91 protein-coding genes, 1 tRNA gene, 1 rRNA gene and 1 pseudogene are annotated in these 102411 nt (G+C 36.3%); 52 read left to right on the top strand and 42 right to left on the bottom strand.

What is annotated here, in order from left to right; translation table 11 throughout:
* The 18 genes from A9G22_RS04820 to tssE form a co-directional block, all read left to right on the top strand.
* Positions 1-2474, top strand: a 2474-nt coding sequence (locus tag A9G22_RS04820) for a type VI secretion system Vgr family protein (RefSeq protein WP_218058749.1), incomplete at its 5' end; no start/stop codon positions are given.
* Between the two features lie 3 nt (positions 2475-2477).
* Positions 2478-3431 carry a hypothetical protein gene (locus A9G22_RS04815; RefSeq protein ID WP_065586124.1) on the top strand — a complete coding sequence of 318 codons (954 nt, stop codon included), beginning with the start codon at positions 2478-2480 and terminating at the stop codon, positions 3429-3431.
* A complete protein-coding gene (locus tag A9G22_RS04810; RefSeq protein ID WP_075508452.1) occupies positions 3418-6774 on the top strand; it encodes a T6SS effector BTH_I2691 family protein in 3357 nt (1118 codons plus the stop codon). Before A9G22_RS04815 ends, A9G22_RS04810 begins: the two co-directional genes overlap by 14 nt.
* A gap of 19 nt (positions 6775-6793) precedes the next feature.
* Positions 6794-7738 (top strand): putative type VI secretion system effector, encoded by a 945-nt coding sequence (locus tag A9G22_RS04805; RefSeq protein ID WP_075508451.1) that lies wholly within the window; start codon positions 6794-6796, stop codon positions 7736-7738.
* Positions 7739-7757: 19 nt separating this feature from the next.
* Complete coding sequence (locus A9G22_RS04800) at positions 7758-8705, top strand: putative type VI secretion system effector (RefSeq protein ID WP_075508450.1); 948 nt, start codon at positions 7758-7760, stop codon at positions 8703-8705.
* 19 nt (positions 8706-8724) lie between these two features.
* The gene (locus A9G22_RS04795) at positions 8725-9684 is read left to right on the top strand and encodes a putative type VI secretion system effector (RefSeq protein ID WP_075508449.1); all 960 of its coding nucleotides are present in this window, start codon (positions 8725-8727) and stop codon (positions 9682-9684) included.
* Positions 9685-9703: 19 nt separating this feature from the next.
* Positions 9704-10048: a hypothetical protein gene (locus tag A9G22_RS04790; RefSeq protein ID WP_075508448.1), complete on the top strand. Its 345-nt coding sequence runs from the start codon at positions 9704-9706 to the stop codon at positions 10046-10048.
* Between the two features lie 65 nt (positions 10049-10113).
* Entirely contained in the window at positions 10114-10290 is a 177-nt protein-coding gene (locus A9G22_RS11365; RefSeq protein ID WP_176700230.1) for a hypothetical protein, read from the top strand.
* A gap of 160 nt (positions 10291-10450) precedes the next feature.
* Positions 10451-10633: a hypothetical protein gene (locus A9G22_RS11240; RefSeq protein WP_141669976.1), complete on the top strand. Its 183-nt coding sequence runs from the start codon at positions 10451-10453 to the stop codon at positions 10631-10633.
* A gap of 119 nt (positions 10634-10752) precedes the next feature.
* Positions 10753-11145 carry a hypothetical protein gene (locus A9G22_RS04785; RefSeq protein ID WP_075508447.1) on the top strand — a complete coding sequence of 131 codons (393 nt, stop codon included), beginning with the start codon at positions 10753-10755 and terminating at the stop codon, positions 11143-11145.
* A 296-nt stretch (positions 11146-11441) separates the two neighbouring features.
* Positions 11442-11708 carry a PAAR domain-containing protein gene (locus A9G22_RS04780; protein ID WP_065586429.1) on the top strand — a complete coding sequence of 89 codons (267 nt, stop codon included), beginning with the start codon at positions 11442-11444 and terminating at the stop codon, positions 11706-11708.
* Between the two features lie 4 nt (positions 11709-11712).
* On the top strand, positions 11713-12831 hold the full coding sequence (locus tag A9G22_RS04775) for a hypothetical protein (protein WP_065586428.1): 1119 nt from the start codon (positions 11713-11715) through the stop codon (positions 12829-12831).
* A 15-nt stretch (positions 12832-12846) separates the two neighbouring features.
* On the top strand, positions 12847-16176 hold the full coding sequence (locus A9G22_RS04770) for an ImcF-related family protein (RefSeq protein ID WP_065586427.1): 3330 nt from the start codon (positions 12847-12849) through the stop codon (positions 16174-16176).
* A 28-nt stretch (positions 16177-16204) separates the two neighbouring features.
* Positions 16205-17830 (top strand): type VI secretion system protein TssA, encoded by a 1626-nt coding sequence (gene tssA / locus A9G22_RS04765; protein ID WP_065586426.1) that lies wholly within the window; start codon positions 16205-16207, stop codon positions 17828-17830.
* Between the two features lie 54 nt (positions 17831-17884).
* On the top strand, positions 17885-19648 hold the full coding sequence (tssF, locus tag A9G22_RS04760) for a type VI secretion system baseplate subunit TssF (RefSeq protein WP_065586425.1): 1764 nt from the start codon (positions 17885-17887) through the stop codon (positions 19646-19648).
* Positions 19612-20655 carry a type VI secretion system baseplate subunit TssG gene (gene tssG / locus A9G22_RS04755; protein WP_065586424.1) on the top strand — a complete coding sequence of 348 codons (1044 nt, stop codon included), beginning with the start codon at positions 19612-19614 and terminating at the stop codon, positions 20653-20655. Before tssF ends, tssG begins: the two co-directional genes overlap by 37 nt.
* A gap of 19 nt (positions 20656-20674) precedes the next feature.
* Positions 20675-21193, top strand: coding sequence for a type VI secretion system lipoprotein TssJ (tssJ, locus tag A9G22_RS04750; protein ID WP_065586423.1), 519 nt, complete (start codon positions 20675-20677; stop codon positions 21191-21193).
* Positions 21190-21618: a type VI secretion system baseplate subunit TssE gene (tssE, locus tag A9G22_RS04745; RefSeq protein ID WP_065586422.1), complete on the top strand. Its 429-nt coding sequence runs from the start codon at positions 21190-21192 to the stop codon at positions 21616-21618. Before tssJ ends, tssE begins: the two co-directional genes overlap by 4 nt.
* Positions 21619-21695: 77 nt before the next feature.
* On the opposite strand, the pseudogene A9G22_RS11630 reads toward tssE, so the two are convergent.
* The 6 genes and pseudogenes from A9G22_RS11630 to A9G22_RS04715 all read right to left on the bottom strand — a co-directional run.
* Positions 21696-22536, bottom strand: a pseudogene (locus A9G22_RS11630) (integrase core domain-containing protein); the annotation flags it as partial.
* Between the two features lie 374 nt (positions 22537-22910).
* Positions 22911-24581 (bottom strand): alpha,alpha-phosphotrehalase, encoded by a 1671-nt coding sequence (gene treC / locus A9G22_RS04735; protein ID WP_075508445.1) that lies wholly within the window; start codon positions 24579-24581, stop codon positions 22911-22913.
* A gap of 91 nt (positions 24582-24672) precedes the next feature.
* The gene (gene treB / locus A9G22_RS04730; RefSeq protein ID WP_075508455.1) at positions 24673-26100 is read right to left on the bottom strand and encodes a PTS trehalose transporter subunit IIBC; all 1428 of its coding nucleotides are present in this window, start codon (positions 26098-26100) and stop codon (positions 24673-24675) included.
* 191 nt (positions 26101-26291) lie between these two features.
* Positions 26292-27257, bottom strand: a complete 966-nt coding sequence (treR, locus tag A9G22_RS04725) for a trehalose operon repressor TreR (RefSeq protein ID WP_065586419.1) — start codon at positions 27255-27257, stop codon at positions 26292-26294.
* A 155-nt stretch (positions 27258-27412) separates the two neighbouring features.
* Positions 27413-28516, bottom strand: coding sequence for a 5-methylcytosine restriction system specificity protein McrC (locus A9G22_RS04720; RefSeq protein WP_075508444.1), 1104 nt, complete (start codon positions 28514-28516; stop codon positions 27413-27415).
* Positions 28516-30663, bottom strand: coding sequence for an AAA family ATPase (locus tag A9G22_RS04715; protein ID WP_075508443.1), 2148 nt, complete (start codon positions 30661-30663; stop codon positions 28516-28518). The genes A9G22_RS04720 and A9G22_RS04715 overlap by 1 nt, the downstream gene beginning before the upstream one ends.
* Before the next feature lie 364 nt (positions 30664-31027).
* On the opposite strand from A9G22_RS04715, the gene A9G22_RS04710 reads away from it, so the two are divergent.
* A complete protein-coding gene (locus A9G22_RS04710; protein WP_075508442.1) occupies positions 31028-31663 on the top strand; it encodes an NAD(P)-dependent oxidoreductase in 636 nt (211 codons plus the stop codon).
* A 334-nt stretch (positions 31664-31997) separates the two neighbouring features.
* Here the strand turns inward: A9G22_RS04710 and A9G22_RS11805 are convergent, their stop codons facing one another.
* Entirely contained in the window at positions 31998-32246 is a 249-nt protein-coding gene (locus A9G22_RS11805; protein WP_081296938.1) for an NADAR family protein, read from the bottom strand.
* 29 nt (positions 32247-32275) lie between these two features.
* Entirely contained in the window at positions 32276-32485 is a 210-nt protein-coding gene (locus A9G22_RS11075) for an NADAR family protein (protein ID WP_082264504.1), read from the bottom strand.
* Between the two features lie 640 nt (positions 32486-33125).
* Between A9G22_RS11075 and A9G22_RS04700 the strand changes: the two genes are divergently transcribed.
* A tRNA-Met gene (locus A9G22_RS04700) sits at positions 33126-33202 on the top strand.
* 39 nt (positions 33203-33241) lie between these two features.
* Here A9G22_RS04700 and metF read toward each other — a convergent pair.
* From metF to A9G22_RS04680, 4 genes are all read right to left on the bottom strand, one after another.
* Positions 33242-34117 carry a methylenetetrahydrofolate reductase [NAD(P)H] gene (gene metF / locus A9G22_RS04695; protein WP_065586415.1) on the bottom strand — a complete coding sequence of 292 codons (876 nt, stop codon included), beginning with the start codon at positions 34115-34117 and terminating at the stop codon, positions 33242-33244.
* 133 nt (positions 34118-34250) lie between these two features.
* Positions 34251-36524 carry a 5-methyltetrahydropteroyltriglutamate--homocysteine S-methyltransferase gene (gene metE / locus A9G22_RS04690; RefSeq protein WP_075508441.1) on the bottom strand — a complete coding sequence of 758 codons (2274 nt, stop codon included), beginning with the start codon at positions 36522-36524 and terminating at the stop codon, positions 34251-34253.
* A 177-nt stretch (positions 36525-36701) separates the two neighbouring features.
* Positions 36702-37253, bottom strand: a complete 552-nt coding sequence (locus tag A9G22_RS04685; RefSeq protein ID WP_075508440.1) for a YagU family protein — start codon at positions 37251-37253, stop codon at positions 36702-36704.
* A gap of 493 nt (positions 37254-37746) precedes the next feature.
* Positions 37747-38241, bottom strand: coding sequence for a hypothetical protein (locus A9G22_RS04680; protein WP_075508439.1), 495 nt, complete (start codon positions 38239-38241; stop codon positions 37747-37749).
* Between the two features lie 280 nt (positions 38242-38521).
* Between A9G22_RS04680 and recN the strand changes: the two genes are divergently transcribed.
* From recN to A9G22_RS04655, 5 genes are all read left to right on the top strand, one after another.
* The gene (gene recN, locus A9G22_RS04675) at positions 38522-40183 is read left to right on the top strand and encodes a DNA repair protein RecN (protein WP_075508438.1); all 1662 of its coding nucleotides are present in this window, start codon (positions 38522-38524) and stop codon (positions 40181-40183) included.
* A 52-nt stretch (positions 40184-40235) separates the two neighbouring features.
* Positions 40236-41462: a bifunctional phosphopantothenoylcysteine decarboxylase/phosphopantothenate--cysteine ligase CoaBC gene (gene coaBC / locus A9G22_RS04670; RefSeq protein ID WP_075508437.1), complete on the top strand. Its 1227-nt coding sequence runs from the start codon at positions 40236-40238 to the stop codon at positions 41460-41462.
* On the top strand, positions 41446-41904 hold the full coding sequence (gene dut, locus A9G22_RS04665; RefSeq protein WP_075508436.1) for a dUTP diphosphatase: 459 nt from the start codon (positions 41446-41448) through the stop codon (positions 41902-41904). The genes coaBC and dut overlap by 17 nt, the downstream gene beginning before the upstream one ends.
* The gene (slmA, locus tag A9G22_RS04660; RefSeq protein ID WP_075508435.1) at positions 41901-42494 is read left to right on the top strand and encodes a nucleoid occlusion factor SlmA; all 594 of its coding nucleotides are present in this window, start codon (positions 41901-41903) and stop codon (positions 42492-42494) included. Before dut ends, slmA begins: the two co-directional genes overlap by 4 nt.
* A gap of 61 nt (positions 42495-42555) precedes the next feature.
* Entirely contained in the window at positions 42556-43392 is an 837-nt protein-coding gene (locus A9G22_RS04655; RefSeq protein ID WP_075508434.1) for a mechanosensitive ion channel domain-containing protein, read from the top strand.
* A 57-nt stretch (positions 43393-43449) separates the two neighbouring features.
* On the opposite strand, the gene cysE is transcribed toward A9G22_RS04655, so the two are convergent.
* From cysE to A9G22_RS04610, 9 genes are all read right to left on the bottom strand, one after another.
* Positions 43450-44229: a serine O-acetyltransferase gene (gene cysE, locus A9G22_RS04650; protein ID WP_065586437.1), complete on the bottom strand. Its 780-nt coding sequence runs from the start codon at positions 44227-44229 to the stop codon at positions 43450-43452.
* A gap of 344 nt (positions 44230-44573) precedes the next feature.
* Positions 44574-45530, bottom strand: coding sequence for a flagellar hook-associated protein FlgL (flgL, locus tag A9G22_RS04645; RefSeq protein WP_075508433.1), 957 nt, complete (start codon positions 45528-45530; stop codon positions 44574-44576).
* Between the two features lie 14 nt (positions 45531-45544).
* On the bottom strand, positions 45545-47188 hold the full coding sequence (flgK, locus tag A9G22_RS04640; RefSeq protein ID WP_075508432.1) for a flagellar hook-associated protein FlgK: 1644 nt from the start codon (positions 47186-47188) through the stop codon (positions 45545-45547).
* A 116-nt stretch (positions 47189-47304) separates the two neighbouring features.
* Positions 47305-48198 (bottom strand): flagellar motor protein MotB, encoded by an 894-nt coding sequence (gene motB / locus A9G22_RS04635; protein WP_065586404.1) that lies wholly within the window; start codon positions 48196-48198, stop codon positions 47305-47307.
* Complete coding sequence (motA, locus tag A9G22_RS04630; protein ID WP_065586403.1) at positions 48198-49085, bottom strand: flagellar motor stator protein MotA; 888 nt, start codon at positions 49083-49085, stop codon at positions 48198-48200. Before motA ends, motB begins: the two co-directional genes overlap by 1 nt.
* A 60-nt stretch (positions 49086-49145) precedes the next feature.
* Positions 49146-49751, bottom strand: coding sequence for a flagellar transcriptional regulator FlhC (gene flhC, locus A9G22_RS04625; protein ID WP_065586402.1), 606 nt, complete (start codon positions 49749-49751; stop codon positions 49146-49148).
* 14 nt (positions 49752-49765) lie between these two features.
* A complete protein-coding gene (gene flhD / locus A9G22_RS04620; protein ID WP_065586436.1) occupies positions 49766-50086 on the bottom strand; it encodes a flagellar transcriptional regulator FlhD in 321 nt (106 codons plus the stop codon).
* Between the two features lie 191 nt (positions 50087-50277).
* Positions 50278-50994, bottom strand: a complete 717-nt coding sequence (locus A9G22_RS04615; protein WP_065586401.1) for an RNA polymerase sigma factor FliA — start codon at positions 50992-50994, stop codon at positions 50278-50280.
* A gap of 176 nt (positions 50995-51170) precedes the next feature.
* Positions 51171-51983: a flagellin N-terminal helical domain-containing protein gene (locus tag A9G22_RS04610; RefSeq protein WP_065586400.1), complete on the bottom strand. Its 813-nt coding sequence runs from the start codon at positions 51981-51983 to the stop codon at positions 51171-51173.
* Between the two features lie 334 nt (positions 51984-52317).
* Between A9G22_RS04610 and fliD the strand changes: the two genes are divergently transcribed.
* The 3 genes from fliD to A9G22_RS04595 are packed head-to-tail and all read left to right on the top strand — an operon-like array spanning position 52318 to position 54499.
* The gene (gene fliD, locus A9G22_RS04605) at positions 52318-53751 is read left to right on the top strand and encodes a flagellar filament capping protein FliD (RefSeq protein WP_082264503.1); all 1434 of its coding nucleotides are present in this window, start codon (positions 52318-52320) and stop codon (positions 53749-53751) included.
* A gap of 9 nt (positions 53752-53760) precedes the next feature.
* Positions 53761-54141 (top strand): flagellar export chaperone FliS, encoded by a 381-nt coding sequence (fliS, locus tag A9G22_RS04600; RefSeq protein WP_075508430.1) that lies wholly within the window; start codon positions 53761-53763, stop codon positions 54139-54141.
* Between the two features lie 10 nt (positions 54142-54151).
* Positions 54152-54499 carry a hypothetical protein gene (locus A9G22_RS04595; RefSeq protein WP_075508429.1) on the top strand — a complete coding sequence of 116 codons (348 nt, stop codon included), beginning with the start codon at positions 54152-54154 and terminating at the stop codon, positions 54497-54499.
* Between the two features lie 373 nt (positions 54500-54872).
* On the opposite strand, the gene fliE is transcribed toward A9G22_RS04595, so the two are convergent.
* Positions 54873-55181 carry a flagellar hook-basal body complex protein FliE gene (gene fliE, locus A9G22_RS04590; RefSeq protein ID WP_065586396.1) on the bottom strand — a complete coding sequence of 103 codons (309 nt, stop codon included), beginning with the start codon at positions 55179-55181 and terminating at the stop codon, positions 54873-54875.
* Between the two features lie 175 nt (positions 55182-55356).
* On the opposite strand from fliE, the gene fliF reads away from it, so the two are divergent.
* From fliF to fliR, 13 genes are all read left to right on the top strand, one after another.
* Positions 55357-57081 carry a flagellar basal-body MS-ring/collar protein FliF gene (fliF, locus tag A9G22_RS04585; protein ID WP_075508428.1) on the top strand — a complete coding sequence of 575 codons (1725 nt, stop codon included), beginning with the start codon at positions 55357-55359 and terminating at the stop codon, positions 57079-57081.
* Positions 57078-58076: a flagellar motor switch protein FliG gene (gene fliG / locus A9G22_RS04580; protein ID WP_065586394.1), complete on the top strand. Its 999-nt coding sequence runs from the start codon at positions 57078-57080 to the stop codon at positions 58074-58076. The genes fliF and fliG overlap by 4 nt, the downstream gene beginning before the upstream one ends.
* A complete protein-coding gene (locus tag A9G22_RS04575) occupies positions 58069-58827 on the top strand; it encodes a flagellar assembly protein FliH (protein WP_065586393.1) in 759 nt (252 codons plus the stop codon). Before fliG ends, A9G22_RS04575 begins: the two co-directional genes overlap by 8 nt.
* Before the next feature lies 1 nt (position 58828).
* Positions 58829-60202 (top strand): flagellar protein export ATPase FliI, encoded by a 1374-nt coding sequence (fliI, locus tag A9G22_RS04570; protein ID WP_304363185.1) that lies wholly within the window; start codon positions 58829-58831, stop codon positions 60200-60202.
* Positions 60203-60211: 9 nt separating this feature from the next.
* Complete coding sequence (gene fliJ / locus A9G22_RS04565; RefSeq protein ID WP_065586391.1) at positions 60212-60676, top strand: flagellar export protein FliJ; 465 nt, start codon at positions 60212-60214, stop codon at positions 60674-60676.
* Positions 60666-61817: a flagellar hook-length control protein FliK gene (locus tag A9G22_RS04560; RefSeq protein WP_075508427.1), complete on the top strand. Its 1152-nt coding sequence runs from the start codon at positions 60666-60668 to the stop codon at positions 61815-61817. Before fliJ ends, A9G22_RS04560 begins: the two co-directional genes overlap by 11 nt.
* 171 nt (positions 61818-61988) lie before the next feature.
* The gene (locus A9G22_RS04555) at positions 61989-62456 is read left to right on the top strand and encodes a flagellar basal body-associated FliL family protein (RefSeq protein WP_065586389.1); all 468 of its coding nucleotides are present in this window, start codon (positions 61989-61991) and stop codon (positions 62454-62456) included.
* A 5-nt stretch (positions 62457-62461) separates the two neighbouring features.
* Positions 62462-63511: a flagellar motor switch protein FliM gene (gene fliM, locus A9G22_RS04550; protein WP_065586388.1), complete on the top strand. Its 1050-nt coding sequence runs from the start codon at positions 62462-62464 to the stop codon at positions 63509-63511.
* Positions 63504-63884 (top strand): flagellar motor switch protein FliN, encoded by a 381-nt coding sequence (gene fliN, locus A9G22_RS04545; protein ID WP_065586387.1) that lies wholly within the window; start codon positions 63504-63506, stop codon positions 63882-63884. The genes fliM and fliN overlap by 8 nt, the downstream gene beginning before the upstream one ends.
* Positions 63884-64321, top strand: coding sequence for a flagellar biosynthetic protein FliO (gene fliO, locus A9G22_RS04540; protein WP_065586386.1), 438 nt, complete (start codon positions 63884-63886; stop codon positions 64319-64321). Before fliN ends, fliO begins: the two co-directional genes overlap by 1 nt.
* A 6-nt stretch (positions 64322-64327) precedes the next feature.
* Positions 64328-65065: a flagellar type III secretion system pore protein FliP gene (gene fliP, locus A9G22_RS04535; protein WP_065586385.1), complete on the top strand. Its 738-nt coding sequence runs from the start codon at positions 64328-64330 to the stop codon at positions 65063-65065.
* Between the two features lie 8 nt (positions 65066-65073).
* Complete coding sequence (gene fliQ, locus A9G22_RS04530; protein WP_075508426.1) at positions 65074-65343, top strand: flagellar biosynthesis protein FliQ; 270 nt, start codon at positions 65074-65076, stop codon at positions 65341-65343.
* 5 nt (positions 65344-65348) lie between these two features.
* Complete coding sequence (fliR, locus tag A9G22_RS04525) at positions 65349-66143, top strand: flagellar biosynthetic protein FliR (RefSeq protein WP_065586383.1); 795 nt, start codon at positions 65349-65351, stop codon at positions 66141-66143.
* Positions 66144-66910: 767 nt separating this feature from the next.
* Here the strand turns inward: fliR and A9G22_RS04520 are convergent.
* The 12 genes from A9G22_RS04520 to parE form a co-directional block, all read right to left on the bottom strand.
* Positions 66911-67246: a zinc ribbon domain-containing protein YjdM gene (locus A9G22_RS04520; protein WP_065586382.1), complete on the bottom strand. Its 336-nt coding sequence runs from the start codon at positions 67244-67246 to the stop codon at positions 66911-66913.
* A 203-nt stretch (positions 67247-67449) separates the two neighbouring features.
* Complete coding sequence (locus A9G22_RS04515; RefSeq protein WP_075508425.1) at positions 67450-68412, bottom strand: aldo/keto reductase; 963 nt, start codon at positions 68410-68412, stop codon at positions 67450-67452.
* Between the two features lie 470 nt (positions 68413-68882).
* The gene (tuf, locus tag A9G22_RS04510) at positions 68883-70067 is read right to left on the bottom strand and encodes an elongation factor Tu (protein ID WP_065586329.1); all 1185 of its coding nucleotides are present in this window, start codon (positions 70065-70067) and stop codon (positions 68883-68885) included.
* A 69-nt stretch (positions 70068-70136) separates the two neighbouring features.
* Positions 70137-72239, bottom strand: a complete 2103-nt coding sequence (gene fusA / locus A9G22_RS04505) for an elongation factor G (protein WP_065586328.1) — start codon at positions 72237-72239, stop codon at positions 70137-70139.
* Positions 72240-72353: 114 nt separating this feature from the next.
* The gene (rpsG, locus tag A9G22_RS04500; RefSeq protein ID WP_034915550.1) at positions 72354-72824 is read right to left on the bottom strand and encodes a 30S ribosomal protein S7; all 471 of its coding nucleotides are present in this window, start codon (positions 72822-72824) and stop codon (positions 72354-72356) included.
* Between the two features lie 99 nt (positions 72825-72923).
* A complete protein-coding gene (gene rpsL, locus A9G22_RS04495) occupies positions 72924-73298 on the bottom strand; it encodes a 30S ribosomal protein S12 (protein WP_034883792.1) in 375 nt (124 codons plus the stop codon).
* Between the two features lie 313 nt (positions 73299-73611).
* Positions 73612-74922: an NCS2 family permease gene (locus A9G22_RS04490; protein WP_065586327.1), complete on the bottom strand. Its 1311-nt coding sequence runs from the start codon at positions 74920-74922 to the stop codon at positions 73612-73614.
* A 193-nt stretch (positions 74923-75115) separates the two neighbouring features.
* Positions 75116-76690: a TerC family protein gene (locus A9G22_RS04485; RefSeq protein ID WP_065586326.1), complete on the bottom strand. Its 1575-nt coding sequence runs from the start codon at positions 76688-76690 to the stop codon at positions 75116-75118.
* Between the two features lie 142 nt (positions 76691-76832).
* Positions 76833-78278 carry a TrkH family potassium uptake protein gene (locus tag A9G22_RS04480; protein WP_075508454.1) on the bottom strand — a complete coding sequence of 482 codons (1446 nt, stop codon included), beginning with the start codon at positions 78276-78278 and terminating at the stop codon, positions 76833-76835.
* A gap of 14 nt (positions 78279-78292) precedes the next feature.
* Positions 78293-79141, bottom strand: a complete 849-nt coding sequence (djlA, locus tag A9G22_RS04475; protein WP_075508424.1) for a co-chaperone DjlA — start codon at positions 79139-79141, stop codon at positions 78293-78295.
* A 1-nt stretch (position 79142) separates the two neighbouring features.
* A complete protein-coding gene (gene parC, locus A9G22_RS04470; RefSeq protein ID WP_075508423.1) occupies positions 79143-81371 on the bottom strand; it encodes a DNA topoisomerase IV subunit A in 2229 nt (742 codons plus the stop codon).
* 27 nt (positions 81372-81398) lie between these two features.
* Positions 81399-83288, bottom strand: coding sequence for a DNA topoisomerase IV subunit B (parE, locus tag A9G22_RS04465; RefSeq protein ID WP_065586323.1), 1890 nt, complete (start codon positions 83286-83288; stop codon positions 81399-81401).
* A gap of 351 nt (positions 83289-83639) precedes the next feature.
* Between parE and A9G22_RS04460 the strand changes: the two genes are divergently transcribed.
* The 5 genes from A9G22_RS04460 to ubiA all read left to right on the top strand — a co-directional run bounded on the left by A9G22_RS04460 (position 83640) and on the right by ubiA (position 89200).
* Positions 83640-86090: a DMSO/selenate family reductase complex A subunit gene (locus A9G22_RS04460; RefSeq protein WP_065586322.1), complete on the top strand. Its 2451-nt coding sequence runs from the start codon at positions 83640-83642 to the stop codon at positions 86088-86090.
* 21 nt (positions 86091-86111) lie between these two features.
* Complete coding sequence (locus tag A9G22_RS04455; RefSeq protein ID WP_065586321.1) at positions 86112-86726, top strand: DMSO/selenate family reductase complex B subunit; 615 nt, start codon at positions 86112-86114, stop codon at positions 86724-86726.
* A 5-nt stretch (positions 86727-86731) separates the two neighbouring features.
* Positions 86732-87568: a dimethyl sulfoxide reductase anchor subunit family protein gene (locus A9G22_RS04450; RefSeq protein ID WP_065586320.1), complete on the top strand. Its 837-nt coding sequence runs from the start codon at positions 86732-86734 to the stop codon at positions 87566-87568.
* A gap of 105 nt (positions 87569-87673) precedes the next feature.
* The gene (locus tag A9G22_RS04445; protein WP_081296931.1) at positions 87674-88231 is read left to right on the top strand and encodes a TorD/DmsD family molecular chaperone; all 558 of its coding nucleotides are present in this window, start codon (positions 87674-87676) and stop codon (positions 88229-88231) included.
* A 141-nt stretch (positions 88232-88372) separates the two neighbouring features.
* Positions 88373-89200, top strand: a complete 828-nt coding sequence (ubiA, locus tag A9G22_RS04440) for a 4-hydroxybenzoate octaprenyltransferase (protein ID WP_065586319.1) — start codon at positions 88373-88375, stop codon at positions 89198-89200.
* A 370-nt stretch (positions 89201-89570) separates the two neighbouring features.
* Here the strand turns inward: ubiA and folP are convergent, their stop codons facing one another.
* From folP to rlmE, 3 genes are all read right to left on the bottom strand, one after another.
* Complete coding sequence (folP, locus tag A9G22_RS04435; protein ID WP_065586318.1) at positions 89571-90407, bottom strand: dihydropteroate synthase; 837 nt, start codon at positions 90405-90407, stop codon at positions 89571-89573.
* Positions 90408-90592: 185 nt separating this feature from the next.
* Positions 90593-92470, bottom strand: a complete 1878-nt coding sequence (gene ftsH, locus A9G22_RS04430) for an ATP-dependent zinc metalloprotease FtsH (protein ID WP_081296930.1) — start codon at positions 92468-92470, stop codon at positions 90593-90595.
* A 76-nt stretch (positions 92471-92546) separates the two neighbouring features.
* Positions 92547-93173 carry a 23S rRNA (uridine(2552)-2'-O)-methyltransferase RlmE gene (gene rlmE / locus A9G22_RS04425; protein ID WP_065586317.1) on the bottom strand — a complete coding sequence of 209 codons (627 nt, stop codon included), beginning with the start codon at positions 93171-93173 and terminating at the stop codon, positions 92547-92549.
* A 97-nt stretch (positions 93174-93270) separates the two neighbouring features.
* On the opposite strand from rlmE, the gene yhbY reads away from it, so the two are divergent.
* Positions 93271-93564 carry a ribosome assembly RNA-binding protein YhbY gene (gene yhbY / locus A9G22_RS04420; RefSeq protein WP_065586316.1) on the top strand — a complete coding sequence of 98 codons (294 nt, stop codon included), beginning with the start codon at positions 93271-93273 and terminating at the stop codon, positions 93562-93564.
* 60 nt (positions 93565-93624) lie between these two features.
* Here the strand turns inward: yhbY and greA are convergent, their stop codons facing one another.
* Positions 93625-94101: a transcription elongation factor GreA gene (gene greA / locus A9G22_RS04415; protein WP_034910774.1), complete on the bottom strand. Its 477-nt coding sequence runs from the start codon at positions 94099-94101 to the stop codon at positions 93625-93627.
* Positions 94102-94466: 365 nt separating this feature from the next.
* Between greA and A9G22_RS04410 the strand changes: the two genes are divergently transcribed.
* The 3 genes from A9G22_RS04410 to hslO all read left to right on the top strand — a co-directional run bounded on the left by A9G22_RS04410 (position 94467) and on the right by hslO (position 97317).
* Complete coding sequence (locus tag A9G22_RS04410) at positions 94467-95954, top strand: hypothetical protein (protein WP_141669974.1); 1488 nt, start codon at positions 94467-94469, stop codon at positions 95952-95954.
* Positions 95955-96053: 99 nt separating this feature from the next.
* Positions 96054-96452 (top strand): ribosome-associated heat shock protein Hsp15, encoded by a 399-nt coding sequence (hslR, locus tag A9G22_RS04405; protein WP_075508421.1) that lies wholly within the window; start codon positions 96054-96056, stop codon positions 96450-96452.
* Between the two features lies 1 nt (position 96453).
* Positions 96454-97317 (top strand): Hsp33 family molecular chaperone HslO, encoded by an 864-nt coding sequence (hslO, locus tag A9G22_RS04400; RefSeq protein ID WP_075508420.1) that lies wholly within the window; start codon positions 96454-96456, stop codon positions 97315-97317.
* Positions 97318-97506: 189 nt separating this feature from the next.
* Here the strand turns inward: hslO and tsaA are convergent, their stop codons facing one another.
* From tsaA to metN, 4 genes are all read right to left on the bottom strand, one after another.
* The gene (tsaA, locus tag A9G22_RS04395) at positions 97507-98220 is read right to left on the bottom strand and encodes a tRNA (N6-threonylcarbamoyladenosine(37)-N6)-methyltransferase TrmO (RefSeq protein WP_442899738.1); all 714 of its coding nucleotides are present in this window, start codon (positions 98218-98220) and stop codon (positions 97507-97509) included.
* A gap of 125 nt (positions 98221-98345) precedes the next feature.
* A complete protein-coding gene (gene metQ / locus A9G22_RS04390; protein ID WP_065586311.1) occupies positions 98346-99248 on the bottom strand; it encodes a methionine ABC transporter substrate-binding lipoprotein MetQ in 903 nt (300 codons plus the stop codon).
* A gap of 15 nt (positions 99249-99263) precedes the next feature.
* Positions 99264-99905: a methionine ABC transporter permease gene (locus A9G22_RS04385; RefSeq protein WP_065586330.1), complete on the bottom strand. Its 642-nt coding sequence runs from the start codon at positions 99903-99905 to the stop codon at positions 99264-99266.
* 112 nt (positions 99906-100017) lie between these two features.
* Positions 100018-101049 (bottom strand): methionine ABC transporter ATP-binding protein MetN, encoded by a 1032-nt coding sequence (metN, locus tag A9G22_RS04380; protein WP_065586310.1) that lies wholly within the window; start codon positions 101047-101049, stop codon positions 100018-100020.
* A gap of 117 nt (positions 101050-101166) precedes the next feature.
* On the opposite strand from metN, the gene gmhB reads away from it, so the two are divergent.
* Together gmhB and A9G22_RS04370 are read left to right on the top strand one after the other, a co-directional pair.
* The gene (gene gmhB, locus A9G22_RS04375; protein WP_065586309.1) at positions 101167-101703 is read left to right on the top strand and encodes a D-glycero-beta-D-manno-heptose 1,7-bisphosphate 7-phosphatase; all 537 of its coding nucleotides are present in this window, start codon (positions 101167-101169) and stop codon (positions 101701-101703) included.
* A 591-nt stretch (positions 101704-102294) separates the two neighbouring features.
* Positions 102295-102411, top strand: a 16S ribosomal RNA gene (locus A9G22_RS04370); the annotation flags it as partial.

Here is a 102411-nt window from a genome sequence, read left to right as displayed (position 1 = left end):
AATTTGGGGACGGATTAGTGACGGGCTTAGGGGGCGTTAGCCATAATCGCTATAGCTTAACTGTTGAGGGGCTGCGCTCGCCGATTTCGGTTTGGCATGTTGACGGTAATGAGTCGTTAAACCAGCCTTGGCGTTATGTGATTACTTTTACCAGCTCTGACAAAGCGTTATCCATTGATTCAGTGCTTAATCAAAAAGCCACATTCTCTTTTAATCCTGTTATCCATCAACCGTATCAAAGCGTAATGTCAACAATCTCATCATTAAGTGACTTACCGTCGGTGAATGATAAACGCACTTTGCATGGGGTGATTACTGAGTTTAGTCTGTTATCGGTCAATAAAGAGGAAGCCCACTACCAGGTGGTATTATCTTCGTGCTTAGCACGGCTGGCTATTGGGCAACATAATGCCATATTTCAACAGCAAAGCGTGGTGAGTGTAGTTGAAGAAGTGCTGCGCAGTCATGGTTTAACGGGCATTGATTACCGTTTAGAGTTAAAAGAGAGCTACCCTGAGCGGGAGTTTATCACGCAGTGGCAAGAAAGTGACCTTGAATTTATTCAACGCTTATTGGCCGATGTGGGTATCTGGTTTCGCTTTGAAACCCACGCCGAGCACCACTGTGATGTAATGGTGTTAAGTGATTATGAGCAAGGCTATGCGCAAGTGGCCGATATTGACGATAAACCGCCCAGTGGCACGCTCGATAGGGGTGTGGAAAGTGTTTGGGATATCAGCCTGCACAGTGAAGTGGTGGTCTCCTCAGTCAAGGTACAAGACTATCACTACCGTGATGCCCTAGCCGATTTACAGGGGGAAGTTAACACCCAACCCAAAGACCGCACCACCTATGGCAGCGACTATCGTTATGCTGAGCACTATAAAGGCTTAGATAGCCACGGACAAGACAACTCGCAAACTCGTGGCGATAATAACGGTGATGATGATAATAATGATAATCGTGATAATGACAATAACACTCACGACAATCAGATTGAAAGCGGTCAGTGGTATGCGCGTATTCGCCATGAACAGGCGATTAGCCAAAAAATTATCCTCAAAGGCAAGAGTAACCGCTATCACCTTGCTCCCGGTCAATGGATTAATATCAACGGCAGTCCGCTAGCAGATATTAATGACGGTATCATTATTTTAAGTGTACAGGGGCAAGGTAATCGCACTGATGCCTATGAACTCACCTTTACCGCCATTCCTTATCACCCCTTAAAACCTTATCGCCCTGCGCCCATACGCTGGCCACAAGTCAGTGGTACGTTACCGGCAAGGGTCACCAGCCCCGACAATGACACCTATGGCTATATTGATACCCAAGGACGCTATCGAGTTAAATTTAATGTTGACCTGAAACAATGGAAAAGTGGCACCGAAAGCTTATGGGTACGCTTAGCCAAACCGTATGCGGGTAACACCTATGGCTTTCACTTCCCGTTAATTGATGGCACCGAAGTGGCCATCGCCTTTATGCAGGGCAATCCCGATAGGCCGTATATTGCCCATGCGATGCATGACAGTGCTCACCCCGACCTTGTTACCACCATTAACAAACACCGCAATGTGATTCGCACGCCGGCTAATAACAAACTGCGCATGGATGATAAACGTGGGCAAGAGCATATTAAACTGGCTACCGAATACGGCAAAACTCAACTTAATTTGGGGCATTTGGTCGATAATAAAAAACAACCCCGCGGTGAAGGCTTTGAGCTACGCACCGACGAATGGGGGGCGATTGCCGCCAATAGAGGCTTATACTTAACCACGCAAACTGAGCCGAAAGCGCAAGGCAAACAGCTCGATATGCAAGCAGCGATTGCCCAACTTGAAAATGCCTTAACCATTGCCAAATCCCTACAAAATGCCGCCACCCAGTCCGAGGCACACAGCGCCGATACCGACAGCCAAGACCAACTTAAAGCCAACTTAAGTGAGCTGACCCAAAGTGGCATTTTAGCCTACGCTCAAGAAGGCCTGGCTCTAACCAGCCCTGAAAATATTCAACTGACAACAGCGAGCAGCCTCACCTTAACCAGCGAACATCAAACCGATATTAACGCTTTAAACAACGTCACTGTTTCATCGGGCGAGGCTATTGGCTTATTTGCCCAAAAATCAGGCATGAAACTGTTTGCCAACCAAGGTGATATTGACCTGCAAGCCCAAAACGCCAACCTTAATATGGCCGCCAAGCAAGATATTAAAGTGAATAGTGTGGATGGTGAGGTAACTATCACAGCGAGCGATGAACTAACACTTATTTGTGGTGGCTCTTATATCAAAATCAGCAGTGAAGGCATCGAACTGGGCACGCCAGATAATATCTATCTTAAATGTAATGTACAACAAAAGATGGGGCCGGCGAATATGGATATAGATGTTTTATTACCTGCTGGTTGTGAATCGGCAATACAAGAAGCGGATAAGCTACAAAAAGCAAATGTAAAACTTGGATAAGTTATGGATAAAATAAATAAATCAATGCAAATGCAAGATATTGAGACTGTTTTTCAACAGATTATTGCGCTGTCATTAAAAAATGATGCAAATTTTTACCTTATCTATCAATCACATGACCAAAAGACCCGTTTAACTGATTTGATTGCAGAAAAAAAATTAACGTTATTTCGATATATCAGCTATCAAATCAAACACACACCGGGACTGATTGAACTTGATTTAAAAAATGAAGAAGATCAAATCATTTTAAAACAAAGTATTCAAGAATTTTATTTAGCTCTCGATCCTAAAACAGTGTTACTTGCAAAACCACGTTCTGTATATGGCTGGATTTATTCCTCATTTAATGCGGATGTATTAGCACAAGAGTTAGGAATAGTTGCGATTCAACCCTCAAGTGACGGTAAACAATTATTGCGTTATTTTGACCCATCGGTGTTACCACCACTGTTAAATATTTTCATTTTGGCGCAAAAAAAAATATTACTTAATCCTGTCCATTCATGGTTATATCTTAACAGTGATGGCCATTTAATTATTGAAAAAAATCCTCGAAATGAGCGTAACAATCTTATTGGTAATTTGGGGATCATCAAGCAACAATGGCAACAAATAAACTGGATCGAAAGCCGTAATCAAACGCTTGCTCGTTATCATTTTTTTCACCCAGAATATAGCTTAACTGAAAGTGAAGCTGATTGCATTATTATGCAATCTTTTCAAAATGCCACCCTCAAAGGATACCATGATAAACGAGATCTAGCCGAATATGCTTATCGCAGTTTAGTTATACATCCCGAATTTATTGAACATCCGATTGTTATTGGAGCAATAAATCAACATCGTCACCAATCACTCATAAAACAATTACAAACTATAACCCCAGCACAATGGGATATGGTAGCGGATGAATGTATCATTAATACAAAGGAAATAAATAATGGGTTTATGTGAAAAATGCCAATCTAAAGGTCTACCAATTTATCCCGTTCGTTATGCTGTTGCACCTAAATATATCATGGCAGATTTACCCTCATGGGCAAAAAACGATATGCTGCCTATTTTAAAAGGAGATAGCAAATATGTGCTAAGAACCATGCGAGCAGGCTATCTTTATGTGTTATGTCAGTATGAAGACAACATGACAGATTTAGATATCTCCATTTATAGGGTCGATGAACAAGGTGGATTTTGGCAACAAGATATTAGCAAAGAGCAAGATATATTAAGATTTGACGATACCCTAATTGAAGAAAACCTTTCTATACCTTTCAATGATATACAAACAACTTGCGGCAATAGTGCCCATTTATCAAGCAATATCGCCTTTATTACACTGTCAAACCCCGAAAAATGTGAAAAAGCTTGGCTTGCCTTTAGTGAACATAAATGGAGTGCTAAGACTTTAAAAAAATACCTGATTGATGAAGATAAACGTAACTTGCGAATGCAACTTATCAAACCAAAGCAATGGTTAAATTCGCAAACCAACGGCATTGGTATAACTACCGCTAATCAGGAAGCTATCGCCTCAACCTTGGATATCCAAAACCTTGATGATTTTAAAGAAAGAATCACAACATCCTTACCAAAATTTAAAAGCATTAACTACTCATTTTGCTTTCCGTATTTGTATGATAATAAACCATTAGACAAAAGTACGCTTTCGCAAAGTGCTATACTTAGCCAACCATTTACATATGATAAACAGCTATTCAAAAAACGAAGTACATTAGCACCTTGGCAATCACTAACCAAGCCAGTTTATGACCCAATCACCCCAAAAGAGCTGTATTCAGTCTATCTACATAAAAAAATGATGTCAGCCGAACGTAACAGCACAGATTGTTCACCGATGATGGTAGTATTAAACGACAGTATTGGTATTGCTGCCGAATTAAGCCATTGGGGTAACAGTGCATTAAATTCGTTTAGAAAAATAATGACAGAAAGACAGCGTGAAAATGCCACTTGTAGTGGTATTGCAATGCTTGAAGCAGCAATCAAAAACAGAGATCTTGCGGACAGTGAAGAAGATTTTAAAAAACAGATAAAAAACACCAATAGAAAATACCTTTCTGATGCAAAATATTTTAATAAAAAAGTAAAACCTCATGATATTGGTGTTTTAGGAACCGATACAACCCGAATCATCCCATGGAGCGAAGAACAAAAAGCCCAAGGCCAACGTGTTATTAATATGGTGAGTGAATCTAAAAACTATAATTTTGTTTCCCAATATCCTAATCCCTATTTAACCGATATAGAACAAGCGGTAAAAAGTACAAAATATAGTGCCGCAATATTAGTCCAATTTGTACAAGAAAACTACCTGCTTGAAGAAATGGGTGAAGAAAGACACGCACAAGTTTTTGAACAGGTATTTAAATTAAATAAACAAGCAGAGATGGTAAACATTAAACGCTTAGATATTAAATTAGCAGCAATAAGAATCGAATTTGAAGCTAAAGCTCAGGCGTATAAAGCAGCATGGCATGAAAAAAATAAAACCGAACAATCGGCCGAAAAGCGTTGGCGCAAATATGAATATCATTTAAACAAAGATTATAAACTCTATAAAGAAAAATATGCCGCTTTTTTGCAAGAGGCTGAAAACTATATTGCAGGATTATTAAATGATTTAATTTTATGGGTAGATTGCAGTAAGCAAAAAGAAAGGCATCCAATTTCATTATCGGCCGATGATTTTGCACAAGATGATGATAATTATTTGGCGTTTGCCAACGATATTTTAATGACCTTAGGCATGCAAGCCCAAAGTAGTAAAGTTACCCAGTTATTCACCCAGTTAATTGAGGACGCAAACTTAGAGGGTCATAATATTGTGTGGTCAGCGGCGTTTGCTCATCGCAAATTAGATAAAGAAAAACAAAAAAAATGTGTCAAGTTCTTATTATCATTAAATAAAACAACCCAATTAAAACCGCAATCTTATGGCGAATTCTTAAATAAATTAGAAACAGTATTAGAATTTTATCAAGCCGAATCAGTAGAAAGCAATGCCATGATAGGTATCGCTAATAGCATTGCCAATATCAGGAACTCACTTTTTGACCCACAAAATGAACATAAAGAATTAGATTTAACTAAAGAGTTCTTTTCGTTATTTGAAAGCGAACGAAACTCGTTAGTTGATGGTGATTCGATAGATAACCAAGTCACAGCCGCCTATTTGCGCCCAATTAAAGAGGGAAGCTGTGCTGTACTTATTTCTTTATTAAACTATATACAAAAAATGGGCGGTGATTTATCGTCAGAATTTGCCGAAGCTTTTTTAGTAGCCATATCGCCAACAAGACTATCTAAAACTGCGCTAAAAATGAGAATGGTGTCATACCATAAATGGGCCGACAATTTAACAAGTGCCTTATATTCTGATATCAAAAATGTCGGCGAAAAGCTGGCAAACGCCTCACAAAAAGCCACCAACCTGATTAAGCAACATATCACCAATGAAAAGGTGGGAGCAAGCTTTACCGCGGCAATATTGGGGGTGCATATCATGAAGATCTATTATATAGTGACCGATAACTCATTAAAAACCCAAGCCCAACAAAACCAAGCTGATTACCAATTAACTATGGCGGTATCGGCATCCATGGCAGCAAGCTTTCGACTAGTTACCGTATATGCCAACAAAGGACAAATTAATGCCAAATTACTGTCCAATATGAATTTTTTAGGCAACTTTTTTGGGGTGATAGCGGGGTTAATTGATATTGGTTTAAATTGGAACGAGGACACTTCAGATAAAACTAAGCCTCAAAAAACATTATATTATGCATCTCTATTTACCTTGATTGTATCCACCACCGATTTATTTTTACAAATGGGTAAAACCAGTTTAATTACAATAATCGATCGCGGGATTCAATCATTGATTTCTTTGTTCATAAAAAAAATCTTGATTAGCGGGGCTATTATATATGGAGGAAGATCCCTTATATCAATCATTGCATTGGCATTAAATCCATGGGTTAGTCTGGGGATCTTTTTATTTCAACTATACTTCGAATTAACTAAAGATGATGATATCGAAGAGTGGTTAAAACGTTGCCGTTTTGGTAGCGCGCAAAATGGGGGCGATAGTAAATACTCTTCTCGCTATACATCGTCTAAGGAAGAAATTGCAGCACTGCAAGCGATCTTTAAAAAATATGAAGATGAGTTAGCCGAATATTACGCCGAACAAGAACAAAAACGTATCAAAGAAAATATGCCCGTATTCTCATCGAGTGATTGGCAAATTATTGATAATTGGCCTATCCCTCAATAATTATATAAGGAATTCGATTATGCCTTACGCAAAATATGATGGTAACGACCCCATCTATAATGACAAAGAGCAGCTATTAAAAAAAACCGGCATCAGTATTACCGATCCAATCCTACCGCCCAAAAACTTGGTTAAATTAACCGGTACCCTATCCGAATTTAAAGGTCTATTTTGCTATGCGCCACTTGCTGATGGCGCTTATTTAAGTGACGAGCAAAAACAAAAACAGCAAAATCAGCTTAGAAAGGGCGCACTACTTGCCACCTTAAACGGTAATAGCATTGCCGCATTAGCTGGTTTAGGGCATGCTAATGGTAATGACCGTAGTAATTATGCGCAAGCACAATATATTAGCGCCAAATTAAATGACACCATCACGTTAAAAGGTTGGCTCGGTTCTTATAAATTTAATGATGGCGATCAGGTCGAAGTGGTGGCCGAAAAGCACAATGACCATTACGAAGTGTATGCCATGCTCAAACCCAGTGAACAAATTATCTCGCTGATCCCTTTATGCTTTGCGGGGCGTAATCAAGCATTCAAAATTTATCGTTTGCCTATGTTTCTCTTTTATGTTACTTGTGTACTATTAATGAACTACTTTTTTTTCGATTTTTCGTTGGAAAATCTGACCATTGGTTTTAGTACATTAGGGGTAATATTCGGGGCAGCTTGCTTAATGGTAAATAAAAATTCAATTGCGACTCATATAAAACTTGCTGAGCGCATTTTTACCGTGTTGGGCTGGCAAGATGTCAAAAATATCAATTTAATCAAAATAAGTAAACAATATATAGTTAGATTAATTGAACAGGGTAAATATTCAATTAAATATGATATCACTGATCAGTATAGCAGACCGCTTAAATCAGGTGATAGTTGGTTCTTTTTTTATTACGATCCTGAGGTGTTATGCAAAAAAGGCAAGCCACCCTTACGGGTTAAAAATAAAAAAAGAAAATAAGTTCATAAGGAATTCGATTATGCCTTACGCAAAGCATGATGGTAACGACCCTATCTATAAAGATAAAGAGCAGCTATTAAAAAAAACCGGTATTAGTATTACCGATCCAATCCTACCGCCCAAAAATTTGGTTAAATTAACCGGCACCTTATCTGAATTTAAAGGTCTATTTTGCTATGCGCCCCTTGCTGATGGCGCTTATTTAAGTGACGAGCAAAAGCAAAAACACAACAACCAGCTTAGAAAGGGCGCACTACTTGCTACTTTAAATGGTAATAGCATTGCTGCGCTGGCCGGCTTAGGGCATGCCAATGGCAATGACCGCAGTAATGATTTTGATGCTCAATATATCACCGCCAAATTAAATGACACCATCACGTTAAAAGGTTGGCTCGGTTCTTATAAATTTAATGATGGCGATCAGGTCGAGGTGGTCGCCGAAAAGCACGCTGACCATTACGAAGTGTACGCCATGCTCAAACCCAGTGAACAAATTATCTCACTAGTCCCTTTATGTTTTGCCGGGCGTAACCAAGCCTTTAAACACTATCGTTTACCTATGTTTATCTTTTATGTTATTTGTGTACTATTAATGAACTACTTTTTTTTCGATTTTAGTTTAGAAAATCTGACCATTGGTTTTAGTTCATTAGGGGTAATGTTAGGGGCAGCTTTTTTTATGGTTTACAAAAATTCGCTTGCCACCCATGTAACGCTGGCGGAACGCATTTTTACCGTGTTGGGCTGGCAAGATGTCAAAAATATCAATTTAGTTAAAATAAGTAAGCAATATATTGCTAAATTAATTGCTCAAGGGAAATATGTAGAAAAGTATAATAATAAGACTGATCAATATATTAGACCATCTATGTCGGGAGTAGGATGGAGTTTTTTTTACTACGACCCAGAAGTATTATGCAAAAAAGGCAAGTCTCCCTTAGGAGTTAAAAATAAAAAAACAAAATAAGTTCATAAGGAATTCAATGATGCCTTACGCAAAATATTATGATGGCACAGATCCCATCTATAACGACAAAGAGCAGCTATTAAAAAAAAACGGCATTAGCATTACCGAACCGACCCTGCCCCCTAAAAAACTAGTTAAACTAACTGGCACCCTATCCGAATTTAAAGGTCTGTTTTGCTATGCACAGCTGGGGGATGGTGCTTATTTAAGTGACGAGCAAAAACAAAAACACAACAACCAGCTTAGAAAGGGCGCACTACTTGCCACCTTAAATGGTAATAGTATTGCTGCGCTAGCTGGTTTGGGGCATGCTAATGGTAATGACCGCAGTAATCTATTTGCAGCACAATATATCACTGCAAAATTAAATGACACCATCACATTAAAAGGTTGGCTCGGTTTTTATAAATTTAATGATGGCGATCAGGTCGAGGTGGTCGCCGAAAAGCACGCTGACCATTACGAAGTGTACGCCATGCTCAAACCCAATGAACAAATTATCTCGCTGATCCCTTTATGTTTTGCCGGGCGTAACCAAGCCTTCAAACAATATCGTTTGCCTATGTTTATCTTTTACGTTATTTGTGTGCTATTAATGAACTACTTTTTTCTTGATTTTTCGTTGGAAAATCTGACCATTGGTTTCGGTACATTAGGGGTAATCTTGGGGGCAGCTTTTTTTATAGTTTATAAAAATTCGCTTGCCACCCATGTTACGCTGGCTGAGCGTATTTTTACACTATTGGGCTGGCAAGATGTCAAAAATATTAATTTAGCCATAATAAGTAGGCAATATGTTGTTAAATTAATTAAGCAAGGAAAATACTCAACTAAATATAATAATAGTACAGATCTCTATACAAGACCACCTAAAACTGGGGAAGCATGGCACTTTTATTATTACGATCCAGAGGTATTATGCAAAAAAGGCAGGCCTACTTTACGCGTTAAAAATAAAAACAGAAAAAAAAGAAAATAATACGTTAGAGAATATTATTATGCCTTACGCAAAATATGATGGTAACGACCCTATCTATAACGACAAAGAGCAGCTATTAAAAAAAACCGGTATTAGTATTACCGATCCAATCGTACCGCCCAAAAATTTGGTTAAACTAACCGGCACTCTATCCGAATTTAAAGGTCTATTTTGCTATGCACCACTTGGTGATGGGGCTTATTTAAGTGACGAGCAAAAACAAAAACACAACAACCAACTTAGAAAGGGCGCACTACTTACTACCTTAAACGGTAATAGCATTGCTGCGCTGGCCGGCTTAAGCTATGCCAATGGTAATGACCGTAGTAATTATGTGCAAGCACAATATATCACCGCCAATTAAATGACACCATCACGTTAAAAGGTTGGATCAGTTTTTATAAATTTAACGATGGCGATCAAGTCGAGGTGGTCGCCGAAAAGCATGATGACCATGACGAAGTGTACGCCATGCTCAAACCCAGTGAACAAATTATTTCACTTGTCCCTTTATGTTTTGCGGGGCGTAACCAAGCTTTAAAAGACTACTTTTTCCCTATGTTTATCTTTTATATTATTTGTGTGCTATTAATGAACTACTTTTGAGGATTATTTTATATATAGCCAGAAGGATTTTGATATATTAGATTATACAGGTGGTTTGCGCGTACATATTAAACTTCCAATTTTGACGCGCAAAGCCATTATACCTGTGTGATCTACCTAACTGATTCTGAAGAGCATTCGGCTAAGGACAAAATAGAGCATGGGTCAGACAAGCAATATCTGCATGTTACGGTCGCACCCAATCAATGTAATTAGTTTGCATGTCAGGTTATTTATTGATGCTGAACTTTCAAACGATAAAATAAAGTTATTATGGATGGAAACATTGGGAAAAATAATTTATCATCCTGTTAGTTTTGCAATTGAAGAGCCAAGCTATTGATCTACATTTATAGATACATGGTTAGATGATAGTGATCATGATGATGAGTTGCTTTTGGTGAATACACATCTGTTTTCAGCCCCGATTAAAGATGAAGGTGAGTTTGCTTCAATGCTATTTTGGGTAGGAGAAAAGTAATTAGAGCGCCATTTTTTCCTACTTTTCATTCACCATTAATAAACATTTATCGTAGTGAACAAACGGCTTCTCTACAGACTATTGATAACGCTTTATTGTGGGGCAGTGCTAATGATAACCATTCTGGTGGGGTTGGGTATAGCGGTATTTCGTCAGATGTAAAAACTGAAATGATAAACTACTTTAATCAAATTCAGTTTGAAGCAAAAGATAATTTGAATATCGATACTTCAATTGGTTATGCTGGAAATTGTTCATATTGGTTGGCATTAGCGTTAGCTATTGATAGTGTATTTATCAAAAAAGATAAACAATTTATCATGGTAGGTAAGATACAATTTACCGCTTCGGTTGTATCATATTTGCAAAAATAAAGCTTGTTAAGCGTTTATACAATCCTGCGTTTTCCTACAAAATATCATGGATTGATTTAAGGCGATGTACTCATAAAAGGTCAAAAAATTAAGATATCAAGGCAAGATACGATAGTGGATAGGTAATGATGGACTTCAACCAACCCTCTGATTTTACCAAGTTTAGGTGATGTGTTTATCAGGATGAGTAGTAAAGGCATTTTTATACAAAATTAAATTTGATTAAAATATAAAGATTTTAGGCATGAGTCAATAATCATATTAATAATAAATATAAAAAATTAAGGAATAAAACAATGGGAAAAAGTGTGGTTCGATTAGGCGATCCAACAACACATGGAGGTTCTGTAATATCGGCATCCTCAACGACAATAATTGAAGGCAAAACTGTCGCTTTGATTGGTGATCTTGTTAGCTGTCCTAAAAAAGGTCATGGCATAAATAAAATTATTGAAGGGGCTAAAACGAGTTTTTCTGATGGTAAGGCTGTGGTCCTTGATCAGTGTTTATGTGAATGTGGCTGTAAAGTAGTTGCAACAATTAGCTCATCGATAATGGAATAATATTATGTCTTGGTCTAAACCTATCATTATTGATATATTAAAAGCGCCTAAGGCATTACATCGTGGAAGATGGCTATGCTTTTTTATCATATTGTTTTTAATTACAAGTATCGTGCTTGCTTTAATGTGGCCTGATAACAACTCTTTTTTACAATGGCAATTTTGGTTAAGCATTGTGTTTATTTCAACAGTGATAGAAAGTATTGCTATTAGTGTCCGTCTTTATTTTTACGGTCTTGCGCAAGAAGAGTATGAAATATGGCAACATGAACAAAAAAATATTGAGCAAAATTGGCAAGATTGGGCAATGCAATCATTAGTTGTTCTTGATAGTTTCTATGTTTTACCTAATAAACTCAACCTAGACGACCTTTTGACAAATAATCCAAATGTGAGTTCTAAAATTAATAAATCATTAGCATTTGATGAAAAATTTGATTTAAATGAACATATTGAGTGTCTATTTATATCAATGCGAGATATGTTATCTCAATTGCCGGTTAAAGAACCTATCAATATTATTGTTTACTCGTCACCTGAGTCATATGGTCTTATTGGAAACAATATTAATGATGCCTATAAAAATGCAAAAATTGCACAACCTTATACGGTGTCCTTCCATATCATGAATCATGTTGATATTGATAAATTAATGGAATTGATTGATAGTCCTCAATCAGCCTTACAGTTAATTATTATTGATAATACTAGCTCCTTAGGATCTGCTTTCTTATGTGGTTTTTTATTGACTGATAAAACATCTTATCAAGATTTAACTATTGACGTAGCAAAAAGTGAAATTTTACGACCTATGATCACCTCGGATATGTCTTTAGGCATTCAGCAGATGGTCGAAATCCAACATGCCATTCATCATGCAAAACAACTTTGGTTTTCAAATCTTGATAACAAACAACAAGTAGATGTTACTAAACAGTTGGCGCAATGGGATATCTCCCCCGAACAGATGCATCAATTAGAAAGTATAGTGGGTAATCAAACTGAATTATCTTTCTGGCTTTCACTAGCATTAACATGCGAAATGGTAACGCAAAAAAAACAAAATAATTTAATTGCTACAATGACTCAAAATCAATGGTTATTTTCAGTTGTGGCAAAATGAAGTAGGGAGTCGTAAATGAATAAATGGAAATGGACTGGATTAATTTTTATTATATTATTAGGTGCAATATTATTAGCATTAGGACTATTTTTTGGGGGTGATTCGCTTGGCTATACAGCAACAGGGCAAAAAGTACAAATATGGTTACAAGGAATGTTACTGTTATTTGGTTTATTATTGACCCCAATTCTTATTACCAACAGTTATAGGTTGTGGGCACAAGATAAAACTAAACGTGAGTTACTCAATCCCATTCAAAATGAAAAACCAAAAGAATCTCTGCTATTTACAGAATTTCTGGATATTAAAAAACAGTGTAGATATCGTCTAGGACTTTTTTGGCGTTATAAAGTTTGTAAATGTTTAGTTTTGGGGAATCTCTCTGACGTTGAGCTTTTGTTACCTAATTTGCCAAAAGATCAATGGCAATTATCTGATAATATGCTAATGGTATACGGTGGTGATATTCAAGATGACCCAAATACGTTGTGGTTACAAGCATTAAAAAGACATTTCTCACGTATTTTCCCATTTTTTAGTAAACCGCTTGATGCTGTTATTTGGGTTTCATCTAAGCATTATCTTGATGATAACCGGCAACAGCAATCAAGGATCGAAAATGCAGTATTAAAGTTACAAACACGTAATAAAGTTTTAAAATGGTCAGCACCACTTTATTTAGTTGCAGGGCAGCAGTGTGAGCGGTTACAAACAGAACGCATAGAACAAAGTGTTGGAGTCTTATTTACTGAATTAAAAAAAGAGGATATGGAGTCTGTTGTTGTATCTCTTAATCAATTAGCAAAAACATGTTGTCAGCGTGGTGTAAGACAAATTAAAGATAATTTGCATTATTCGTTTTTACTTAAACTAAGTCAGGATTTAGCTAAGCGTAATATCACAAATATTAAACGTTATTTAACATCACTCGTTGCTTTCCCTTATTCTCCTTATGTCAGAGGGCTATTTTTTACACCTCATCAATCAAAGCCAAATAATGAAAATATGACCATTTTTGATCATTCTCTGGCAATGACTCCTACATGGCAATCAATTCGTGATGATGCCCATTCACAATTGGGACGTCGCATGGGAATTCAATGGGGAACTTGGTCTTGTTATGCGTTACTTTCACTTATGGGAACAATGTGTTTGGCTTTGGGGACTTCGTATTTTCGAAATGTATCACTCATTGATGATAGTATTGAATTGGTGAAACAGGCTGATAATTCCGTTAAACAAGATTATACTTCACGGTTACACATACAACATCAGTTACAACAGCATTTAGAACAGTTACTTTATCGTCAGCAACAAGGCGCACCTTTACTTTATCGGTTTGGCTTAAATCATAATGATGAGGTCCTCAAAAGAATGTGGCTTACTTACCGAGCAACAAATTCGCGTAATATTGCTACGCCATTTTATAATATTATGACTGACTATTTGACCTTGTTAACTGAATTGCCACCCGATGATCCAAAACGAATAAAAATGGTTGATTCAGCATATGATGTGCTAAAAGTCTATCTAATGATGGGGCATCCAGAGAGAAGTGATGGGGTTTATTTGAGTCAATTTGCTTCAAAACAATGGCGAACACCCGAAGGCGTGAGCGATGGTGAGTGGCAAATGTTAATGCCAGATTTAGTGCGTTTTTGGGGACAATTGCTCAAACTACACCCTAATTGGGCACAAAATAATGATGTACATTTAATAAAAAATATTAGGCAAATATTAATTAATAAAATTGGTGTACAAAATGCCGTTAATACTCTTTATCAAGAAATGATTCAACGAGCGAGCCAACATTATGCAAATCAAAACTTGAATCAGTTGCTCGAAGGTTTAGATAGCAAAATGTTATTTTTTTCTAATGCTGAAATACCAGGCGTTTATACGCGTAAAGCTTGGGAAGATTCTATCGAGGATGAAATTGCTGAAGCAGCAAAATATCGGAAAGAACAAATTGACTGGGTTTTAAGTGATGGAGAAAGTGATCTGACTGCTTCAATTTCTCCTGACGCATTAAAAAAACAACTTACCGACCGTTATTTTAGTGAGTATAGTGCTGCATGGCTATACTTTTTAAATACGATTCAGTGGCAATCATATAATAATGTTTCAGATATTATTGAGCAGCTTACACTATTGGCTGATACTCGTCAGTCTCCTTTGATCGCTTTAATTAATGTGGTTAAATATCAATCCGAAGTTGCTCACAAAGGTGATGGTTTTTCAGATAATTTAATTCGCTCTGCAAAAAAAATTGTTGATAATAAATCAAAAATTGCTTTGCCAGAAAGCAATGAAGTAACGGGACCTTTAACTACAACTTTTTTACCTGTCACTAGTTTGCTTAATAATGACAATAAGAATGGGCTTTCTTTACAAACCTATCTATCGCGTATTACACAAGTTCGCTTAAAATTACAAAATATAGCCAATAGTGCTGATCCCCAAGCGATGATGCAAGGGCTTGCAAAAAGTGTTTTTAAAGGTACATCTGTTGATTTAACCGAAACACGAGATTATGGTAACTTAATTGCTGCTAATTTAGGTGAAGAGTGGTCAGGGTTCGGTTATAGCTTATTTAAACAACCGCTAGAACAATCATGGCAAGTAGTATTAGCGCCAGCTGCCAATAGTTTTAATGATGTTTGGCAAAATTATATTGTCAATCAATGGGAAAAATCTTTTGCAGGTCGTTACCCTTTTAAAAATAGTGATAATGAGGCATCGTTAGCTGAGCTTGCACGCTTTTTACGTGCTGACACAGGAATTATTGATAGTTTTATCACCAGTGAGCTAAGTGGTGTATTGGAAAAGAAAGGGGGAATTTGGGTTATTAACTCTGTCAATGCTCAAGGTCTTAATTTTTCATCTAAATTTCTTAATGCATTAAATTTATTTAATGAATTATCGACAGAGTTACTTGCAACCGGTGATGTCTCTGTGGCGTTTGATCTTATGCCTCGTAGTGGTAGTAAAATTGTGCGAATGGAATTGTTGATTAATAAACAAAAGATGGAATATTTTAACCAATCTCCTACCTGGCAACGTTTCAATTGGCCGGGGGATGGATACTCGCCTTATTCTCAATTAAGTTGGAGTAGTGATACGTCAGGATTACGACTCTATCAATATTATAGTGGCGATTGGGCGTGGATCCGTTTGCTTGAATCTGCATCTGTCAAGCCGTTAGATTCAAGCCGTTATGAACTAATTTGGCAAGCACCAGATGAACGTAAGTTAAGATTTATTTTACGTACTCAGCTAGGGAAAGGACCATTAACATTATTGAAATTACGTAACTTTACTTTACCTAAAAAGGTATTTGAATAACAATTAATTAAAATAATGGATTATTATCATGTTTAGCCAATTATTAAGCCGTTTTTTGGGGCAACAACGCCCTAATGAATTAGTAACTGCTGAGTTAAATCAACGTTGGCTTGATTGGTTACAACCAGTTACAGCTGATAAACCCGCGGGTGATGATTTAACCTATCACGATACCTTTCAGGAAATTAAGGAAGAGATCACAAAATTATCGGGAATTGATTATTCGCTGATTGTTACTGAAAGTGAAACCATATTAAAACAACATAGTAAAGATATTCGAGTCGCAACCTATTATTGTTTGGCACGATTACATATCGATGGTGCAGAGGGATTTGCTGATGGTGTTGAACTCTTAGCTGGATTATTGGACAAATTTGGATCATCAATTTTCCCTTCACGGCATAATATTCGTAAAAACGCTGTAGAGTGGCTTGCTAATACAAGATTTGTTGAACCTCTCACTCAATTGCAACCTCTACCTGAACCTTGCTTGACACGCATTATTATTGCATTGAACCAGATTGATAGTTGTTGCCAAAAGTTGTTTGTAAGCAATGATCCTAATCAACCTATTTCTGCTCCTGATTTGTCAGCGCTAGTTCACTTCTTTAATAATAGTATAAAGAATAATGATAAAAATCTTTCTGTTAAAACAACTAATGTTGATGAGACTACGTCGATAGCATCGCCAGCTTCTTCGCAATTACAATCCCATACAAATATAACAGAAATGAAGTTTCGCTCTCAACGTGATTTGTTTGATCAAGCGCGTAAAATGGCAGCATTTTTACGTGAAAAACCAGAGGGATATCTTGCCGCAGGGCGATTTTTGCGAGTACTTAGGTGGGACATGATTATTGATTTGCCCCCAGCAGATCATCGAGGGAGAACACGGCTACCAGCACCAAGAAATGAACTTAAACAGCATATTAGCCGTTTAATTCTTCAACAACAATGGTCAGAACTTTTTGAACGTGTTGAAACTGCTTTTATGGAAAGTGCTAATCATTTTTGGTTAGATTTACAAAGAGCCACAGTGATGTCGCTCCAAAAAATGGGAGAGCCTTATCAATCTTGGGCTGATATTTATTTAACAGATATCGGTTTAATGCTTGAACGACTAAATGGTGTTGAACGCCTCTGTTTTGAAAATGGTATGCCATTTGCAGATGATGAAACATTAAGTTGGATTGCCAATAATGCACGTATTCATCATCTAGATGAGGGCGATAGTATGGGACCTATTACCGTACACGGTGAGAATGATTGGAATGAAATTGAGAAGCAAGCATTAGAGCTTGTTCATAATGAAAATTTAGAAACGGCGTTTCAATGGTTACAAAATTTACCCTTGCTGCGCTCGCCTAAGCAACGATATTTGTTGCAATATACCCAAGCAAGAGTTGCTGAACAATCTGGCAAGCAAGATATCGCATTAAACCTATTAATTGGACTAAATAAACAACAGCAATCTTTAACTTTAATTCAGTGGGAACAAGAATTATTATTTGATGTTAAGCGATGCTTATTGCGATTAATCAAACAAAAAAACAAATCTAAAGAGATGATAAAACCACATATGTTGGAGTTAGCTGAGTTATTACAGCAAGAGCTAATCCAGCTAGATCCTGCTAGGGCATTAAGTGTGATGTAATTTTATCAACGATAAAAAATAATCAAACTAATATAAACAATAAAGAGATAAACAATGGATGATTTAATTTTACGTTATTACGAATCCGAAATGCGTTATTTGCGGGAAGCTGGAAAAGAATTTGCCAAAATTCATCCTGATAGAGCAAGTCAACTTAACTTAGATCGCGTTGGTGATCGTGATCCTTATGTAGAGCGTTTATTTGAAGGTTTTGCCTTTTTAACTGGACGATTACGCCAAAAAATTGATGATGACTTACCTGAACTTACCGAAAGCTTAGTGAGTTTACTTTGGCCGCACTATTTGCGATTAATTCCGTCATTGTCTATTATCGAGTTAACACCAAATTATGGAATGTTATCTCGCCCAGAAGTAATTCCTCATGGATTACAAGTGCAGACAGAACCACTAGGTCAGATAGGCACTCGATGTCCATATCGCACAACACAGACGGTAACATTACAACCGATTAGAATCAGTCAAGCAAAACTAAGTTTACATCATGATGGGCGAAGCATGATTACGCTTCGTCTCAGTTTTGGGGAGTTAGCTGATTTTGAACAACTTGACTTGTCTAAACTACGATTATATTTGAATGCCGACGGACCGATTGCCTCGACGTTACATTATATGTTAACGCAACAGGTTGAATCAATGCACTTACGTTATGCAACTCAACCCGAAGAACGTATAAATTTACAAGGTAAAATAACCCCAGTTGGTTTTGCTGAAGATGAACGGTTATGGTTAAAACCCGATAATGCTTTTGCAGGATATCAACTTTTATTAGAATATTTTGCCTTTCGCGAAAAATTTATGTTTGTTGATTTACATGGATTAAATATCCGTGATGTTCCAGAACAATGTGATTACATTGATATTGAACTATTGCTTAACCAAAGCTGGCCAAGTGATATGCCATTTGATCATAATAATATTCGTTTACATTGTGTACCTGCCATTAATTTATTCGATATGGAAGCTGATCCAATAGTTGTAAATCAGTTAGAGAGTGAATATTTACTTCGCCCATTACTCCGTCAAGATGGGCATGTTGAGGTTTATTCAGTTGAGCATGTGGAAGCAATCACCCGTCATGGGCGTTATCACTATGTACCTTTTACAAGTTTTAAACATCGCGGTGGCATGTTACGACATGATGCCCCAGAAAGGTACTATCATACCCGAGTTCGTAAAGGTGCTTCAGGGCTACATGATACCTGGTTAATTTTGGGAGGTAAGATTTGGGATAGACACGAGGTGTTTGAGCCCGAGACTTTATCATTACGCATAACGGGTACTAATGGTATGTTACCACGTAAAACATTACGTAATGCTCGAATTAATGAGCTATGTAGCGCCCAAAATAGTATTGCTAAAGTGCAAAATTTATGTTCTCCAACATTACCTTGCTATCCACCAACAGAAGATCGCTTTTATTGGCGAGTATTATCTCATTTAGCACCTAACTATTTGTCATTAATGAATGCGGAAGTCTTACGGGGAACTCTTGCTTTATATGATTGGACAGATAACGAATTAAATCGTCGCCGATTAGAAGGTATAGTCGATGTATCTCATCGAATGATTAAACGTACCGAAAAAGGGATGTTACAACGTGGTATAGAGATTGAGGTGACAATTAACAGTTATCAATTTACAGGTGAAGGCGATGTGATGCTTTTTGGTGAGTTGTTACATCAATTTTTTGCATTATATGCCGATGTTAACTTATTTACTCAATTAGTGATTGTTATTTTACCAACAGGAAATAAAATTGTATGGAATCACAGCAAAGCATCGAAAACAGCCCTTTAATGCAGGCACTTGAAAAAAAGCTGCCAAAAATAAATTTTTATCGTTTTTGTCAGTTAATTGAACAAATGTATGCAGATGAACCCGTATTAGGTAAGCACGAAACACCTCTCGCTGACCCTCTGCGTTTTGCTCCATCAATTGATATGTCATTTCCTGCAAGTGAGCTAAAATGCATTGAGCGGGCGCCTTATATTAATCGCCCAACCACAGTTAGAACTCGATTTTTAGGATTATATGGTGTTGATTCTGTATTACCATTGGGTTTGCTTGATAATATTATTCGTCGTGAAGAAAACTATCAAGTTATGACAGATTTTTTAGATATCTTTAATCATCGAGTAATAACCCAATTTTATCGGATTTGGCTCAAATATCATTATCCATCAAGCTTTTTAAACGGTGGTAAAGATCCGATATCACTATGTTTACTTGGATTAACGGGATTTGGCATAGAAGGAACGAGTAAACAAATTGGTTCACCATTATCACGATTTTTAGCATTATTAGGTTTAATCACACAAAAAACACGTACATCCGAAGGGATAGTCGGATTAATTCGAGTATTAGTAGATGATGCAAAAGTCGTCGTAAGTGAATTTTATCCAGTTTGGCAAACAATGGATAATCCTGTGCAGTTGGGAGGTAAAGGGCAACAACGCGCCACTTTAGATGGCGGTACTATATTAGGATCTCGCTTCAGAGAGTGCAACCAAACCGTCCATATTGCAATTACACCACAACACGAAAGCCAGATTAAAGATTTGCTACCAGGTGGGCAATTATATGATGATTTGTTAGCTTTATTGCGGGCTTACTTAGGTTATCAAGTGGATGCCAAAATGACACTGTATATCCAACGTCAATTTTTACCTCGTAGTCAACTTAAATCGAGAAATAGTCGACTAGGACAAACAGCTGCATTGACTAAAACAGTAAATGGTGAATCTATACAAGATGAAATTGCTGTAAATTTAGGATGCTATTGTGGAATGAATTATGCCGCATAACACTTAAAAGGAAATAAATATGAGAATAATTACTGTATTTACTGCTATCTTATTATCTCTGTGGCTAACGGGATGTGGTATTGCACAAAGCGCCTCGGAAAGGGCGGTCGATTTAAGCAACTCTATTTTTACATGGGATGTAAGAGCATTGCATTTAGATATTATGGCAAGATCTGAATTAAATATGGATGATGATGGACACTCCTCGCCTGTTGTTATCCGTATTTATCAATTAAAAAAAGCTGACGCATTTAACTCTGTTTCTTATCAAGAGTTAGTTGATCAAGATAGTGATATATTAAAAGAATCATTGCTTGAAAGTAAAGAAATAGTACTAAAACCCAATACGGCTATTTCTATTGATGCTCCATTTCATAAGCAGGCTAAAGCGGTAGGGATCGCTGCACTTTATAAAGAGCCGAACATAAAAGAGAATAACTGGCGGATAGTGTTAAAACGAGGCGATTTAAATATCACTAAACCTCGCGAAATAATCGCAAGTCAATATACAATTAGATTGGTGGAAGAAAATAAATGAGCGCTTCACTTTACGAGCAGCTTTACGGTTATTTTGAGTCAGGCATAGCGGTTGATGATGTGCCTGAGAATGAACAGACCATTATCAGCGTGATGGATAATATTGAGCGTATTTTAAATAGCCGAGCTGGCGCTATAAAACACCTGCCAGACTATGGTTTACCTGATATGTCAACAATCTTTCAGGCTTTGCCCTCATCTGCCTATATTTTGATGAGGGCAATTGAACAAACGTTATTAAAATATGAACCAAGATTGGCATCGATTAAAATTAATATTGATGAACAAAATACTGACACCATGGTATTAGCTTATGAACTAGTTTGTCATTTCAAAGAGGGGGCGCTGGTCAAATATGGGACCTATTTTATGTCTGACGGCAAAGCGCGCCTTAAATATATACGTAAAGCTCCACGTTACACATAGTGAGTGTGTTTTTTCTGGATAGAAAATGGCCATATCTCACCGTAGTAGCTCCGACTTAATCTGACAGGACACTTATATTACTCATCGGCATTCATTTTAACAAAATGAGTGTCCGATGCACAAAATAAGTTCTCCAATTGCTTTTTCTTAACCAACCCTTTTGCCCCGTTCCACGTTTGCCATGGTGTTTTTCCATAACAATATTTTTCAGAATGTATCCTTTCTCGGTTGTAAAATTCAAGCTATTGGTCAATGTCGGTTTGTATTTCACTCAATTGCGTGTAAATCTTACGTCGAAATAAAACATCATAACATTCTGTTTTCATCGTCTTATGAAATCGCTCACAAATACCGTTAGTTTGAGGGCTATAGGCTTTGGTCTTGGTGTGTTCAATATCTTCTAGATTAAGATACAGTTCATAAGCATGGCTCTACTTATGACCATTATATTCCGTTCCTCGGTCTGTAAGAATGCGTAAAAGCGGTATTTGTTCACTATCAAAAAAAGACAGCACTTTATCATTGAGCATATCGGCAGCGATGAAACTGTTTTTCTCGGTATCAACTTTAGTAAAAGCAAGTCTGGAATAGGTATCAATGACTGTTTGTTGGTATATTTTCCCCATCCCTTTAATATGTCCCACATAATAGGTATCTTGTGCACATAAATAACCTGGATGATGGGTCTCAATTTCGCCATGCGCTTCTCGTGATGCTTTGGCTTTTTCGAGGGCTTGTAATTGATTTTATGTGAGCACACATCTATCTTGCACCACTTTGATTTCTAGGGGTGATTAGGCGTTTTTTAAAACTTTCTAAATCGTGACGTAGCCAAATTGAACGTACACTACTCCCTGACACCAATATGCCTTTTTGATGGAGTTGATTGGCGACCCGATGTTGACCATAAGCAGGATATTAAAAATGTCCAAAAAAGACCTACATCCATTGCTTGTGGACGACGTCATATCTCTTCTTTTACTTCAATATAAATACCTGTATGGGGAATAGCATCACGATCTTCAGCAAGTAAATGAGCGACATATTCTTCAAGAAACTTCATTGCTAAACTATTTTCAATAGCGTGGATATTTTACAACGCTATTTTATCTTCCATCATCATTCCTCTTTATTTTTTTAGATTTATCCATTTTTTAAACATAATATTATAACTTTTTAGTCTAATTTTTAAATGGAATTTTAATTAAATAAATCAACATATTGTCATTAAAAATCGGCAATTATCATACATAAAAATGGGCCAGCTTTTATTGATAGCCCATATTGCCTGCTTAATCCGCTTGGTGTAACCAATACATGGCTTCATAAGGTCTTAACCTTATTTCAACACCTAACAGAGGACTATCTTGGTAATTACCCAATAACCGCTGCCAGTTTAAGTGTTGTAACGATTTTGGTAATGACCATGTTAACGTTTTATCGGTCAGATTGGTTATCACGAGTAGTTGTTGCTGCTCCGAACGACGCACATAAGCCCAATAATCGGCAATATTGGGGGTGAGGTCTTGATAATCGCCAAAAATAAAGATCGGATATTCTTTGCGTAATTTAATTAAGGTTTGATAGCAATAAAACACCGAATCAGGATCATCTTGTGCCGCTTTAACATTAATTTGTGGATAATTGTTAGCAACCTCAATCCATGGCTCACCTTGCGTAAAGCCAGCGTTGGCGGAACTATCCCATTGCATGGGCGTTCGGCTATTGTCTCTGGATTTGCTGGCTAGAATAGCTAAAATTTCTGCTTTAGACATACCATCTGCTATTTTTTCTTGATAGATGTTAAGACTTTCAACATCTTTATATTGTGAAATATCGGTAAAATGAGGATTTGTCATCCCAATTTCTTCACCTTGATAAAGATAAGGTGTGCCTTGTAAACCATACAGTAGCATCGCCAACATTTTAGCGGATTGTGTGTGATATTGGCTTTCATTGCCAAGGCGTGAGACGATGCGTGGTTGATCATGATTACACCAAAAAATCGCATTCCACGCCTTACCTTGTATGCCCATTTGCCAGTAACCGATAATGTTTTTAAGTTCAATTAAATCTGGTTTGGCTAAACACCACTTATTCCCATTGGGGTAATCGACTTTGAGATGATGAAAATTAAAGGTCATGGTCAACTCTTTACCATCTAAATTGGCATATTTTTGGCAGTTTACTAATGTGGTGGATGACATTTCGCCCACAGTTTTAAGTTGCTTGGGTTGAAATACTTCACGGCTGATCTCTTGTAAAAACTCATGAATTCGAGGTCCATCGGTATAAAATCGTCGTCCATCGCCGTTATCATCAGGGAAATCTTGCTGTTTCGAGACTAAATTAATCACATCCAGTCTGAGGGCATCTACCCCTTTATCGGCCCAAAATTGACACACTTTTTTGATTTCGTTGCGAACAATTGGGTTTTCCCAGTTGAGATCAGCTTGCTCTTTCGCAAATAAGTGCAAATAGTACTGCCTTGATGGTTCATGCCATTGCCATGCTTTACCGCCAAATTTTGAGCGCCAATTGTTAGGCTCTGAGCCATCAGCTTTAGCATCTTTCCAAATATAAAAGGAGCGATAAGGGCTGCTTTTATCTAAAGCGGCTTTGAACCAAGGATGCGCGGTTGACGTATGATTAAACACCATATCCATCATAATTCGGATCCCACGCTGGTGCGCTTGTTTAACCAGTAACTCGAAATCAGCCATTGAGCCATAGCTTGGGTCGATAGCATAATAATCTGATACATCATAACCGTTATCAATTTGTGGGGAAGGGTATATTGGGGTTAACCAAATCGCACTGATCCCCAGCGTTTGTAAATAATCTAAGCGCCGAATAATACCTTGTAGATCACCCGTTGGGCTTGTGCCGCTGGCTTGAAAGCTTTTGACATAAATTTGATAAACAGTACCATTTTGCCACCAAGGAATATTGATTTTGTTCATTGTATTCTCTTTTGTTAATCAGTTAATCGCCCACCGTTTTGTTTATACAATGGCGAATTGTTACTATGTATTGTGTATTGCTTAGTATTACTTAGCGAATATTTAACGTGCCTTTTTTCAGTTTTATCTTGTAAACTACTGAGGTTAAAGCAATTGGCACCACAATTGCCACTAACATAGCAAAGGCATAAATCGTCCAATATATCGGCTTAATCGTTAATATTCCCGGTAATCCCCCAACGCCAATCCCATTAGACAACACTCCGGCTAAACCACAAATTAATCCCGCTAACGCCGAGCCAATCATCGCGCACAACATCGGGAACTTATAGTGTAAATTGATGCCATACATGGCGGGTTCGGTTACCCCTAAATAGGCCGATATCGCCGCCGGCACTGAAACTTCACGTTCTTTTTGTTTTCTGCTGACCAAGATAATACCCACAACTGCCGAGGCTTGCGCAATATTGGATAGAGCGATAATGGGCCAGATTGGTGTTCCGCCCATGCTATTAGTCATCTGCAAATCAATTGCGAGCGTCGTATGATGAATACCGGTAATAACCAGTGGTGAATAGATAAAACCAAAAATGGCTGCGCCAATGAAAGCATAATGTCCCGTCATTAAATATTTAACAATATCAGCCATGCCATTGCCTAACATTCGCCCCACTGGTCCTAAAATAAAATGGGCTAAAAAGACCGAAGTGAGTAACGCAACAATAGGCACAATCACCAAATTTAAATAGTCGGGGACGATTTTTCGTAAATGAGTTTCGATCCAGCCAAGGGCCAACCCTGCAAAAATCGACGGAATCACCTGCGCTTGATAACCGACTTTAGCAATCGTAAACCAACCAAAATCCCACACTTCGGGGATTTTGCTACCAAGATCATAAGCATTCATTAACTGGGGTGAAACCAACGTAATGCCAAGCACAATACCAAGTACCGGCGAACCGCCCATTTTTTTGGTGGTTGACCAACAAATGGCAACCGGTAAAAAGTGGAAAATCGCCTCGCAAGGTAGCCAAAGCAGGCTATAGATCGGCGCTAACCAGGGATAACTTTCGGTAAGAGGCTTGTTATCAATAAATGGCATATCGCCAATGACATTACGCAGCCCCAGTAATAATCCACCCGCGATTAAAGCTGGTAATAGGGGGATAAAGATTTCGGCTAAATTAGAAATCAACCTTTCAAAAACCGACATATTTTGTTTGGCTGCGGTTTTGGTCTGCTCTTTGCTTGTCTCATTTAGATTTAATTGTTGAATAAGTACTTTGTAATAACGATCGACATTAGTACCAATAATCACCTGAAACTGCCCAGCATTAATAAAACACCCTTTGACAAAGGGTAATGCCTCGATGGCATCAATTTTAGCCGCCTTGGGATCAACTAGCGCAAACCTTAACCTTGTCAGACAGTGGGTGACACTCGCAATATTTTTACTGCCACCAACAAAAACGATTAGTTGCTCGATTGATTCTGTGGTTATTTTTAAATCTGTAGCCATAATAACATCCCCTTTTATCGGTAAAAACGCAGCCGACATCATTTTATTTTTATCAATAATCTGGCTGTTTTTTTGATTGAAATTAAGCATAGATTGAATTGCTAAATTAATAAATGGGAACGTTCCCTTTTTTGTGATTTATATCACAAATTAGGATGAAATAAGCACAAATTAAATAACCATGGTTGAAATTAACTTATTAATCGGCAAGGAACGGTAATACTTTTAAACTCAAGATGATTTTGTAACATATTAAGTAACGCTTGCGCCGCATAGCGACCGGCTTGATCAAAGCCCAGTTCAACCGCACATGTTTTAGGAAAAAGAAAACTCAGTAGCTCACTATTGCCAATACTGGCAACGGTAATATGTTTAAGCTGTTTTTCGTGTAAGTATTTATTTAACCCCAACGCAATGGCATCGGTTGCGCAAACAATAGCCGATGGATTTTGTACTAACACAAACTCGGCAAGCTCATAGCCTGAACGGTAACTTAATGGCCCTAAAACCGCATTTGGGTTAAGTTGATATTGCTGGCAAAAATCCACATAGGCTTGATAACGCCGTGCGCCAGTGGTTTGATCTTGTTGCTCAACCCCAATATAACCAATCTTTTGATGTTGTTGCGATTGATATAAATGAGCCAATAACATTTTAACTGCGCCCACATCATCATAACAAATACAAGTATGTGCTGGGAATTTTCGTGCAATCACCACACTTTTATCCTGCCAGACGGATAATAATGACTGCTCAAGCTCTGTAAAGGCAAAGATAACAACGCCATCAGCTTGCTTGTCTTTGAGCATGGATAAATGTTCGTTAACTTTGGCGGTACTAAATTGACTTTCCATAATGATCGGATCATAACCCTGCTGGTAAAAAATAGGCAACATGCTTTGCACCGCTTGATTTTCAGACAGTGAATCAAGCCGAGTGACAATAATCCCAATCACTTTATTCCCATAGCCACGCATCGCCCTAGCCGATTTCGACGGCGTAAATTGATGCTGTTCAATGATTGCCATCACATTGGCGCGGGTACTTGCTTTCACCATTGGATCATGATTAATCACCCGTGAAACCGTCGATTTACTCACCCCACAAAGCTTGGCAATATCTTTAATGGTTAAATGATTTGAGGATCTGTTCATCATAAATTAGTCAACAAAAATCAATAAAATTATACTAAGCTATTTTAGAAAAAATAGCGATTTCAGATTGTTTATTTGGGCTTGGTAAATTGGATTTTTGCTAAACAATAGTTAGAATTAAAATCAGGTAAAAATGATAAAATCTGAATTAGCACGAGTCAAAAACCATGTAATAACGCCAGTAAACTATCTTTAATCGTGTTATTATCTTGCATTAAATCAATAGTACAAAAGGATAATTTATGTCCTTGGATAGTTATATTTTCATTAACTGTCACACCGACAGTCGGGTATAGCAACATGCCAGAGGCGCAAACGGATAAAGGATCGCTATCTTTTTCCTGACTTCTTAAATAAGCATACAATTGATAAAGGTGGTGACTACTAAACGAGTTAGGTCTAAATCGTGATTTTTTTAAAATTGAGGTACATTTAGTATCAATAATTAAACGTTGCATATGACTGCGATTTTCAAGTATTAAATCGGTTTTCATAGTTGGCAAATAGGCGGTGATATTATCGGTCACATTGCTATATTGCCAATTTAATTTTTTACCCGCATAAATAGTCCATTGCCGAGGATCTAAATTTACACGATAAAAGCCAACTATCGCTTTTTCAAATAATTCACGTAACCAATGATCGGTTTTTTTTAGTTGTTCAATGGTATGTAATCCTTGGAATTGAGTGGGAATGGACAAGCTAAAAATCAGTTTTGCTAAAGAGATTAAAGTATTATCTTTAAGATTTGCATGGTTAAAACGCTCCTTTTCATAGCAATAATGCGTTGTTTGACCAATCTTCAACGCAGTAAATTGATGAATGATTTTTCTACATTGTTCAATTAAGATCGCATCGTTTAATTTTTTTACTAATAAATGAGCCGCAGCATGAATATAGCGATTTTTAGGGGTATCAATCGTTAAATCATCATATCGACATTGAATTTTACCTTTTGCCAATAATTGCTTTCGCTGAGTAGTTAAAACCTCTATTTTTCCTCTGACACGATTAAGTGCTTTTGTTGTGAGCTGATAATTTGTAGCAAGGTGATGTATTAACCATTTATTTGCTGCCTGACAATATAGTTTGGCAGCGAGCGTCATTAATTCCTCAGGGTTATTTTCTAGCTCTATTCTCTGTTTTTGCCCTACAGTTTTATAATAATCAGAAGCATAGAGCAAAAGTAGCCATATGTTTCTAATTGGTATTTTGGCAACGGTCGTATTGGTTAATAGCGGATGATTATTTATCGTGGTCATTATTGTCCATTACCTAATAATATATTCATCGCATCGCTAAATTTTTCAGGCTCGCCAAACCAATACTCTTCTAATAGGGGCTCGATTTCTGAACGAACAATATGCTTAAACCAATCTTGCGCAGTCATTTTTTGGTTAGAACAGGTAAAATAGCTATGCCCAATGGTAAATGCCTTGCCGAGTGAACTATCATTACTGATATATTGATTTAATGCCTCTATACGGCGCTTTATATCTTGTAATTGTTGCGGTGAAAAGGCGTGTTTTTCTTGCATATAGTTGAGCCAATTTTCGCCAAAATGAGGACTTAAATGGTAAAAGGCAAAACGACGACGTAAAGCAAAATCGAGCATCGCTAACGAACGATCGGCAATATTCATAGTGCCGATAACATAAAGATTGGCTGGAATAAATACGCCTTTTTCATTTTGGTGTTGGTATGTTAATTCTAATGCCTCATTTGGATTTCGTTTATCAGCTTCAAGTAGCGTTAACATTTCACCAAAAATTTGTGCTGGATTGCCACGATTAATTTCTTCAATCACAATAACATAATTTGATTGAGCATCATTCCTTGCTTGATTAATTATCTCTAAAAAAGGTCCATCAGTCAGCGATAATTTTCCATCACTGGTTGGTCGATAGCCGCGGATAAAATCCTCGTAAGACATATTAGGATGAAACTGAATGGCTTTGATATTCTTTGAATCTTTATAACCAACAATAATATTCGCTAAACGTTTAGCTAACCAAGTTTTACCTGTCCCTGGCGGGCCTTGTAAAATAATATTTTTTTTCAACTTTAAGCTCTTTAATATGGCTTGCAACTGTTGTTCATCAACAAAACAACCCTCATTGATTAGGTCATCTAGGGTATAAGGTTGTTTTATGATTAAAGGTTCAGTAGTATCTTGGTTATTTAAACGCTCTTTAGCTTCATAATCAGTATCTAAGATCGCATTTTCATTGTTACGCAATGCAGTTAAATAAAGTTCAGGATAAGAGTGAACAGGAAAATTTTCATCAGCAAACCTCACAGTTAAATCATCAAGCAATTTCAGATAATCATTACCGCTGAAATCGCTTTTTCTTAAGTTTTTATTTTTGAAAATTTCTACATACTGACTTAAGTAACTTTTTGTTACTTTATCTAACACTAAATAAGCATTAGGACGAATCCAAAATAAACCATTGGTTAGTTGCCAAGAGCAATAAGGTTGCGCCATAACCAAATCAAATTTTTGCTTAAAATCCTCTTGATAATTGTCATCAATATTAGAAAAATTTAAAGCGACAGAATAAAGATCCCAAAGATTATCTATTTCTTGCTGCTGATTTTCTGAATTGGTGAAAAACCAAGAGATTTGATTATTTAATAATGGTATTCCTTCCCAAGAATTCGGTACTGGTTCCTTAACATCAAAAAATTCAGCCCATTTTTGAGCAATGTTTTTCCTGATTTCTTCGGCATTTCCTCTATTAAATGTTCCCAGCACAGTAAAAGGACAAATATCGTGCAAATTTTTATCTATTAAATAGGATAGTTTAAACTCTAAAGCTAGCTGATTAATAAAAGTCATCAGTTTAAGTCTTTTATTTTTATCTTGGTAACTTAACAACTTATCAGCAATTTCCTCATAAAAAGGTATCCATTCTAAGAGTGGTTTATTATTATCGTTGTTGTCACCATAACGAGATTTCCAATATGGAGCATTGCGAAAAGCATCAATATCTTGTGGCTGATCATAAAATGCAAAATTAATTAATTGTTTATTCAGCCAATTATCATTTTTAACACTCCAGATAGTGTTTATATAGGTATAAAAGTACCATTTCTTATTCAGATTAGTTTGTTGCCAATCGACTTCTAACAATTTTCCATCACCTTGATTTTTCGTTACGATACCAATCGCTTTAATTTCCATAACAGAAACAAACAGACCTTTATTATCAAAGGGTAAATTAATTTTTTGATTATAGGTTGATTTGATGGCAACTTTATCGCCAACAGAAATAGATTTTACGTTATCCAAAAGTTTATTATCATAACCATTTTGCCAGATACCTGAACTAATAAAATTCTCTGTTTGGTCCTTATTACCTTTAAATTTTGCACCTAAAAACCAATATGTTTTTATCTCGTCCAATTGCTTTCCTTTCTGATTATGTTATTTATTTTTATGTATATTCTAAAATAATTTATTGTTAACCAAAAATAGAATGTTGATAATTTTTTGCTGACTATTGTTATCAAGTTATTTATGTTTTTACAATACATAATCAAATAGTAAAATTGTAAAAAATAGATGGTTTTTAATAACGCCATTAATGCCTTAAAAATGTTGTGCATGCATAGCTGATTGAATTTTTGTGTAAAATGATCTTATTATTCGGCAAATAAAATGGGTTAAATTAGGCTATAAAATTATTCATCATAATAAATTGTCGATCACAAAGCGGACATAAGATGTAATATCATGTCACTCATTAAACGCTTGAAAGGAGCAAAGTATGAAAATTGCAGTTATTGGTGCGAGTGGTAAAACAGGGCAACTTTTAGTCAAAGAGGCGATTTCACGAGGGCATGACGTTACCGCAATAGTGCGTAAAGCGAGTCAACAGCTCGATCCAAAAGCAAATGTGCTAATTAAAGATCTGTTTGAATTAACCTATACTGATTTAAAACCCTTTGATGTGATTATCGATGCATTTGGTACTTGGGCACTGGAATCACTGCCGTTACATCAAACCAGTTTAAAGCATTTAACGGATATATTAAGCGGTAAAACAAATCGCCTATTAGTGGTGGGGGGAGCTGGCAGTTTATATGTTAATCCACAGCATTCACTACGTTTGGTTGATTCACCTGATTTTCCTGATGCATTTAAACCATTAGCCACCAATATGGCCAAAGCACTTGATGCGCTTAGAACGTGCGATGATGTGCAATGGACTTATTTAAGCCCAGCCATTGAGTTTAACGCTGAGGGGAAAAGAACTGGACATTATATCTTGGGTGGTGAAGAAGTCTTATTTAACAGCCAAGGAAAAAGCCAAATCAGTTATGCCGATTATGCCATTGCCATGATTGATGAAGCAGAAAAAGCCAAACATATTAAGCAACGTTTTACCGTTGCTAGTGAGTAATATTGCTAAAATACTGCAAATAAGCTTTCTTATACAGAAATAAGCACCGATTTTCCATAATAACAAATACAATATCCCGACATATTTTCCAACACGTTTCCAGGTTTATTATTTTTAGAAACGAGTTGGATCTGACTTGGGATATTTTTGAATTTTAATGAAAAAATGAATTTAACGGCAACGTATTAACCAGAAGTGGGGAGTAGGCAAAGTCAAAAGTTTTGTCAATAAGTTTCAGGTAACTATGCATTTAAGTATAAAAAATAGTTGTTTAGGCAAAAAATAGACCTAAAAAAGCAAATATTCATCATCTCTTTTAATGACTAAATTTAGATTACGCTTTTAGAACCTCTCTCACTTGCATCAAAACTTTACCAAGTAGGTTTTTGCCGCGCCATTTCGTTATATTAAATCTCATTTCGTCATCAATGCTTAAACTAATTCCCCAAATCTTGTCATATGGACTAGCTTCGGCTAACACTTTATCTTTGGTGGATAATAGATATTGTTTAAGCTCACCATTTTGCGAAAACTTGGCATAATTACCGGCAAAAACACTCTCTTTTTTATGCTGATTCCAGATATTTTCATCAAAATGACGTACTGCTTGCCCTAGTTTTTTTGCATTTTAGATAACGGGATAGCTAAAATGGCGTTGGCACTATCGATATCTTTAAATAACAACACTTTAGAATACATCATCCACTGTTCTGCACTAGAAAATTGAATATTATCAATAACAAAATGGCAAGGATACCACTGAGACAAATAATGATCAGGGCTAAAAAAGAAAATCATTTTCTTCTTTCCGACGTGTTTCATCGATTGAAATCGCTCCTGTTACAGAAAAATAAACTTATCAATAAAACCTAACTATTGATCAAAGTGACAAAGATTGTATTGGTTTTATCGCATGATTGCTAATATAAAAAATCGGTTATGAGTAATCAGTTCTCATGTTAATAGATAGTTTTGCCTATGTCAGTTATTTTCAATATTTAAAAGACAATAAAGAATTCAAATGTGAATATTTTTTAGATGATGATAATAATCTTGAATATAATAAAAAAAAATCATTAAGTTATTCCCGCAATATTCTCTCGCTTATGCTAATAAAACTAGGCTATTTTTAGCATAGAGTCGCAATAATTACCTTACTCTTTTATATAAAGCTTGTGAATTCTGATAAAAACAGCTCAGGTAGCGCATTGATTTTATTGAAGTTTTATTTCAAGTTTTTAAGTAAAGTCAAATAGTTATAGGGTGATTGCTATTTTAGTGTAGTTAGGTTTCTGGCATATTCGGTTTTAACGAAAATAAAAATACGGGTCAAAACGTTTAGGCAGGTGTGTTTATGTAAAAAAATACGCCATATTTACTCAAGAATGTTTAAAAATGTGGCATTTGAGTTAAAAAGGTATTGCTTTATTATTTTATTACTATAATATAGCCATCTCTTTGACGCGGGGTGGAGCAGCTTGGTAGCTCGTCGGGCTCATAACCCGAAGGTCGTTGGTTCAAATCCAGCCCCCGCAACCAATTCCTATCAATCCTTGATATATCCTTTTTTCATCATCACTATTTTGATTTTGGTACAGCTAATAATGTTGCGACAGCTTCGCTAATGCGTCTGGCTATGTAGCTATTGTTCATAGTGTATAAATGAATGCCATCCACATTTTGTGAAACTAAATCAACAATCTGATCGATTGCATAAGCAATACCGGCATCACGAAATGCATCAGGATGATGTTCATATTTTTCCATCATTTGTTTGAATTTTTTCGGTAAATTCACTCCACACATCGATACCATGCGCTCAATTTGGTTTTTATTAGTCACTGGCATAATGCCGGCTTCGATGGGCACATTAATGCCCATATCGTGTGCTTTATCTAAAAATGCATAAAAATAGTCGTTATCAAAAAATAGCTGTGAAATAAGTTGATCAGTACCGGCATTGACCTTTTCTTTTAAGTGGATCAGATCTTGTTTTAGTGTTGATGCTTCAAGATGACCTTCTGGATAACATGCGCCAATCACGTTAAAATCACCGTTTTCTTTAATAAAGGTCACCAGTTCGCTGGCAAAACGAAAATCATCTTTGGGCGGTACATTCGGGCTGATGTCGCCACGCAAAGCAAGCACATTATCAATCCCTGCACATTTAAGATCGTGTAGGATTTTTTGCATTTCGGCTTTATCAAAATTGATCCCCGGTAAGTGCGCAACACTTTCGATGCCATAAGTATGTTTAACCGAATGCGCAATATCAATGGTGGTTTGACCATTTAAGCTACCTCCTGCGCCATAAGTGACACTGATAAAATCGGGCTTAAAATAACCCAGTTCACGCAGCGTGCTATAAATGGTTGCTAAAGGTGAGGTTTTTTTAGGGGGAAAAACTTCAAAAGAGAACACCGTTTTTTGATTAAATAATAGATTTGTTTTCATTTGTATTATCCATTCGTTATATCACTCATTCTCCTTATTGACATTTCCGCCACCCAAATAGGTGACGGAAGTGTCAGGATTAACAAATTATGATGTTTTAGTAAATAAGCTTAACGATTTTGTAAAATAGTGCCTAATTCAGTGTTTTTCTTACTGCTAATGTAGCCTCAACAAGATGCTGCAAGCTTTCAATTACTTCTTTTTCGCCACGTGTTTTTAAACCGCAATCTGGATTAATCCATAATTTTTGCTTATCAATTTTCGCCAGTAATTTTTCAATCGTCGCTTTAATTTCAGCAACAGGCGGAACGCGTGGCGAATGGATATCGTAAACACCTGGCCCAACTTCGGTTTTAAAATTATTGGCATTGAGCACATCAATTAATTGCAGATTAGAGCGAGAGGCTTCGAACGAAATCACATCAGCATCCATTGCATCAATATCTTTAATGATGTCAGCAAATTCGCTATAACACATATGCGTGTGAATTTGGGTATCAGCTTGGACTTTGCTGTGTACTAATCTAAATGCCGGAATCGCCCAATCAAGATATTCGCTGTTCCAATCCGCTTTACGCAGTGGTAATTTTTCTTTTAAGGCGGCTTCGTCAATTTGGATAATCTTAATGCCAGCCGCTTCAAGATCTAACACTTCATCACCAATGGCTAATGCTATTTGGAATACCGATTCTTTTTGAGAGATATCTTCCCGTGGGAATGACCAATTTAGAATAGTCACAGGCCCTGTTAACATGCCTTTAACAGGTTTATCAGTCAGGCTTTGTGCATATTTTGAATATGCAACCGTAATTGGTTTAGAGCGTGAAATATCCCCCCAAACAATCGGTGGCTTAACGCAACGAGTACCGTAAGATTGCACCCAAGCTTTTTCGGTAAACACAAAGCCATTTAGGCTTTCACCAAAATATTCGACCATGTCATTACGCTCAAATTCACCATGCACTAACACATCAATGCCAATTTCTTCTTGTAATTTAATACACTCAGCAATTTTTTGTTGGTTAAATTCAGTGTATTGGTTCAAGCAAATTTCGCCTTTTTTGAATTTAGCACGATTTAAACGCACATCAGGCGTTTGCGGGAATGATCCAATGGTTGTGGTTGGTAATAATGGTAAATTAAAGGCCTTTTTCTGCGCTGCTTCACGCACTGGAAACTCAGGTAAACGGGTAAAATCAGACGCGCTTAATGCCGCCACTTTTTGGCGAACCGCTTGGTTTGCACCTTCACGTTCACGGGTAAATAGTGTTTGATTGGTTTTATAAGCTGCATGGTTATCAGGATTTGCATCATTAAATAACTGACCAAGTTCAGCCAATTCTTGTAGCTTTTCTTGAGCAAAAGCAAAATAAGCACGTTGTTGAATAGTTAATTTGGTCTCATTTTGTAAGGTATAAGGAACATGCAGTAATGAACAAGATGTATTTATCACAATATTTGTGGCTTTTTGTTTTATTTGACCAAGTAAAGCTAAGGTTTTTTGATAATTATTTTTCCAGATATTTTTACCATTAACCACACCAGCAAATAATACTTTATCAGCTGGGAAGCCATTATTTTCAAGTAAAGCTAATGACTGTTTACCTTCAACAAAATCAAGCCCAATCCCATCAAAAGGTAAAGCGACAAGTTCTTTATAACAATCACGCACATCACCAAAATAGGTTTGTAGAACAATTTTGGTGTTACCTTTAACTGATAATATTGCTTGATAAAGTTCGGTAAATAAGGCGATATCGTCTTTATTTAGATCGGTCACTAAAATTGGCTCATCAATTTGAATCCACTCAGCGCCAAGCGTTGTGAATTTTTGGATGATCTCTTGATAAGCTTTAATAATATCTGCTTTAAAATCGACCAGTTGTTTGTTGCCTAAGTATTGTGCTAATTTAAAAAAGGTTAATGCGCCAATCACAACAGGTTTGGTTTGCACGCCTAGTGCTTTGGCTTCTTGATATTCATCAAAAGGTTTTGTACCTGTTAACTTAATCTGTACTGAATCTTCAATTTCAGGCACTAAATAGTGGTAATTGGTATTAAACCATTTTTTCATAGCCAGCGCGCGCACATCGCCTTTTTCGCCCTGATAACCACGCGCCATCGCAAAATAGCGGTCAAGTTCAGGTAAACCTAAATCTTGATAACGTTTTGGGATCACATTCAATAAGCATGCGGTATCAAGTACGGCATCATAAAATGAAAAATCATTCGATGAAATAAAAGCAATTTTTTGTGCCGCTTGTTGTTTTAAGTGCTCAGCACGTAACGCTTTGGCTTCGTTTAATAATTCAGCTTGGGTTTTATTACCTTTAAAATAAGCTTCTGTTGCAAATTTGAGTTCGCGAAGCTTACCAACACGAGGATATCCAATAACAGCAGTATTCATTTTTGTTCCCTTTTTATCCATTTTCTTCAGTGATAAAGAAGATAACAAAAAAAACAGGTATTGAATAATTATAGTTTTTTATTAGTTGTTATAGTTTTTAACTATATCTAATAAAATAAAAAATCCCACTATGGTTAAATAGTAGGATTCAAAATTAATTAATAAAAGCTAAGCCAGCTATTGACGCCACTTGCCATGAATTGGTCTTGAAAAATGAGCAAGTACAGCAATCATACAAATTTCAATCGATACGCCCCAATAGATATGACCTAAAAATTCACTCCATAGCTCATAGCCATTTAAATTCCATAACCAACCAACAGTACCTTCCACATCATAAATAGGGTGACGAAAACCTAGTAATGGAATTAAAAAACCATGCATAGCGATAGTAACAAGAATGCCAAAAAATGCCCCATACCATAATCGAATATTATTCCAAAAATAGGCAACATAAACATATACAAAAGCAAAGGCAAAACTAAATAGCCAATGATAAAGTGTCACTGCACCAGAGACAGTATTTATTTGATAAATATAATCAAGCGAATGAGAATCAATATCTAACCAACCAAGCCAAGCATCAATGTGGGCTGCAGGCGGCGAAATTTCCCCTGGAACACGAGGGGGCATATTAACTTCAGACCCCCACTTAACTAAAGCACTCATAAAACCACCAATGATAGTAGTCCAAATAATTACTTGGCGATTTGTTTTATTTCCAAACATACTCGGTTTTCCATAGTTATAATAAATAGGTGTTTGGATTATACTGCACAGTAGTTTGAGATAAAAGAAGAATAAATAGGATTGGTTGATTGTAAAAGTGATTGGAATAATGGAGGATAATTTATTTATAAAACGTTTTGTATTGCTTTGAGGAAAAAGTAATTTTTAGAGCAATTTGTTTTGTTGATAAATAATTGAGCACGGTAATCATGTAAAACTAACTTAACTAGATCATTGTGTATGATGATTTATTATTAAAACGGTATAGAATTCTGGATATTTTTTACAAAAAATATAACTTAAAAAGTGAACGGGTAGAATGATTTGATTAATAACTGCTTAGAGTGACATATGCTACATTATTTTTCGTTTGATCTTACAATGTGATAGGGTTGGTATTAAGTTGGCAGTTTAGAATATTATCAAGAGTTTAGAGAGTACACAGTTAAGGTGATGGAGGGAGCAAAGTAGAATTGGCCCTATAAGTAGAGTCTTATATTTTAATAATCATTGAAGTAAATTGAGCTAACCAATTCTCATACGATAATACGTGTTTAACTAATCCTCTTATATCAGCAATATCATATATAGCATAAAAAATTGCATCTTGATTAGGAATTCTTTTTGCAGCAAAATGAGCAAAAATATTTCTATGGTTTCTTCGAAATTTTATTTCTTCAAGTTTTTCTTCTGCCTCTTTTCTTTGTTCATAGTTTAGCCTTAATTCTGAAAGACAAGATATAATTTTATTAACTAAATTAGGAATAATATGTAATTCTTTTTGACTTGTAATTAAAATTCCTTTTTCGTTTAATACATTAAAACAACGCCTAATGTTTAAATCAATAAAATTGTAAGTTTGTATATACATACCTAATATTCTAAAGTCTTCGTGAGTTAAATTTTCTAACAACTCAACTTCAAATTTTTTAAATTCATTTTCCAATGCTAATGTTTTTTCAGTCCTAAATTCTTCTGGTAATCCCATTTTATTTCTCTTTTGTTTAATTTTTATCTAAAATAATAAATCAATCTAATTTAGAATGAATTATATCTTTACATTCAACTTACCGTAATTGATGCACAATCTCAACTAATTCATTTTTTAAATTAAACCTAATCATTATTGTCAATATTGATACGACAGAATAACCCCATATGCTTCCCCCAAAACACCTCAAAAAATAAAAACAATCACCTGTATTTATTTACAGTGGTTTTACTGCTATACTGCCAATATTATAACTAGCCTTATGTATTAATTTATTATGATAACTCAACTAACTATTAATAATTTTGCTATTGTGGATCAGCTTCTTGTCGATTTTACTTCGGGTATGACCGCTATTACGGGTGAAACGGGCGCGGGGAAATCTATTGCTATTGATGCATTGGGATTATGCTTGGGTAATCGTTCTGATGCCTCATCTATTCGGCATGGTGCTGATCGTGTTGATATTTCGGCTTGTTTTGTGCTGGATGATACGCCGGCTGCATTTGCGTGGTTGAGCGAAAATCAGCTTGATGAGGGCAATGAATGCATTTTACGCCGAGTGATTAATCAAGATGGGCGTTCTAAAGCATTTATTAATGGTCGTGCGGTACCTATTTCGCAATTAAAAGATTTGGGGCAAATGTTGATTCAAATTCATGGGCAACATGAACATCAACGGCTGTTACGCAGTGATTATCAACAGCTGTTACTAAATCATTATATGAATGAATCCACCTTGCTTGCCCAAATGCAGCAAGCCTATAAACAGTGGAAAGAAGCAACACGAGCCTACCAGCAATACCAAACCTCACGACAAGAGCGTGAGGCGCATATGCAACTTTTGCAATATCAGTTAAAAGAGTTAAACGAATTTTCGCCAATTTCTGGTGAATATCAGCAAATTGATGAAGAATACAAACGATTATCCAACAGTGAACAATTGATCCATCTGAGCCAACAATCTGTGTTGTTGTTAGATGAAGCCGATGAATATAACGTCAGTAATTTACTCAGAAATGTTAAAAATAGTGTTCAAGAGCTGGCAGAGCTCGATCCCACTTTAAATAATGTTTATAACATGCTTGAAGAGGCTTCCATTGAGATTAAAGAAGCAAGCGATGAACTTCGGCATTATAATGAACGTTTAGAGCTCGATCCGGCACGCATCATGCAACTTGAACAGCGATTATCTAAACAAATTGCTTTAGCGCGTAAACATCATGTTGCCCCCGAAGCATTACCTGATTTGCATCAAACCTTGTTGGCTGAATTTAAACAGCTAAATCAGCAAGATGAACAAAATGAACAACTTAAAACCGATATTAGCAAATACCATCAAATCGCCGTTGACATTGCCGCTAAATTACATCAAAAAAGGTTAACGATAAGCAAAACATTAGCTAAAAAAGTAACGACCATTATGCATGAATTATCCATGCCTAATGGGCAATTTAGTATCGATATCGCTTTTGACGGGAATCGATTAAATGAAGATGGCGCCGATCAAGTCACTTTTTTAGTCAGTACCAATGCCGGTCAAAGCCCACAACCGCTCGCTAAAGTAGCATCTGGCGGTGAATTATCACGTATCGCCTTAGCCATTCAAGTTTTAACGGCGCAAAAAATGGATACGCCAGCTTTAATCTTTGATGAAATTGATGTCGGTATCAGTGGTCCAACTGCCGCAAAAGTAGGGCAACTATTAAGGCAACTTGGGCAATCAACCCAAGTGATTACCGTTACCCATTTACCACAAGTGGCAGGGCAAGCAAATCAGCACTATTTTGTGAGTAAACAAACAAATAGCAAACAAACTTCAACCGACATGCAAAAATTAGATAAAAATGGACGGTTAAATGAGTTAGCCAGATTATTAGGTGGCGATAAAATTACAGAGGCAACATTAGCTAATGCGAAAGAGCTACTTATTATCTAACTGAATTGTGGTAATATAGCGCTTTCATCTTAGGTGTGAAGGAAGCTTGATCATGAGTCTATCGGGTAAACGTATTTTGTTAGGCATTACTGGTGGCATTGCTGCTTATAAATGCCCTGATCTGGTTCGCCATTTAAAAAAAGCAGGCGCACAAGTGCATGTCGTGCTGACAAATTCTGCTAGTCATTTTGTGGCTAAAATGACGCTACAAGCCGTTTCTGGCAATCAGGTATCTTGTGATCTCTTCGATCCATCTGCCGAGCTTTCTATGAGTCATATTGAACTTGCCAAATGGGCAGATTTAGTCTTAATTGCACCGGCAACCGCCAATATTATAGCCAAAATGGCCAACGGTATTGCTGATGACCTGTTATCAACGATTTGCTTAGCCACATCTGCACCGATTGCCATAGCGCCTGCAATGAATCAACAAATGTATAAAGCTGCAGCAACGCAACATAATTTATCAGTATTAGCCTCAAGAAATACTTTAATTTTAGGACCAGATAACGGGTTCCAAGCCTGTGGAGATATTGGACCTGGGCGTATGCTTGAGCCACATGCTATTGTTGAACAAATTGCACACTATTTTAAAGCCACTTCTGCACTTTCAGATATATCTATTACCATTACAGCAGGCCCAACAATCGAAGAAATCGATCCAGTTCGTTACATTAGTAATTACAGTTCAGGAAAAATGGGCTTTGCAATTGCAAACGCAGCCGCTCAAATGGGCGCTACAGTCACATTAATTAGTGGTCCGGTTCATTTAGATACACCAAATCATGTTAACCGAATTGACGTTAAAAGCGCTAAACAGATGTACGATGAAGCATTAAATCACGCGCAAAAATCAACTATTTTTATTTCGTGCGCGGCGGTTGCTGACTATCATGCTAAAACAATTGCGACGCAAAAAATCAAAAAAACTAGCGATAACAATGAACTTATTATTGAATTAGTGAAAAACCCCGATATTGTAGCAAGTGTCGCAGCATTAAAAACGCATCGTCCTTTTGTAGTAGGATTTGCTGCTGAAACTCACGATGTCAAAGCTTATGCACTAAAAAAATTAACCACAAAAAACCTAGATTTAATTTGCGCTAATGATGTTTCAGACAAAACCATCGGCTTTAATTCCGACAAAAATGCATTAACGCTATATTGGCAAAACGGTGAGCAAACATTGCCATTAAGTAGTAAACAACAATTAGCAACACAGTTACTTCAAGCAGTTATAACACGATATAAAGCGAGTCACGATGAAGAGAAAAATTGATATAAAAGTATTAGACCAACGTTTAGGTCATGAATTTCCACTCCCTACCTATGCAACCGCAGGATCTGCTGGCATTGATTTACGCGCGATGTTTGATAAAACCACTGAAATCAAACCTGGTGAAACTATCTTAACGCCGACGGGGTTATCAATGCATATTGCCGATCCTAATCTGGCCGCTTTAGTATTACCGCGTTCAGGCCTTGGCTCAAAAAATGGTATCGTGCTTGGTAATTTGGTTGGTTTAATCGATTCTGATTATCAAGGTCAACTATTTGTTCCCGTTTGGAATCGTAGTCAAACACCTTTTATTATTGAAGCAGGTGATCGCATTGCTCAATTAATCATTGTTCCGGTTGTACAAGCAGAATTTAACATCGTTGATGAGTTTATTGAGTCAGCACGCGGTGAGGGTGGATTTGGACATTCGGGTAAAAAATGATTGTGAGCAGCAAAAATAAAAATCGTAAAGAAGATATCTTACAAGCATTGGCAAAGATGCTTGAATCCAATGAAGGCACTCAAAGAATTACGACAGCTAAATTAGCTGCAACAGTCGGTGTTTCTGAAGCAGCGCTATATCGACACTTTTCAAGCAAAACGAAAATGTTTGAAAGCTTAATTGTCTATATTGAAGATATCTTATTGTCTCGCATTAATGTGATTATACAAGATGAGCCTAATACTTTTACTCGCTTGCAGCTGATTCTAGCGTTGATATTGGGCTTTTCTGAAAAAAATCCCGGATTAACTAGAATTATGACGGGGCATGCGTTAATGTTTGAACAAGAACAGTTACAAGAACGTATTAGCCAACTATTTGAACGTATTGAGACCCAAATCAAACAAGTTTTACGTGAACGAAAAATTCGTGAAGGTGTCGCTTTCATCACTGATGAACGTATTTTATCCAGTCAGTTATTAGCTTTTTGTGAAGGTATGATGGCACGTTATTCTCGTTCAGGATTTAAATTTCTACCAACCACTAATTTTGATACACGTTGGAATTTATTAGCCAAGCAGTTAGTTTAATTAATTTTGTACAAATTCCCTTTGACAAAAATTTCTTTTACCTATTACTGAGGATAATAATATGAATGTTGAAGATTTTTTAAATTATGCTCTTTCATTTATCAAAAAATATGATGGGGTTGTATTTAGCTATATTGCTCATTTCTTCTTTGCCATTATTATTTTTGCTATTGGTAGAACCGTCGCAAGTTTGCTCAGCAACCAATTAAAGCGCATATTATTTAACCGTCACGTTGATCCGACTGTTGTTAAATTTGTTAGTGCGCTGTCGTACTATGTCATCATTATCATGACATTGGTTGCTGTTTTGGGTCAATTAGGGGTGCAAACAGCTTCCATTGTTGCTGTTATTGGTGCAGCGGGATTAGCTATTGGTTTGGCATTACAAGGCTCGCTGTCTAATTTTGCAGCTGGAGTTATTTTAATTATTTTTCGCCCATTTAAAGTGGGTGAAACAGTCGTCATTAATAGTCTGCAAGGTATTATTGATTCTATACAAATTTTTTCAACCTCTATTGTTACACCAACTAATGAATTAGTCGTGATCCCGAATAGTCAGGTCGTGAGCGCCAATATTATTAACTATACTCGTTTACCTGAAAGGCGTTTAGATTTAGTGATTAATGTGGGTTATAATTCAGATATTCAAAATGTTTATCAAGTGCTAAAACAAGCGGTTGGTAAAACTAGTAATATATTAACATCTAAAGAAACGACTATTCGATTAGATGTCTTAGATGCTTCTTCAATGAATTTTAATGTATTAGTTTGGACATTAAATGAAAATTATGGCACCGTAAAAGGGGAGCTACTTGAAAATATCAAAAATGGATTAACTGAAAATCATATCAATATTCCTTATCCAACCATGGATGTAAATGTTAACACTAAGTCGTAATTTATTAAAAACTCCGTCGATGCCCAGTGACGGAGTTTGTTTATTCTTTAATAGCGATTAAATATCTTGATCCATATTTAAAGCAGGTTTTTCACAATCAGGGCAACCCACCACTTTTGCAGGTACACCCACAACAGTTGTATGCGGTGGCACAGGATCTAACACGACGGAACCTGCACCAATTTTAGCCCCTTTACCTATTTCAATATTACCTAAAATCGTTGAATGCGCACCGATCATCACTCCTTCGCGTATTTTAGGATGACGATCACCATTTTGTTTTCCTGTGCCACCTAAGGTGACTGATTGCAAGATAGAAACATCGTTTTCGATCACAACCGTTTCACCAATCACAATCCCCGTTGCGTGATCAAACATGACTCCACAGCCAATTTTTGCCGCGGGGTGAATATCAACGCCAAACACTATTGCAATCTGGCTTTGTAAAAAAATGGCCAATGATTTACGATTTTGCTGCCAAAGCCAATGAGCAATGCGATAAGCTTGTAACGATAAAAAGCCTTTATAATAAAGCAGTGGCGTTGAGTAATAATTAGTCGCTGGATCGCGAATATAGACAGCCATAATATCGCTTATTGCTGATTGAATAATAGTTTCGTCAGCTTGATAAGCCTGCCGAGCAATTTCTCGAATTTCAATAGCTGGCATAACCTGAGAAACAAGCTTGTTAGCCAAAATATAGCTTAAGGCACTATCTAGGTTTTCATGATTAAGCAAAGTTGCATGGAAATAACTGGCTAGCATCGGTTCACTTTCAACTAATGCTGAGGCTTCTTGTCGAATGGTTTGCCATAATATCTGGGGGTTAACAACTATTTTTGCATCGTTCACAACAAGTTCCTATACATATTAACTAAAATTGCTAACATTGTTTCGCAAACTTACCTTGGAAGCAAGTATTGTATTGATTTAAAATCAACTATTTGAATAGCGATAAAGCTATTTTTATTATCGTGTTTTAGGTTGTTTTTAGTTTGTCTATGGCGTGCAACTTAAGAAGCTGATTTGTTTACTAAATAAAAAATAAACCCAAAATTATATTGTGGTTTGTTCATAATATAAGAGGCAATAAGCCTCTTTTTTATTGGATGAATATTGTTGAATAAATAGGATTAATTAAGGTAACAGCATTAATATTGTTATGTAACAATAATTTCGTGCTATTTCATTTGAAACAGTGACATATTTTGCATCGTCATAAAGGTATATTGTGCTGCTTGTAAATTAGCTTGTAACATCACATATTCTGAAATGGCTTCGTACCAATCAACATCTTCAAGTTGGCTGATTTGTGTTTGAAATTCAATATCTAATGTTTTACCTAGTGCGGTTAATCTATCAATTTCGGCCAATATCGAGCCACCTTCTGCTCTCAGTGTTGAAATATTATTAAATGAATTGTCTATGCCGTGACGCGCTTTTGATAATCCAGCTCTAAATTGTTCAACGGTATCTTCATTATCATAATCTAGATCTATTTTTAACGCTTCAATTGCATAATCAATACTGGCAAATATGTTACTTTCTGCCGGTGAACCATCAGTTTCTTTAACATTTGAACCTGTCATAAATACTTGAATGCCGGTAAAACTCAGCGATACTTCGCGCGAGTCATCAATCAAAACATTTACCGATGTTGTGCTGCCAACGTAACTCACTTCGCCAGCTTCGTTCATAACAAAAGGGGGAGTATCGTTTTTCTTACCCGCAAAAAGGTAGTTGCCATTAGTGTCTTTTGCATTAGCTAATGACAAAAGTTGATCTTTTAAACCTTGTAATTTGTTGGCAAGATCGAGTCTATTTTCTTCATTTAAAGTTTCATTTGAGGCATAGACCAATGTTTCTTGAATGGATTGGATAACAGTATTGGCTTCCGCTAAGATAGTATCTTGGCGACTTAGTAATTTATCGGCACTTTCGCGTGTTGCTTGAAATTGTTCATTTTGTGCTTGCGCTTGTTTTATTATTAATGATTGTGATGCGCCCATTGGGTCATCAGAAGGCGATAAAATCTTTTTGCCAGTCGCTAAATGTAACCCCGATTTTTGCCATTTGCTATTGGTATTTAAAATACTTTGCAAGTTTTTTTGATAGAGTGAGTTTGTGCTAAGGCGCATTTTTTATCCTTTTATCATTTAGTTAAACCTAAAATGGTATCAAATAGTGTGGTTGCGGCATCAATCACTTTTGCATTAGCTTGATAATACTGCATATAGACCTGCATAGAGATATATTCTTCTTCAATATTAACCCCAGATATTGATTGATTTTGTTCATAAATTTGTTGGGTAATATTTTGGCTTGATTGCGCAGAAATTTTCGCTGTTTGGGTCTCACTACCAATATAGCTGACTAAGGTCGTGTAAGCGCTTTTTAATGTTGTGGTACCATTAACGAGTTTTTCATGTTGGATTTCTAATAATTTAGTGACATTACGATTATCACCTGCACCATTTTCTTCATCATTAATTCCCGTTGCTAATTTATTCACATCTTTCACTAGCAGTTGTAGTGATGAGGCAATATCGGCAACAGGTTTTATGATGAAAGAGTCCCCACTAACGGCATTTCCGTTTATCTCGATAACTAGACCATCAAAAACCAATTTACCGTCTTCGATTTGTGGAGTGATTTGCTGACGATCTGATAATCGTGTGACAACCCAATTGTTGCCATCAAATTCGATTTTATAATCAGAAGCTTTTACTTCTGTCACAGCGTTAAACTCGATTTTAGCCGAGGCGTTCCCTTGGTTTTTCGTATTTGTGATACAACTAGGATGATTGTAATCGAATAACTTTTCACCCTGATTACCATTAATATCAACACCGGACATATGTACTTCATTAAAGCGTTCAGCTAAATTGAGCGCAATTAAACCTAATTGATTACGAGCTTCGGTTAGTGGTCCTTCACGAAAGGTTAATAAACCATTTAATGTGCCAGATGTAATGTTTTGACTAGTCAGTTCTTGCTTGGCACCTGAATGATGAGTATAAATAATGGTATTTAAAGAAGGATCGTCTGCTGAAGGTTGTACCGATAATAAGTTAATCGAAGAACCTTGAACTAAATTTAAACCATTAGTGAGCGAAAGATTATATTGCCCATTTTGTTCAGTAACAGTGATACCAATGATTTCGCTTAATTCATTGACTAGCTGATCGCGTTGGTCAAGTAAGGCATTGGGTTCGTTTCCACCCCCAACTGACTGTAGTTGTGAGATTTTTTGATTAAGCTCGGCAATTTGTTGAGTATAGGAGTTGACTTTATCAACATTATTGCTTAATTCAGTATTAATATTGGCGATTTGATTTTTTAAATTTGTTTCTGTTTTATTAAATTGACTCGTTAAAGAAGTCAGATCACTAATCACCGTTTGTTTGGTTGATGCATCACCCGCATTTGATGTGAGTTTATTTAAACTGGCAAAAAGATTGTTAAGTTGTGATGAAATACTATTATCATTTTCTGCTAATAAATTATCGACTTTGGATAACTCTCCATAATAGGATTTAATAGAACCATTTTGTGATTGTGATTGGCGTAGTTGTCCGACCACAAAGTTGTTAAAAGCACGATTAACCGATGATATTGCAACGCCATTACCTACAAATCCGAAACTATGTTGAGTACCATTTGCTTGACGTAAAATTTGTTGTTGGCGATTATAACCTGTTGTATGTGCATTACTGATATTATTGCTAATTACATTAAGCATATTTTGTGCTGCATTTAATCCACTAATACCGGTATTCATTAATGAATTTGCCATAAAAACTCCTCAATATAGTTTTAGTTAATAATATCCATTAAAAATAAGTTATCTTTTATATCGGCTTAACTTTTCAAAACTTTAATAATTTTTACAATCGTTTTTTTAAATTGTATTTATTCTGATTTAATTTGTTGTGATTGTTTTAAAAAATCGATGCCGGTCATGTTATTTTCTTTTTCAATATACTGTTGTGCTGTTTTATTCAAAATTAAGATGCTAATACGTCGATTCGCATCTTTACTATAGTTAGGATTATTTAGACTAACGGTGTCAGCTAATGCAACAATGCGCATAATCTTACTGGAGTCTAATCCGCCAGCAATGAGCTCTCTCCTTGATGAATTGGCTCTATCGGCGGATAATTCCCAGTTACTATAACCACGATCGCCCGTTGTATATTGGCGTTCATCCGTATGGCCTGATAAAGTGATTTTATTCGGTAAAGAATTGATGATCGGCGCTAATGCATGTAAAATTTCTTTCATATTGGGATCAATCATTGCGCTACCCACATTAAACATGGGTTTATCATCTGAAGCCAAAATTTGAATGCGTAACCCCATTTCAGTTAATTCAACAATAAGATTCGGCGCTAATTTTTTAAGGCGCTCATCGATTTCGAAAATTTCATAAATCTTGCGCGCAGCTTCAATCATCTGTATTTTTTCAAGTTGTTGTTTTTCAAATTCATTCTGTAATGGATTTAGAATATGATTTTTTTCTTCACCAATTTGTTTACTTACATCATCTCCACCGCCTGGTATTGGGCTTTCACTATCGCTAATATTGTTTCCACCATTTAGACCAAGTATTAATGGTGTTCTAAAATATTCTGCGATTCCTTGTAATTCTTGAGGAGTCGACTTTGCAATTAACCACATGACTAAAAAAAGAGCCATCATTGCCGTCATAAAGTCGGCATAAGCAATTTTCCAAGAGCCACCATGATGACCACCGCCATGCCCTGATTTTTTCTTAATAATTATTCTTACAGATTTATCGTTCATTATTCGTTATTTTCATTTTTTTTGAGATTTTTATCTTTAACTTCTTGGATATATTTTTCTAATTCAAAGAATGATGGTCTTTCATGAGAAAATAGCGTTTTTCGTCCAAATTCAATACAAATTTGTGGAGCATAATCATGCATACTGGCAATAAGTATGACTTTTGTGCACTCTAACATTTTTACCATATCGGCGTTTCTTTGTTTCAATAAGGCGGCTAGTGGTGAAACAAAACCATAAGCAAGTAAGATCCCTAAAAAAGTCCCTACCATAGCATGGGCAATAAGTTCACCGAGTTCACTTGCAGGCCTATCAGCTTGTGCAAGTGTATTAATTACCCCCATTACTGCTGCAACAATGCCAAATGCCGGTAAACCATCACCAATACCTGAGATGGCATCAACAGGTTTTTCAAGCTCGTGGACAAATGTTTCAATTTCTTCGCTCATTAGTGTTTCTATTTCAAATACATCCATATTGCCACTAATCATCAGTCGTAAGTAATCAGTGATAAAATCGCAGATTCTAGGATTAGCTAATATAAGCGGGTACTGCTTAAATAATTCACTTTCATGTGGATTATCAATATCGGATTCAATAGATAGCCCCCCATTTTGGCGAATCTTCGTTAAAATGGTATACATCAAATTAATTTGTGTTAGATATAGGTTTTTATTATATTTAGATGTCTTAAATAATTGGCCTAAAGATTTGAGTGTTGCTTTTATTGTTTTTTGTTCATTACTGACAATAAAAGCGCCAATTGCAGCGCCACCAATAATCAACAGTTCAAGTGGTTGAAATAGTACGGCTAAATAGCCACCACTTAGCACATAACCAACTAGTGCCGAAGCGATTACAACGATATATCCTATAATTATTAGCATAGGCTTTCTTTTTTCTCCAAAAAATATCTGTTAAATTGCTTTAATATCTCTAATCTTTATTCAAGCGAATATCTGTTTTACAACTGATGAATTTAAATAATTTGCTTTTGATAAAACCTTCAGGCATTTTTCGTCATTTTCTTTTTGTGTTTTATTATTTTTATCTGCCCTTGACGGTGGTTGACATAAACTGCAGGTAAACGTGTTTTGAGGATGATAAGCGTGTGTAATAAAAAGTCCACGGCATGCGGTGCAACATGATTGTTGCATGACATTTCTTTCAACAAATTTGACTAAAATCCAGGCTCTGGTTAACCCTAAAACAGGCTCGTCTTTATGTGAAACTTGGCATTGTTCTAAATAAAGCTGATAGGCATTTAATATAGTTTGAATGCTTGAATTCTGGCCATTTTTAACTAAAAAAGCGTAAGCATTATAAAAAATACTAGCATGGATATTGGGTTCCCATGTCATAAACCATGAGGTTGAAAACGGCAATAAACCTTTAGGTGGTGGACAACCTTGAATTTCTTTATAAAGTTTTATCAGTTTATTTCGGCTTAAATTTGTTTCACTTTCCAGCATTTGAATTCTTCCACCAAGGGAAATTAATTTGATAGCCAGTTCGGTTTCCTTATATTTTTGGATAATACTTTTATCTGACATATTCGGATCCTTACCTACTTATTCATTGAATCTAATAGCAAACTTGATAACAAAATACCTGTATGCATTTGCTTTATATCACTAACGCGGGATTCTTCTGTAAGTTTTTCCATCATTTCTGCGTTTTCAAATCGTAGCTGAAATGTCAATTGATTGGTTTCTGATAAAACCAACATTTGCGAGGTACTTAAACTACTAAGTATATCAGCCGTTTTTTCATCTATACCTAATCGATACATTGCCATAACTTTATCTTTTTCAATCATTTTCTGGCTTAACAGTAGTGTTGACAGATTCAAATGATGTATGCATTTAAGAATATCGTCATCGAGTATATTTACCAATTTAGTCACCAATCTCTATTTATTTTTTATTCGCATAAAAAAACGAACAACAAGTAAAATTAAAACATTAATATTTTTTTTGTGCTTAAAATTACATTTTTAAAAGGAAAAGGTCAATAAAAAAATCATTTCAATTTATTTTCGATTAATTTCGTTTTATTTAAATTATTTTTTTATTTTTTCTAAAAAACAACTTTACTTTGTATTCTTTTTATTGCTTGACTATGTAATTGGCTTACTCTTGATTCGCTAATATCCATAATTTTACCAATCTCTTTTAAATTGAGATCCTCTTGGTAATAAAGTGATAAAACAAGTTTTTCTTTTTCTGGTAAGTTTTCAATTTGTTGAATAACGGTATTGCGAATTTCCTCATCTATGATTGCTGAAAAAGGGTTATTATCTTCTTCATATTCAATAATGGCATCAATGTTATCTCCCAATTTTTTATGAATTTCATCATAAGAACATATTTGACTACTATTTGAATCTAATAAAATTTTACGGTATTCACTGATCGGCAATTCTAAATATTGGGCAATTTGATAATCATTAGGCGCTGTACCTAGCTTTTGTTCTAGTTTATTAATTGCTGTTGTGACATCTTTAATTTTTTTACGAGTTTGCCTTGGTAGCCAATCACGACTACGTAGTTCATCAAGCATTGCGCCTTTAATTCTTGGTATAGCAAATGTCGCAAAAGTATTGCCTTGAGAGGTGTCATAGCGCTTTATTGTGTCTAATAAACCGATATAGCCAACTTGTAACAAATCATCAAGTTCAACCGTTGCAGGTAAACGAACTGCTAATTTCAAAGCTTCATTACGAACCAAATGAATATATTGTTTCCAATCGATTTGATTTATTACACCGTGTGAGTTATATAAACTGCCATCCATTTTTGCACCAATGTTAAAAAAATGCTTAATAGTATTATGACGATAGTTGATGAATTTAATGGGCAGAATAAAGGGATAAAAAATAGCTAATTATAATGATTAGTCATAACGACATTATATAAATGCCGTTATGAGGATGTGACAAATTTAGGATGAACAAAAATAGGTAAATAGAATTACTGCAATAAAGAAAGTACAGATTGTGGTACTTGGTTAGCTTGTGCTAATACTGAAGTACCTGCTTGTTGTAAGATTTGACCACGAGTCATGTTTGATACTTCTGTTGCATAATCCGCATCTTCAATTCGGCTACGCGCAGAACTTAAGTTATTTACAGTATTGTTGATATTAGTAACAGTTGATTCGAAACGGTTTTGTACTGCACCAAGTTGTCCTCGTAATGCATCAATTTTTGATAACGCGGCATCAATGGTTTTTAATGGATCTTCTGTTGGTGTATCAGATACGTTAAATGCATTTAAACCAAGTTCCGTGCTATCGATTTTTTTCAAATTGATTTCAATGGTTTCGCCGTCGTTTGCACCCACTTGAATTTTAAGTGTTTTATCTTCAGATAATACTTTAGAACCATTGAAATCAGTTTGTTTAGAAACACGATCAATCTCATCTAAACGTTGATCGATTTCGTTTTGAATTGATACTAAATCACTTTCAGAGTTAGTGCCATTTGCTGCTTGAACCGTTAATTCACGAATACGTTGTACGTTATTGTTGATTTCATTTAGTGCACCTTCAGTGGTTTGCGCAAGTGAAATACCATCATTTGCATTACGAGCAGCTTGAGTTAAACCTTTGATGTTTGAAGAGAAACGGTTAGCAATAGCTTGGCCTGCTGCGTCGTCTTTTGCGCTATTAATACGCATGCCTGATGAAAGGCGCTCGATAGATGTGCTAAGAACGCTTTGAGAATTGTTAAGATTGTTTCTTGCCATTAAAGACATAGTATTAGTATTAATTACTTGTGCCATTTTTATCTCCGATAATATAAATATTAAAATCAACAAGATATTTAAATTTAATTCAATATTTTTGCTGATAAATAACTTATCGGTAACAAAATAGGGAACTTTAATATTTTTAATGATTATTTTTTTAAAATAGACATATGTAGTCGTAAATATAATAAAAATAACAAGGTAAATCAATATATTATATTTTTATTAGGAATTTTTTTAATGATAATTTTTTATTCAAAACAAAGTTCTTTTAACCTATTAAATAAATAGTTAAATGATGACTAAATTTTTTTAAGTGCCAGCCGATATAAATAACAGTGAATAATTGTTATAGGTAGGCTAAATCATGGCGATGAGTGCATTAGGGATAGGTTCGGGAATCGATCTTGGTGAAATTTTAAATCAATTAGAAGCGGCAGAAAAGACACGCTTAACACCAATCACTACTCAACAAAAAGCGATTAATGCCAAAATTAGTGGTTTTGGTAAGTTAAAAAGTGCATTAACAACATTTAATACAGCAACGGCAAAACTCCAAAAAAAAGAGTTATTTCAAAGCCGTATAGCGACAGGTAATAACGATTATTTTTCAGTAAAGACAAATAGCAAAGCGGTTTTAGGTAATTATGCTGTTACTGTTGATCAATTAGCAACATCTCATAGTGTTGCGACATCGGCAATCAAGGATAAAAATACTCAATTGGGGAATGATAATGCAACACGAACCATTACCATTGAACAAGCTAATGGTCATAAACTGAATGTGACTTTATCGAAAGATGAGACGTCATTAGAATCAATAGCGAACGCCATTAATAATGCTAAAGTGATTAATGATGATGGAACAGAGAGTTCTTCAACAATGAATGCGACGATTGTGCGTTCAGGGGCAGATAGTTATCAATTAGTGATTACGTCAAAAGAAACGGGGGTACAACAAGCTATTACCTCTATTTCATCCGATGATGATAAGTTAAACCATATTATTGGATTTGACATTAATCAGGCGAGCAATAGCCCCATGGCTGAAGTTGCAAAAGCGCAAGATGCCAAGTTTTCGTTTAATGGTATTGCGATAACCAGCGCCTCAAATACCGTTAAAGATGTAATGGATGGCGTTGATATTACGTTAAAAGAGGTGACGACAACCAGCCAAAATCTTACTATAAGTGCCGATAACGAAAAAACAGAAGAAGCCATTAAAGAATGGGTCGAAGCATTTAATCAATTACAGTCAACAATATCAACGTTAACTAAATTCACCACAGAAGATAAAAATTCAAAGGAATTAAATAATAGTAATGGTCCACTTGTGGGTGATGCGACATTACGCAATATTGACCAAAGTATCCGTTCTATCTTTGCCAAAGGACAATCGGGTGAATATTCGGTATTGGCTCAAATTGGTATTAATATGGATAAGAATGGCACGTTAACGATTAATGAAAATGAGCTAAAAAAAGCATTGAATGAAAATAGTGATGCAGTGGCAACACTGTTTACCGGTGATGGCAAAAACACAGGGATCGCCAATGAGGTTTTTGCCAAAGTCAGTGGATTTATTGATAGTGATGGTATGATTGATTCGGCAACTAATGGATTAAATACCACATTAAAATCATTAGATAAACGCCATGAACAAGTGAGCAATTCTATTGAACAAACCATTGAACGTTACCGCGTTCAATTTACCCAATTGGATATTTTAATTAACTCGTTAAATAGCATGAGTAATTATTTAACTACCCAATTTGATATGATGGCAAACTTAAAAAAATAGAGGGAAGTGATGTATAAATTAGGTTCTCAAGCCTATGAGCAAGTGAATTTAGAAACGCAAGTTAATCAAGCATCCCCCCATCAATTAATCGTTTTATTATTTGATGGAGCACTAAATGCAATTAAATTGGCTAACTTGTATATTCAAAAAGGCAATATTGTAGGTAAAGGTAATGCTATTTCTAAAGCGATTAATATTGTTGATAATGGGCTTAAAAGTTGCTTAGATTTAGAAAAAGGGGGTGAAATCGCTGAAAATTTAGATCGCCTATATCAGTATATTAGCCAGCAGTTAGTTTTAGCCAATTTACATAATGATCAAGAAAAACTGCAAACTTGTTTTGATTTGTTAAATAATATTGCTGAATCTTGGCGTGAAATTGCCAAATAAAAGGACGATTATGCAAGAAAATAACTTATTAGAACAATATAAACAATTTAATTATATTGTTGAACAAATGTTGATTAATGCACAGAATGAAAACTGGGAGTTATTGTTGAGTTGGCAGGCGAAATACCATCAATTATCAAAAAGTATTATGTTGGTTGATGATTTTTCGGTAATTGAAAATATGTCCTTACAACATCAAGACATTGTTCGAATGTATATTAAAAACATACTGAGTTATCAACAGCAATTAACTCAATTAATGAAGGCGTATCATACCCAGCTCAGAAAATGGATTGGTGAACATGTCAATTATCAGACCAAAATAGATAGTTATCAACAAATTGCCAGTTTAATGTAAATTTGTGAATTGATCTGCTTGAGCTTTATTCATTAGTTAAGGTTCAAGTCAATATTGCTATTAAATAGCTTTAACAAACACTTCTATTTTAAATAATGAATTCTTTTATGGGTAATTTAAAAATTTTTAGTGATTAAATTTTTATCATTGTTTACTATTTGTTGAAAAAAGGTTTTGTACACCGGATAACAAATATTTCTGCCAAGATCTTGATTGGTTTCTGAATTCAATAAATCGCTCTCATCATATCGGTCAATAGATTTTTTCGGTTTTTTCGAATGTTCGGTGAATTGATTAATTATCGCCTTGAGTACCAGAATTCAAGGTTATCTGTAAATGCAAAAGAACCAAAATTTAGGATAGGCTATTTATATCAGACATTCATATTCATAATTTCTTGATAAGCTGCAACCAGTTTATTGCGCACTTGAATACCAAATTGCAATGAAACCGATGATTTTTGCATATTAACCATGACCTCATTCAAAGAAATATTCGCCTCTCCCATTTCAAAAGCTTTGGCTTCATTATTTGCCTGTATTTGTCGTTGACTGATGTTATCTAAAGCGGTTTTTAATTCTAAAACAAAGTTTTTATCTGCAAACTGCGTTTTTGGAGTTATTGACGTTGATTCATTTAAATTAGTGAGTTCAATTGGATTGAATGCGTTGATTGTATTCATTTTGATATCTGCTTTTTAGCTCTTTTGTTCCTGTATCGCTAAATTTAACATAAAAATAAAAAAGCAAAGGGTTTAAGTAAGGGAAAAACTGCACGCTTTTCTCGCCATTGAATTTGTCAAATACATGGATAATAAAGCGCAGAGTTAATCTAAATAGTTTAGAGTCAGGGTGCCTATGGCTAGTCAGACAGTCAATAATAAAGGTGAATCAATCTTAAATAAGTTACCTTTTGTCAATCAACTAAAACAAAACACCAAAATGGCATTGTTAATTGCCGGTGTGGTTACGATAGCGATTATCAGTTTTATTTATTTATGGGCTAAAGATGAGTCTTATAGTGTTTTGTTTAGTAATTTAAATGATAAAGATGGTGGCGAAATTATTAGCCAGCTTGATAAGATGAATATTCCTTATCAATTTTCATCTTCTGGCTCCACTATTTTAATTCCACAAGATAAAGTTTACGATACCCGATTACGTATTGCACAACAAGGTTTGCCTAAAGGTGGATCCGTTGGTTTTGAATTGCTCGATAAAGAAAGTTTTGGTATGAGCCAATTCAATGAACAAATCAATTATCAGCGGGCTTTAGAAGGGGAATTATCTCGAACCATATCCATTATCAGTAGTATTGATGATGCTAGAGTGCATTTAGCAATGCCTAAGCCATCTTTATTTGTCAGGGAAAGAAAATCCCCTTCAGCATCGGTAGCATTAACGTTATTCCCAGGTCGCTCATTATCACAAGGTCAAATTGATGCCATTATCCATTTAATCTCGAGTAGTGTGCCAGAATTACAAGCAGATAAAGTAACCATTATTGATCAGCATGGTCGCCTGTTAACAGGCGAAGGCTATCGTGATCGAAATACCAATATCGCACAACTCGAATTTAGTGAGCGAATTGAAAATAGTGTTCGTGAACGAGTAGAAAAAATCATCATTCCTATCTTGGGTAAAAATAATGTTAAGGTACAAGTGAATGCTGATATTGATTTTAGTCGGCAAGAAGCAACATCAGAAACTTATGACCCGAATAGCGATATTGCTAATCAAACTATTCGCAGTAAGCAACAAGTCGAAAATCGCCAATCCGCTAAAAGTTATGGTATAGGTGGGGTACCGGGTGCATTGTCTAATCAACCTGTACCAATTTCTAGTGCACCGATTGATGAACAAGATGAAAAAAAAGAAGCGACTGAACAAAATGATAAACAAGGACATTACAGCTTACAATCAAATCATACCGTCAATTTTGAAGTCAATAGACAAGTGATACGCAGTCAAATACCTGAAGGTCGGATTAAACGTTTATCGGTTGCTGTTTTGGTGAATTATAAATTTGTCACAACTGAGTCAGACAATGCTAAATCTGAAGATGATGACAATGACAACCCGTCATCTTCCATAATAGAACAATGGGTAAAGTTAGATAATGATGAACTTCAAAATATTGAAGCACTCGCGCGTCAAGCAATGGGCTTTTCTGATTTACGTGGCGATACATTAACTGTTGCGAATTTGAAATTTACCGATCAAGCACTTGATGACAATGACGATATCGCATTTTGGAAAACCAATGAATTTTATGATACTGCCAAAACAGGGATTAAATATCTCATTTATATCCTCATTTTCTGGTTTATGTGGCGTAAGGTATTACGTTCAGTATGGATGAAATTGCAACGTAAATTCCTTATCGAAAAAGGGGAATTGTTAGATGCTCAATCAACGGTAGATGAGAAGCTAGATTACAGAGCGTACAGTAAACAACAGCACAAAATATTTGAAGATAATATGCAACAACAACAGCACATACGGAAAATTGTTGAGAAAGAACCGCGTGTCATGGCATTAATTATTCGTAATTGGATAAATAAGGAGGACACTAAACAATGATTTTAAATGAATCTCAAAAAGCGGCGGCGATTTTAATGGTATTAGGTGAAGGGCTTGCGGCACAAGTCATGCAACATCTTAATCAAAAAGAGGTGCAACAAATCAGTAGTGCAATGATGTCATTACCTCAGTTTTCTCAAGAACAATTGAAAGGTATACTTAACGAGTGCCAAGTTGCTCTTGAAGAATGTGCGGTTTTAAATACCGATCCAAATGGCTATTTACGTTCAATATTAGGTCGATCACTGGGTAGTGAAAAAGCTGAACGTTTACTTGATGAACTATTATCTACTGATCAAGAAGAAGCAACCGATGGTCTTGAAATGCTCAACTATGTTGATGCAACAAGAGCCGTTGATCTGGTCAAAAAAGAACATCCACAAATCATTGCGACTATTTTAGTTCATTTAAATCGTGATTTAGCAGCAGAAATTTTAAATCTGTTTGATGATGAATTGCGTAACGATGTCATGCTACGTATTGCAACTTTTGGTGGGGTTGAGCCTTCTGCTCTGCAATTACTCTCATCTTCATTATCGACATTATTACATGGTCAAAATATCAAACTGAATAATCTTGGTGGAATACGTACTGCGGCAGAAATTATTAACTTAATGAAAACACAACAAGAAGAGCAGGTTATTAATGCATTGCGTGATTATGATGGAGAGTTAACGCAAAAAATTATTGATGAAATGTTCTTGTTTGAAAATCTGGTTGACGTGGATGACAGAAGTATTCAACGCTTACTTAAAGAAGTCGATAATGAAATATTGATTATCGCATTGAAAGGAGCATCAGTTGAATTACGTGACAAACTATTGAGTAATATGTCACAGCGAGCAGCATCTATTTTACGTGAAGATTTAGAAAATAGGCCGCCTGTACGTTTATCTCAAGTAGAAACTGAACAGAAGAAAATTCTGGCTATTGCTCGTCGATTAGCTGAAAGCGGTGAAATGATTCTAACTAGTGGTGATGATGAATATGTATAATCAGCCCGATAGATTAGATTGGGAGCCACTCAGTTTCCGGGATTTAACACCATCTAAGCTATCAGAATTAAGCCAAAGCAATGAGATTGAGCAACCAGAGGTTAGTGAATCAACGTCTGCTCCTAATTTTGAGTATGAACCCATTGAACCTAACGAGATCGAACAAACACTGGAGCAGTTAAAGCAGGAGATTGAAGCTAAAGCCTACCAAGAAGGGTTTAATTTAGGTCGATCTGAAGGCTTTGAAGAAGGTAAACAAGCTGGCTATGAACAAGGATATCGCCTGGGACAACAGGAGGGACGTGAACAGATTGAACGGCAGCTTAATGATGAAAAACATAAAGCCGTTCATGCTATAACGGATTTAGTCAGTAATTTTCAGCAATCAATTAATGATATTGATGAGTTAATTGTACCTAAATTGTTTGATTTGGCGTTAATTGCGGCACAAAAAACAGTAGGCAGCATGGCTAAAGTAAAACAAAAACAGTTAAGCCATACCATACAAACATTAGTTGAGCAGTGCCCAATTTTATCAGAACCGATATCGTTACATCTTAATCCTACTGATTTGCAATGGTTAGAACCCCTATTGAATGAAGAAAATCAGCAAGAACAATGGCAATTCATTGCCGATCCTAACATTGAAATAGGCGGTTGCAAAATTATAACCGATACTAATGAAATTGATGCCAATATCAATGACCACTGGCAAATAATATCTGATAGCCTAAAAAAGGATGATTATTAACGTGAAATATTCTTCACAATGGCTAAGTAAAATTGACCAAGCTACACAACAACTTGAATCACTATCATTAATTCGCCAATACGGACGCTTAGTTAAAGCATCCGGATTGGTGCTTGAAGCTGTTGGATTAAAATTACCTTTGGGATCTAACTGCTTGGTTGAACGACAAACTAATGGTCAAACGGAGGCAGTTGAGTGCGAAGTGGTTGGCTTTAATGATAAAACACTTTATTTAATGCCGTTTGAATCAACGGACGGTATTTTATTAGGCGCACGCGTCTATACTAAGCAATATGATCTAACGCACTTTAGTCATAAAGTCTTACCCATGGGAATGAGCCTATTAGGTCGAGTGGTTGATGCTATGGGGAAACCGTTAGATGGTAAACCGCTATCTGAGCAGGTTGAGTTTGAAGGATTATCTCATAAAGCGATTAATCCCTTAAAACGTACCCCTGTTCATCAGGTACTTGATGTTGGCGTCAGAGCCATAAATGCTTTGCTAACGGTTGGTAAAGGGCAAAGAATGGGCTTATTTGCAGGATCAGGGGTTGGCAAAAGTGTCTTGCTTGGCATGATGGCACGCTACACACAAGCGGATATTATTGTTGTCGGTCTGATTGGTGAACGTGGGCGAGAAGTTAAAGATTTTATTGAAAATATTTTAGGCGAAGCAGGATTGGCTCGAGCGGTTGTGGTGGCAGCTCCCGCCGATGTGTCGCCATTATTGCGCTTACAAGGTGCTGCGTATGCAACAAAAATTGCCGAAAACTTTCGCGATAAAGGGTTTAACGTTTTACTTATTATGGACTCTTTAACGCGTTATGCAATGGCACAACGCGAAATTGCTTTAGCGATAGGGGAACCCCCAGCAACGAAAGGCTATCCTCCTTCGGTCTTTGCCAAATTACCCGCATTAGTTGAAAGAGCGGGTAATGATGAAAATGGAAAAGGTTCCATTACGGCATTTTATACGGTATTGACAGAAGGTGATGATCAACAAGATCCGATTGCCGATTCGGCCCGAGCGATTTTAGATGGGCATATTGTTTTATCTCGCTCGCTTGCTGAGTCTGGGCATTACCCAGCCATTGATATTGAAGCTTCAATAAGTCGGGTGATGACCGATCTTACTGCGCCTGAAGATGAAAAAAAATCCCGATTATTTAAACAATTGTTTTCAAGCTTTCAACGAAACCGCGATTTGATCAATGTGGGGGCTTATGTAACGGGGACTGATCCTTTATTGGATAGGGCGATAGTATTGTTTCCTGCCATGCAAAAATTTTTACAGCAAAGTATTAATGCACATTGTAGCTATCAAGATGCTTATCAACAATTAGTGAGTATTGTCGAACCAACATTAACGAGTTAGGAAAGCGTAATGGCAAATAAAAATTCTGGGCAATTTGCGTTTTTAACATTAAAAAAACTAGCAAAAAAATCGGTCGATGAGACGTTAATTAAGTTAAAAAAAGCGCATGAAAATCACCGTCATGCACAATCGCAACTGCATGTATTAAATGACTATTATGCCGAGTATCAACAAAAATTAAATAACGCTTTATCTCGTGGTATTAAAGGTGGTGAGTTGAATAATTTTAATGCTTTTATTTCAACTATTGAGCAAGGCATTGCGCAACAGCAAAAAGTATTGTTAACGTTGGATATTAAGCAAAAGCAAATCACCAATCAACTTAATCAATCGCAAAAAAGCTTAAATACCTATACAACACTATTAGACAAGCAATATAAAAAACAGCAACAACAACAAAATCGTTTACAACAAAAACTGACAGATGAATTTGCACAGTTACAACTCGCAAGGAGAGCATTAAATGAATATTAATCTTATGAATGATTTGAACCTTACCACTACTCATCAATCAGTGCGAGTTGGAACAGATTTAACAACTAATAATGATTGCTTTCAACAATTATTGCGACTAAATGAAAACCAATCAGATCAAGGTAAAAAAACAATTAATGGCAAGTTAACTGTTACCGATGATGCGCACGAAGATAATGACCATGATGTTGATATGTTTATGACGACCATTTATCCCTTTAATGTACAGAATTATGAACAAGAAAAACAAGCTTTAGCAAGTTCACAAAAAAGGAGTGATATTCCTGAAATATTAAATGCTAATTCTCTCGATAATTTATCGTCAGAAACATTAATGAATGAGCAGGCAACACAGTTACTTACTTCTATTTATGACAGTGAAGATGTAATTAATAAAGTCACCTCACAAACTGAAGTAATGTCATTATCAAACGATAAAAAGGCGAAAAAAGGTGATCTTGCTCATAAAAAAGTCGCAAGCATTAAAGGTAAAGTTAATAATCTTCATGTTAACCAAGAAAATAATGCGAAAAATGCCAGTGATATTATGCGAAAACTAGCGGCTCATCAAACTCCATTTATAACAAATAATCACAATAAAGATGGGATAGTACATAGCAATCAAGAACATTCTTTGTTGACTCATGCAAATGGACAAAGCCTGTTACTATCGCCAACCAATGTTAGCGCGACCTCAGCTACGTTAAATTTACCAACACAACCTATTATGCAATGGCAAACTTCATTAAGTGAACAAATTATTATGTTTAATCGTCAAGGAATTCAAACTGCCGAAATAAAATTACATCCACAGGCATTAGGATCATTGCATATTAAACTTGCCATGAATAACGATAAGATGAATCTTCATATGATGGCTGCGCATAGTGTTGTTAAAGGTATGTTAGAATCGGCATTACCCTTTTTAAAAACATCATTGGAAGATCAAGGCATCATGCTAGAGCAAGCCAATATTGGTGACTTTTCGATGATGAACGATTCACAGCAATCCGCTATGCATCAACAAGCACAAAATAACCCGATACCGACCGTGCAAAAGCTTGATGCGTCCGATGTGGGTGTTGAGCAAATCATCGTTGAAAATAGTGCGCACAATTCTGGTCTTAGCATATTTGCTTAACGATTAACATTATTTTTAATTTTTGATTTAAATAAGTTGAAGCGCATAAATAGGTAATGTTTTATTGCCTATTCTTCAAATCGATTTTAAAAATATGCTTTATTATTCTTGTAACCATGTCCAGTTAATGGATTAGAGATCTTTTTAAATTTTATAGAGACAAGAATAAATATGCCTACAGCCTCAAAAAAAGTCAGTAATTTAAATTTAATTCTTATTCTGATGACGCTATCAGCGATAAGCTTTGCGGCTTATTTGTGGTTTCAAAACCATTCACCAAACACCCATAAAGAGCAAGAAGAACCCCAAATTTTATCCCCCGTATTTTTAACATTAAAACCATTTACAATTTCATTACCTGTTTCAGAAGAAAATAACGATATCAACAAAATTATTTATATGGGCATCGTTTTACGTGTGGCTAATGAAGATCAAAAAACAGTGTTATTAGATTATTTACCGGAAGTAAGAAATGATATGCTGCTTTTAACTTCAAAGCAGTATGTCAACAAGCTAAAACTAGAAGCAGGGAAAACCGATTTACAAGAACAGATAAAAAATAAGTTATCACGACAATATGATGCAAAAAATTGGGTAAAAGTTGATGAAGTTCTATTTACTGATTTTATTATACGGTGATTATTATGCCCGATAAGATCGAAGCCACAACAGATATAAATGAAAAGGATGACGTAGCACAAAAATCTGAAAGTTTTTTGATAGCTGAAGATGATGACAATATCGATGCTTCCGTTGTCTCGTTACCTTCCGGGAAAAAAGCCGACGTTAAACCCTATGATCTATCGGTCAAACATCGCTTTATTCCTGAGCGTTTAACTGCGTTAGAAATTATTAATGAACGTTTTGCTCGTCAGTTTCGAATTGGTTTATTCAACCGATTACGTCGTAATACGGATGTAGTTGCATCACCCATTGAACCACAAACATTCAAAGAGTTTTCTGATATTTCATCGGCAAACCATTTAAATCTAGTGCACCTTAACCCATTAAGAGGTTCAAGCTTATTTTCGTTTTCACCTGAATTAGTTTTTATTATCGTAGATTCATTATTTGGGGGGGATGGACACACATCTAACATTGAAACTCAAGGGCGTGAATTTACCCACACCGAACAACAAATCATTAAACGAGTATTGGAATTAGCATTAGTTATTTATCAAAATGCATGGGCTGATATTTACGCAATTGAAACCGAATATATTCGTTCTGAAATGCAAAGTAAATTTACCAACATTACTAGCTCACCTGACGATGTCGTGTTAACAACCAATTTTAAAGTTGAAGTGGGTCATAGCAAAGCAACATTTTGTGTTTGTATTCCTTATTCTATGGTCGAGCCAATCAAAGAATTATTAATCAAACCACCTGTCGAACAGCAGACTTATCAAGATGATAAGGTTTGGATGAGTTCATTAACTAGTGGGATCAAACAATCAACGGTCGAATTAGTTGCCAACTTTACCCATATTCACACAACCGTTGCTAAACTGTTAGCCTTAAAAGTTGATGATATTTTAGTGATCGATAAACCAACAAATTTAGATGTAACAGTCGGTGGCGTACCGGTATTAAAAGGTCATTACGGTAAAGTAAATAAACAATATGCAATTCAAGTAGAACAGGTCATTAATCCTGTGATAGAACAATTGAATGAGGGAGTGTTCAATGACTGACATCAAACCAAATAACGATGAAAACCAAGAAACAAAAGTAGCGAGTGATGAGCTTATCACTAAAGAAGCTATTTTTGAGACATTATCTCCACAACAAAATGAAGATAAAAAGCAAGATATTAATCTTATATTAGACATTCCAGTTGAATTAAGTGTCGAGCTTGGTCGAACCAAAATAGCCATTAAAGATCTGTTAAATCTAACCCAAGGGTCGGTAATTGCATTAGATGGACTTGCGGGTGAGCCATTGGATATATTAATTAACGGTTATTTAATCGCCCAAGGCGAAATTGTGGTGGTTGGTGATAACTATGGTGTGCGCATCACCGATATTATTACCCCATCGGAGCGTGTAAGAAGATTGAGTCGTTAATGACAATAAAGCAAACTAATTTGGCTCAACCTACGGTTGGTGCAATCAACACGAATACCTTATCGGCGTCGCCTACTGATTTAAATATTTACACCAAAGTTGGATCATCAATGGGATTGATGCTTGTTGTGGTCCTCGGTTTTATTCTATTGTTAGGGTGGTTTGCCAAACGAATGGGTTGGAAAAAAACATCCGATCAATGGATTGATGTCAAAGCCACATACAGTATTACGCCTAAAGAACGTATTATACTGGTTCATGTCGATAACCAACTATTAGTGGTGGGTATTACTCCTCAACAAATGACACTGTTACATACCATCAATGAACAACGTAGCAAAATGTTACTTGCGCAAAATGCGACAGATAAAAATCTAACGAAAAGTCATGCATTTCAGCAGATATTACAATCCGTTTTAAAACTGAAAAAGGAGTAACAACAAATGCGGTTAAATTTAACTATTTTGCTAAGCTTATTGTTGTGTAGCCTATCGGTTAATGCTGAAATTCCCGTATTATCCGTCATGAACCAGCCCCTGAGCGGTGGGCAAAGTTGGTCTTTACCGGTTGAGACATTAGTCTTTTTGACCTTACTGACCTTTATACCGGCCATATTACTCTTGATGACCAGCTTTACGCGTATCATCATTGTGTTAGGTCTGTTACGTAATGCCCTTGGTACACAATCAGCACCACCCAATCAGGTTATTTTGGGTATTGCACTGTTTATGACCTTTTTTATTATGTCGCCGGTAATTGATAACATTTATCAAGACGCTTATGTGCCTTATTCGCAAAATCAAATCACTATGCAAGAAGGTTTAACCAAAGCAACAAAGCCATTGAAAGAATTTATGCTTACCCAAACGCGCGAAAACGACCTAGCGTTATTTGTTAATATGTCTCATCAAAATGATATTCAAACACGTGAAGATATTCCTTTAAGAGTGCTCGTTCCCGCTTTTGTGGTGAGTGAATTAAAAACAGCGTTTCAAATCGGTTTTACCATTTTTATTCCTTTCTTAGTCATTGACCTAGTGGTAGCCAGTACGCTTATGGCATTAGGTATGATGATGGTGCCACCGGCAACAGTATCACTGCCATTTAAATTAATGTTATTTGTATTGGCAGATGGTTGGCACTTATTACTTGGCTCGCTAGCGCAAAGCTTTTTTAGTTGAGTCGTACTATGTCACCTGAATATATTAGCACCTTAGCAATACAAGCAATAAAAGTCACTCTATCACTAGCAGGACCATTACTGTTAGCGGCATTAGTAACAGGGTTAATCATTAGCTTATTACAAGCAGCAACGCAAATTAACGAAATGACATTATCATTTATTCCCAAGATCATAGTGGTTATTGTGGTTTTGATAATATGGGGTCCATCCATGCTATCAACCATGATCGACTATATCCAAACCGTTATCACTGACATTCCTAACTTAACTAGTTAAAAGTAATGGAATTTGATATCAACAGTTTCTTTAATATTGATTTCTTTTCTTGGGTTAGGGACTGCTTTTTTCCTTTTGTTCGTATTTTAGCGTTGATCATGGTAGCGCCTATTTTTGGCGAAAAAGAAATCCCCAATCGCGTTAAAATTGGCTTGGCACTGCTGATTGCGATTGTACTGCCACTTCCTCATCTCGATGACAATATCAAAATATACTCTCTTATAGGAATATGGATTATTGCGCAGCAAATAATGATTGGCGCGCTAATTGGTTTTACCATGCAGTTGGCATTTATGACAGTGCGATTTTCGGGTGAATTAATTGGCATGCAAATGGGGCTGGGCATGGCGACTTTTTTTGACCCTATTGGCGGCCCATCCACATCAGTATTGTCACGCTTAATTAACATCATTGCTCTATTAATATTTTTGAGTGTGGACGGTCATTTATGGCTTTTATATGGTATATCAAATAGTTTTGACATCATTCCAATTGTCGTGATGCCATTACCCGCAAACGGATATTTAGCACTCATTGATGCAAGTAAGCTATTATTTATCAATGGTATTATGTTAGCACTCCCCTTAATGACTTTACTATTAACCATCAACATATCATTGGGGCTACTTAATAGAATGACACCACAGCTATCGATATTTGTCGTTGGCTATCCGGTGACACTATTATTAGGCTTGCTTATGCTAACTTACTTAATTACAACGCTACCGACATTTTCAGAATTTATTTTTGAACAAATATTTGAGCGCATTGCTAACATGTTGTGGTATTTAACTCATTGATACTTGCGATTAAAAAAATCCTTAAATTATTATTAGATGTTTAATACTAACTATTCTTCGTTGAACGTTAATTTATTTAGAAAATGATCAATGATAAACTAAGCAACCGACAGCAAGTCTTATTTATTATCCTAATGATTGGCTTTCTGAATTATGATAGATAAGAAATTGACTATAAGCAAAGAACAAGAATTAATAAAGTAGGCAGAAAGACTCGCTTTACTTAACGATGAAACTGATTTTGAAATGAGGTCACGGGTTATTGCATTTTTCTATATAGCCTTTGAAAAAGCATGATTTTCAAAGGCTCAACTTTATTTGCTTCATAATAAAGTCAGAAGGCTTATTAACACTTATTTTTCGGCTTAATGATGCCGAGGAGCAATGAGACCGCATAATAAAATAGGCTAATAATGAATATGAAAGATTGCTATTAGGTCGGTCTCACAAAGCACTCTTTCTTCAACGTCATCAATAATCAAATCGAACAATATTGTTATATTTGCTCGCAAACCACAGAAAATGTTTGCCAAGTACCGATGTAATTTGTACTTGCTTTTTGTGGCTATTGAGAGAGGTTTATGTTATAACATATTGATTTAGTTATAAATACACAAAAACAGCTAAATAAAAACTTAAGTAAAATCAATGTGCTACCTGACTGTTTTTTATTGTGTAATAAAGCATATTAAGCCATATCTAAAACTAAATACTCTATTAATGCGGATCTTATCAGTTTTAATAGAGTATTTAACGGGGCTTTTTAATTAAGCCTTTTTAACAAAGCAGGCTTTAAGCATAATTTTCATACCGTCAATTTTGCAATCGATTTCGTGATCGCCTTCGACTAAACGAATACCTTTGGCTTTAGCTCCTTTTTTTAATACTGTTGAAGATCCTTTTAATTTCAGATCTTTAATCAAAATAATATCGTCGCCATCGGCAAGCAAATTCCCATTACTGTCTTTTACTTGTAATCCCGCATCAGTAGATACAACTTCGTTTGGATCCCATTCGTGGGCACATTCAGGGCAAACATAAAACGAACCATCATGATAAGTATGTTCAGATTGGCAAACTGGGCAATTAGGGATAGATTCCATAGTTTATAATTCTTCCAAATTAAATAAAAATGGCGTTTACTATAGCAAAAAAACGCTATTAAGTCATTGCGTTCACAGCTTAGTTTCTATTAAGCTATGTTTTGCTTTGCATATCCTTTACTATTAAGGGTAACAACATGGCTTTATAGATACAGTTTTAAATCAAGCTATACTGATGTTACCCGATTAGGTTAGAATAATAGCTAAAGCGCACCAACAATACGATGTGGCATGTATTGCTCTTCTAAATATATGATATCCTCTTTCGATAATGAGATCTTCAGTGCGCCAACAGCATCATCTAAATACTTGGTTTTAGTTGCGCCAATAATTGGTGCGGTGATCCCTTTAGCAAATTGCCAAGCTAATGCTACTTGAGTCATTGTCACACCATATTTTTCGGCAAGCTCGTTGACTCTTTGTACAATATTAGCATCCAGTTTTTGTGTACTATCATATTTGGCAATAGCGACCTTATCTGTTTTACTGCGTAATGTATGGGTTTGCCATTCTACACGAGCCAGTCTACCAGCAGCCAAAGGGCTATATGGGGTCAGTGACACATTGAATTGTTGGCAGATAGGAATTAATTCACGCTCATCTTCACGATACAGTAAGTTATAGTGATTTTGCATCGAAACAAAAGGCGTCCAACCATTTTGCTTAGCCGCAAGTTGTAAGTTATAAAATTGGTATCCATACATGGCTGAAGCCCCTAATGCTCTGACTTTTCCTGCTTTGACAAGATTATGTAATGCTTCCATTGTCTCTTCGATTGGTGTTGTATAGTCAAAGCGATGAATGATATATAAATCTATATAGTCTGTGCCAAGACGTTTAAGAGATCCATTAATTTCTTTATCAATAGCGGTTTTCGAAAGATGTCCCTCATTAAAATAGACTTTAGTTGCAAGAATAACTTTTTCGCGTGCTATATTTTTTTTTATCGCTCGCCCTACATATTCTTCGCTTGTGCCTGCTGAATATGTATTGGCAGTATCAATAAAATTAATGCCTAAATCTAGCGCATGTTTGATAATTGCTTCACTTTCGTCGGGATTAAGAGTCCATGCATGCATTTTACTGGCTGGATCACCAAAACTCATGCATCCTAAACAAAAGCGAGATACTTGAATATCAGAATTGCCAAGGTGTAAATATTCCATAAAATCCTCCTTATTATAATAAATGAGTTTGAATAAATATTATTCTTCTAATAACCAGCTAATAACACACTATTGATTAAATTATTTTAAACGCTATATTTATTGAGATAAATAAGGTATTGGTTGATAGTATCATGAATTAAATTCACGAATAATAGGTTTAAATACAATAGTAATGAGTTAAATTACTTTTGATTATCAACCAAATCGCAAAAATTGATATTAGATAAATCAGCAAAATATTGATTGATATTTAATGTAATAATCTAAAATGGTATCGTGTTAACGGTAATATTTTAATGGTGAATGTTTTTAATACTTGAAGAAGCCAATATGACTGAGTGGTTTGGCTAATTTGATTTAAATATATATGAAATCATTGATTAGAAAATAAAAAAGGTGCACAAAGTGCACCTTTTTTACTGATGATAAAGCGTATCAATAGCTGCGCTTTATGATAGCAAGTTAAATTACTTAATAACTTTAGCAACAACACCTGCACCAACAGTACGACCACCTTCACGAATCGCAAAACGTAAACCTTCAGCCATCGCGATTGGGTGAATTAATGATACTGTCATTTTGATGTTATCACCAGGCATTACCATCTCTACGCCTTCTGGTAATTCGATAGTACCTGTTACGTCAGTTGTACGGAAGTAGAACTGTGGACGGTAACCTTTGAAGAATGGTGTATGACGTCCACCTTCATCTTTGCTTAAGATATACACTTCTGATTCGAAATCAGTATGTGGAGTGATTGAACCTGGTTTTGCAAGAACTTGACCACGTTCGATTTCTTCACGTTTTGTACCACGTAGTAATACACCAACGTTTTCACCCGCACGACCTTCGTCAAGTAATTTACGGAACATTTCAACACCAGTACAAGTTGTTTTAGCGGTTGGCTTGATACCAACAATTTCAACTTCTTCACCAACTTTGATTACACCGCGCTCAACACGACCAGTTACTACTGTACCACGACCTGAAATTGAGAATACGTCTTCAATTGGTAATAAGAATGGTTTGTCGATATCACGCTCTGGCTCTGGAATATAGCTATCTAATGCTTCAGCTAATTCAACAATTTTGTCTTCCCATGCTGCTTCGCCTTCTAACGCTTTCAGTGCAGAACCACGAATGACTGGTGTGTCATCACCTGGGAAATCATATTGAGATAGAAGCTCACGTACTTCCATTTCAACTAATTCTAATAACTCTTCGTCATCAACCATATCGCATTTGTTTAAGAATACGATGATGTAAGGAACACCTACTTGACGACCTAAAAGAATGTGCTCACGAGTTTGTGGCATAGGTCCATCAGTTGCTGCTACGACTAAGATAGCACCGTCCATTTGTGCCGCACCAGTGATCATGTTTTTAACATAGTCAGCATGGCCCGGGCAGTCTACGTGTGCGTAGTGGCGAGTTGGTGTATCGTATTCAACGTGTGAAGTGTTGATGGTGATACCACGTGCTTTTTCTTCTGGTGCGTTATCGATTTGATCGAATGCACGTGCTTGACCGCCATATTTTTTAGCAAGTACTGATGTAATTGCTGCAGTCAAAGTTGTTTTACCATGGTCAACGTGGCCGATTGTACCAACGTTAACGTGGGGTTTTGTACGTTCAAATTTTTCTTTAGACATCTTAATGTTCCTTTATTAAATCACTTCCCTTAAGTCATTAAGGGAAGCGTTACTTTATTTAGATAAAAATTATTTCGCTTTACGAGCTTCAATAATTGCTGTTGCAATATTTGTTGGTGCTTCATTGTACTTCAAGAACTCCATAGAGTAAGAAGCACGACCTTGAGTTTGTGAACGAAGGTCTGTTGCATAACCAAACATTTCTGAAAGTGGAACTTGTGCTTTGACTGTTTTACCAGTTGCTGTATCGTCCATTCCTTCGATCATACCGCGACGACGGTTTAAGTCACCGATAACATCACCCATATAATCTTCTGGAGTTTCAACTTCTACTTTCATAATCGGTTCTAAAAGCACAGGTTTAGCTTTCATGAAGCCATCTTTAAATGCCATTGAACCGGCAATTTTAAATGCCATTTCTGATGAGTCAACATCATGGTAAGAACCATCAAAGATAGTGACTTCAACATCAACAATTGGGTAACCAGCAAGAACACCGTTTTTCATTTGTTCTTGACAGCCTTTATCAACTGCAGGGATGTATTCTTTAGGAACCACACCGCCAACGATTTCATTGTTGAATTTGTAGCCTTCGCCACCCGCTTCTAATGGTTTGATTTTTAACCATACATGACCGTATTGACCACGACCACCAGACTGACGAACAAATTTACCTTCTTGTTCTACTTCGTTGCGAATGGTTTCACGGTAAGCAACTTGTGGTTTACCTACGTTTGCTTCTACTTTAAATTCACGTTTCATACGGTCAACGATAATTTCTAAGTGAAGCTCACCCATACCAGAAATAATAGTTTGACCCGATTCTTCATCAGTGTGAACACGGAATGAAGGGTCTTCTTGAGCTAGACGACCTAAAGCAAGCCCCATTTTTTCTTGGTCAGCTTTGGTTTTTGGTTCAACAGCAACCGAAATTACTGGCTCTGGGAATTCCATTCTTTCAAGAATGATAGGTGCACTTTCAGCACAAAGTGTATCACCTGTTGTGACATCTTTAAGACCGATTGCAGCAGCAATGTCGCCAGCGCGAACTTCTTTAATTTCTTCACGTTTGTTAGCATGCATCTGTACGATACGACCAAAACGTTCTTTTTTATCTTTAACAGAGTTAAGAACAGTATCACCAGAGTTAACTACACCAGAGTAAACACGGAAGAAGGTTAAGTTACCAACAAATGGGTCTGTAGCAATTTTGAACGCTAATGATGAGAATGGCTCATCATCACTTGAATGGCGTTCTGCAGCTTCACCGTTTTGTAATTCACCTTTGATTGCAGGTACATCAGTTGGTGCTGGTAAATATTCAATAACTGCATCAAGCATGAATTGAACACCTTTATTTTTAAAGGCACTACCACAAGTGACTAAGATGATTTCATTAGCAAGTACACGTTCACGTAATGCAGCTTTCACTTCTTCTTCAGTTAACTCTTCACCACCAAGGTATTTTTCCATTAACTCTTCACTTGCTTCAGCAGCAGTTTCAATTAAGAAAGAACGCCATTCTTCGACTTCTTCAACCATGTCTGCTGGTACATCTTCATAAGTGAATGTTACGCCTTGATCTGCATCATTCCAGTTGATGGCTTTACGTTTAAGTAAATCAACAACACCAGTAAATCCTTCTTCAGCACCGATTGGTAAAACTAAAGGAACAGGAACTGCAGCTAAACGAGTTTTGATTTGATCAACAACACGTAGGAAGTTAGCACCCATACGGTCCATTTTGTTGACAAATGCAATACGTGGAACTTTATATTTGTTTGCTTGACGCCATACAGTTTCAGATTGTGGTTGAACGCCACCAACTGCACAGTAAACCATTACTGCACCATCAAGAACACGCATAGAACGTTCAACTTCGATTGTAAAGTCAACGTGTCCCGGGGTGTCGATGATGTTGATACGGTGTGGTTCGAACTGCTGACCCATACCAGACCAGAATGCAGTGGTTGCAGCAGATGTGATAGTAATACCACGTTCTTGTTCTTGTTCCATCCAGTCCATGGTAGCTGCACCATCATGAACTTCACCAATTTTGTGACTTACACCAGTATAAAACAAAATACGTTCAGTCGTTGTTGTTTTACCTGCGTCAATATGTGCACTGATACCGATATTACGGTAGCGTGCTATAGGGGTTGTACGAGCCATATTAATCCTCTGTTTAGAATCGTTTGCTTAATAAAACATCATTTTGGTTGACTGATAGCAAATAAGGGCTATCAGTCCTAATTCAAGTCACTTATATAAATACAAGTGAGAATATTACCAACGATAATGTGCAAACGCTCTATTAGCTTCAGCCATACGATGAACATCTTCGCGTTTTTTCACAGCGGTACCTTTGTTTTCAAAAGCATCCATAAGTTCATTCGCTAGGCGTAAAGCCATTGATTTATCGCCACGTTTACGTGCAGCATCTACAATCCAACGCATGGCAAGTGCATTACGACGAACTGGACGCACTTCAACAGGAACTTGGTATGTAGAACCACCAACGCGACGAGACTTAACTTCTACAGTTGGTCTTACGTTATCTAGTGCAACTTCGAAAGCTGCTAAGTGGTCTTTTCCACTACGCTCAGCTAATTTATCAAGAGCTGAATATACGATTGATTCTGCGATAGATTTTTTTCCATCTATCATTAAAATATTTACAAATTTCGCCAGTAACTCTGAACCGAACTTCGGATCAGGAAGAATTTTTCTTTGACCGACAACATGACGACGTGGCATTGGAATACTCCGTTTATATGTTATAAATTTTCAGGTTTACCCAAAACTCAAATGAGTTAAATGGAATTGTATAGTTTGGCCTTACTTAACGGAGTTCCATTAAGCTTTAGGTCGTTTAACACCGTATTTAGAACGGCTTTGTTTGCGATCTTTAACACCTGCGCAGTCTAATGCACCGCGAACAGTGTGATAACGAACACCTGGTAAGTCTTTAACACGACCACCACGGATTAAAATTACACTATGTTCTTGTAGATTATGACCTTCACCACCGATATAAGAAGTTACTTCAAAACCGTTGGTTAAACGTACACGACATACTTTACGTAATGCTGAGTTTGGTTTTTTCGGTGTAGTTGTGTAAACACGAGTACAAACACCGCGTTTTTGCGGGCATGCTTCAAGCGCAGGAACGTTACTTTTTGCTTCCTTTAGTGCTCTTGGTTTGCGTACCAGCTGATTAATTGTTGCCATTAATAAGCTCCTGATTAATTAAAATAAATTTAAAATTGCTTTTTAGATACGTAATTAATAACTGTAGACCAAAACCTATGTATATAAGTTTTGGGTCGCAAGATTCTAGTCCCCAGGGGAAATAATGTCAAGTTTTTGCTATCAATAAGTGCTTGATCCTGGTATTAATTATTTATAAGAGGAGGAGCGTTATTTTAATGAAAAAACGGTAGGTTTTAATTTTAGAATTGGATAAACAGTCTATCAACACATACGTTAACTATTTTGGTAAATTTGATATCCCTCATCGTCAGTAACGATGAGGGAGGCGTTTTTAATGATGATCAATAAAAATAAATTTTAAAGCGAATAGTAAAGCAAAAATAATTACGCAAAGATTTAATTGTTTAAATTTACCCGTAAAGGTTTTTAATACCACGTAAGAGATAAAACCAAGCGCAACGCCTTCAGTAATAGCAAAGGCAAATGGCATCATGATTGCGGTAATAAAGGCAGGTGTCGCCTCAGTTAAATCAGACCAGTTAACTTTAACTAAGCTTGAAACCATTAAAATTCCAACAAAGATAAGGGCGCCTGAAGTTGCATAACTTGGTACTAAATGGGCTAATGGCGATAAAAAGGCCACGACTAAGAATAATATACCGACTACCACAGCTGTTAAGCCTGTGCGACCACCAACTGAAATACCAGCCGAACTTTCGATATAGGTTAATACTGATGATGTGCCAAATAATCCCCCTAAAGAAGAGCTAAAGCTATCAATTAATAGCGCTTGACGCATTTTAGGGAATCGTCCTTTTTCGTCGCTAATTCCGGCTTTATCGGTTAATGCTAAAATGGTGCCCGATGAGTCGAATAGGCTGACAATCATCACAGAAAAAATAACCCCCATGATGCCGATATTAAGCGAACCTGCTAGATCAACATGACCAACAACGCTGGTCACACTTGGTGGCATAGATACAATACCTTGGTAACTGATATTAGGATCTAGCCATAGTGCCAGTAATGTCACAACTAAAATCGAAATTAATACAGCAGCATGAAAGTTGCGAGCCGCTAAAATAACAATGATGAAAAAACCTAGTGATCCTAATAGGACTTTAAGCGATAAGATATTCCCCATCGTTAAGAGTGTGGAAGGTGAAGCAACCACAATCCCCATGTTTTGAAAGCCCATAAAAGCAATAAATAGTCCAATACCGGCACTAATACCTATACGTAAACATTGTGGAATATGTTCAATTAACCAGTGGCGGACTTTAAAGAGTGACAACATAAAAAAGATTAAAGAACCCCAAAATATGGCGCCCATACCAATTTGCCAAGAATAGCCCATTGCACCACAGATACCATAGGCAAAAAAGACGTTAAGCCCCATTGCCGGTGCAAGTGCTATGGGTAAGTTAGCAAATAGGCCCATTAAAATCGTCGCCAACGCAGTAATTACACAAGTTAGTACAAATACCGCAGATTTATCCATGCCGGTTGCAGATAAGATGGATGGATTAACGAAGATGATATACACCATAGTAAGGAAAGTTGTGCATCCTGCAATAATTTCAGTTCCGATAGTTGTTTTTTTTTCTTTCAATTGAAATACTTTTTCAAATATTGAATTCATAAGTTAAAGCCTAATTTAGATTGATAAGCAAGAATAAAAGTTTATAAAGAGTGCTATTTTTACCTAGAGATAAAAATAAAAAAGATGAGGAGCTGTGGCTCCGCACCTTCAGATAAACAGAAATATTACTGCGTTATTATTGCGAGTTATTTATTTTGGTCAAGCCTTATTCTCGTTATTTCGATGCACTATACTATAACGTTACAGAATCAAGTTTGTTTAACGTGATTTTTACTTTAAGAATTCTGTGGCTTTCTATTTCGGCGACTTCAAATAAATAATCACCAATTTGTAAGGTTTCACCAATATTGAGTAAATGTTGCGCTTTTTCCATTAATAGACCTGCTAGGGTATGATATTCACGTTTATCATCGATCGGTATTGGTACAAAACGGATGAGTTCCTCAACCGGAATATAACCATTCGCAATCCAGCTATTATCATCTAGACATTGAATATCATGTTTTGCATCAATTTCCTCTTCTTCAGTTGGAAAATCACCAGCAATGGTTTCGATAATATCTGTTACCGAGACAACCCCTTGCATTGAACCAAATTCATCAACTACGAAGGCAAAATGAGTTTTGGCCTTTTTAAATTGCTCTAATGCAACCAATAATGATACGGTTTCTGGAAAGATTAAAGGTTGTTTGATAAGTGAGTGTATATCGGTTGGCGCTGTGCTTTGCAGCACATCTTTTAAAAGGTCATTGACTTGGATAATACCTAAAGGTTCATCAATTGAGTCATTATCGGTGACGACTAAGCGTGAATGAGGATTATCAAAAATTTCTTTTATAATCGCGTCGCGATCGTCATTAATATTGACCATATCAACGTCAAGTCGAGATGTCATAATACTGCTGACTGAACGCTGTGCCAGCCCAAGTACTCGTTCAACCATACTGAGCTCTTGTTGATTAAATACGGACACTTTTTTGTTGGCATCAGAAACGATATCGATAGTGTGATTATCGGGATCTTCTTCAGCATCACCTTTTAATAGGTGTAAAATGGCTTCAGCAGTGCGTTCACGTAATGGTTTTTTATTTAATGCTTTGCGTCGGTTAAAAATAGCTAATTGATTGAAAAACTCGATCATGATTGAGAAGCCAATAGCTGCATATAAATAGCCTTTTGGAATCATAAAATCAAAACCTTCGGCAACCAGGCTAAAACCGATCATCAATAAAAAACTCAAACACAGGATAACAATGGTTGGATGAGCGTTGACAAAATTCGCCAGTGGTTTACTCGCAACCATCATAATGCAAATTGCTATACAAACGGCAATAATCATCACGGGAATATGTTCAACCATTCCAACAGCTGTAATTACTGAATCAAGTGAGAATACAGCATCGAGCACAACGATTTGAGCAACAACAGTCCAAAAGTGAGAGGTTTTTTTAGGTTTACCATCTTCATTTGATGCACCTTCAAGGCGTTCATTGAGCTCCATGGTCGCTTTGAATAGCAAAAATATGCCACCAATTAGCATGATTAATTGTCGCGCATTAAAACTGAGCCCAGATATCGAAAATAGCGGTGTAGTGAGTGTGACTAACCAACCAGTAAACATTAATAACAATATTCGCGTAATTAATGCAAAGGCCAAGCCTGTTATGCGTGCTTTGTCTCGTTGTTGAGGAGGAAGTTTCTCGGCAAGAATGGCAATAAAAACAATGTTATCAATACCAAGGACGATTTCAAGTACAACTAGAGTGGATAAGCCAATCCAGATTGTAGGATCCATGATCCATTCCATATGTCAGGTGATTACCTCTAATAAATACAGCACATGCTGCGTTATAATTCTGTCTGTAATTGACTAAATAATCAATAAAATATTTATAAAAATTACATTTTTTGTCAAAAACTTTCAGGAAAGTATGTGTTTTAATATAAAATCAGCTTCGCCAGAAAGTAGGCGTAAATAAAACCAGTAGGGTAAAGATTTCTAATCGTCCAAATAACATGTCAACAACCATTACCCACTTTACTATATCGCTCACACTGGCAAAATTATCGCTTACACTACCAAGACCAACCCCTAAATTATTCAGTGATGATGCAACAATGTAAAAAGAATCAGTAGCATCAATGCCGGTTGCCATAATAATAAATAAACTGACTAAAAAGACTAATGCATATGCTGAAAAGAATCCCCAAACCGCTTCGATAATGCGTTCAGAAACCACGCGATTATTTAATTTTAACGTATAAATAGCATTAGGGTGGATAAGGCGTTTTAATTCACGTGAGCCTTGCATAAATAAAATTAACACACGAACCACTTTTAAACCGCCACCCGTTGAACCCGCACAACCACCAATAAATGAAGCACACAATAAAAAAATAGGCAAGGATGATGGCCATGTGTTGATATCATCTACTGTAAAACCAACCGTTGCCGCAACTGATACAACTTGCAGGACTATTTTATCTATGCTTATATTCCGTTCTGGTTGATAAAAGTAAATGCCAAATATACAAATCGCTATTAATACAGCCAGAATAAAAATAAAAGTTCTAAACTCTTGATCTCGCCAATAAACCTTAATTGAAAATCCACTTAATGCGGCAAAATGTAGTGCAAAGTTACAACCCGATAAAATTAAAAAGAGGGTGACAATGTAATTGATTGTGGCGCTATTAAAGTAAGCAAGATTATCATCGTGGGTTGAAAATCCCCCCATCGATATTGTTGAAAAGCTATGTGACACTGCATCAAATATATTCATGCCAGCCAGCCAAAGGCAAATTGCACAAAGTGTTGTCAGCAAAATATAAATTGACCAGAGTGTTTTTGCCGTCTCAGCAATGCGAGGGCGCATTTTGCTGTCTTTTTGTGGTCCGGGAATTTCAGCTCGATAAAGTTGCATTCCCCCTACGCCTAACAATGGTAAAATTGCAACGGCTAGTACGATAATACCCATACCACCCAGCCATTGCAGTAATTGGCGATAAAAAAGTAAAGCTTTAGGTAGGTGATCTAATTTAACAATTGTGGTAGCACCTGTTGTGGTTAGGCTTGAGAATGATTCAAAAAATGCGGTAGTTAAATTTAAGTTAATATGTGTATCAAAAATAAAAGGAAAGGCGCCGATTGAACCTAGCACAATCCAAAACAGTACGACAATAAAAAAGCCTTCACGCGTGCTTAGTTCATGGCGGTGGTGACGGTTAGGTAACCATAATAAACATCCTAATATCAATGCAGCAAAAAATGAACGAACAAAGATTGCACCAGCACCATCACGATAGATTAAGGCAATAAGTGCCGGTAGTAACATGAAAATCGATAATAGGGCAATTAATAACCCAATAATTCGAAGGATTGAGCGCCAATGCATCATGATGTTAATCTCTATTTAAAACCACGAGATGCTTTGATAAGATCATAAGCCGCTTGAATTTCTTGCGCGCGTTTTTTGGCTGCTTCCAGCATCTCTTTCGGTAAGCCTTTTGAGACTAATTTGTCCGGATGATGTTCATTCATTAATTTACGATAAGCTCTTTTTATTTCCGTGATTTCGGCTGATGAGTTAATACCTAAAACTTTATAAGCATTTTGTAGATCTGATTGTGCTGAACGTCCATGATAATTGCCGTAGTGATTATTACGGTGTTGATATTCATTACGTTGATATTGCTGGCGGTTATCGTTTTGTTGATGAAAATGATAACTGCCCATCATCATTTGAATATACATTGCCATTTGTTGACGAGGAATATTGAATTCATCAGCCACAATAAATAGGATCTTTTGTTCTTTTTCATCCAAAATCCCATCAACTAATGCGGCTTGAATCAACTGTTCACAAAAGATATTTAATACGTTGCGCCGGAAACGGTATTGCGTATAAAGTTCTTTTAGCCGCAATCGTAAAGGATAGTCACTCGCTTTTCCTCGATTAAAAGAGTCTTGTGCTAGTTTTCGGCTGTTGTTATCGAGTTGTAACCGGTTCATAAATTGTCGAGCAAGATTGATATCATCTTGCGTAACCACGCCTTTTGCTTTACTTAAATGACCAAGGACTTCAAAAACAACTGTTAAGTAAAGTTCTGGGTTTGCTTTGGTTTTTTGTTCGGTTAATTTATTACAAAATTTTTGATAAAGCATTGGACCAATAAATAACCCAATTATAAAACCCCACCCATTTTTTAGTACAAGGCTCAATACAAAGCCTGTGATAATGGCCCAAATAAGAGACATATTATTCGTTTACCTCAATTCGATCTATTTTTTGTAAACCGCGTGGCAAAGCATTTCCTTTACGCGCACGTTCAGCTCTAAATTTTTGCAAATCAGCAGGATTTAGCGTAAGTTTGCGTTTACCAACATATAAAGTTATTGATGTTTCTGATGTAATTAGTTTTATATAAGCAAGATTATCATCAATCCCTGAAAGGGATATAATTTTATTACCTTTACCTTTGGTCAACTCGGGTAAATCCCGTACAGGGAAGATGAGCATTCGACCTGCTTGAGTAATAGACAGCAGTAAACTATCTTCAGATAGAATTTCCATAGGTGTGAGTATTTTTGCATTATTTGGCAAATTGATAACCGCCTTACCGTTACGGTTGCGAGCAACTAAATTACTAAATTGACAAATAAAACCATAACCCGCACTGGATGCGAGTAAGAATTTTTGATTATCATTTTGACACATCAGCACATGTTCAACCGTTGCGCCCGCAGGTAGCGCTAGTTTACCGGTTAATGGTTCACCTTGGCTTCGGGCAGATGGTAAGGTATTTGGCTCTATAGCATAACTACGACCTGTTGAGTCGATAAAGATAACTGGCTGATTGCTTTTTCCTTTTGCGGCGACTTTAAAGTGATCGCCCGCTTTATAACTTAAACCTGTAGCATCAATGTCATGGCCTTTAGCGGCTCTAACCCAGCCCATTTCCGATAAAATCACCGTCACGGGTTCGGATGGTGTTAACTCTTGTTCACTAATAGCTTTAGCTTCTCTGCGCTCAACGATCGGTGAACGGCGCTTATCACCATATTTTTCAGCATCCTCTTTTAGCTCTTTTTTAATTAAATTACTCAGTTTTTTAGGCGAAGCTAACAAAGCTTGCAGATGATCACGTTCTTTTGCAAGCTCACTTTGTTCACCTTTAATACGTACTTCTTCAAGTTTGGCTAAATGACGGAGTTTTAACTCTAAAATTGCTTCAGCTTGAATATCGGTTAATGCAAAACGGCTAATTAATTCTTGTTTCGGTTCATCTTCATTGCGAATAATTTCGATCACTTCATCAATATTTAAAAATGCAATCAATAAACCATCAAGGATATGTAGTCTTTTTAAAATTTTATCTAAACGATAATTTAGGCGACGAGTGACAGTGGTTTTGCGATATTCTAGCCATTCAGTAAGAATTTCAACCAAGCCTTTGACTGACGGGCGATTATCAAGCCCAATCATATTCATATTAACGCGGTAACTTTTTTCGAGATCGGTGGTTGCAAATAGATGATTCATCACTTGTTCTAAATCGACTCGATTTGAACGTGGCACAATCACTAAACGAGTTGGATTTTCGTGATCCGACTCATCGCGTAAATCTTCAATTAAAGGTAGCTTTTTAGCTCGCATTTGAGATGCAATTTGTTCTAGGATTTTAGCGCCTGACACTTGATGAGGGAGATCAGTAATCACAATATCTCCATCCTCTTTTTTCCAAACCGCACGCATACGAATTGAGCCACGCCCTGTTTTATAGATTTTCGCAATGTCATCAGGTGGCGTAATAATCTCAGCTTCGGTTGGAAAATCAGGTCCTTGTATGTGAGCCATTACTTCGCTTAATGTTGCATTAGGTTTATCTGCCAGCATAATTGCCGCATTTGCCACCTCACGAATATTATGTGGAGGAATATCGGTTGCCATACCAACGGCGATACCCGTTGTACCATTTAATAAAATATTCGGTAGTCTAGCTGGTAACATTTTTGGCTCTTGTAAAGTACCATCAAAGTTTGGTGTATAATCAACCGTTCCTTGCCCTAACTCACCTAATAATAATTCAGCATATTTTGATAAGCGTGATTCGGTATAACGCATGGCAGCAAATGATTTAGGATCATCTGGCGCCCCCCAGTTACCTTGTCCATCAACTAATGGATAGCGATATGAAAATGGTTGTGCCATTAGTACCATAGCTTCATAACAGGCACTATCACCATGAGGATGATATTTACCAAGCACATCACCTACGGTACGTGCTGATTTTTTAAATTTTGCTTGCGCATTTAGACCTAGCTCTGACATGGCATAGACAATGCGTCGTTGCACGGGTTTGAGACCGTCACCAATAAACGGTAGTGCGCGATCCATAATGACATACATTGAGTAGTTTAAATAGGCGCTTTCGGTAAAGGTACGTAGCGACTGGACTTCTACTCCGTCATGAGTTATCTCACTCATTATTGTTCCTCTAAATCATTCTGTTTGTTAGACATCAAGTTCAACTTGATCGCCTTTTTCTTGTAGCCATTCGCGGCGATCTTCTGCGCGTTTTTTGGCAAGTAGCATATCCATTAATGCCATGGTTTGTTCGGCATCATCAAGGGATAGCTGCACTAAACGGCGCGTATTGGGATCCATTGTTGTTTCGCGCAGCTGCAGCGGATTCATTTCCCCTAAACCTTTAAAACGCTGTACATTTGGTTTGCCTTTTTTACGTTTAAGCTGCTCTAAAATACCATCTTTTTCTTCTTCATCTAAGGCGTAATGGACTTCCTTACCCAGATCGATACGATAAAGTGGAGGCATAGCAACGAACACATGCCCATGCTCAACCATGGTACGAAAATGACGAACAAATAACGCACAAAGTAAGGTGGCAATATGTAATCCATCCGAGTCAGCATCGGCTAAAATACAAATTTTGCCATAACGTAATTGGCTTAAATCATTGCTATCAGGATCGATGCCTATAGCTACTGAAATATCATGAATTTCTTGTGATCCTAATACTTCGTCAGATGACACTTCCCAAGTATTTAAAATCTTACCTTTAAGCGGCATAATGGCTTGGAATTCACGATCTCTCGCTTGTTTGGCCGATCCACCCGCAGAATCCCCCTCCACTAAAAAAAGTTCAGTACGACTTAAATCTTGCGATGAACAATCAGCCAATTTACCCGGTAAAGCTGGACCACTGGTTAATTTTTTACGGATGACTTTTTTGGACGCTTTTAAGCGTTTTTGCGCACTGGAAATTACCATTTCAGCTAATAATTCGGCTATTTGCACATGTTGATTTAACCAAAGACTAAACGCATCTTTCACAATAGCCGACACAAATGCCGCACTTTGTCGCGATGACAAGCGCTCTTTGGTTTGTCCCGCAAATTGAGGTTCTTGCATTTTAACCGAAATAACGTAGGCACAGCGTTCCCAAATATCATCAGCAGTTAATTTTAAGCCTCGCGGTAACAAATTGCGAAACTCACAAAACTCACGCATTGCGTCTAACAAGCCTTGACGTAAACCATTAACATGCGTACCACCTTGTACCGTTGGAATTAAGTTAACGTAACTTTCAGTCAATAGCTCTCCACCTTCGGGCATCCAAACTAGTGCCCACTCTACGGCTTCTGTTTCACCCATTTGGCTGCCAGTAAAAGGGATTGGTGGTAATAGTGAGTAACCACTGACAGATTCCATTAAATAATCTTTTAGGCCATCTTGATAACACCAGCGTTGTTCGGTTTTGTTGATTTTATCTTTAAAAACAATATCAAGACCAGGACAAAGCACGGCTTTGGCTTTAAGAAGATGAGTCAAACGTAGGACAGAAAATCGGGGAGAATCAAAATATTTTTCGTCTGGCCAAAAATGCACTTTGGTACCCGTATTACGTCGCCCACACGTACCAGTAACATGCAGATCCTCAACCTTATTGCCGTTTTCAAAAGCTATTTCGTACACTTGACCATCACGATGAACGGTCACATCAACACGTTTTGATAACGCATTGACGACCGAAATACCCACACCATGCAAACCACCTGAAAATTGGTAATTTTTGTTCGAAAATTTACCACCAGCATGTAAACGGCAAAGCAATAGCTCAATTGCTGGCACGCCTTCTTCCGGATGAATATCAACAGGCATTCCTCGCCCATCATCAATGACTTCTAGTGAATTATCTTCATAAAGTGTGACTTTGATTTGACGAGCATGACCAGCGATGGCTTCGTCGACACTGTTATCAATGACTTCCTGACCTAAATGGTTTGGGCGACTCGTGTCTGTGTACATACCGGGGCGATGACGAACAGGATCTAGCCCTTTTAATACTTCAATATCAACGGCATTATAAGTAGATTGCGACATAGATTTTCTATTTACTCTAATAAATGACGGTTATTATACCAACCTTTACACAATAAGACCAAGGTCAATGGCACAGGCGTTCAAGTTAAAATCATCAATCCAATTATCATATTGGTTAGTAAAGATTATTTACTTTTTATTGCTAAAAATTAAACGACTCATGAAATATAAATTTACATGGAACAGATCCAGCGGTGGTATTGGAGAGCACTCATTTCTTTTTCTATTTAAGAATAATTCTTATTCAATTTAATTATTGTGATTTATCTGCTATTTTTGACTTTTTCAGTTTTTTTATCGTATTTTTAGTATTATGATAAATAAATCCCATATAAATATTAAGGGAATTCGATGAGTAAGTCAGAAAATAAAATAAGTCGACGCGATTTTTTACAAAAATCATTAACCATTGGTGGGGTAGCCGCACTGACCGGTAATATACAATTACCTTTTGCCTATGCAAAGCCCGGTAATGATGTGAATAATAGGACAATTTTAAATACTACTGATGAAGAAAAGATTGTTTATAGTGCTTGTTTAGTGAATTGTGGTAGTCGTTGTCCTTTAAAAGTCCATGTAAAAAACGATATTATTACTAAAATATCACCAGAAGAAGGCGTTAATGATTCGGTCTTTGGGTTGCACCAAATTCGCCCTTGTCTTCGTGGTAGATCGGTTCGTTGGCGCACTTATGATCCCGATCGTTTAAAATATCCTATGCTGCGAATTGGTCAACGAGGTGAAGGTAAATTTAAACGAATTTCGTGGAGTGAAGCTATTAATTTACTGGCAAATAAACTCAAATATACTATTAATCAGTATGGCAACGAAGCGATTTATTACCAATATGGAACAGGAACAACCGGCGCTAATATTTCAGGACGTAATGCGTGTAAGCGTTTTTTAAGTACGATTGGTGGTTTTCTAAATTATCATGGTGATTATTCGAGTGGACAGATTTCGGCTATTCGGCCTTATATTTTTGGTAATGCTAAAGAATCGTTACTTGATCAAATAAAGCATTCTGATCTAGTTGTGATGTTTGGGCATAATATTGCCGAAACCCGAATGTCGGGTGGCGGACAAGTTACAGAGCTTTTTCATGCATTAGAACAAAGTAATGCGCGGGTAATTATTATTGATCCCCGTCGTAGCGAAAGTGTGGTTGCGTATAATGCTGAGTGGATCCCAATTATTCCCGGCACCGATGCCGCATTAGTTGCCGCAATTGGTTACACATTACTTGAACAAGATCGTATTGATGAAAATATGCTTAATCAATACTGTATTGGTTGGAATGCCGATTCTTTGCCGGATAGTGCTCCACCTTATAGTGATTACAAATCTTACCTTCTCGGTTTGGGCTATGATAGAACACCTAAAACGCCAGAATGGGCAGCTAAAAAAACGGGTATTCCGGCTGCACAGATTCGTAAATTAGCGATAGATATTGTCGATGCTAATGCTGCTTGGATTTCGCAAGGTTATGGCGTACAACGTTGGCAAAATGGTGAACATACCGCAAGAGCTATTATGATTTTGCCTATTATTACTGGGCAATTTGGTAAGCCTGGTACCAATATAGGAACTTGGGGAGATAGTGTGACTTATCCTGTTCCGAGTTTAAGTTTACCAAATCCTATTAAAACGAGTATTCCTTTCTTTTTGTGGACTAAAGCGATTGAAGATGGTCCAAGTATGACAGCTAAAAATGCATATCTGAAAGGTAAAGATAAGTTAGATGTTGGTATCAAATTTATCTGGAGTTATGCCAGTAATGTCATAGGGAATCAGCATTCGGATCTCAATCGTACTCACCAGATTTTGCAAGATGAGTCTAAATGTGAATTTATTCTTGTGTGGGATACGCATATGACTGCTTCAGCCAGATATGCGGATTTATTGTTACCCGATGTTTCATCAGTTGAAAATAATGATTTGATTAATAACTCTTATTCATCTGGAGCGTATAGTTATCTAATCCGTATGCAACGCGCAATTAAACCACTTTGGGAAAACCGTGCTGTTTATGATGTGTTAAGCGATCTTTCCGAAAAAATGGGGATAAAAGATAAATTTACCGAAGGTCGTAGTCAAGATGAATGGATAGAATATTGTTATGAGCAATTGCGAAAACGTGAACCGAATTTACCTCCTTTTGCCAATACTGACGGTATGGGGGTAATCGATCGTAAACTTGCCGATAGTGATACACAAATTGGCTTAAAAGCCTTTAGAGATGATCCGATTCAAAATGCATTAAATACGCCATCGGGAAAAATTGAAATTTATTCAGAAGCATTAGCTAACATTGCCAATAATTGGGAACTTGATGCAGAAGATATACTCTACCCCATTCCTGCGTATTTGCCAGCAATTGAAGGTAGTGAAGATAAGCAAAAACGCCAAAAGTACCCGTTGCAACTTATCGGGTTTCATACCAAGGGGCAATGCCATTCCACTTACAGTAATTTACCGCAATTGCGAGAAGCTGTCGCTAACCGTATTTGGATTAATCCATTGGATGCTGAGCAAAGGCAAATAAAACACGGTCAGTTAGTTGAGGTTTATAACGACCGCGGTCGGCTTTATATTCCCGCCAAAGTTACACCAAGGATATTGCCAGGTGTTATTGCTATTCCGCAAGGGATGTGGGCAAAAACTAATGCCACAGGGATTGATATTGGCGGTTGTATTAATCGTTTAACATCATTGCGCCCAACGGTGCTTGCTAAATCGAATCCACAGCATACTAATCTGGTTGAAGTTAAACCATTATCGGTTGTGGGGTCAATGTCGTAAATTAAAGAGCGGATAATAAAAATGCAATATGGATTTTATATTGATTCTTCAAAATGTACTGGTTGTAAAACCTGCCAACTTAGTTGTAAAGATGAAAAAGATAATGCATTAGGTGTTCATTTTCGCCGTGTGTATGAATATGGTGGTGGGACTTGGCAGCAGGTTGAGGGCATGTGGCAAAACGATACTTTTACCTACTATTTATCTATTTCATGTAATCATTGCCAAGAGCCTGCTTGTGTACAAGGTTGCCCAACAGGTGCAATGCATAAGCGATCGCAAGATGGCTTAGTGGTTGTTAATCAAGATGTTTGTATTGGTTGTCGATATTGTGAAATGCGTTGTCCTTATGGAGCACCACAATTTGATCATCAAAAAAAGGTCATGTCAAAATGTGATGGCTGTTATGAACGTATAGCCGAGGGATTAAAGCCTGTTTGCGTCGAGTCGTGTCCACAACGTGCGTTAGATTTTGACGAAATTGAAAAATTACGTCAATGTTATGGTGATGAATGCAACATTGCACCACTACCAAGCTCACAGCTTACAAAACCCAATATTGTGATAAAACCCCATGCACAATCCAAAACATCTGGTGATACTTTAGGTAAGGTTCTCAATCCTGAGGAGGTATAAGTAATATGCATGAATTACCATTGGTATTTTTTACAGTATTAGGGCAATTGGCTGCAGGAATGGTATTGATTAGCAGTTTATATTCCTTAAGTTGTTGTTCACATAGCGCTATTGCCATTTATAAAATGAACCTCTTCGCGCTGATTATAATGGCTATTGCGATGTTTATTGCTTCGTTTCATTTAGGTCATCCTTTTCGAGCTTTAAATGTAATTTGGGGTATTGGTCGTTCGCCGATGAGTAACGAGATTTTTACTTTTGGTCTTTTATTTGGAATGACATTAGTATGTGTCTTATTAACTTATTTTTTTCATCATAATAACGGCAATAAATGGTTATTGATTAGTTCACTTTGCCAACGTATTAATCGAATTCCCAATTTACATAAGATGTTATCTTTCTTGTTGACCATTTTGAGTTTAGTTTTTGTTTGGACTATTGTGCTCACTTATATGCTACCAACGGTGAAAACGTGGAATACCTATTACACAGCTATTCAGATGTATACTTCTATGTTAGTATTAGGAGGAATAGCTGCGGCCGTTTTGGGGTTATATCGAATTGGCTTGATTTTATTCTTTATTGGCGCAATATTCATTCTGCTATTAAAAATTCCTTATCTTAATTTAATGGCCTTAATATCACCCGAACTTACTGCAAAGCAACATATTTGGATGTTTATTCAGTGCGCATTATTAGCAATCGCACTTATTTTAGTCATTTTAAATATATGCCAATCTAAACAATCAACAATAATTTATGTTTTAGCCTTTATTTTTGTTTTAATTGCCGAGTTATGTGGACGAATTGCATTTTATAATTTATGGACTATTCAAATGTAACATTAGCAACGTTTTTAAGTTTTTTAAACACAATAAAAAAAGCACTATACAATAGTCTTTTTATTATTTTCGATACGCTAAAATCGAATCAGTAAGGACACTTGTTTGGATAACATCACCGCTATCACATTAGCAAAGCTATTTGGTGCTCTTTTTTATTATTCACCAAAGAGTAAAGTTACAGCACCATTAATGCAGGCATTATTGCATATTGATCAACTGGTAAATTGGCCTGATCCTATTTTTATTGGTGAGCAGTGCAATATATTAGCTAATCACGTGGAAGATCCTGATCTTGAATATCAATTTTCATTACTATTTGAAGGGCAGGGGACAATGCCAGCACCGCCATGGGGATCATTTTACTTAGATAAAGAGCATTTATTGTTAGGTGAATCACAAGAATGCTATCGCCGATTTTTACAACAGCATGGTTTGAGGCTCAATACAGGAATGAATGAGCCTGAGGACCAATTTGGATTAATGCTAATGGCATATGCCATGTTGCTTGAAAATAATAACTATACAGCGGCAAAACAATTAATTGATGAACATTTGATGAAGTGGTCTTCAGCTTATTTAAAGGGGCTAAAGCAAAACAAGATTAGCGCATTTTATCGAGCTTTAGCGGTGATTGTTGAGCACTATTTACAGATGCTTTGATTTGCATCTTTCGTATGTTTATTGACCGTAAAATGGTTGTTTCGTTTAATGAGAAGCTATAACTTGCTATATCGTAACATTGCAGCTTTTATCGTAATCGGTATAATCCCTCTCAATGTTTTTTAAGGTAAAATAATATTGATGTTAGCTTATTTACAACTAATGCGATTAGATAAGCCTATTGGCACATTGCTTTTACTTTGGCCGACACTTTGGGCTATTTGGCTTGCAAGCGATCCTTCTCTTTATATAACTGTTATTTTTGTGCTTGGTGTGTTTGTCATGCGCTCGGCAGGTTGTGTGGTGAATGACTATGCCGATCGTCATTTTGATGGGCACGTTGAACGGACCAAAAATCGTCCACTAGCTCGTGGTGCATTGACCGAAAAAAACGCATTATGGACGTTATTTGTATTGTTGCTTATTGCTCTTTGCTTATTGTTAAATTTAAATAAGCTATCATGGTTTATTGCTTGTGTTGCGTTATTAACAGTACTGATTTATCCCTTTATGAAGCGTTATACCCATTTACCGCAAGTCACCTTAGGCATTGCATTTAGTTGGAGTATTCCCATGGTGTATGCCGCAACCACTGAACAGTTTCCGTTAACTTGTTGGTTGCTTTTCTTGACTAACATGTGTTGGACAATTGCTTATGACACCCAATATGCCATGGTGGATCGCAATGACGATGTGAAAATTGGCATAAAATCCACTGCTATTTTATTTGGACGTCATGATAAATTAATCATTGGATTATTGCAGTTAGTTTCGGTCATTGGGCTATTATTTATCGGCTTAATTAATCAATTATCATTGATATTCTATATCGCTTTATTAATGGGGACAGTACTATTTATTTACCAACAAATGCTAATAAAAAAACGAGACCGAAATAAGTGTTTTCGCGCATTTATGAATAATAATTATGTCGGTTTGATTGTGTTTTTAGGACTATTTTTTGCTTAAAAGTTAAGATTTTCATGCTTAGATAAATATTTAAATGAAATTTTCTGACAAGGTTTAAGGTATTACTGAAAGGCTATTTCAGAACAGTTAGATTTCGGACGTTTTATCTATGTGATGCTAAAAATAGCGACGGTTATTACGTCTGATTTAGGGGGGTGCAAAATCCCACCACCACAAAATCACCTATCACTATTTGATTTCACTGAAAAACAACAAAAAAATCAAATAAAATCAATGCTCTACCTGAATGATTTTTATGAAAAACACACTATTTCATAACGTCCAAAGATTAATATTGCGCTTTATTTAGAGTAGAAAGATGTCGACAACTCCAAATCAATCGTTTAAATAAACATTCTTCTTTATACAATTAGCCTTGTTCTGCAAGGGTTGCTTGTACAATTCGCAGTGCGTCAAAGGTTTCTTTAACATCATGAACGCGAATAATGTGTGCACCTTTCATTGCCGCAATTACGGCACATGAAACGCTACCTAACATACGTTCTTGCGGTGGGACATTTAATACTTGTCCTATCATGGATTTTCGTGACATGCCCACTAACAAAGGTAAGTTAAAATGATGGAACTTTTCGAGTGTTGCCAATAGACGGTAATTGTGCGTTAGTGTTTTGCCAAATCCAAAACCGGGGTCGAGTATGATTTTTTCACGGCTAATACCGGCATTTATGCAACGCTCAATGTGTTTGTCAAAAAACTGGTCAACTTCTTGATAAATATCTTGCTGGTAGTGTGGTGCATTTTGCATGGTTTTAGGGTCGCCTTGCATATGCATAATACAAACAGGTAGTCCTGTTTGGGCTGCTGCTTCAAGTGCACCAGGTTCTGTTAAGGCTCGAACATCATTAATTAGATGTGCTCCCACTTTTGCTGATTCAGTCATGACTTGTGGCTTTGAGGTATCAATCGAAATCCAAACATCAAAATAACGGGCGATTTTTTCAACTAATGGCACAACGCGGTTAAGTTCTTCATCAACCGAAACTTCGGCTGCACCAGGGCGCGTTGATTCACCGCCGACATCAATAAACGTTGCACCAGCTTGAATCATGCTGTCAACGCGACGCATAGCATCATCAAGATTGTTATAGTTACCACCGTCAGAAAACGAGTCTGGTGTCATATTAACAATGCCCATCACTTGTGGAAATGATAGATCCATCACTTGGTTTTGAAAATGTATGTCCATGAGTAAAAGCCTATTTGTTACTACAGTTAATAATGTGATAGTTTAAATGATACTAAAAATTATCAAGTAGAGGTCAAGTTAAATTTTCAATGTTTGTCGGTTTATCCACGAAAATTGATGTATAAGATATTTTTATTTTACCGATAAAAAACGCGCCGTAGCGCGTTATATTTTATGAAAATTAATTAACTTCCTGATTGAGGCGGTATATTGCTTCCTTCATTAGGTATTTGACCTGCTGCATTTTCGTCACGCTCAGTCCAATCATCAGGAGTGGTAATAGGACGACGAGCAATTAAATCAGCAACTTGTTTTGCGCCAATCGTTTCATATTTTATTAGCGCATCTTTCATTGCATGAAGGACATCAATATTCTCAGTCAATATTTTACGTGCACGTTGGTAATTACGATCGATAATGGCTTTGACTTCTTCGTCAATAATTCGTGCTGTTTCATCAGAAATATCTTTCGGTCGTCCATATGAATTATCATCAGTTTCGTAAAATAGAGGACCTAAGCGATCAGAAAATCCCCATTGTGTTACCATTGCTCTTGCATATTGTGTGGCAACTTTTATGTCATTTGATGCACCAGTGGATATTTTATTTGCACCATAGATTAACTCTTCTGCTAGTCGTCCACCATAAAGGGTTGCAATATCTCCTTCTAGTTTTTCGCGGCTTTCGCTAACTCGATCACCTTCAGGCAAGAAGAAAGTCACACCAAGAGCGCGCCCACGTGGAATAATGGTGACTTTATGAATCGGATCGTGATCTGGCATTAAGTGACCAATAATAGCGTGCCCAGCTTCATGATAAGCGGTTGAAATAAGCTGCTCTTTAGTCATGGTTAATGAACGTCTTTCGGTACCCATGTTGATTTTATCTTTGGCTTCTTCAAATTCGTCCATTGTTACTAGGCGCTTATTTCGACGCGCAGCAAATAAAGCTGCCTCGTTGACTAAATTTGCTAATTCCGCACCAGAATAACCCGGTGTCCCACGTGCTAAAACTGACAGATCAACATCCGACCCTAAAGGAACTTTGCGTACATGGACAGCAAGAATTTGTTCACGACCTTTCATGTCTGGTAAGCCAATTTGAACTTGACGGTCAAAGCGACCTGGACGAAGTAATGCCGGATCTAAAATATCAACTCGGTTAGTTGCAGCAATGATAATAATACCGCTATTGGCTTCAAATCCATCCATTTCAACGAGCATTTGATTTAGTGTTTGTTCTCGTTCATCATGACCGCCCATTGAACCAGCCCCACGTTTGCGACCTACGGCATCAATTTCGTCGATAAAGATGATACATGGAGAATGTTTACGAGCTTGTTCAAATAGATCACGTACACGCGATGCACCCACACCAACAAACATTTCAACAAAGTCAGAACCTGAAATGCTAAAGAAAGGTACATTGGCTTCACCGGCAATAGCTTTTGCCAATAAGGTTTTACCTGTACCAGGAGGGCCAACCATTAAAATTCCTTTTGGTATACGGCCACCTAATTTTTGATATTTACCTGGATCGCGTAAAAAGTCGACAACTTCGGTGACTTCTTGTTTTGCTTCCTCACTGCCGGCAACATCGGTAAATTTAGTTTTGATTTGATCGGGCGTTAACATGCGAGCTTTACTTTTGCCTACCGACATTGGTCCGCCTTTGCCACCACCTTGCATTTGGCGCATCATAAAGAGCCAAAAACCAATGAGTATAATGATAGGAAACCAAGAAATAAGAATACTGGCTATTAGGCTTGGTTTTTCATCAGGACTACCATAGACGGGCACCTTATTGGCTAACAAATCATCCATTAGTTTTTCATCAAAATAAGGGATGTAGGTAACGTAATTGCCATTATTTTTAGTTGTGGCAACGATTTCGCGTCCGTTAATATGCACTTCTTGGATTTTACCAGTCGTGATATCGGAATTAAATTGGGTATAATCGATTTGAGGACCGCTATTGGATATTGAGCCAAATTGGTTAAATACAGCAATCAATACTACAGCGATAATTCCCCAGATCAGTAAATTCTTTACCATGTCGTTCAAAAGAAAAACCTCTCATAAAAATTAACAGTTACGACTAAATTTAACGTAGTATGGTACTACAAAATTATAAAACTGGCTACTTCATACCCATTGCAACAATATAAACTTCTCTAGATCTTGAGCGCGATGCTTCAGGTTTGCGAATTTTGACTGTTTTAAACATTGAACGTACCTGTTTTAGGTACTCTTCAAATCCTTCACCTTGAAATACTTTAACAATAAAATTGCCATTAGGCGCAAGTACGTCTCTACACATATCTAATGCTAGTTCAACTAAATACATTGCTCTAGGTATGTCAACAGCAGGTTGCCCGCTCATATTTGGTGCCATATCTGACATGACAACTTGGACTTTTTCTTCGCCAACTCGTTCCAGTAACGCTTTTAAAACTGCTTCATCGCGAAAGTCACCTTGAAGAAAGTCAACCCCAACAATGGGGTCCATTGGCAATAGATCACAGGCAATAATGCGACCTTTATTGCCAATAAGCGATGCGACATATTGTGACCAACCACCAGGGGCAGCGCCTAAATCAACAACGGTAATGCCTGGTTTGAATAATTTGTCACTTTTTTGTATTTCTTCGAGTTTGAACCATGCTCTAGAGCGTAGGCCTTTTTTTTGTGCTTGTTGTACAAAGCGATCATTAAAATGTTCATTGAGCCAACGCGTTGAACTTGCTGAGCGTTTTTTATTACTCACAGCTAATAAATCCTTAATGTAAAGAGGTCACTTCATTGATTACAAATATATATAAGGGTAGAATAGCAAAATTACAACTTAAAGTGATAAAAATTTAATGAATTTATCGAATAAACAAAAACAGTATTTAAAAAGTGAAGCTCATCATTTAAAACCTATAGTGATGATTGGGGCCAATGGATTTACCGAGGGAGTGCTTGCCGAAATTGACAACGCCTTAAATTTCCATGAGTTAATTAAGATTAAGGTTTCTGCGGAAGATCGCGAAACGAAGAAGCTTATTTGTGATGCTATTATTCGCGAAACTAAAGCTTTACCTGTGCAACAAGTGGGATCAATTTTCACGATTTTTAGACCCAGTGAAGATAAAAAAATCTCATTGCCTAAATAAATACAACAACAGGGCTATGTGCCCTGTTTGTTTATGTGCCTTTGTTGATGATATTCAATATTAGATATATTCAACCTTAACGATATCAAATTCTACATCACCACCCGGCGTTTTAATTTGTACTGTATCACCGTCTTCTTTGCCAATTAAGCCTCTGGCAATTGGAGAGTTGACAGAAATAAGATTTTGTCTGTAGTCAGCTTCATCATCTCCGACAATGCGATAGGTTGTTTCTTCGTCAGTTTCAATATTTATGACTGTTACTGTTGCACCAAAAATAATACGTCCAGTATTTTTTACTTTGGTGATATCAATAATTTGTGCTTGTGATAATTTGCCTTCGATTTCTTGAATACGACCTTCACAAAAACCTTGCTGTTCTCTTGCTGCATGGTATTCAGCATTTTCTTTTAAATCGCCATGCGCTCTTGCTTCAGCTATGGCTGCTGTTATTTGTGGTCTTTTGACATTTTTTAACTCTTCTAGTTCGGCACGTAATAGTTCAGCTCCCTTTACTGTCATTGGGATTTGTTTCATCTAGGTATCTCCCGTTCTTACTTATGGTAAATCAAAAATAACTATCCTTTATCTTAATCCAAAGAAAGGGACAGTGAATTGTTCTGTTAATTATTTAAAAACTTCATAGTTAATATTTATATCTTAACTGTAAAATTAGTTTAATAACAAATCATTTATACTGAAAATGAGGTGTTATTTTGGTTAAAATCGGTTATCGTAATGTAATTATTAACGGTTCATTATAACAATTAAATTTATTTATGCGACGATTACGATTTTACATAATCATCTTTTTATCCATTATTTGGTTTTTTATATTGTTGTCTTATTTTGTTATACAAACTTCGTTGGGTGCTAAAGTAATCAGTCAGCAATTATCCAAATTGAGTACGTACACAATTTCAATTGGCAGGGTTCATCACTCTTTTTCAAATTTCTACGAATTAGTTTTTGATGATGTTGTTGTCAGTGATAATAGGCAAGAGATTGTTAATGTTCCTAAATTAGTTGTGGGATTGGATAAAAGTCATCTTTGGCAATTAGCACATTTTAACTATGTTATAGTCATTAATGGAAATATGAATATTAATGATACTCAATTTGGTCATTATGACTTTTCAACCAATACGTTAAAATTTGTCAATGCAACTACTAATATTCTGGTTAATAATGGGAAGGATAAACTTTCATTGACCCAAATCAATGGAGGCATTAAACCCTTTGCTACATCAGGAGCGGATAAATACCAATTTGATTTTACGTCGCAAGAAGTTTTAGTAAATCAAATCCCAATAAAATCACTACTGATTCAAGGATTCCATCGAGATGGTGTTACAACCATGACTAATTTTGGTGGAAATATTAATGAAGGTTTTTTTGTCAGTAAATTAAAAATTCTTGCAGATAACAGTTTAAATATTGAACAATTGAAGCTTTGCAATATAAACTGGCAATCAACGGAAGATGATTTTCTTAATAAATATTCTCATGTTCTACCAAAGTTGACGATCAAACAATTATCAATATTGGAAAGTAGTATTCAGTTACCCAATTTTTTAATGGAAAAGGGCAATATTGAAGCCACTAATCTTCGTTATGATGAGCAGTGGCATTTTGAACAAAGTTCTTTAGCTTTTACTGCTGATCATGTTGTTTGGCATGATGAGTTATTTTCGTCGGTATTAGCCCAATTATCATCCCACGACCAAGAGGTGACGATTCAAAAAGTACTAGCAAAATGGAATAAAGGTAGTATCAATTTTGTTGGAAAGTGGAAAGATAATGCCTTACATATAGATCAATTAACGTTATCGGATATTAATTATGAACTTCCTGAAAAGTTAGAATTATCTGCATTACCGAGGATGTTTAGGTATATTAAAGTTGATAAGCTTGATATTTTTCAAAGTTTGATAATTAGAAAACAGAGTGATTTCCCTTTTAGTTTGTATAATTTTCAAGCTTCAGGCTCAGATATCACTTTAGCGAAAGAGCAAAAATTCGGCATATTTTCAGGAGCTGTTTTTTTTAAATCAGAAAAAGGTTCATTTAATCGAATTGATATTCGTTATCCAGATCTTGTTCTAAAATTTGATTCTGAAAATCATGCTTTGTTAACTTTTAGCTCATTAGTTAATGGTGGAATGATTGAGGCTGAAGCAAAAGTTGATCTATCTCAAAATGAATCGTTATCTTTGCAATTTAATGCTTATGGTATAACAAGTTTGTTGCTAGAAAATTGGAAACTGGTAAAACAACCGCCGAAAGCGATGAGTTATTCAGTTAATTTACATGGTAAATTACAACCATTTAATTTTTCAGGTAAATTTACTACAAATGGGAATGATTATATCATCAATTTTGAACATTGATTTTTACAAAAACATCCTTATATAACTAGTTAAGATGTTTAAAGTATTATGTGCATTTGAGTATAAAACAAACTCAATAATAAGTAATATGAGGAGATAATGGATCTTGTAAGATTAGATAAATGGCTTTGGGTGGCAAGATTTTATAAGTCTCGATCATTAGCTCGCGAAATGGTTGAAGGTGGCAAAGTGCACTATAATGGTCAACGCACTAAACCAAGTAAAATTGTTGAAATTGGTGCAATCTTAACACTTCGCCAAGGTTCGGATCAAAAAACAATTCAAATTTTAGCTATTAATGAACAACGAAGAACGGCCATTGAAGCTCAACAACTTTATCAAGAAACTCCTGATAGCATTGCTAAACGAGAAGCAATAGCACAAGCACGTAAGCTTAATGCATTGACAATGCCGCATCCAGATAGAAGACCGGATAAAAAGGAGCGGCGTAATTTGATTAAATTTAAATATGATAGGCAACAAGGTGGCAACAATTAATATGGATACTTTAAATCGGTTTTTATTTGATAATCATCCTATTCGTGGTGAAATTACTCGTCTTGATCAAACTTATCAGGCAATTTTAGATAATCATACATATCCAATTGCGGTACAAAACTTGCTGGGTGAATTATTGGTTGTAACCAGCCTATTAACGGCAACACTAAAATTTGAAGGGGATATTGCTGTTCAGTTACAAGGTGATGGCGCGTTATCTTTAGCGGTTGTTAATGGCAATGATCAACAGCAGCTACGTGGTGTTGCTCGGGTTAACGGTAATATTGCTGATGATGCTACGCTTAAAGATATGGTTGGCAACGGTTATATTGTTATTACTATTACACCAAAGCATGGTGAACGTTATCAAGGCATCGTTGGACTAGAGAAAGATACACTTATTGGTTGTATCGAAAATTATTTTATGCAATCAGAGCAACTTCCTACACGCTTATTTGTGAAAATAGGTGTACATGATAATAAGCCAATGGCAGCAGGTATTTTATTACAAGTTTTACCAGCTAATGAAAATACAGTTGAATCATTTGAACACCTTAGCACATTAACCGAGACAATTACGAGTGATGAGTTATTTCAGCTTTCCACTGATGAGATTTTATATCGACTATATAATCAAGAGGAAATACGTCTTTTTGAAACGCATGATATTACTTTTAAGTGTGGATGTTCACCTCAGCGTTGTGAAGATAGCTTAATGACTTTGCCAGCTAATCAAATTGATGAAATTCTAAGGGAAGATGGGGGTAAGATTGATATTCATTGCGATTATTGTGGGAGGCATTACCTATTCGATGCAATCGATATTGCTGAAATGAAAAACAAACATAACGTATATAATCATTGATTTTTATATAAAAATACCACTAAGATTATACATATACATAACCTTAGTGGTGAAGTGAAATATAGGGAATTAAGCCCGTATCCATTTAACAGAATGGAAAAAGGATACAAACTATTTTTCATTGAAATGATAAGAAATTTGTTAGTTTAAAATCGTTATCTAATATCTTTATACTAATAAAAATTGTATTTATTTACTAATTACACAGATATCCTCTACAATAGCGTATTGATTGATGATGTTCCATTTAATATTAAAATGATAGAGTGTAAATCCATAAGTTTGTTCATTAAGGTTCTTTTGCTTGTAAGCAGGCCGTGGATCTTGAGAAATCACTTGTGTAATTAATTCCGTGAGTTGTGGATAATTTTGTTTTTGTAACTCTAAAACTAATTGTGCCTTTTGTGAAAAAGCTACGGCTAGTTTTTTTTCTGGAATGGATTGCGCGAATCCTGCATGTGCTTCCGAATGACTATCACAATAAGGAAGGTAAGGTTTGATATCAATAATGGGTGTACCATCAACTAAGTCGAGGCTGCCTAATTTTAAAATTACCTGTTTATTTTCAACAATAATATCTTTTAATTCTACCGCTGAAAGTCCAATATGATTAGGTCTAAATGGTGATCTTGTGGCAAATACGCCCATTGTTTTATTACCACCTAAACGAGGAGGACGAACCGTTAATCCCCATTTTTCAGGAGTAATATGGTGAAATAGGAATAATAGCCATAAATGTGAAAATTGTTCTAATCCTTTAACACTGATAGGATCATTATAAGGCGCTAACAAATAAAGTTCACCTTGCCCTGCACTAACTAAATTGGGTTGCCTTGGAACGGCAAATTTTTCACTATAAGGTGAATGGATAATGCCGATTGGTTCAATTTGATATGTCATTATTCGATGATAATTTTATTGATAAGTAGCGATTTTTTTAATTCAATTAATTTATTATTTTTACATTAATTTTCCGCCAATATAAACATTGGCGGAATAGATATTAAACAATCTTTAGTGGTAGATTATTACCAACCACGAATTGCACCGCCATTAAAAATTTGGTCAGCTTTTTGTGCAACAGCATCAGTTTGATATGCTTTAACAAAGTTTTTCACGTTTTCGTTATCTTTATCAGCTTCACGCGAAACGATAATGTTGACATAAGGTGATTCTTTATCCTCAACAAAAATTCCATCTTTGCTTGGCGTTAAGTTTGCTTGTCCTGCAAAGGCGTTATTGATGATCGCTAGATCAATTTGTGCATCATCCAATGAGCGAGGTAACATTGGCGCTTCTAGTTCTAAGATCTTATAGTTATAAGGATTGCTTGTAATATCAAGAACAGTTGGCAGTAAACCTTTAGATTTATCAACTGTAATCATTCCTTCATGTTGTAATAAAAGTAAAGATCGGCCTAAGTTTGTTGGATCATTAGGAATGGCAATGGTTGAATTAGCTGGAATGAAGAAGGTTTCACCACGTGGTGAGGTTACTTTTACACCTTCCCCTGTTTCCATTGATTCATCAATGGGTTTTAATTTATGAGAATAGCTTGCAATAGGATAAACAAATGAATTACCTACTACAGCTAATTTATAGCCACGCTCTTTCATTTGCTCATCTAAATACGGCTTATGCTGGAAAGCATTGAGCTCAATTAAGCCATCATTTAATGCTTGGTTTGGTGTTACGTAATCGTTAAAAATAACGAGTTCAACATCTAGATTATAAAGATCTTTCGCTTGTTGTTTAACAACTTCGGCAATTTCTTGTTCAGGACCTGAAATCACACCTACTTTAAGCGTGCTCACTTTAGCTGGCTCCTCAGGTTTATTATCTGTTGCGACTGGTTGTTTATTATTATCACAACCAGTTAAAAAAAATGCACTTACCAATGTGCTAATAAGGGCTAGCTTTTTAATAGACATATGTTTCTCCAAAAATTAATGATGTGTAACGCGTTTAACAATCCTATTACCAATAATTTGAATAATAAAGACAATAATAATTAATATAATTAAGACTGTGTTCATTATAGCAGGCTTGTAGCCGTTGTAACCATATTGAATAGCAAGTTGACCAAGACCTCCAGCGCCAACGGCTCCAGCCATTGCAATGTATCCTGTCAAGGTAATTAAGGTAATTGTCATACTATTGACAATTACAGGTAATGACTCAGGTAATAAAACCTTATATATAATTTGTAGCGGTGTTGCGCCCATTGAGCGAGCCGCTTCAATTAATCCTTTAGGCACATCTAATAGAGCATTTTCAATCATACGTGCAATTAGTGGTGATACGCCAATACTTAATGGTACAACTGCAGCTTGTTTACCAATAAAGGTACCCATTAAAATAGTGGTGAAAGGAATAATCCATACAATTAATATGATAAAAGGGATTGAGCGAAATACATTGGTAATAAATGAAATAATACTATTACCAATATAACAATCTAATATTTGTCCTTTACGAGTAGTGTAGAGTAAGATGCCAATCGGTAATCCAATTATCGTTCCCCAAAAACCTGATAAGATGACCATAAAAAGGGTTTCATCTGTTGCTTGTGCCATTTTGAATAGCATCGCTTCATTAAAACCATTAAATGATGAACAAAAAGCAACAAAATCAGTCCAAAAATTGTATTGAGTTAAATATCGAAATAGTGATTCGAAAGGTTTAAAAGAAGGAATAAAATCAAACATAGCCAAGCACCTCTACTTTAGTTTTATTTTTTTCTAGAAATTGAATTGCTGATGCCATACTTTTGGTTTTTCCTCTCATTTCAGCGAGCATTAAGCCAAATTTAACTCCACCGGCATAATCCATTTGCGCACTAATAATGTTACTTTCAATCTCAAATTCTTTAGCGATTTGTGATAACAAAGGTAAATCAACAGAAACCCCAGTAAACTCTAAGCGTAATAAAGGATTGAGTCCTTCTTTATGTTCAGGCGACAGTCTTATTAAATAATCATCAGGAATATTTAGGTGTAAGGTTGATTGAATAAATTGTCTCGCAATATCTGTTTTCGCATTAGAAAACATTTCACCCACTGATGATTGTTCAACTAGTTTGCCATCACTGATAACAGCAACTTGGTCACAAATCTGTTTTACTACATCCATTTCATGGGTAATTAATAAAATGGTTAGTCCCAATTTTTGGTTGATATCTTTCAATAATGCCAAAATTGAACGGGTCGTTTCAGGATCAAGCGCACTGGTTGCTTCATCGCACAATAGTACTTTGGGATCACATGCTAAAGCTCTGGCAATAGCAACACGTTGTTTTTGGCCACCTGATAAATTAGCTGGGTAAACATTTGCTTTCTCTGTCAATCCCACGAGCTCGATAAGCTCATTTACTTTTTGCTTTATTGTTGCTTTAGGTGTTCTATTCAGTTCAAGAGGAAAAGCGATATTATCAAATACAGTACGTGAGGAAAGTAAATTGAAGTGTTGAAAAATCATGCTGATTTTTCGGCGTATTTCAATTAATTTTCTATTTGATAGATTTGTAATATCTTGATTATCGAAAAATATTTTACCACTAGTTGGTTTTTCAAGTAGATTAATACAGCGAATAAGTGTGCTTTTCCCTGCCCCAGATTTGCCAATAACACCATAAACCTGCCCTTTAGGAACATGGATATTAATATCTTTTAAAGCATAAATAGGTGTTTTATTATGCTCAAATGTTTTCGAAATGTGTTGTAGTTGTATCATAATATATAAAGAAAAAGATGAATAAATGAATATTAAGACGTCTAGACATCTAAGTCAATCAATAATATTCTATGCAAGATTAGAGTAATAGCTACATAAAAAGGAAAAAGCGTAAACATGAAGCCTGCTATTTTTTTAGATCGAGATGGTACCATTAATATAGATTATAATTATGTACATACAATTGATAAATTCCATTTTATTGATGGTGTCATTGATGCAATGCAAGAACTCAAAAAAATGGGTTTTTTGTTAGTTATCACAACCAACCAATCAGGTATTGCTAGAAATAAATTTACTGAAGAACAATTTCACACGTTAACTGAATGGATGGATTGGTCATTACAAGATAGAGGCATTGATTTAGATGGCGTTTATTATTGTCCACATGACCCGTTAGTTGATACTTGTGAATGTCGTAAGCCAAATCCTGGTATGATTCAAACTGCAGCAAAAGAATTGAACATAGATATTGCTAATTCTTATATGGTAGGTGATCGTGTATCTGACTTATTATCGGGCAGACACGCTGGTGTTAAAAGGACAGTTCTAGTAAAAACAGGTGATATGATAACGGAAGAAACATTGGCTCAAGCCGATTGGTTAATTGATAGTTTAGCGGATTTACCCCAAAAAATAAAAGCAGAATCTTAATTAACGCTTTATTTAAATATATCGTTTTAAAAGAAGATCTCTAAACTCAAATAACTTAAGTAGTATTAATATCGATTAAATAATGCATGAACAATAACACTCATATCCTGCTATTAAAATTTTATACAAATAAGAATTCCTTAAAATATCTGGTAATTTTAGCTGAAGATATTGAAGCTCAGTCTAATTTTAGAACTGTTTGATCAAAAAAAAATCAAACGGAGAAGAAAATGAAATTAATACTTGCATGATTTTTTAAACCCCCTATAATGCGCATCCACTGACACGCAGTCAGCGACAAGCAGACAGTGAGTGAGTTAAAAAATAAGATCGAAAAATTGAAAAAAAGATCTTGACGAATTAAAAGGTGTAGCGTAGTATACGCAGCCCTTGAGACAGCAAACTAAATTAACAAAATGTTGATTAGGAATAGAAGCTGTCAGCTCTTTAAAAAGAAAAAACAGACAATCTGTGTGGGCACTTGCGAGACAAAGAATTAAAAGTCTACGGACTTAAAAGAATCAAGTCTTGATAAGTGACACTGAAGATTCATTTGAATATGTCAGAGACAGTTATTGAGCATCAAACTTTAAATTGAAGAGTTTGATCATGGCTCAGATTGAACGCTGGCGGCAGGCTTAACACATGCAAGTCGAACGGTAACATGAGTGCTTGCACTTGATGACGAGTGGCGGACGGGTGAGTAAT

It is taken from the genome of Gilliamella sp. App2-1, assembly GCF_001690255.1.
In the GTDB taxonomy this organism is placed as follows: Bacteria; Pseudomonadota; Gammaproteobacteria; order Enterobacterales; family Orbaceae; genus Gilliamella; species Gilliamella apicola_G.
The sequence above is the reverse complement of the archived record's forward strand: the minus strand, read 5'-3'. Positions and strand labels throughout refer to the sequence as shown.

Coding starts and splice junctions, on each gene's coding strand:
- A9G22_RS04815 (WP_065586124.1), top strand. CDS start 2,478: ATGGATAAAATAAATAAATCAATGCAAATGCAAGATATTGAGACTGTT.
- A9G22_RS04810 (WP_075508452.1), top strand. CDS start 3,418: ATGGGTTTATGTGAAAAATGCCAATCTAAAGGTCTACCAATTTATCCC.
- A9G22_RS04805 (WP_075508451.1), top strand. CDS start 6,794: ATGCCTTACGCAAAATATGATGGTAACGACCCCATCTATAATGACAAA.
- A9G22_RS04800 (WP_075508450.1), top strand. CDS start 7,758: ATGCCTTACGCAAAGCATGATGGTAACGACCCTATCTATAAAGATAAA.
- A9G22_RS04795 (WP_075508449.1), top strand. CDS start 8,725: ATGCCTTACGCAAAATATTATGATGGCACAGATCCCATCTATAACGAC.
- A9G22_RS04790 (WP_075508448.1), top strand. CDS start 9,704: ATGCCTTACGCAAAATATGATGGTAACGACCCTATCTATAACGACAAA.
- A9G22_RS11240 (WP_141669976.1), top strand. CDS start 10,451: ATGGGTCAGACAAGCAATATCTGCATGTTACGGTCGCACCCAATCAAT.
- A9G22_RS04780 (WP_065586429.1), top strand. CDS start 11,442: ATGGGAAAAAGTGTGGTTCGATTAGGCGATCCAACAACACATGGAGGT.
- A9G22_RS04775 (WP_065586428.1), top strand. CDS start 11,713: ATGTCTTGGTCTAAACCTATCATTATTGATATATTAAAAGCGCCTAAG.
- A9G22_RS04770 (WP_065586427.1), top strand. CDS start 12,847: ATGAATAAATGGAAATGGACTGGATTAATTTTTATTATATTATTAGGT.
- tssA (WP_065586426.1), top strand. CDS start 16,205: ATGTTTAGCCAATTATTAAGCCGTTTTTTGGGGCAACAACGCCCTAAT.
- tssF (WP_065586425.1), top strand. CDS start 17,885: ATGGATGATTTAATTTTACGTTATTACGAATCCGAAATGCGTTATTTG.
- tssG (WP_065586424.1), top strand. CDS start 19,612: ATGGAATCACAGCAAAGCATCGAAAACAGCCCTTTAATGCAGGCACTT.
- tssJ (WP_065586423.1), top strand. CDS start 20,675: ATGAGAATAATTACTGTATTTACTGCTATCTTATTATCTCTGTGGCTA.
- tssE (WP_065586422.1), top strand. CDS start 21,190: ATGAGCGCTTCACTTTACGAGCAGCTTTACGGTTATTTTGAGTCAGGC.
- treC (WP_075508445.1), bottom strand. CDS start 24,581: ATGAACAAAATCAATATTCCTTGGTGGCAAAATGGTACTGTTTATCAA.
- treB (WP_075508455.1), bottom strand. CDS start 26,100: ATGGCTACAGATTTAAAAATAACCACAGAATCAATCGAGCAACTAATC.
- treR (WP_065586419.1), bottom strand. CDS start 27,257: ATGATGAACAGATCCTCAAATCATTTAACCATTAAAGATATTGCCAAG.
- A9G22_RS04720 (WP_075508444.1), bottom strand. CDS start 28,516: ATGACCACGATAAATAATCATCCGCTATTAACCAATACGACCGTTGCC.
- A9G22_RS04710 (WP_075508442.1), top strand. CDS start 31,028: ATGAAAATTGCAGTTATTGGTGCGAGTGGTAAAACAGGGCAACTTTTA.
- A9G22_RS11075 (WP_082264504.1), bottom strand. CDS start 32,485: ATGAAACACGTCGGAAAGAAGAAAATGATTTTCTTTTTTAGCCCTGAT.
- metF (WP_065586415.1), bottom strand. CDS start 34,117: ATGAAAACAAATCTATTATTTAATCAAAAAACGGTGTTCTCTTTTGAA.
- metE (WP_075508441.1), bottom strand. CDS start 36,524: ATGAATACTGCTGTTATTGGATATCCTCGTGTTGGTAAGCTTCGCGAA.
- A9G22_RS04685 (WP_075508440.1), bottom strand. CDS start 37,253: ATGTTTGGAAATAAAACAAATCGCCAAGTAATTATTTGGACTACTATC.
- A9G22_RS04680 (WP_075508439.1), bottom strand. CDS start 38,241: ATGGGATTACCAGAAGAATTTAGGACTGAAAAAACATTAGCATTGGAA.
- recN (WP_075508438.1), top strand. CDS start 38,522: ATGATAACTCAACTAACTATTAATAATTTTGCTATTGTGGATCAGCTT.
- coaBC (WP_075508437.1), top strand. CDS start 40,236: ATGAGTCTATCGGGTAAACGTATTTTGTTAGGCATTACTGGTGGCATT.
- dut (WP_075508436.1), top strand. CDS start 41,446: ATGAAGAGAAAAATTGATATAAAAGTATTAGACCAACGTTTAGGTCAT.
- slmA (WP_075508435.1), top strand. CDS start 41,901: ATGATTGTGAGCAGCAAAAATAAAAATCGTAAAGAAGATATCTTACAA.
- A9G22_RS04655 (WP_075508434.1), top strand. CDS start 42,556: ATGAATGTTGAAGATTTTTTAAATTATGCTCTTTCATTTATCAAAAAA.
- flgL (WP_075508433.1), bottom strand. CDS start 45,530: ATGCGCCTTAGCACAAACTCACTCTATCAAAAAAACTTGCAAAGTATT.
- flgK (WP_075508432.1), bottom strand. CDS start 47,188: ATGGCAAATTCATTAATGAATACCGGTATTAGTGGATTAAATGCAGCA.
- motB (WP_065586404.1), bottom strand. CDS start 48,198: ATGAACGATAAATCTGTAAGAATAATTATTAAGAAAAAATCAGGGCAT.
- motA (WP_065586403.1), bottom strand. CDS start 49,085: ATGCTAATAATTATAGGATATATCGTTGTAATCGCTTCGGCACTAGTT.
- flhC (WP_065586402.1), bottom strand. CDS start 49,751: ATGTCAGATAAAAGTATTATCCAAAAATATAAGGAAACCGAACTGGCT.
- A9G22_RS04615 (WP_065586401.1), bottom strand. CDS start 50,994: ATGGATGGCAGTTTATATAACTCACACGGTGTAATAAATCAAATCGAT.
- A9G22_RS04610 (WP_065586400.1), bottom strand. CDS start 51,983: ATGGCACAAGTAATTAATACTAATACTATGTCTTTAATGGCAAGAAAC.
- fliD (WP_082264503.1), top strand. CDS start 52,318: ATGGCGATGAGTGCATTAGGGATAGGTTCGGGAATCGATCTTGGTGAA.
- fliS (WP_075508430.1), top strand. CDS start 53,761: ATGTATAAATTAGGTTCTCAAGCCTATGAGCAAGTGAATTTAGAAACG.
- A9G22_RS04595 (WP_075508429.1), top strand. CDS start 54,152: ATGCAAGAAAATAACTTATTAGAACAATATAAACAATTTAATTATATT.
- fliE (WP_065586396.1), bottom strand. CDS start 55,181: ATGAATACAATCAACGCATTCAATCCAATTGAACTCACTAATTTAAAT.
- fliF (WP_075508428.1), top strand. CDS start 55,357: ATGGCTAGTCAGACAGTCAATAATAAAGGTGAATCAATCTTAAATAAG.
- fliG (WP_065586394.1), top strand. CDS start 57,078: ATGATTTTAAATGAATCTCAAAAAGCGGCGGCGATTTTAATGGTATTA.
- A9G22_RS04575 (WP_065586393.1), top strand. CDS start 58,069: ATGTATAATCAGCCCGATAGATTAGATTGGGAGCCACTCAGTTTCCGG.
- fliJ (WP_065586391.1), top strand. CDS start 60,212: ATGGCAAATAAAAATTCTGGGCAATTTGCGTTTTTAACATTAAAAAAA.
- A9G22_RS04560 (WP_075508427.1), top strand. CDS start 60,666: ATGAATATTAATCTTATGAATGATTTGAACCTTACCACTACTCATCAA.
- A9G22_RS04555 (WP_065586389.1), top strand. CDS start 61,989: ATGCCTACAGCCTCAAAAAAAGTCAGTAATTTAAATTTAATTCTTATT.
- fliM (WP_065586388.1), top strand. CDS start 62,462: ATGCCCGATAAGATCGAAGCCACAACAGATATAAATGAAAAGGATGAC.
- fliN (WP_065586387.1), top strand. CDS start 63,504: ATGACTGACATCAAACCAAATAACGATGAAAACCAAGAAACAAAAGTA.
- fliO (WP_065586386.1), top strand. CDS start 63,884: ATGACAATAAAGCAAACTAATTTGGCTCAACCTACGGTTGGTGCAATC.
- fliP (WP_065586385.1), top strand. CDS start 64,328: ATGCGGTTAAATTTAACTATTTTGCTAAGCTTATTGTTGTGTAGCCTA.
- fliQ (WP_075508426.1), top strand. CDS start 65,074: ATGTCACCTGAATATATTAGCACCTTAGCAATACAAGCAATAAAAGTC.
- fliR (WP_065586383.1), top strand. CDS start 65,349: ATGGAATTTGATATCAACAGTTTCTTTAATATTGATTTCTTTTCTTGG.
- A9G22_RS04520 (WP_065586382.1), bottom strand. CDS start 67,246: ATGGAATCTATCCCTAATTGCCCAGTTTGCCAATCTGAACATACTTAT.
- A9G22_RS04515 (WP_075508425.1), bottom strand. CDS start 68,412: ATGGAATATTTACACCTTGGCAATTCTGATATTCAAGTATCTCGCTTT.
- tuf (WP_065586329.1), bottom strand. CDS start 70,067: ATGTCTAAAGAAAAATTTGAACGTACAAAACCCCACGTTAACGTTGGT.
- fusA (WP_065586328.1), bottom strand. CDS start 72,239: ATGGCTCGTACAACCCCTATAGCACGCTACCGTAATATCGGTATCAGT.
- rpsG (WP_034915550.1), bottom strand. CDS start 72,824: ATGCCACGTCGTCATGTTGTCGGTCAAAGAAAAATTCTTCCTGATCCG.
- rpsL (WP_034883792.1), bottom strand. CDS start 73,298: ATGGCAACAATTAATCAGCTGGTACGCAAACCAAGAGCACTAAAGGAA.
- A9G22_RS04490 (WP_065586327.1), bottom strand. CDS start 74,922: ATGAATTCAATATTTGAAAAAGTATTTCAATTGAAAGAAAAAAAAACA.
- A9G22_RS04485 (WP_065586326.1), bottom strand. CDS start 76,690: ATGGAATGGATCATGGATCCTACAATCTGGATTGGCTTATCCACTCTA.
- A9G22_RS04480 (WP_075508454.1), bottom strand. CDS start 78,278: ATGCATTGGCGCTCAATCCTTCGAATTATTGGGTTATTAATTGCCCTA.
- djlA (WP_075508424.1), bottom strand. CDS start 79,141: ATGTCTCTTATTTGGGCCATTATCACAGGCTTTGTATTGAGCCTTGTA.
- parC (WP_075508423.1), bottom strand. CDS start 81,371: ATGAGTGAGATAACTCATGACGGAGTAGAAGTCCAGTCGCTACGTACC.
- parE (WP_065586323.1), bottom strand. CDS start 83,288: ATGTCGCAATCTACTTATAATGCCGTTGATATTGAAGTATTAAAAGGG.
- A9G22_RS04460 (WP_065586322.1), top strand. CDS start 83,640: ATGAGTAAGTCAGAAAATAAAATAAGTCGACGCGATTTTTTACAAAAA.
- A9G22_RS04455 (WP_065586321.1), top strand. CDS start 86,112: ATGCAATATGGATTTTATATTGATTCTTCAAAATGTACTGGTTGTAAA.
- A9G22_RS04450 (WP_065586320.1), top strand. CDS start 86,732: ATGCATGAATTACCATTGGTATTTTTTACAGTATTAGGGCAATTGGCT.
- ubiA (WP_065586319.1), top strand. CDS start 88,373: ATGTTAGCTTATTTACAACTAATGCGATTAGATAAGCCTATTGGCACA.
- folP (WP_065586318.1), bottom strand. CDS start 90,407: ATGGACATACATTTTCAAAACCAAGTGATGGATCTATCATTTCCACAA.
- yhbY (WP_065586316.1), top strand. CDS start 93,271: ATGAATTTATCGAATAAACAAAAACAGTATTTAAAAAGTGAAGCTCAT.
- greA (WP_034910774.1), bottom strand. CDS start 94,101: ATGAAACAAATCCCAATGACAGTAAAGGGAGCTGAACTATTACGTGCC.
- hslR (WP_075508421.1), top strand. CDS start 96,054: ATGGATCTTGTAAGATTAGATAAATGGCTTTGGGTGGCAAGATTTTAT.
- hslO (WP_075508420.1), top strand. CDS start 96,454: ATGGATACTTTAAATCGGTTTTTATTTGATAATCATCCTATTCGTGGT.
- metQ (WP_065586311.1), bottom strand. CDS start 99,248: ATGTCTATTAAAAAGCTAGCCCTTATTAGCACATTGGTAAGTGCATTT.
- A9G22_RS04385 (WP_065586330.1), bottom strand. CDS start 99,905: ATGCTATTCAAAATGGCACAAGCAACAGATGAAACCCTTTTTATGGTC.
- metN (WP_065586310.1), bottom strand. CDS start 101,049: ATGATACAACTACAACACATTTCGAAAACATTTGAGCATAATAAAACA.
- gmhB (WP_065586309.1), top strand. CDS start 101,167: ATGAAGCCTGCTATTTTTTTAGATCGAGATGGTACCATTAATATAGAT.